General features: G+C 73.6%; 91 protein-coding genes, 1 pseudogene and 2 riboswitches (1 of these 94 running past the window's edge). Of the genes and pseudogenes, 40 read left to right on the forward strand and 52 right to left on the reverse strand.

Features of this window, described 5'->3' with window-relative positions; translation table 11 throughout:
* From BUE43_RS34825 to BUE43_RS27345, 4 genes are all read right to left on the reverse strand, one after another.
* A partial coding sequence (locus BUE43_RS34825; protein WP_143174419.1) for a ferrochelatase occupies nucleotides 1-100 on the reverse strand: 100 nt, incomplete at its 3' end.
* An 89-nt stretch (nucleotides 101-189) separates the two neighbouring features.
* Entirely contained in the window at nucleotides 190-960 is a 771-nt protein-coding gene (gene fabI / locus BUE43_RS27335; protein ID WP_073488786.1) for an enoyl-ACP reductase FabI, read from the reverse strand.
* A 34-nt stretch (nucleotides 961-994) separates the two neighbouring features.
* On the reverse strand, nucleotides 995-1,699 hold the full coding sequence (fabG, locus tag BUE43_RS27340; RefSeq protein WP_073488788.1) for a 3-oxoacyl-ACP reductase FabG: 705 nt from the start codon (nucleotides 1,697-1,699) through the stop codon (nucleotides 995-997).
* A 220-nt stretch (nucleotides 1,700-1,919) separates the two neighbouring features.
* Entirely contained in the window at nucleotides 1,920-2,189 is a 270-nt protein-coding gene (locus tag BUE43_RS27345) for an acyl carrier protein (protein ID WP_143174420.1), read from the reverse strand.
* Between the two features lie 272 nt (nucleotides 2,190-2,461).
* Here BUE43_RS27345 and BUE43_RS27350 point away from each other — a divergent pair, with 272 nt between their 5' ends.
* Genes BUE43_RS27350 through BUE43_RS27365 form a run of 4 tightly spaced genes read left to right on the forward strand, consistent with a single transcriptional unit; the run spans nucleotide 2,462 to nucleotide 6,993 of the window.
* Nucleotides 2,462-3,820, forward strand: coding sequence for an MFS transporter (locus tag BUE43_RS27350; RefSeq protein WP_073488792.1), 1,359 nt, complete (start codon nucleotides 2,462-2,464; stop codon nucleotides 3,818-3,820).
* An 11-nt stretch (nucleotides 3,821-3,831) separates the two neighbouring features.
* The gene (locus BUE43_RS27355) at nucleotides 3,832-4,512 is read left to right on the forward strand and encodes a response regulator transcription factor (RefSeq protein ID WP_073488794.1); all 681 of its coding nucleotides are present in this window, start codon (nucleotides 3,832-3,834) and stop codon (nucleotides 4,510-4,512) included.
* On the forward strand, nucleotides 4,505-5,995 hold the full coding sequence (locus BUE43_RS27360) for a sensor histidine kinase (protein WP_083960225.1): 1,491 nt from the start codon (nucleotides 4,505-4,507) through the stop codon (nucleotides 5,993-5,995). Before BUE43_RS27355 ends, BUE43_RS27360 begins: the two co-directional genes overlap by 8 nt.
* Nucleotides 5,992-6,993, forward strand: a complete 1,002-nt coding sequence (locus tag BUE43_RS27365) for a TAXI family TRAP transporter solute-binding subunit (protein ID WP_073488798.1) — start codon at nucleotides 5,992-5,994, stop codon at nucleotides 6,991-6,993. Before BUE43_RS27360 ends, BUE43_RS27365 begins: the two co-directional genes overlap by 4 nt.
* A gap of 1,501 nt (nucleotides 6,994-8,494) precedes the next feature.
* Here BUE43_RS27365 and BUE43_RS27370 read toward each other — a convergent pair.
* The 7 genes from BUE43_RS27370 to BUE43_RS27400 form a co-directional block, all read right to left on the reverse strand.
* Nucleotides 8,495-9,190 (reverse strand): hypothetical protein, encoded by a 696-nt coding sequence (locus BUE43_RS27370; RefSeq protein ID WP_073488800.1) that lies wholly within the window; start codon nucleotides 9,188-9,190, stop codon nucleotides 8,495-8,497.
* A 154-nt stretch (nucleotides 9,191-9,344) separates the two neighbouring features.
* On the reverse strand, nucleotides 9,345-13,538 hold the full coding sequence (locus BUE43_RS27375; RefSeq protein WP_073488802.1) for a glycoside hydrolase family 2: 4,194 nt from the start codon (nucleotides 13,536-13,538) through the stop codon (nucleotides 9,345-9,347).
* Nucleotides 13,539-13,842: 304 nt separating this feature from the next.
* A complete protein-coding gene (locus BUE43_RS27380) occupies nucleotides 13,843-14,808 on the reverse strand; it encodes a VWA domain-containing protein (RefSeq protein WP_073488948.1) in 966 nt (321 codons plus the stop codon).
* Nucleotides 14,809-14,816: 8 nt separating this feature from the next.
* The gene (locus BUE43_RS27385; protein ID WP_234995963.1) at nucleotides 14,817-15,698 is read right to left on the reverse strand and encodes a DUF58 domain-containing protein; all 882 of its coding nucleotides are present in this window, start codon (nucleotides 15,696-15,698) and stop codon (nucleotides 14,817-14,819) included.
* Nucleotides 15,699-15,847: 149 nt separating this feature from the next.
* Nucleotides 15,848-17,020 (reverse strand): AAA family ATPase, encoded by a 1,173-nt coding sequence (locus BUE43_RS27390; RefSeq protein ID WP_073488805.1) that lies wholly within the window; start codon nucleotides 17,018-17,020, stop codon nucleotides 15,848-15,850.
* A 114-nt stretch (nucleotides 17,021-17,134) separates the two neighbouring features.
* Nucleotides 17,135-17,812 carry a molybdenum cofactor guanylyltransferase gene (mobA, locus tag BUE43_RS27395; RefSeq protein ID WP_083960226.1) on the reverse strand — a complete coding sequence of 226 codons (678 nt, stop codon included), beginning with the start codon at nucleotides 17,810-17,812 and terminating at the stop codon, nucleotides 17,135-17,137.
* A gap of 434 nt (nucleotides 17,813-18,246) precedes the next feature.
* Complete coding sequence (locus BUE43_RS27400; protein WP_073488807.1) at nucleotides 18,247-19,629, reverse strand: NlpC/P60 family protein; 1,383 nt, start codon at nucleotides 19,627-19,629, stop codon at nucleotides 18,247-18,249.
* Between the two features lie 743 nt (nucleotides 19,630-20,372).
* Here BUE43_RS27400 and BUE43_RS27405 point away from each other — a divergent pair.
* Nucleotides 20,373-21,167 carry a phytanoyl-CoA dioxygenase family protein gene (locus tag BUE43_RS27405; protein ID WP_234995959.1) on the forward strand — a complete coding sequence of 265 codons (795 nt, stop codon included), beginning with the start codon at nucleotides 20,373-20,375 and terminating at the stop codon, nucleotides 21,165-21,167.
* Nucleotides 21,168-21,381: 214 nt separating this feature from the next.
* Here BUE43_RS27405 and BUE43_RS27410 read toward each other — a convergent pair whose 3' ends face one another.
* The 11 genes from BUE43_RS27410 to BUE43_RS27460 all read right to left on the reverse strand — a co-directional run bounded on the left by BUE43_RS27410 (nucleotide 21,382) and on the right by BUE43_RS27460 (nucleotide 34,795).
* Entirely contained in the window at nucleotides 21,382-22,920 is a 1,539-nt protein-coding gene (locus BUE43_RS27410; protein WP_073488811.1) for an AMP-binding protein, read from the reverse strand.
* A gap of 120 nt (nucleotides 22,921-23,040) precedes the next feature.
* A complete protein-coding gene (locus BUE43_RS27415) occupies nucleotides 23,041-23,979 on the reverse strand; it encodes an endo alpha-1,4 polygalactosaminidase (protein ID WP_073488813.1) in 939 nt (312 codons plus the stop codon).
* Nucleotides 23,980-24,131: 152 nt separating this feature from the next.
* Nucleotides 24,132-24,800, reverse strand: coding sequence for a spherulation-specific family 4 protein (locus tag BUE43_RS27420; RefSeq protein WP_159447796.1), 669 nt, complete (start codon nucleotides 24,798-24,800; stop codon nucleotides 24,132-24,134).
* On the reverse strand, nucleotides 24,788-25,684 hold the full coding sequence (locus BUE43_RS27425; RefSeq protein WP_200797682.1) for an NAD-dependent epimerase/dehydratase family protein: 897 nt from the start codon (nucleotides 25,682-25,684) through the stop codon (nucleotides 24,788-24,790). Before BUE43_RS27425 ends, BUE43_RS27420 begins: the two co-directional genes overlap by 13 nt.
* Nucleotides 25,681-26,397, reverse strand: coding sequence for a sugar phosphate nucleotidyltransferase (locus BUE43_RS27430; protein ID WP_073488815.1), 717 nt, complete (start codon nucleotides 26,395-26,397; stop codon nucleotides 25,681-25,683). Before BUE43_RS27430 ends, BUE43_RS27425 begins: the two co-directional genes overlap by 4 nt.
* A 17-nt stretch (nucleotides 26,398-26,414) precedes the next feature.
* A complete protein-coding gene (locus BUE43_RS27435; RefSeq protein WP_083960228.1) occupies nucleotides 26,415-27,497 on the reverse strand; it encodes a GDP-mannose 4,6-dehydratase in 1,083 nt (360 codons plus the stop codon).
* Between the two features lie 25 nt (nucleotides 27,498-27,522).
* Nucleotides 27,523-28,977 (reverse strand): hypothetical protein, encoded by a 1,455-nt coding sequence (locus tag BUE43_RS27440; RefSeq protein ID WP_073488817.1) that lies wholly within the window; start codon nucleotides 28,975-28,977, stop codon nucleotides 27,523-27,525.
* Complete coding sequence (gene pelF / locus BUE43_RS27445; protein WP_073488820.1) at nucleotides 28,974-30,407, reverse strand: GT4 family glycosyltransferase PelF; 1,434 nt, start codon at nucleotides 30,405-30,407, stop codon at nucleotides 28,974-28,976. Before pelF ends, BUE43_RS27440 begins: the two co-directional genes overlap by 4 nt.
* Nucleotides 30,408-30,420: 13 nt before the next feature.
* Nucleotides 30,421-32,409 carry a hypothetical protein gene (locus BUE43_RS27450; RefSeq protein WP_073488822.1) on the reverse strand — a complete coding sequence of 663 codons (1,989 nt, stop codon included), beginning with the start codon at nucleotides 32,407-32,409 and terminating at the stop codon, nucleotides 30,421-30,423.
* 611 nt (nucleotides 32,410-33,020) lie between these two features.
* Entirely contained in the window at nucleotides 33,021-33,869 is an 849-nt protein-coding gene (locus BUE43_RS27455) for an SIR2 family NAD-dependent protein deacylase (RefSeq protein ID WP_083960230.1), read from the reverse strand.
* Between the two features lie 107 nt (nucleotides 33,870-33,976).
* Nucleotides 33,977-34,795 (reverse strand): methyltransferase domain-containing protein, encoded by an 819-nt coding sequence (locus BUE43_RS27460; protein ID WP_073488824.1) that lies wholly within the window; start codon nucleotides 34,793-34,795, stop codon nucleotides 33,977-33,979.
* A gap of 356 nt (nucleotides 34,796-35,151) precedes the next feature.
* Between BUE43_RS27460 and acnA the strand changes: the two genes are divergently transcribed.
* Both acnA and BUE43_RS27470 read left to right on the forward strand, forming a co-directional pair.
* Nucleotides 35,152-37,905, forward strand: a complete 2,754-nt coding sequence (gene acnA / locus BUE43_RS27465) for an aconitate hydratase AcnA (protein ID WP_073488963.1) — start codon at nucleotides 35,152-35,154, stop codon at nucleotides 37,903-37,905.
* A gap of 102 nt (nucleotides 37,906-38,007) precedes the next feature.
* Nucleotides 38,008-38,730 (forward strand): sulfite exporter TauE/SafE family protein, encoded by a 723-nt coding sequence (locus BUE43_RS27470; protein ID WP_073488826.1) that lies wholly within the window; start codon nucleotides 38,008-38,010, stop codon nucleotides 38,728-38,730.
* Between the two features lie 415 nt (nucleotides 38,731-39,145).
* Here the strand turns inward: BUE43_RS27470 and BUE43_RS27475 are convergent, their stop codons facing one another.
* The 5 genes from BUE43_RS27475 to BUE43_RS27495 form a co-directional block, all read right to left on the reverse strand.
* Nucleotides 39,146-39,613 carry a nitroreductase family deazaflavin-dependent oxidoreductase gene (locus BUE43_RS27475; protein ID WP_073488965.1) on the reverse strand — a complete coding sequence of 156 codons (468 nt, stop codon included), beginning with the start codon at nucleotides 39,611-39,613 and terminating at the stop codon, nucleotides 39,146-39,148.
* 150 nt (nucleotides 39,614-39,763) lie between these two features.
* On the reverse strand, nucleotides 39,764-40,735 hold the full coding sequence (egtD, locus tag BUE43_RS27480; RefSeq protein WP_073488829.1) for an L-histidine N(alpha)-methyltransferase: 972 nt from the start codon (nucleotides 40,733-40,735) through the stop codon (nucleotides 39,764-39,766).
* A complete protein-coding gene (gene egtC / locus BUE43_RS27485) occupies nucleotides 40,732-41,511 on the reverse strand; it encodes an ergothioneine biosynthesis protein EgtC (protein ID WP_073488831.1) in 780 nt (259 codons plus the stop codon). The genes egtD and egtC overlap by 4 nt, the downstream gene beginning before the upstream one ends.
* A gap of 5 nt (nucleotides 41,512-41,516) precedes the next feature.
* Entirely contained in the window at nucleotides 41,517-42,854 is a 1,338-nt protein-coding gene (egtB, locus tag BUE43_RS27490) for an ergothioneine biosynthesis protein EgtB (protein WP_073488833.1), read from the reverse strand.
* Nucleotides 42,851-44,110, reverse strand: coding sequence for a glutamate-cysteine ligase family protein (locus BUE43_RS27495; RefSeq protein WP_083960231.1), 1,260 nt, complete (start codon nucleotides 44,108-44,110; stop codon nucleotides 42,851-42,853). Before BUE43_RS27495 ends, egtB begins: the two co-directional genes overlap by 4 nt.
* Before the next feature lie 255 nt (nucleotides 44,111-44,365).
* Between BUE43_RS27495 and BUE43_RS27500 the strand changes: the two genes are divergently transcribed.
* Nucleotides 44,366-44,971: a TetR/AcrR family transcriptional regulator gene (locus tag BUE43_RS27500; protein WP_073488835.1), complete on the forward strand. Its 606-nt coding sequence runs from the start codon at nucleotides 44,366-44,368 to the stop codon at nucleotides 44,969-44,971.
* Nucleotides 44,972-45,063: 92 nt separating this feature from the next.
* Here the strand turns inward: BUE43_RS27500 and BUE43_RS27505 are convergent, their stop codons facing one another.
* A complete protein-coding gene (locus BUE43_RS27505) occupies nucleotides 45,064-45,699 on the reverse strand; it encodes a TetR family transcriptional regulator (protein WP_073488837.1) in 636 nt (211 codons plus the stop codon).
* Between the two features lie 232 nt (nucleotides 45,700-45,931).
* Here BUE43_RS27505 and BUE43_RS27510 point away from each other — a divergent pair, with 232 nt between their 5' ends.
* Nucleotides 45,932-47,191 (forward strand): MFS transporter, encoded by a 1,260-nt coding sequence (locus tag BUE43_RS27510; RefSeq protein WP_143174421.1) that lies wholly within the window; start codon nucleotides 45,932-45,934, stop codon nucleotides 47,189-47,191.
* A 69-nt stretch (nucleotides 47,192-47,260) separates the two neighbouring features.
* Nucleotides 47,261-48,190, forward strand: a complete 930-nt coding sequence (locus BUE43_RS27515; protein WP_073488839.1) for a 1-phosphofructokinase family hexose kinase — start codon at nucleotides 47,261-47,263, stop codon at nucleotides 48,188-48,190.
* Nucleotides 48,191-48,246: 56 nt separating this feature from the next.
* Here BUE43_RS27515 and BUE43_RS27520 read toward each other — a convergent pair whose 3' ends face one another.
* The gene (locus tag BUE43_RS27520; RefSeq protein ID WP_083960232.1) at nucleotides 48,247-49,083 is read right to left on the reverse strand and encodes an SDR family oxidoreductase; all 837 of its coding nucleotides are present in this window, start codon (nucleotides 49,081-49,083) and stop codon (nucleotides 48,247-48,249) included.
* Between the two features lie 83 nt (nucleotides 49,084-49,166).
* On the reverse strand, nucleotides 49,167-49,376 hold the full coding sequence (locus BUE43_RS27525) for a PspC domain-containing protein (protein WP_073488841.1): 210 nt from the start codon (nucleotides 49,374-49,376) through the stop codon (nucleotides 49,167-49,169).
* Between the two features lie 147 nt (nucleotides 49,377-49,523).
* Between BUE43_RS27525 and BUE43_RS27530 the strand changes: the two genes are divergently transcribed.
* A complete protein-coding gene (locus BUE43_RS27530; RefSeq protein WP_073488843.1) occupies nucleotides 49,524-50,843 on the forward strand; it encodes a cytochrome P450 in 1,320 nt (439 codons plus the stop codon).
* An 84-nt stretch (nucleotides 50,844-50,927) separates the two neighbouring features.
* On the opposite strand, the gene BUE43_RS34410 is transcribed toward BUE43_RS27530, so the two are convergent.
* Complete coding sequence (locus BUE43_RS34410; protein ID WP_159447797.1) at nucleotides 50,928-51,095, reverse strand: DUF6191 domain-containing protein; 168 nt, start codon at nucleotides 51,093-51,095, stop codon at nucleotides 50,928-50,930.
* Between the two features lie 69 nt (nucleotides 51,096-51,164).
* Nucleotides 51,165-52,649: a peptide MFS transporter gene (locus tag BUE43_RS27535; protein WP_073488845.1), complete on the reverse strand. Its 1,485-nt coding sequence runs from the start codon at nucleotides 52,647-52,649 to the stop codon at nucleotides 51,165-51,167.
* A gap of 195 nt (nucleotides 52,650-52,844) precedes the next feature.
* Here BUE43_RS27535 and BUE43_RS27540 point away from each other — a divergent pair, with 195 nt between their 5' ends.
* The 7 genes from BUE43_RS27540 (at nucleotide 52,845) to BUE43_RS27570 (ending at nucleotide 61,047) form a co-directional block, all read left to right on the forward strand.
* On the forward strand, nucleotides 52,845-53,408 hold the full coding sequence (locus BUE43_RS27540; RefSeq protein ID WP_073488847.1) for a TIGR03086 family metal-binding protein: 564 nt from the start codon (nucleotides 52,845-52,847) through the stop codon (nucleotides 53,406-53,408).
* 95 nt (nucleotides 53,409-53,503) lie between these two features.
* On the forward strand, nucleotides 53,504-54,544 hold the full coding sequence (locus BUE43_RS27545; RefSeq protein WP_073488973.1) for a LacI family DNA-binding transcriptional regulator: 1,041 nt from the start codon (nucleotides 53,504-53,506) through the stop codon (nucleotides 54,542-54,544).
* 238 nt (nucleotides 54,545-54,782) lie between these two features.
* Complete coding sequence (locus BUE43_RS27550) at nucleotides 54,783-55,298, forward strand: DoxX family protein (RefSeq protein WP_073488850.1); 516 nt, start codon at nucleotides 54,783-54,785, stop codon at nucleotides 55,296-55,298.
* Nucleotides 55,299-55,637: 339 nt separating this feature from the next.
* Nucleotides 55,638-56,996 carry a hemolysin family protein gene (locus BUE43_RS27555; protein WP_073488852.1) on the forward strand — a complete coding sequence of 453 codons (1,359 nt, stop codon included), beginning with the start codon at nucleotides 55,638-55,640 and terminating at the stop codon, nucleotides 56,994-56,996.
* Entirely contained in the window at nucleotides 56,993-58,045 is a 1,053-nt protein-coding gene (locus BUE43_RS27560; protein ID WP_073488854.1) for a hemolysin family protein, read from the forward strand. Before BUE43_RS27555 ends, BUE43_RS27560 begins: the two co-directional genes overlap by 4 nt.
* 111 nt (nucleotides 58,046-58,156) lie before the next feature.
* A complete protein-coding gene (locus tag BUE43_RS27565; protein WP_073488975.1) occupies nucleotides 58,157-59,107 on the forward strand; it encodes a 3-methyladenine DNA glycosylase in 951 nt (316 codons plus the stop codon).
* Between the two features lie 137 nt (nucleotides 59,108-59,244).
* Nucleotides 59,245-61,047, forward strand: coding sequence for a VWA domain-containing protein (locus tag BUE43_RS27570; protein ID WP_073488855.1), 1,803 nt, complete (start codon nucleotides 59,245-59,247; stop codon nucleotides 61,045-61,047).
* Between the two features lie 539 nt (nucleotides 61,048-61,586).
* Here BUE43_RS27570 and BUE43_RS27575 read toward each other — a convergent pair.
* On the reverse strand, nucleotides 61,587-62,168 hold the full coding sequence (locus tag BUE43_RS27575; protein WP_200797684.1) for a TetR/AcrR family transcriptional regulator: 582 nt from the start codon (nucleotides 62,166-62,168) through the stop codon (nucleotides 61,587-61,589).
* Nucleotides 62,169-62,307: 139 nt separating this feature from the next.
* Here BUE43_RS27575 and BUE43_RS27580 point away from each other — a divergent pair, with 139 nt between their 5' ends.
* Complete coding sequence (locus tag BUE43_RS27580) at nucleotides 62,308-63,765, forward strand: MFS transporter (protein ID WP_083960234.1); 1,458 nt, start codon at nucleotides 62,308-62,310, stop codon at nucleotides 63,763-63,765.
* A gap of 94 nt (nucleotides 63,766-63,859) precedes the next feature.
* On the opposite strand, the gene gcvP is transcribed toward BUE43_RS27580, so the two are convergent.
* The 13 genes from gcvP to BUE43_RS27645 all read right to left on the reverse strand — a co-directional run bounded on the left by gcvP (nucleotide 63,860) and on the right by BUE43_RS27645 (nucleotide 75,897).
* On the reverse strand, nucleotides 63,860-66,793 hold the full coding sequence (gene gcvP, locus BUE43_RS27585) for an aminomethyl-transferring glycine dehydrogenase (protein WP_073488860.1): 2,934 nt from the start codon (nucleotides 66,791-66,793) through the stop codon (nucleotides 63,860-63,862).
* 177 nt (nucleotides 66,794-66,970) lie between these two features.
* Nucleotides 66,971-67,073: riboswitch (glycine riboswitch) on the reverse strand.
* A 246-nt stretch (nucleotides 67,074-67,319) separates the two neighbouring features.
* Nucleotides 67,320-67,883, reverse strand: coding sequence for a MerR family transcriptional regulator (locus BUE43_RS27590; RefSeq protein WP_073488862.1), 564 nt, complete (start codon nucleotides 67,881-67,883; stop codon nucleotides 67,320-67,322).
* Between the two features lie 473 nt (nucleotides 67,884-68,356).
* Nucleotides 68,357-68,833 carry a bifunctional nuclease family protein gene (locus BUE43_RS27595; protein ID WP_073488864.1) on the reverse strand — a complete coding sequence of 159 codons (477 nt, stop codon included), beginning with the start codon at nucleotides 68,831-68,833 and terminating at the stop codon, nucleotides 68,357-68,359.
* A 214-nt stretch (nucleotides 68,834-69,047) separates the two neighbouring features.
* Nucleotides 69,048-69,743 carry a transcriptional regulator FtsR gene (gene ftsR / locus BUE43_RS27600; RefSeq protein ID WP_073488866.1) on the reverse strand — a complete coding sequence of 232 codons (696 nt, stop codon included), beginning with the start codon at nucleotides 69,741-69,743 and terminating at the stop codon, nucleotides 69,048-69,050.
* 179 nt (nucleotides 69,744-69,922) lie between these two features.
* On the reverse strand, nucleotides 69,923-70,390 hold the full coding sequence (garA, locus tag BUE43_RS27605; protein WP_073488868.1) for a glycogen accumulation regulator GarA: 468 nt from the start codon (nucleotides 70,388-70,390) through the stop codon (nucleotides 69,923-69,925).
* A gap of 112 nt (nucleotides 70,391-70,502) precedes the next feature.
* Nucleotides 70,503-70,889, reverse strand: coding sequence for a glycine cleavage system protein GcvH (gcvH, locus tag BUE43_RS27610; RefSeq protein ID WP_143174430.1), 387 nt, complete (start codon nucleotides 70,887-70,889; stop codon nucleotides 70,503-70,505).
* A gap of 17 nt (nucleotides 70,890-70,906) precedes the next feature.
* Nucleotides 70,907-71,686: a DUF881 domain-containing protein gene (locus BUE43_RS27615; protein WP_073488872.1), complete on the reverse strand. Its 780-nt coding sequence runs from the start codon at nucleotides 71,684-71,686 to the stop codon at nucleotides 70,907-70,909.
* A 5-nt stretch (nucleotides 71,687-71,691) separates the two neighbouring features.
* Nucleotides 71,692-72,048 (reverse strand): small basic family protein, encoded by a 357-nt coding sequence (locus BUE43_RS27620; RefSeq protein ID WP_253668794.1) that lies wholly within the window; start codon nucleotides 72,046-72,048, stop codon nucleotides 71,692-71,694.
* Entirely contained in the window at nucleotides 72,045-73,298 is a 1,254-nt protein-coding gene (locus tag BUE43_RS27625; RefSeq protein ID WP_143174422.1) for a DUF881 domain-containing protein, read from the reverse strand. The genes BUE43_RS27620 and BUE43_RS27625 overlap by 4 nt, the downstream gene beginning before the upstream one ends.
* Nucleotides 73,291-73,881: a cardiolipin synthase ClsA gene (locus BUE43_RS27630; RefSeq protein WP_073488983.1), complete on the reverse strand. Its 591-nt coding sequence runs from the start codon at nucleotides 73,879-73,881 to the stop codon at nucleotides 73,291-73,293. The genes BUE43_RS27625 and BUE43_RS27630 overlap by 8 nt, the downstream gene beginning before the upstream one ends.
* 334 nt (nucleotides 73,882-74,215) lie before the next feature.
* Complete coding sequence (locus tag BUE43_RS27635; protein WP_327083560.1) at nucleotides 74,216-74,395, reverse strand: hypothetical protein; 180 nt, start codon at nucleotides 74,393-74,395, stop codon at nucleotides 74,216-74,218.
* A 333-nt stretch (nucleotides 74,396-74,728) separates the two neighbouring features.
* The gene (locus BUE43_RS27640) at nucleotides 74,729-75,481 is read right to left on the reverse strand and encodes a DUF6319 family protein (RefSeq protein WP_073488876.1); all 753 of its coding nucleotides are present in this window, start codon (nucleotides 75,479-75,481) and stop codon (nucleotides 74,729-74,731) included.
* A gap of 155 nt (nucleotides 75,482-75,636) precedes the next feature.
* Nucleotides 75,637-75,897 carry a hypothetical protein gene (locus tag BUE43_RS27645; RefSeq protein WP_073488985.1) on the reverse strand — a complete coding sequence of 87 codons (261 nt, stop codon included), beginning with the start codon at nucleotides 75,895-75,897 and terminating at the stop codon, nucleotides 75,637-75,639.
* A 735-nt stretch (nucleotides 75,898-76,632) separates the two neighbouring features.
* Between BUE43_RS27645 and BUE43_RS27650 the strand changes: the two genes are divergently transcribed.
* The 10 genes from BUE43_RS27650 (at nucleotide 76,633) to BUE43_RS27695 (ending at nucleotide 87,680) form a co-directional block, all read left to right on the forward strand.
* On the forward strand, nucleotides 76,633-77,361 hold the full coding sequence (locus BUE43_RS27650) for a hypothetical protein (protein ID WP_073488878.1): 729 nt from the start codon (nucleotides 76,633-76,635) through the stop codon (nucleotides 77,359-77,361).
* Nucleotides 77,362-77,469: 108 nt separating this feature from the next.
* Complete coding sequence (locus BUE43_RS27655; protein WP_234995960.1) at nucleotides 77,470-78,249, forward strand: class I SAM-dependent methyltransferase; 780 nt, start codon at nucleotides 77,470-77,472, stop codon at nucleotides 78,247-78,249.
* Between the two features lie 108 nt (nucleotides 78,250-78,357).
* A riboswitch (cobalamin riboswitch) is annotated at nucleotides 78,358-78,479 on the forward strand.
* Nucleotides 78,480-78,567: 88 nt separating this feature from the next.
* Nucleotides 78,568-79,752: a FecCD family ABC transporter permease gene (locus BUE43_RS27660; protein WP_234995961.1), complete on the forward strand. Its 1,185-nt coding sequence runs from the start codon at nucleotides 78,568-78,570 to the stop codon at nucleotides 79,750-79,752.
* Nucleotides 79,752-80,525, forward strand: coding sequence for an ABC transporter ATP-binding protein (locus tag BUE43_RS27665; RefSeq protein WP_073488880.1), 774 nt, complete (start codon nucleotides 79,752-79,754; stop codon nucleotides 80,523-80,525). The genes BUE43_RS27660 and BUE43_RS27665 overlap by 1 nt, the downstream gene beginning before the upstream one ends.
* A 32-nt stretch (nucleotides 80,526-80,557) precedes the next feature.
* Nucleotides 80,558-81,637, forward strand: a complete 1,080-nt coding sequence (locus BUE43_RS27670) for an ABC transporter substrate-binding protein (RefSeq protein WP_083960236.1) — start codon at nucleotides 80,558-80,560, stop codon at nucleotides 81,635-81,637.
* A 290-nt stretch (nucleotides 81,638-81,927) separates the two neighbouring features.
* Nucleotides 81,928-82,863 (forward strand): GHMP family kinase ATP-binding protein, encoded by a 936-nt coding sequence (locus BUE43_RS27675; RefSeq protein ID WP_073488882.1) that lies wholly within the window; start codon nucleotides 81,928-81,930, stop codon nucleotides 82,861-82,863.
* Nucleotides 82,856-83,995, forward strand: coding sequence for a pyridoxal-phosphate dependent enzyme (locus BUE43_RS27680; RefSeq protein WP_073488884.1), 1,140 nt, complete (start codon nucleotides 82,856-82,858; stop codon nucleotides 83,993-83,995). Before BUE43_RS27675 ends, BUE43_RS27680 begins: the two co-directional genes overlap by 8 nt.
* Nucleotides 83,992-85,251, forward strand: a complete 1,260-nt coding sequence (locus BUE43_RS27685) for an ATP-grasp domain-containing protein (RefSeq protein ID WP_073488886.1) — start codon at nucleotides 83,992-83,994, stop codon at nucleotides 85,249-85,251. Before BUE43_RS27680 ends, BUE43_RS27685 begins: the two co-directional genes overlap by 4 nt.
* Nucleotides 85,244-86,482 (forward strand): ATP-grasp domain-containing protein, encoded by a 1,239-nt coding sequence (locus BUE43_RS27690; protein WP_073488889.1) that lies wholly within the window; start codon nucleotides 85,244-85,246, stop codon nucleotides 86,480-86,482. Before BUE43_RS27685 ends, BUE43_RS27690 begins: the two co-directional genes overlap by 8 nt.
* Nucleotides 86,451-87,680 carry an MFS transporter gene (locus tag BUE43_RS27695; protein ID WP_073488891.1) on the forward strand — a complete coding sequence of 410 codons (1,230 nt, stop codon included), beginning with the start codon at nucleotides 86,451-86,453 and terminating at the stop codon, nucleotides 87,678-87,680. Before BUE43_RS27690 ends, BUE43_RS27695 begins: the two co-directional genes overlap by 32 nt.
* Nucleotides 87,681-87,865: 185 nt before the next feature.
* On the opposite strand, the gene BUE43_RS27700 is transcribed toward BUE43_RS27695, so the two are convergent.
* Nucleotides 87,866-88,078: a DUF397 domain-containing protein gene (locus BUE43_RS27700; protein ID WP_073488893.1), complete on the reverse strand. Its 213-nt coding sequence runs from the start codon at nucleotides 88,076-88,078 to the stop codon at nucleotides 87,866-87,868.
* Nucleotides 88,079-88,083: 5 nt separating this feature from the next.
* Nucleotides 88,084-88,932 carry a helix-turn-helix domain-containing protein gene (locus BUE43_RS27705; protein ID WP_073488895.1) on the reverse strand — a complete coding sequence of 283 codons (849 nt, stop codon included), beginning with the start codon at nucleotides 88,930-88,932 and terminating at the stop codon, nucleotides 88,084-88,086.
* A gap of 149 nt (nucleotides 88,933-89,081) precedes the next feature.
* On the opposite strand from BUE43_RS27705, the gene BUE43_RS27710 reads away from it, so the two are divergent.
* The 3 genes from BUE43_RS27710 (at nucleotide 89,082) to BUE43_RS27720 (ending at nucleotide 91,410) form a co-directional block, all read left to right on the forward strand.
* Nucleotides 89,082-89,429 (forward strand): hypothetical protein, encoded by a 348-nt coding sequence (locus tag BUE43_RS27710; protein WP_073488897.1) that lies wholly within the window; start codon nucleotides 89,082-89,084, stop codon nucleotides 89,427-89,429.
* Nucleotides 89,430-89,690: 261 nt separating this feature from the next.
* Nucleotides 89,691-90,611 carry an ABC transporter ATP-binding protein gene (locus BUE43_RS27715; RefSeq protein ID WP_200797686.1) on the forward strand — a complete coding sequence of 307 codons (921 nt, stop codon included), beginning with the start codon at nucleotides 89,691-89,693 and terminating at the stop codon, nucleotides 90,609-90,611.
* Nucleotides 90,612-90,759: 148 nt separating this feature from the next.
* Nucleotides 90,760-91,410: a hypothetical protein gene (locus BUE43_RS27720; RefSeq protein ID WP_073488899.1), complete on the forward strand. Its 651-nt coding sequence runs from the start codon at nucleotides 90,760-90,762 to the stop codon at nucleotides 91,408-91,410.
* Between the two features lie 386 nt (nucleotides 91,411-91,796).
* Here BUE43_RS27720 and BUE43_RS27725 read toward each other — a convergent pair whose 3' ends face one another.
* From BUE43_RS27725 to BUE43_RS27735, 3 genes are all read right to left on the reverse strand, one after another.
* Entirely contained in the window at nucleotides 91,797-94,307 is a 2,511-nt protein-coding gene (locus BUE43_RS27725; RefSeq protein ID WP_073488901.1) for a hypothetical protein, read from the reverse strand.
* Nucleotides 94,308-94,417: 110 nt separating this feature from the next.
* Entirely contained in the window at nucleotides 94,418-94,993 is a 576-nt protein-coding gene (locus BUE43_RS27730) for a pyridoxamine 5'-phosphate oxidase family protein (protein ID WP_234995962.1), read from the reverse strand.
* Between the two features lie 107 nt (nucleotides 94,994-95,100).
* Complete coding sequence (locus BUE43_RS27735) at nucleotides 95,101-96,585, reverse strand: FAD-dependent monooxygenase (protein WP_073488905.1); 1,485 nt, start codon at nucleotides 96,583-96,585, stop codon at nucleotides 95,101-95,103.
* 712 nt (nucleotides 96,586-97,297) lie between these two features.
* On the opposite strand from BUE43_RS27735, the gene BUE43_RS27740 reads away from it, so the two are divergent.
* The 3 genes from BUE43_RS27740 (at nucleotide 97,298) to BUE43_RS27750 (ending at nucleotide 100,709) form a co-directional block, all read left to right on the forward strand.
* The gene (locus tag BUE43_RS27740) at nucleotides 97,298-97,894 is read left to right on the forward strand and encodes a class I SAM-dependent methyltransferase (RefSeq protein ID WP_073488907.1); all 597 of its coding nucleotides are present in this window, start codon (nucleotides 97,298-97,300) and stop codon (nucleotides 97,892-97,894) included.
* An 86-nt stretch (nucleotides 97,895-97,980) separates the two neighbouring features.
* Nucleotides 97,981-99,420 carry an FAD-binding oxidoreductase gene (locus BUE43_RS27745; protein ID WP_083960238.1) on the forward strand — a complete coding sequence of 480 codons (1,440 nt, stop codon included), beginning with the start codon at nucleotides 97,981-97,983 and terminating at the stop codon, nucleotides 99,418-99,420.
* Nucleotides 99,421-100,019: 599 nt separating this feature from the next.
* Nucleotides 100,020-100,709: a helix-turn-helix domain-containing protein gene (locus BUE43_RS27750; protein ID WP_083960246.1), complete on the forward strand. Its 690-nt coding sequence runs from the start codon at nucleotides 100,020-100,022 to the stop codon at nucleotides 100,707-100,709.
* A gap of 314 nt (nucleotides 100,710-101,023) precedes the next feature.
* Here BUE43_RS27750 and BUE43_RS27755 read toward each other — a convergent pair whose 3' ends face one another.
* Entirely contained in the window at nucleotides 101,024-101,206 is a 183-nt protein-coding gene (locus tag BUE43_RS27755; RefSeq protein WP_073488911.1) for a hypothetical protein, read from the reverse strand.
* A 574-nt stretch (nucleotides 101,207-101,780) separates the two neighbouring features.
* On the opposite strand from BUE43_RS27755, the gene BUE43_RS27760 reads away from it, so the two are divergent.
* The 5 genes and pseudogenes from BUE43_RS27760 to BUE43_RS36115 all read left to right on the forward strand — a co-directional run.
* Nucleotides 101,781-107,264 (forward strand): non-ribosomal peptide synthetase, encoded by a 5,484-nt coding sequence (locus tag BUE43_RS27760; protein WP_073488913.1) that lies wholly within the window; start codon nucleotides 101,781-101,783, stop codon nucleotides 107,262-107,264.
* Complete coding sequence (locus BUE43_RS27765; RefSeq protein ID WP_073488915.1) at nucleotides 107,261-111,814, forward strand: non-ribosomal peptide synthetase; 4,554 nt, start codon at nucleotides 107,261-107,263, stop codon at nucleotides 111,812-111,814. The genes BUE43_RS27760 and BUE43_RS27765 overlap by 4 nt, the downstream gene beginning before the upstream one ends.
* A 61-nt stretch (nucleotides 111,815-111,875) precedes the next feature.
* Entirely contained in the window at nucleotides 111,876-112,934 is a 1,059-nt protein-coding gene (locus BUE43_RS27770) for a hypothetical protein (RefSeq protein WP_073488917.1), read from the forward strand.
* A gap of 305 nt (nucleotides 112,935-113,239) precedes the next feature.
* A pseudogene (locus BUE43_RS36110) lies at nucleotides 113,240-113,842 on the forward strand (M20/M25/M40 family metallo-hydrolase); the annotation flags it as partial.
* A 1,440-nt stretch (nucleotides 113,843-115,282) separates the two neighbouring features.
* On the forward strand, nucleotides 115,283-115,343 hold the 5' portion of the coding sequence (locus tag BUE43_RS36115; RefSeq protein ID WP_234995966.1) for an MbtH family protein. The gene runs 140 nt beyond the window's last position; 61 of the gene's 201 nt are visible here — the first part of the coding sequence; it begins with the start codon at nucleotides 115,283-115,285; the stop codon falls past the right edge of the window.

The following is a 115,343-nucleotide window of genomic DNA, read 5'->3' on the forward strand; positions in this document are numbered from 1 at the left end:
GCACCCCCCGACCCCGGGTCACGTTCTCCAGGAACGGCCGCACGTCCTCCGGGCCCTCCGGCCCACCGAAGGACAGAAACAACAACGCGTCGTAGATCATTGGCCGATCGTGCTCCCCCGACACGACGGCGGGCCCGTCGCCCCCTGGTCGCAGTGACCGGGGCAACGGGCCCGCCGGGTGTGGCAGCCTCACATGCCGAGGGCGTGCACGCCTCCGTCGACCCAGACCATCGAGCCGGTGGTCGCGGGGAACCAGTCGGACAGCAGGGCGCAGCAGGCCTTGGCCACCGGCTCGGCCGCGGTGGTGACGTCCCAGCCCAGCGGGGCGCGCTCGCCCCAGGCCGACTCCAGGTCGCCGAAGCCCGGGATGGACTTGGCGGCCATGGTGCGCACCGGGCCGGCCGCGACCAGGTTGACCCGCACGCCCTGCGGGCCGAGCTCGCGGGCCAGGTAGCGGGTCGTGGCCTCCAACGTGGCCTTGGCCACGCCCATCCAGTTGTAGGACGGCCAGGCGACGCGGGCGTCGAAGTCCATGCCGACCAGCGAGCCGCCCTCCTTCATCAGCGGGAGGCAGGCCACGGCCAGCGACTTGAGCGAGTACGCCGAGACGTGCAGCGCGGTGGAGACGTCCTCCCACGGCGCGTCGAGGAAGGGGTTGCCCAGGCAGGACGCCGGCGCGAAGCCGATCGAGTGCAGCACGCCGTCCAGGCCGTCCACGTGCTCGCCGACGCGCTCGGGCAGCGTCCGCAGGTGCTCGTCGTCGGTGACGTCCAGCTCGACCAGCGGCGCCTCCTCCGGCAGCCGCTTGGCGATGCGCTCCACCAGGCTCAGCCGGCCGTACCCGGTGAGCACCACCTTGGCCCCCTGCTCCTGGGCGAGGCGGGCGACGTGGAAGCCGATCGAGGCGTCGGTGATCACACCCGTGATCAGCAGCCGCTTGCCTTCCAGAAGTCCGGTCACGTGCGAATCCTCCGTTGGGGACGGTTCGAGGGTGTCAGTGGCCCATGCCCAGACCGCCGTCGACCGGGATCACGGCCCCGGTGACGTAGGCGGCGGCGTCGGAGGCCAGCCAGGTCACCACGCCGGCGATCTCGGCCGGCTCGGCGTAGCGGCCCAGCGGCACCTGGCCGAGGATCTCCTTCTTGCGCTCCTCGGGCAGCGACGCCGTCATGTCGGTGGACACGAAGCCTGGGGCGACGACGTTGGCCGTGATGTGCCGCGAGCCCAGCTCGCGGGCGATCGAGCGGGCCATGCCGACCAGCCCGGCCTTGCTGGCCGCGTAGTTGACCTGGCCGGCGGAGCCGGACAGCCCGACCACCGACGACACGAACACCATCCGGCCCCAGCGCTTGCGCAGCATGCCCTTGGCGGCCCGCTGCGCCACGCGGTAGGCGCCGGTGAGGTTGGCGTCGACGACGCGGGTGAACTGCTCCTCGCTCATCCGCAGCAGCAGGGTGTCGTCGGTGATGCCCGCGTTGGACACCAGCACCTCGACCGGGCCGTGCGCGGCCTCCACCTCCTGGAACGCCGCGGCGACCTGGGCGGCGTCGGTGACGTCGCACTTGACCCCGAGCAGCCCGTCGGGCGCGCCGGACCCGCGGTGCGTCACGGCGACCCTGTCGCCCTGCGCGGCGAACGCCTGGGCGATCGCCAACCCGATGCCCCGGTTCCCGCCGGTGACCAGAACGGACCGTGCCACGACTGCTCCTCCTGCTGCTGTTGTGCGTCGGATCTGGGCTGATCGTCGGCGACACTATCCGCTACCGACCGGTACCCACGAAACGGGCGGACCCCACAACGACCGGTACCGCGACACTGGCAGGCGCGCACAACGCACCGGCCCTGACCTCGGTGGACGCCTGACGCGCCCCGCCCCGTCGTCCCGGTCACCCCGGACGGGTGACCGGCGGGCCGACGGCTCAGGGCATCTGGCCGCCGCCCCTGGCCGGGGTGTTGGCCTTGACGTAGTCGCGGAGCAGGCCGAACGTGGTCAGCCGGGGCCGGTCCTCCTCGGGGACCCGGACCATGAGCTGCACGTCGACCTGCCGGAACAGCCTCCGCAGCTGGTCGTGGTTCGCGCCGAGGTCGTCCTCGAAGTGCGTCGCCTCGCTGATGTCCTCCGGCCGGACCTCGTCCAACCGCAACGCGTCGATGATCACCTGCCGCAGCCGCAGGTCCAGCGCGCTCATCCCGGTCTCCTCCTCGGGGGTGGCCTCCACGTGTCGACGTCGGGGCCGGGGCGCCGGTCGGCGGACACGGCCCGGCGACACGACCCGCCACGACAGGTTTGCCCCTCCGCCCTGTCCCGAACCCCGATCCCGCCATCCCTCCCCCGACATCGGGCGATCACGGAGGGTGTCGATCAACCACACTCCGTCTTAAGCGGATGTAAAGAGTCCCGCCGACCCCTTGTCGACTCGGGTTCGCCTCCCGACCGTGATCCAGGTCTCTAGGAGGGAACATGGCAGTTGGGCAGGGTCACCGGACAGCGAGGTCCGGTGAGCGCCGAGTCGTCGGCAACGTCATCCGCGGCAGCATCGGCAATCTGATCGAGTGGTACGACTGGTACGCCTACACGGCGTTCTCGGTCTACTTCGCCACCGCGTTCTTCCCGAAGGGTGACGAGACCGCCCAGCTGCTGAACACCGCCGCGGTGTTCGCGGTCGGCTTCCTGATGCGGCCGATCGGCGGCTGGCTGCTCGGCCGGTACGCGGACCGGTTCGGCCGGCGGGCGGCGCTGACCCTCTCGGTCACGCTGATGGCGGTCGGCTCCCTCGTGATCGCGCTGACCCCGTCGTACGCCTCGATCGGCGTGGCCGCGCCGGTCCTGCTGGTCACGGCGCGCCTGCTGCAGGGGCTGTCGGTCGGCGGCGAGTACTCCACCTCCGCGACCTACCTGTCCGAGGTGGCCTCGCCGGGCCGGCGCGGCTTCTACTCCAGCTTCCAGTACGTGACGCTCACCGCCGGCCAGCTGCTGGCCCTGGCGGTGCAGATCGTGCTGCAGCAGGTGCTGACCAGCCAGCAGATGCACCAGTGGGGCTGGCGGATCGCCTTCGTCATCGGCGCGTTCGGCGCCGTGGTGGTCATGGCGCTGCGGCGCAAGATGGACGAGTCGGAGAGCTACAAGCAGGCCACCAGGGGCGAGAAGGCCGCCGGCGACCGCGGCACGCTCGCGGCCCTGCTGCGCCACCCCAAGGAGGTCGCGCTGGTCGCCGGCCTGACCCTGGGCGGCACGGTGGCGTTCTACACGTACACCACCTACCTGCAGAAGTTCATGATCAACACGAGCGGCATCCCCAAGGAGACCGTCTCCTGGATCAACTTCTTCGCGCTGCTGGTGTTCGTCGTGCTCCAGCCGCTGGCCGGCGCGCTGTCCGACCGGGTGGGCCGCCGCCCGCTGCTGATGTTCTTCGGCTTCGCCGGCACCGTGCTCACCGTGCCGCTGCTGACCATGCTCAGCGGCACCCGCGACCCGATCGTCGCGTTCCTGCTGATGCTGGGCGGCCTGGTGGTCGTGACCGGCTACACCTCGATCAACGCGGTGGTGAAGGCCGAGCTGTTCCCGACCAGGATCCGCGCCCTCGGCGTCGGCCTGCCCTACGCGCTGACCGTGGCCATCTTCGGCGGCACCGCCGAGTACGTGGCGCTGTGGCTCAAGGACGCCGGCCACGAGCCGTGGTTCTACCTGTACGTGTCCGGCTGCGTCCTCGTCTCGCTCATCGTGTACTTCTGCATGCGGGAGACGTCGAAGGAGTCGGCGCTGGAGTCGGACACCGCCGCCGGCGCCGCCGACGACGAGGAGGCCGGGGTCCGCGGCTGAGCGAGGAGGGTGTGGCCGTGCGCGTGCTGTTGGTCGAGGACGACGACGGCGTCGCGGACGCGCTGGTCGAGGTGCTCGGCGCGCACGGCCACACCCCCACCCGGGTCCGGCGGGGCGCCGACGCGCTCACCCGGCACCGGGAGGCCGACCTGGTGCTGCTCGACCTCGGGCTGCCCGACGAGGACGGCCTGGAGGTCCTGCGCAAGCTCCGCCGGGTCGCGACCGTGCCGGTGCTCGTGCTCACCGCGCGCGGCGACGAGCGGTCGGTGGTCCGCGGCCTGCGGCTCGGCGCGGACGACTACCTGGTCAAACCGGTGCGGCTGGCCGAGCTGCTGGCCAGGATGGACGCGGTGGCGCGGCGCGCCGGCCGCGCGCCGGGGGCCGGCGCGTCCGTGGTGCGGGTGGACGACGTCGAGGTCGACCTGGTCGCCCGGCGGGTGCGGGTCGCCGGCCGCGAGGTCGTGCTGACCCCCAAGGAGTTCGACGTGCTGGCGGTGCTGGCCGGGCGGCCGGGCACGGCGGTGAGCCGCCAGCAGCTCATGGACCAGGTGTGGGGCGACGCCTACCTGGCCGTCTCCCGGTCGTTGGACGTGCACGTCGCCCAGTTGCGCGGCAAGCTCGACCGGCCCCGGCTGCTGACCACCATCCGCGGGTTCGGCTACCGCTTCGGGGAGCCGGAACCCGATGCGTAGGCGGGTGCTGCTGGCGCTGCTGGCGTTCTCGGTGCTCGCCGTGGCCGCCTTCGCGGTGCCGCTGCTGGGCTCCACCGCCGCCGAGCGCACCCAGCAGCTCGTGATCGCCCGCACCGCCGACCTGGACCGGTTCGCCGTCCTGGCCGACCAGGCCGCCGCGACCGGCGACGCCACCACCCTGCGGGCCGAGGTCGAGCGCTACACCGAGCTGTACGGCGAGCCCGTGGTCGTGGTGGACGCGCGCCGCGCCCCCGTGGTGGAGACCGGGGGGATGCGCGCGGCGGAGCCGACGGTCGCCGGCCTGGTCGACGGCGCGTTGCGCAACCAGCCCGCCGAGCCGCTCGCCCCGCTGCGCCCGTGGTCGCGCGAGGACGTGCTGCTGGCCCGGCCGGCAGGGACCGGCACGAAGGTGTCGGGCGCGGTGGTGTTGCGGGCCTCGGTGCGGGCCACAGCCTCGGACGTGGCCAGCCGCTGGGCGCTGGTGCTGCTCGGCACGGCCGCGGCCGCCGTGGCCTGCGTGTTCCTGGCCCTGGTCATGACCAGGTGGGTGCTGCGGCCGCTGCGGGAGCTGGAGCGCGGGGTGCGGGCGGTCGCGGCCGGGCGCGGCGACGCCAGGGTCGCCGCCGGCGGACCGCCCGAGCTGCGCCAGCTCGCCACCCAGTTCAACCAGATGTCCGACGCGGTGGCGGAGGCGTCGGAGCAGCAGCGGCAGCTCGTCGCCGACGCCTCGCACCAGCTCCGCAACCCGATGGCGGCGCTGCGCCTGCGGATCGACGCCCTGGGCGCGCAGGTGCCGGAGTCGGGCCGGCGCACGTACCGCTCGGTGGAGTCCGACCTGGAGCGGATGGAGGCGCTGCTCGACGACATGCTCGCGCTGGCGAACGTGGAGAACCGCGCCGCCCGGCTCTCGGCGGGCCGGGACGTGGCCGCCGCCGAGGCGCACGCGGTGTGCGACGCGGCCGCGGTGGCCACCGCGCAGGTCGACGCGTGGCGGTCGGCCGCCGAGCAGGCCGGCGTGACCCTGCGGCTGGCGGTTCGCCCCGCGCTCGCCCGCTGCGCCGAGGACGAGCTGGCGCAGGTGTTGGGTGTGCTGGTGGACAACGCCGTCAAGTACGCGGGTCGGGGGGCCACGGTCGAGGTCCGCTGCGCCCGGGAGGACGACGTGGTCCGGTTGACGGTCGTCGACGACGGTCCCGGGATGAGCGCCGACGAGCTCCGCTTGGCCACGCGCCGGTTCTGGCGGGCCGACCGGCACCGGGGCACGCGGGGCACCGGCCTGGGCCTGCCGATCGCGGAGCGGATGGTGTCCGGCCGGGGAGGGCGGCTGGAGCTGCGCTCGGCGGGGCGCCGGCACACCACCGGTGGTCAGGAGCACGAGGAGCCGACGCCCGAGCAGCGCACCGCCGAGGAGCACGGGCCGACGGAGCACCCGGGCGGTCTCACGGTCGTGGTCGAGCTGCCGGCCGCGGAGGTGACGCGATGAACCGGCTCCGGCGACGCGCGGTCCTGCGCGCGGGTGTGGCGGCCGTCGCCGCGGCGTGCCTGCCCGGGTGCTCCGGCGACGGGTACGGCGGCCCCGAGCGCTCGCTGACGGTGGCCGGCGGCGAGTCGGGCGGGTTCTACCTGGCCTTCGCCGAGCTGCTCGCGGCCGAGATCAACGCGGCGGAGCCCCGGCTGCGGGCGACCGCACGGACCACCGAAGGCAGCCTGGCCAACATCGACCTCCTGCGGTCCGGCCAGGCCCAGCTCGCCCTGGTGCTCGCCGACACGGCGCAGGCGGCCGGCTCCGGCGAACTGCCGGGCGGGCGGCCGACCCCGCTGCGGGCGCTGGGGCGGGTGTACGAGAACTACATGCAGGTCGTGGTGCCGGCGAACAGCGCGCTCCACGCGCTGTCCGACCTCGCGGGCCGGACGATGTCGACCGGGGCGCCAGGCTCCGGCGCGTCGTTGTTCGGGCAACGGCTGTTGACGGCCACCGGCCTGACCACCGCGGGGGCCCCGCCAACGCCGGGGCGTCCGACATCGCCGGTGACCACCGTGCAGCTGCGGCTGGCGGACGCCGTCGCCGCGCTGACATCCGGCCGGGTCGACGCGCTGCTGTGGTCCAGCGGAGTGCCCACACCGACGTTGTCCCAACTCGACGAGCGCCTGGGCATCCGGCTGCTGCCCCTGGACTCGGCGCTGCCGCCGTTGCGGGCCACGCACGGCGCCGTCTACGAGCGGGTGACCGTGCCGGCCGGCGCCTACCGCCTGGTGCGCGAGGTGCCGACGGTCGGGGTGGCGAACCTGCTGCTCTGCTCCCCCGACCTGCCGGACGCCGTGGCGGCCGCCGTCGCGGCGGTCCTGGTCCGCCGGGCGGCACGCCTGGTGCCGAGGGAGGCGTCAGGCACGCAGTTCCTCGACGTGCGTACCTTGATCGGCACCGGCGGAGTGCCCCTGCACCCGGGCGCGGCAGCGGTGTACCGAGCGGTACACGGCTAGGTCTCCTGCCCTCGACAGCCACATGAGCAGCGCCGCCAGCTCCCCCACGCCCCGGTGGGACCGGACGGTCTTGTCCTTCCGACTCGCCACCACCCGACACCGAATGCTGCCGTCGTTGACGTCGCCCCCGGTCGACGCAGCCAGGCAAATTCCTGTTGATCGACCCGCCTGGGAGACGGCCGAGAGCATGAACAGCTGTTCGCTGCGCCCCGCTGCGCGAGCCGCTGGCCCCCTGCATAGGCACCGGCGATCCGGCGAGGTCCAACCGCGTGCTGCTGGGCACGCACGATGGTGGCGCACACCATCACTCCCGCTCCATCTCCTCGCATGCCGCGCCAGACGAACGACCGGGTCAAAGGCGGGTAGGACCTCACCCGCCCTGCCCCGACGCAGCCGGTGAGTTTTCTGGTCCGCCCGTTTCGGGCTCATCGCTCCGCTGGAGCGATTTCTGTCCGCGATCACTCTCTGGCCGGCGGCTGCCTGGGGCATCCTCGGGCCGTTCCATGGGATGTCGATCCCCTCCACGACCCACGCGAACACCAGAGAGTCGTAGGTGTCGCCCCAGGCAGCACCACCGACCACGGCCCATCCCAAGGGCACGCAGGCCAGGTGGGTCTTCGTGCTCACCCGCCCGAGAGACGGCCGCGAAGATGATCATCTGGCTCACCGCGCCCCGCCGCCCGAGCCACCGGCCCACCCGCATAGGCACCGGTGATCCGGCGAGGTCCAACCGCGTGCTGCTGGGCACGCACGATGGTGGAGTCCGCCACCGCCTCCCGCTCCACCTCCCACATCGTCCGGCTGGAGCGCCCCTTGCCCGCGTTCACGCCGCCCGGCCAGCCGCGTGGGCGTCCTGCGCCGTTCTGGGGGATGTCGTTCCCTCCATGAGCACGCGAACGCCACACAGTTGTCGGACGCTGTCCGCCACATCATCCGGACAACCTCTGCATGACGACAGACCCCAGGGCGCGTCCCGCCGATCCTGCTCCATCGTGCTGACGAGTCGTGATGATCAACAGCACCGTTGCCCCGACCAGGATGGGGGCTGGGTGCACCTCGGTGGCTGGGGTGCGAGGGTGTCCGCGTTCGCTGGTACGGCGATCGGCCGGTCCCAGGACCGAATCCCCGCTTCTTCTGGGGGCTACACCGCGCCGGGCGCTCACGGCCGCACCCGATCACGAACCCCACCTGCTCCAGCGACGACCGGGTCGGCCCATGGTCGCCGACGAGGGCCAGCCCTCCACCGAGTGGCGCGGTGCGGACCCATCCTGACCGCCACGATCCGGCGCGGCCGGCCCCAGGCAGCCGGTGACCCCATTCGTTGACCAGGCGGCTCAGAGATGCCGTGGCGCTGGGGCGGCGATCGGCGATCTCAGAGTGGGGCGTCGACCGGCTTCCCTCTGACGATCAAGCGCGATCGGCCGGACACACTGACCGCTGACAGCGGCCAGGCCCACGACCACCGGCCTGAGTCGCGCGTTCCCCAGGGGCGGGAGCGGGGTCAGGACGCCAGCAGCGTCAACGCGAACCCGAGGAGCAGGGACGACACGGCCGCGCAGCGCCATGCGCCGGTCGTGCCTTCGCCGGCTGTCAGCGCCCGGGCGGCGAGGGACGTGACGCCGCGCAGGCCGCGCTCGCACGCGGTGCTGACGAGCTGCCAGAGCACGAGGGCGCCGCCCACCGGTCCCCACACGAGCACGGCCAGGGGCGCGACCACGCGCCAGGAGGGCCAGCTCGCCCCCTCCAGCGACTGGTGGGCCAGGGCCGCCCCGGCGATCCGGACGGCGGCGCCGAGCAGGACCAGGCCCAGTTCGCCGACCGTCGGCGCGTTCCGCTCCACGATCTCCACGTATCGCTCGTGGCACAGGGCTCCGGCCCGGAATCGGCGCGCCGCGCGCCACCGCCGCTCCGCTCGCGCCGCGTACCGCTGGGGCAGGACCCGCCACGACAACGCCGCGCGCACGGCGCGCACCAGCCGGGCGCGCGCCGCGCCGCCGTCGGGTGTCGCGTCCCGCGCCCACTGCTCCAGCCGCACGGCGCCGACCAGGTCGAGGACCACCGCGAGCCCGCCGAGCACCAGGAGGCAGATCCCGACGCGGCCGAGCCAGGGGATCGGCACGCCCCACAGGGCGAAACCGCCCAACGACTGCCCCGCGCCCCATCTGCCCACCGCGTCGAGCAGGCCGAGCGATTCCATGATCCCGACTCTGACACGCGGCTCGTTCGCGCTCCAACCGCGTGGCGCATACCCCTGCCCGTGCTCCGCGTCACGCGGGAGGGCCGGCCCCGCCAGGCCGGCAGGAATGTCTACTGTGGACACATTCGGGGGCGGCGAGCCGGACGACCCGATCTCAGCGCGTTGGCCGCCACACACGCGGGGAGACGACCGGAGTGGTGTCCTCCGTCGGCACGGGCGTCCCGCGCACCTCGGCCCGCGCGGTCGACCGCACCCTGGCCTCGGGCGTGCCGGTCGCGGTGACCTCGGCGTCGAACCAGCGGCGGCCACCGGCGGTGTTCGCGCCCCTGGTCAGCTCCGCCTCCACCGTCGTCGTCGCGCCCGGCGCCAACTCCCCCAGCTCGACGCGGCCGGGCTCGGCGTGCCACCCGTCGGGCGTCCACAGGTCCACCGTCAGGTCCCGCAGCGGGGTCGGGCAGGGGTTGCCGACGACCGCCCTGGCCTTCGTCCGCCCGCCCGCCGGCACGTCCACCGGGTCGACGCCGACGCTCACCGCCGGCCGGCAGATCGCCGGCCCCGCCGGGCGTCCGCCGCCCCGCACCTCGTCGGCGCTGAGCGGGCGCAACAGCACCGAGTAGCCGTACTCCTCCCCCGGCCGCACCTGGTACTCGGGCAGCACCGGGTGGAAGGTCTCGCCCACGCCGCTGACCGCGTGGTCGACGCGCAGGGTGTTCCACCCCGGGTTGCGCCGCAACGCGAACGGGTAGGCCGCGCGGTCGATGGCGTCGAACGGCGTCACCGAGACCTGGAGGTCGCCGGCCACCAGCAGGCCGCCGGTGCGCCCGTCGGTGAGGCTCGCCCAGCGGACGTCGGTGTGGTTGCCGTAGTCCTGCGGCCACGAGTACGGCACGTACTGTTCGTCCACTGTGGACGAATAGACGTCGACGGGCAGGCCGTCCCTGCGATCGGTGTAGTTCTCCACCGGACCCCGCCCGTACCAGTGGAACCGGTGGAACTCCTGCGGGACCTGGAGGGTGAACCCCAGCCTGGGCAGGTACGGCACCCTGCGCGCTGCCCCCTGGGCCTCCACCCGGTGCCGGACCCGGACCTCACCGTTGCCGTTGACCGTGTAGGTCATGAGCTGCCGGAAGGAGGAGTCGCCCGCGCCGGCGACGGTACTCGGCACGTCCACCCGCACCTCGCCGCCGACCTGGGACACCCTGATCTGCCCCGGCGCGGTGGCGAGCCGGTCGAGCCCGACCGCGCGCCAGGACAGCTCCTCGTCCCGGCGCTCGTTGTTGAGCGGCGCCCGCCACGCGTCCAGCACCGGGCCACGGCGCAGCAACTCCACGCCCCGCGACACCATCGACGTCAGCGTCCCCGCCCTGCGGTCGAACGCGTAGCGGAAGTCCGGTCCGGACACGACGACGCTGTCGCCGTCCTCCGTCGCCGTGACCGGGGGCGGCGCGCCAAGAGCGGGCGGGCCCGCCACCAGATCCCCGCCGATTGGGAACTGCTGCGACGACACCACGTGCCCGGCCTTGGCCCACGCGGAGTCCGCCGCCAGCACGGCCTCCACGGTCAACCACCGCTCCGCGCCGGAACCGGAGCCAGAACCGGAACCGGGCCCGGTGAAACCGGACACAGTGGACAGTCGCACCTCGGCCCTGCCGCCCGGCGGCACCTGGAGCGGCTGTTCTCCCTGGCCGACGGTCGCGCCGTTCTCCGTCACGCGCCACCGCAGAGCGAGGTCGTCGGTCCCCGCGAAGGACCGCTCGTTGACGACGGCGAGCCGTCCCTCGCGCGCGGCGACGTCGGAGATCCGGATCGGCGAGTGCGTCCAGGCCATCTGGGTGGCCTCGGGCTGGAGCGACCGGTCCGGGTTGAGCACCCCGTCGTTGCCGCTCGGGCCGGCGCCGTAGGACAGGTAGGTGCCCCGCTCGGTCACCTCGTCGAGGTCCAACGCCAGCACGGCCTGGTCCCTGGGGTCGCGCGCGAGCTCGTCGGGGGTGAGGGCGCGGTGGTAGATCCGGACCTGGTCGATCACGCCGTGCGCCATCCGGGTGGGGATGTTCTCGTCGCCCGTCTCCGGGTTCCGGCCGATGTTCACCGGCCAGGTGGAGCCGGCGACCGTGCCGCTCCAGTTCGTCGAGCCGACCTCGGCGCCGTCGATGTACAGGCGCAGCACCGCTCCGTCGAACGTGCCGGAGACGCGGTGCCAGTTCCCGTACCAGTCCCCGGGAACCGGCGCCTGGATGACGTGCCACCCGTCGTTGTAGACGAAGAACTCCAGCAGCCGGTCGGTCTTCATCTTCAACGCGTACTGGTGGTCGCCCTTGGCGATGACGGTGAAGTCGCCGGACCAGGAGGCCGGCCGGACCCACGCGTCCAGCGTGACGGCGGTGGACACCTCGTCGAATCGGGGGTCCCGGTAGACCTCGACGTAGTCGTCCAGCCCCGACAGCGACAGCGCGCGCCCGCTGCGCCCGTCGACGTGCTCGGGCATCCCGCTCAGCCAGGCCAGCGCCCCGGTCGGCGAGGCGTCCGGGGTGGTCCGCAGCGGCCGGGTGATCTCCTGGTCGGTCAGGTCCCAGACGAAACCGCCCTGCACCTGGGGGTGGCGGCGCACGACGTCCCAGAACTCCCGGAAGTTGCCGAGGCTGTTGCCCTGCGCGTGGGCGTACTCGCCCATGATCACGGGCTTGCCGGTGATCGAGGCGATGTGCTCCAGGACGGCCGGCGACGGGTACCTCGGCCCCCACACGTCGGCGAACGGCGCGTCGCCGTCGGGCACGCCGGGCTGGTGGTACAGCGGCCGGCCCGGCGCGTGCGCCCGGGCCCACTCGGCCATCGCGTGGTGGGCGCGGCCGAGGCCGGCCTCGTTGCCGGTGTCCCACATCAGGACGCTCGGGTGGTTCTTGTCCCGCTGCACCATCGCGACGAACCGGTCCAGGAACGCCTTCTGCCACTCCGGCCGGTCGGCCAGGCAGTCGTCCGGGCACGCCTGGTGGTTGTGGGTCTCGACCTCCATCTCGTCGTCGACCCACAGCCCGAGCCGGTCGGCGAGGTCGTAGAAGGACGGGTCCGCCGGGTAGTGCGCGGTGCGGACGGCGTTGACGTTGAGCCGCTTGAGCAGCCGCGCGTCCTCCGCCGTCCGCTCGGCGCTGACGTGCCGGCCGGTCGTCGGGTCGGTCTCCGCCCGGTTGACCCCGCGCACCACGACGCGCCGGCCGTTGACCAGCACCTGCCGGTCCCGGATCTCGATCTTGCGGAAGCCGACCGGCTGGCTGGTGACGTGGGTGACGGCGCCGCCCTGGTCGACCAGCTCGACCACCAGCGTGTGCCGGTTCGGCGTCTCGTCCGTCCACTTCGGAGGGTCGCTGACCCGGCCGGACAGCCGGACGGCGCCGCCGGTCTCGCCGACCTCCACCGAGCCGGTCAGCAGGCTGACCGGGTCGCCCCCGGGGTCGTGCAGCGTCGCGCGCACCTGGTGGGTTCCGGTCGGGCCGCCCCTGCGCGCGATCTCGACGTCGGCGGTGAGCGTGGCGTCGCGGTAGGCCGCGTCCAGGTCCGTCGTGATGGTGACGTCGCGCAGGTGCGTGCGCGGCGGGGCGTACAACCACACCGACCGGAAGATGCCGGAGTACCGCCACTGGTCGTAGTCCTCCAGGTAGGAGCCCGCCGACCAGCGGTGCACCTGCACTGCGAGGGTGTTGCCCCCCGGGCGCAGGTGGTCGGTGACGTCGAACTCGGCCGGGGTGTAGCCGCCCTGGTCGTAGCCGACGTACGTGCCGTTGACCCACACCAGGTACGCGCTGGTCACCCCCTCGAACCGGAGGAGCGCCCTGCGGCCGGACCAGTTCTCCGGCAGCTCGAAGTCGCGCAGGTACGCCCCGGTCGGGTTGAGGTCGCGCGGGGTCCGGGGCGGGTCGTCCGGCCACATCTCGGTGGGCGAGTTCCGGAAGACCGGGTGGTCCAGCCCGTCGGTCTGCCAGGTGTGCGGGACGGTGACCGTCCGCCACCCCGAGGTGTCCTGCCCGCCGGCCGCGAAGCGGGCCGGGAGGTCCTGGGGCCGGTCGGCCATCCGGAGCCGCCACTCGCCGTCGAGCAGGTGGACCCACGGGGACACGCGGTCGCCGCGCACGGCGGCTGAGGTGTCGGCGTAGGGCCGGAGCTCGGCGTGCGGGGCCTCCTGGCCCTCGGCCACCATCTCGGGATCGTCCAGGTAGCGGTACACGTCGGCCGGCGGCCCCGCCAGCGGCGCGACCGCGACGACGCCCTGCCCGAACCAGGTGGCGAGCAGGACGGTGAGGACCGGGAGGAGCACGGTGGCCCGGTGGACCAGGAAGTCTCGTCGCCCGCGTGCCATGGCCACACCCCCTGGGATGGACACCATCACCGGGACAAGCAAGCCGCAGACTACTGAACGTGACCGTCTCGCCCAAGGACCGTGACGGCGTGTGTCTCGTCGCCGGATCGAAGTCCACCCGAACGCCCGAACGCCGACGGCCCCGTGGGCGGCGGGAGAACCGCCGCCCACGGGGCCGCTTCGAGCGCGCGGACGACGACCGTTCGGCCGTGCCCGTCAGGGAACCGCGTGGCCGGGGAACGCTGACCGGCGAAAGCGCGTCGGGAACGCGCCGTCAGGGAATTCGTCGTCGGGGAACTCGTCGTCAGGGAATGCGCTGGCCGAGGAGCAACGCCCCGGCCACCGCGACCAACGCCGCCAGCGTGCCGAGGGCGAGCCACGGCCGGCTCGCGTCGACCTGCTTGTTCTCGTAGCCGATCTGCTCGCCCAGCGTGTCGTAGACCTTGCGAAGCTGCTCGGCGGTCGCCGCCTTGTGGAACTCGCCGCCGGACAGCTCGGCGATCTCCTTCATGGCCTCGTCGTCCACCGGGACCCGCACGGTCTTGCCCTCGATGTCCACGGTGCCCTGCTCGGTGCCGAAGGAGATGGACGAGATCGGCACCTTCGCCTTGGCGGCGTCCTTGGCCGCCACGGTCGACGAGGTGGTGCCGGTCATCTCCTTGCCGTCGGTCATCAGCACGATCCGGGCCGGCGGCGCGCCGTCGGCGCCGCCGAGGAGCTTGCCGAACGACTCGATGGTGCGCAGGCAGGCCACGATCGCGTCGCCGGTCGCGGTGGACTCGGCCAGCCGCAACGAGTCGATCGCCTGCTTCACGCTCTCCCGGTCCGTGGTCGGCGAGACCAGGACGGTCGCGGTGCCGGCGAAGGCCACCAGACCGAGGTTCACGCCCGGCGTCAGGCCCTCGACGAAGGACTTCGCCGCCGACTGGGCCGCCGCGAGCCGCGTCGGCTGCACGTCGGTGGCCTTCATCGACAACGACACGTCGACGGCCATCATCACCACGGCGCGGTTGCGGGGCACCCGCTCGCGCACGGTCGGCCCGGCCAGGGAGACGGTCAGCAGCAGCAACGCCACGCCGAGCAGCGCGGCCGGCGCGTGCCGGTACCAGCCGGCCCGCTTGGGCGCGACCTTCTCCAGCAGCTCCAGGTTGGTGAACCGCAACGTGTTCCGCCGCCGCCGGCGCTGCACCCACAGGTAGCCGGCGACGAGCAGGCCGATCCCCACGACCAGGGTGAACCACCACGGGGCGGTGAACCCGCTCAGGCTCAACCCCAGCATCAGGCAACCCCTCCAGACCAGTTGCGCTTGCGCGCCACGACGAACCGCACGATGTCGGCCACCCAGTCGGAGTCGGTGCGCAGGACCAGGTGGCCGGCGCCGGCGCGGCGGAACACCGCGGCCACCGACTCCCGGTGCGCGGCGGCCGCGGCGGCGAACTCCCTGCGCAGCAGGGGGGTGGCGTGCACCTCGCGCTGGCGGCCGCTCTCCGGGTCGGCCAGCACGACCGTGCCCACCTCGGGCAGGTCGACGTCCCTGGGGTCGAGGACCTCGACCGCCAGCAGGTCGTGCCGCGCCGACAGCGCCCGCAGGGACCGCTCCCAGTCCAGCGGGCCGAGGAAGTCCGAGACCACCACGGCGAGCCCGCGCCGGCGCGGCGGCCGGCGCAGCTGCTCCAGCAGGGCGGCGAGGTCGCCGCGGGTGCCCTCGGGCGCCCTGGGCGTCTCGGCGATCCTGCGCACCAGCGTCCTGGCGTAGGCCAGGCCGCCCCGCGCCGGCAGGCGGTCGGTGCGCTCGCCGGTGGACACCAGGGCGCCCACCCGGTTGCCGCCGCCCTGGGTCAGGTGCGCCACGGCCGCGACGGCGGCCACCGCCAGCTCGCGCTTCTCGCAGGCGGCGGTGCCGAAGTCGAGGCTGGGCGAGAGGTCGACCAGCACCCACGTCTCCAGCTCGCGGTCGGCGACCGTCTCCCGGATGTGCGGCTCGGTGGTGCGCGCGGTCACCGCCCAGTCCATCCGCCGGACGTCGTCGCCCGGCTGGTAGGGGCGGGCCTCCCCCGGCTCGGTGCCGGGTCCGGGGACCAGCCCCAGGTGGTTGCCCTGCAACAGCCCGTCGAGCCGGCGGCGCACGGACAGCTCCAGGGTGCGCAGCGCGGCCTCCATGCGACCGGTGCGCAACGCCGGCGGCGCCCACGGGGGACGCCGGTCCTCCTCCGGTCCGGTCTCGGACGCCGCGCGCGCCGCCCCGTCGGGGGCGCCGCCGGTCTCGGGTCCGGCGGCGGACATGGGTGGCACCTCGGTTCCCTCCCCGGTCACTGCCGGTTCGGCGCGGCGGCCGGCGCGCCCTGGCCGGGCTGGCCGGTCGGCATCGCCGGGGCGGGCTGGCCCGGCTGGCCCAGCGGCGCCGGCTGGTGCTGCGGCGCGGGCGGCGGCGTCGGGCCGCCCTGCGGGAACGGCGCGGCCTGCGGCCGGGCCGAGACCTGCGGCAGCGGCACGGTCTGCAGCACGCGGCTCACGATGTGGTCCACCGGCACGCCGTCGGCCAGCGCGTCGTAGGACAGCACCAGCCGGTGCCGCAGCACGTCCGGCACCACGTCGACGACGTCCTGCGGCAGGACGTAGTCCCGGCCGCGGACCAGCGCGAGGGCCCTGGCTGCGGCCACGACGCCGAGCGTGGCGCGCGGCGAGGCGCCGTAGGCGATCCAGTTGGCGACGTCGGACAGGCCGTGCTCGTTGGGCGACCGGGTGGCCACCACCAGCCGGACCACGTAGTCGACCAGCGCGTGGTGCACGAAGACCCGGGAGGCCACGCCCTGCAGGCGGGTCAGCTCGGTCGGGTTGAGCACCTGGTGCGGCTCCGGGGGCTGCACGCCCATCCGGTAGACGATCTCCCGCTCCTCCTCGGCCGTGGGGTACTCCACGACGATCTTGAACAGGAAGCGGTCGCGCTGCGCCTCCGGCAGCGGGTAGACGCCCTCGTTCTCGATCGGGTTCTGGGTGGCCAGCACCAGGAACGGGTCGGGCATCGGGAAGGTCTGGCCGCCGATCGACACGTGCCGCTCGGCCATCACCTCCAGCATCGCCGACTGCACCTTCGCCGGCGCGCGGTTGATCTCGTCGGCGAGCACGAAGTTGGCCACGACCGGGCCCAGCTCGACGTCGAAGGTCTCACTGCCCTGGCGGTAGATGCGGGTGCCGAGGATGTCGGCCGGCACCAGGTCGGGGGTGAACTGCACCCGGGAGTAGGTCCCGCCGACCACCCTGGCGAAGGTCTCCACGGCCAGCGTCTTGGCCACGCCGGGCACGCCCTCCAGCAGCAGGTGGCCCCGGGCGAGCAGGCCGACCAGGACCCGCTCGACCAGCCGGTCCTGGCCGACGATCACCCGCTTGACCTCGAACACCGTGCGTTCGAGGAGCTGGGCGTCGCGCGCGGGGGTGTTCGGCGTGCTGCTCCCCGCGCCCTCGGCGTGCCCGGGCTCGGTCACTGGCTTACCTCCTACGACGGACCGGCGGCGTGACAGGTCGCCACTCCACCGCACAGGGAACCGGACTCGCGGTATGACCGCTGTGAAGACCTTACGGGCGCTGGGAGACGGGCCTCACCCGGCGTTGGCGCCGCGGGCCGCCCGCAGGTCGTCCGGCGTGTCGACGTCGAGGGTCTCGCCGGGGAGGGCGGGGATGTCGATCCTGGTCAGCCCGCCGAGCGCGGAGCGGACCGAGATCCCGTCCGGCCGCTCCGGCAGCGCGCAGCGCAGCGCGGCGGTCCGCCACACCCCGACCAGCCACTGGACCCGGCCCTGCTCGTCGACCAGGACCGCGCCGTCGACGTCCGGGTGGGCGGCCACGGCCGCGCGCAGGCGGGTCAGGGTCCCGGGGCCGACGGCGGCGAGGTCGCCGGCCAGCACCGCGACCTCCGTGACGCCGGGCGGCACGGCGGCCAGCCCGGAGGCCAGGCCGGCCAGCGGGCCGCCGCCCGGCGGGTCCTCCCTGGTCCAGGCGACGGCGGTGGCGGTGGGGCGGCGGGGGCCGACGACCACGACCGGGTGGGCGCCGGCGACGCGCGCGGCGGCCACGACGCCGTCGAGCAGGGTCCGGCCGCCCACGGTCATGGCGATCTTGTCGCGGCCGCCGAACCGGCGGGCCCCGCCGCCGGCCAGGACGACGGCCGCCCAGGGGCGCGGGCTCGGCGGAGTCCCGGTCGGCCCTGGGTCCGCGGTCGGCTGCGGGTCCGCGGGTGGCACGGCGTGGGCGGGGGGAACCGCGTTCTCGATCCGCATGGGGGTCCTCGGCTCGGGTCGCGTGCGCTCCGGATGACGACGACCACAAATCTAGTTCGAGCAGGCGGCGGCGCGCTGTTCGCGCGGCACCTCGCGGGTTCCCCCCTCCGCCGCCCCTGTCACCCCCACGGGCGACCCTCCTGCCCCCCGAAACTGTCAGCCCCCGATGAGACAGTGAAAATGGGGGTTCCCCCAAGAACACAGGGGTCGCAGAACTTCTGGAGTGTGGCCCGACAGGGGGTCGGGCCACCCCAACTCCTCCACTCAGCAAGGCGGCACCGGCGCGGTTCACGTTCGCCGTGAACCACACCCTGCCGGGGCCCGCGCACCCGGTTCCCGCCGCACCGGTTCAAGCACCGCGTGCGCGGCCGGCGAGCCCCATCAGTCCCGCCGGAGATCTGGACGGAGCCCGGACATCCCTCCGGCCTGGCAGGTCAGAGCACGCGCACGGCGTAGGGCTGGATGCCGTGGTGCCGGACCGAGGACACCTGGACGTGCCCTCCGGAGTACGGCGCCTCCACCATCATGCCGTCGCCGAGGTAGAGCGCGACGTGCTGGCCGCCGCCCGGACCCCAGAACAACATGTCGCCGCGGGCCGCGTCGGCGAGGGGAACCCGTTCGCCGGCGGAGTACTGGTAGCCGCTGAACCGGGGCAGCTGCACGCCGGCGGCGGCGAAGGCGTAGACCATCAGGCCGGAGCAGTCGAACCCGACCTTGCCGTAGTCGCCGTGCAGGTCGGCCTCGCCGCCGTCCCTGATGCCGAGGGTGGGTCCGTCGGCGTTGCCGCCTCCCCACGAGTAGGGCACGCCGACCTGGGACAACGCCCTGGCGACCACGGCCTCGACGGCGGCCTCGGTGTCGCCGGCCCCCTCGTCCCGGCCCGGGGCCTTCGTCGCCTTCGTCGCGGCTCCGGCGGCGGGGCGTCGCGCGGCGGTCGCCGCGGCGCGTCGGGCGGCCTCCTCGGCGGCACGCCGGGCCGCCTCCTGGGCCGCGCGGCGCGCGGCCTCCTCCTCGCGCCGCTTGGCCTCCCGCCACTCCTCGTACCGCTTCCGCTGGTCCTCCAGCCCGGCGACCCCGGCCTGGGCCTCGGTGAGCTGCCGCTCGACCTCGGCCCGGTCGGCCTCGATCCGCTGGGCCTGCTGGCGCTGGTCGGCCATCGCGCGCACGGCCGCGGCCTTGGCGGCCTCGGCGGCGCGGCGGGCGTCCTCGGCGGCGGACTGCCGGGCCCGCGCCTGGTCCAGCGCGCCCCTGGCCGCCGCGTCCTTGTTGGCCCGGTCGACGCGCGCCCGCTCCATCTGGTCGATGGCGTCGAGCTGCGACCCGCTGACCGCGTTCAGCAGCTGGGCCCTGGCGAGCAGGTCCTCCGGGCTGGCGGAGCCGAGGTAGGCCGAGATCGAGCCGATCGTGCTGCCCTGCTGGTAGCTGCCGGCGACGAAGGCGTCGGCGCGGCGGCGCACGTCCTCGACGGACCGGTCCGCGGCGTCGGCCTCGGCCCTGGCGGCCCGCGCGTCCCGCTGCGCGGCGGCGGCCGACGCCTCGGCCGCCGCCAGGTCGACCAGCGCCTTGTTGGCCTGTTCCAGCTTCCACGCCACGTCGTCGACCAGGCGCTGGAGCCGGCCCTCGGCCTCGACCAGCCGCTGGGTCAGCTCGCCCACCCGACCGGCCTTCGCGCGGGTCTCGGCGTGCCCGGCCTCGATCTCGGAGTCGCTCGGGTTGGGTGGTGGGGGTGGAACGGCTCCGGCCGGTCCCGCGGTGCTGACCGACAGAGCCACCGCGAGCCCCGCCGACAGGGCGACCACGAGGGATCTCGCGCTCATCACGGGGGATACTCCGCGTCGCGTCGACACGATCTCCACCTCCCGACCGGACCGCTCCCCGCCAGGGCGTCCTGCGCCCGCGGGAGCGGCCTCGTCGTCCGGGTTCGGCGTCCGACTCGTCTCGGCTGCTGGAGCGAGTCCCGGTTCCACCGAACAGCGGTACGTCCTCGCCGCCGTAGGACTGTGCCACCCGCTCCCCCTGCTTGCCAGCCGAAACAACTGTCCCTGGCACACCCTCAGCCACCAGGGCCACACGCGCACGCAGCGTCACCGCCGCCCGGTCCCACGGTTCGGGGACCACCCCCCGAAGGGCGCGCGACGTCGGGTGGACCGGACCCGTCGTCGTCACTGGCGGATTCCGGTGGTCCTCCTGATCCAGAAGGGGAACCGGGCCCTCGACAGCCGCCATTGACCGGATCGGGGCACGGACGCGGCGGGCCGAACCCCCCGGTATTCCCCGGAACGAGCCACCGGCGCCGATCGCGACGGGGAGGCGATCGTCTGGTCACAGTGGACAGTGGGAGACGTTCCCCCTCGACCTCGGCCGGTTGCCGAACACCGCTGGGATTCCGTCATCTGACGAAAGAGCACCCACCGGTTTCCCCTTGTCCCGACGGCGATGTCCGCGCTTCCTGCGGCGATGGGGCCGTTCCTGGAACGAAAACTCGGTGGACACGCGCGCGTCGCTGAGCGCAGAGTCTCGACCGCCGGATCCACAACCCCAGCAGCGGAAGGTGATGCACGTGCCAGTTCCCGCCCTGACCGACGACCAGGTCGAGCGGTTCGTCACCGACGGGTTCGTCCACTTGGCGGGAGCCTTCCCCCGGGAACTGGCCGACGCCGGGCGCGCCCTGCTGTGGCGGGCGACCGGTCTGGACCCCGACGACCCCGCGACCTGGACCCAGCCCGTGGTCCGCCTCGGCGGCTTCGCCGACGAGCCCTTCCGGCTCGCGGCGAACACCCCGGTGCTGCACTCCGCCTTCGACCAGCTCGTCGGCGCCGGCCGGTGGGTGCCCAGGCACAGCCTCGGCACCTTCCCCGTCCGCTTCCCCAGCGACGACGACCCGGGCGACGCCGGGTGGCACGTCGAGGCCAGCTTCCTCACCGACGACGGCAGCGCGTACCGGCTGAACCTGCGGTCGCGGGGCCGCGCCCTGCTGATGCTGTTCCTGTTCTCCGACATCAGCGAGGACGACGCGCCGACCAGGATCCGGGTCGGCTCCCACCTGGACGTCCCCGCGTTGCTCGCGCCGGCCGGGGACGAGGGGGTGGACCCGTTCGCCTTCGGCCCGGTGGCCGAGGCCGCCACCGCCCACCGGCCGCTCGCCCTGGCCACCGGCGCGGCGGGTGACGTCTACCTGTGCCACCCGTTCCTGGTGCACGCCGCGCAACCGCACCGGGGCACGGTCCCCCGGTTCATGGCGCAGCCCCCGTTGGACCCGGCCGGGCTGCTCGACCTCGACCGGGCGGACGGCGACTACTCGCCGGTGGAGCGGGCCGTGCGGCGCGGTCTGGGTCTGTCGGAGAACGGCCGCTGATCCAGCCCGGCCACCACAGCGACCAACACGAACAACACTGGCGAACGCCAACCGACGCCGACCGACGCCGACGCCGACGCCGACCAACACCGAACAACGCGGACGAACGCCGACCGAACAGCCCGAGCACGGTCTGGTCCGGTCTGGTGGCCGCCTGACCGACGCGCGCCCGCCGGAGTCGACTCCGGCGGGCGCGCGTCAGGGTGTCGGCGTGTCAGTTCACCTGCCGCTGCCGCCCCGCCCAGTAGGGCTCGCGGAGCTTGAACTTCTGGATCTTCCCGGTGGCCGTGCGCGGGATCGCGTCCCGGAACTCCACCGAGGTCGGCGCCTTGTAGCCGGCCAGCCGCTCCTTGCAGTGCGCGATGATCTCCCGCTCGGTGGCCTCGGCGCCCTCCGCCAGCACCACCAGGGCCTTGACCGTCTCGCCCCACCGCTCGTGCGGCACGCCGATCACCGCGACCTCGGCGACCGCCGGGTGGGTGAAGATGCAGTCCTCCACCTCGATCGACGAGACGTTCTCGCCGCCGCTGATGATCACGTCCTTCTTGCGGTCGCTGATGGTCAGGTGGCCGTCGGCGTCGAGCTCGCCGCCGTCGCCGGTGTGGAACCACCCGCCGTCCAACGCCTCCTCGGTCGCCTCGTCGTTGCGCCAGTACCCGTCCAGGACGACGTTGGCCCTGGCCAACACCTCACCGGTCTCCGAGATCCGCAGCCGCACCCCGAGGGCGGGCGCGCCGGCGCGGGAGAGCCTGCGGGCCCGCTCCTCCGCCGGCAGGGCGCGGTCGGCGGGCCGCGCCCGGTTGAAGGTCAGCAGCGGGCTGGTCTCGGTGAGCCCGTAGATCTGCTGGAACTCCCAGCCGAGCTCCTCCTCCATCCGCGCGATCATGCGAGTGGGCGGCGGCGCGCCGGCGCACACCACGCGCACCCGGTCCCGGCCGGGGATCTCGCCGTCCCAGTGCCGCGCCGCGTCGAGCACCATGTTCCACACGGCGGGCGCGCCGAACATCAACGTCACGCCGTGCTCGTCGACCCGGCGCAGGATCTCCTCGCCGTCGACCTTGCGCAGCACGACCTGCTTGGCGCCCAGGCCGGCGAGCACGTAGGGCATCCCCCAGCCGTTGCAGTGGAACATCGGCAGGGTGTGCAGGTAGACGTCCTGCTCCCAGGTGCGGGTGTGCAGGCCGAAGGTCATCGTGTCGACCCAGATGTTGCGGTGGGTGAGCCGCACGCCCTTGGGTCGGGCGGTGGTCCCGGAGGTGTAGTTGATCGTGGCGGTCGCGTCCTCGTCCGGCAGGGACCACGGGCGCGGCTCGACGTCGAACCGCATCACCCCGGTCTCGGTCGGCTCGCCGAGCACGAACCGCTTCGGGGCGTCGACCCCGCGCAGCGCCTCGTCCAGCTCGGGGTCCACCAGCAGCACGGACGCGCCGCTGTGCTCGACGATGTAGGAGATCTCGTCGGGCCGGAGCCGGAAGTTGACGGGCACGCAGATCCGGCCGCTGCCCGGCACGGCGTAGAGCAGCTCCAGCAGCCGCGCCGAGTTGTGGCTGACCACGGCCACCCGCTCGCCCTCGGCCACGCCCAGCGCGTCCAGCCCGGCCTGCCAGGCCCGGACCCGGCGGGCCAGCTCGCCGTAGGTCGTGGTCGGCACCGGCCCCGCCGGTTGCCGGGGCTCGTCGACGATGGCCGGGCTGTCGGCGAACACGGTCTCGGCGCGGTAGAGGAAATCGGCGACGGTGAGCGGAACCCGCATGCCAGCACCTCCCAGGTGTCATGTTGCCGACACCCTAGGTGACGCGGGCCACAGGGACCAGCGCTGATCAACAGCCGCTCGACCAGCCGGTCAACAGCGGCGTGGCCAGCGGCGGAGTGGTCAGCAGGGCCAGCGCTGCGCGTTCAGGTCCTTCTGCTTGCGCATCGAGCTGAAACCGAGCGCCCTGGTGCGCGGGCAGAACTGCTCGTTCCCCAGCTTGTACTCCGTGTGGAACACCGCCTTGCCCGCGCGGACGAACGGGGTGAGCTTCTCGCACTCGTTGAACTCGGCGCACGACTCGTTCACGGCGAAGTCGAACTCGTCGACGAGCTGGGGCACCTGGTCCAGGTCGTTCTTCAGCCCGATGGCCAGGCCGCGCTCGTGCGCGAGCCGGGCCAGCACCCGGTTGTAGGCGAGCTGGTGGTCGGCGGTGAGCGGGAACCCGGTGTCGTGCTGGTAGCCGTCGACGAGGTCGGCCTCCACGGCGTCGAAGCCCTTGTCCCGGCACTCGTCGAACCGGCGGGCCATCAGCGGGACGAGGACGTCGAGCCGGCGGATGTCCAGCCACCGCTCGCCCTTCCAGTCGTTGCCGCCGCCGAGCACCTGCTCCGGGAAGTGGTGCTTGTCGGGCCGGAAGTCCTCGTGCGCGCCCGCGTTGACGTAGCAGATGACTCTGCGTCCCCGGTCCTTCAGCGCCCGCACGGTGTCCGCGCTCGTCTCGACGCCGTCGACGTCGTAGACGGGCACGTCGACGTTGAGGTCGATCTCGCCGTGCAGTTGCCACTGCCAGGCGGTTCCCGGGGCGGGAACCCACCACTTGCGCTGCGCGGGCGCGGTGCTGCCTGCCGCCGCCTGGGACGTCGGCTGGGGAGTCGTTCGCGACGCCGCCGTCGTCGGTGCCGCTGTCGGAGTCGCCGCCGGGGTGCCCGTCGGGGTCGCGCTGATCGCCGGCGGGGAGGAGGGGACGCGTGTGGCGGGATCCTGCCGCCCACTCGGCCCGCCGGAGCACGACGTCAACACGAGAACCAACAACACCAGACCGGCGGGGGTTTTCCGCACGGCTGCCTCCAGATGGTCAGCGCCCGGTTTCCGGGGAACCCCGCGCGGTCTCCCGACGGAGCACCCACGTCCGAGATCCCATCGAACACCCGTCTCCCGCCGCGCGGCAGGCGTTCCCACGAATTTCTCGGCCGCACAAGGAGATCACCGCTTCACGACCGCCCGCGCCAGGACGCCGGAAGCCGCCGCCACGGGTTCGCCCCGTCGAGCTCGGTCGTGGTCAGCGCGCCGACGTGCCGCCGGCCCGCCGCCCGGCGCACCCACCGCTGCGCGATCCTCGGCGTGGCGTAGACGAGGTGGCAGAAGCGGTGCGCCGGGAGGCAGTGCGCCCACGCCGGGACCACGAGCCGGCGGTAGGAGCGCCACGGCCCCTCGAACGTCACGACGAGGTCGGCGAGCTCGGCGTAGCCCGGGTCGGGGTAGACGCCCGGGTTGAGCGCGACCTCGCCCACGCCGTCGTCGCGGAGCAGGGCGACGGTCCGGTGGTAGTGCGGCAGGGCGGCCCGGTCGGACCGCACCCGGTCCAGGAACACCCGGTCGACGCCGTACCACCGCCGGTACCGCAGGGCGTCCTGGCGGACCTCCTCCGGCGCGCGCTCGCCGTAGGCGGTGTCCAGGTAGCCGGCGACCGGAACACCCGCCGACACCAGGGGGTCCACGACGGCGCGGAACTCGCCGTCCGGACCGGGGCCCGGTCCGGCGGCGAGGTTCAGCACCACCAGGCGCGCCCGCGCTCCCCCGGCGGCCAGCCGCCGCCAGTCGTCGGGCGCCACCGCCGGGTGGAAGTAGGCCGGCACGACCGCGCTGGTCAGCGGACGCACACCGCCGCCCAGACGTCGGCCAACGTGGTGTCGAGGTCCCGACGCGGCCGCCAGCCGAGGGTCCGCGCCGCGAGCGAGATGTCGGCCTGCTGCCACGGCACCTGGGCGGAGCGGTCCGAGCCGGGTTCGGCCTCCAGCACCGGAGCCGTCGACCCGACGATCTCCAGGAACCGGGTGACCAGCTCCCGCGCGGTCCGCGCCCGACCGCTGGCGATGTTGAGCAGCCACGGCGGCCGCGGGGCGGTGGCCGCCGCGACCACGGCGTCGGCGACGTCCCTGGCGTCGACGAAGTCGCGGTAATCGCCGAGCGGCCCCAGCCGGATCTCGGCGGCGCGCGCCTGTTCGACCAGCCGGCCCAGCAGGCTGGAGGCAGGGACGCCGGGACCGATCGGGTTGAACACGCGGAGCACGACCACGTCCAGGCCGGTCTCCCTGGCCAGTCTCAGGACCTCGGTCCCGGCGAGCTTGCTGAGGCCGTAGCCGCCGACCGGGTGGGGCGGGGTCGTCTCGGTCACCGGCCGCCCCCGCTCGACCAGCCCGTACTCGCCGGCCGAGCCGAGGTGCACCAACCGCGCCGGCCGGTCGACGCGCGACAGGGCGGCGGCGAGCGTGCTGACCGCGGTGACGTTGAGCGCCGCCAGCGCGGCCGGCGCCCCGCCCACCGCGCCCGTCGCGTTGACCACGACGTCCGGCGCGACCTCGGCCAGCGCCCCGGCGAGCCGGTCGGCGTCGACCGCCGCCAGGTCGACCCGCAGGTGGGGACGGTCACCGCCGGGCGCGGCGCGCCCGGCGGTGACCACCTCCGCCCCGGCCTCCGCGGCGAGCCGGTCCCCGACGTGCCGGCCCAGGAACCCGGACGCCCCGAGCAGGAGGTAGCGCGTCACGCCCGCGCCCCCAGCAGCGTCGGGCGCAACAGGTCGAACTCGGCGTTGGCCCGGTCGTAGTCGTCGGGCCGGCCGATGTCGAGCCAGTAGCCGTCGAACGCGTACTCCCGGGGCGGCTCGTCCCCGGCGAGCAGGTCGAGCACGAGCTCGTCGAAGCCCAGCGGCAGGCCCGGCGTGTAGCGGCGCAGCGTCTCGCCGCTCACGCCGTACACGCCCATGCTGACCCGGTAGTCCAGGGTCGGCTTCTCGGCGAACTCCACGATCTGTCCGTCCTTTGTGGACAGAACACCGAAGTCGATCTTCACTTGTCTCTGGTAGGTGGCCACGGTCAGCGGCGCGTCCTCGGCGACGTGCCGCCGCAGCAGCACGGCGTAGTCCAGGTTCGTGAGGACGTCGCCGTTCATGACCAGGAAGTGCGGCGGGAGGCGGTCGAGCATCCCCAGCAGCGGGCCGATCGTGCCCAGCGGGGACTCCTCCTCCGCGTAGTCGACGGCGATGCCCCACCGGCTGCCGTCCCCGACGTAGGAGCGGATGAGGTGCCCGAGGTGCCCGATCGCCAACGTCGCGCTGGCGAAGCCGGAGGCCGCGAGCTGGCACAGCACGATGTCCAGGATGGAGTGCTGGTCGCCGATCGGGACCAGGGGCTTGGGCAGGCAGGTGGTGTAGGGCCGGAGCCGAGTTCCCTTGCCGCCGGCCAGGATGACTGCGTGCATGGTGTCCTCTCCTGTCACTACTGGTTGTAGAACTCGGGCTTGTACCGCTGGAGGTTCGCCGGGTCGCGGAACCACTCGATGGTCCGCAGCAGCCCCTCGTCCCTGGTGTGCCTCGGCCGCCACCCCGTGCGCTCGCGCAGCTTCCGCGCGTCGCACAGCAGCCGCATGACCTCGGAGTCCTTGGGCCGCACCCGCGCCGGGTCCTCCACCACCTGGACCTCGCGCCCCATCAGCCGCGCGATGTCCTCGACGAGTTGGCCGATCGAGACCTCCTCGCCGGTGCCGGCGTTGAGGTGCTCGCCCACCACCGCGTCGGCGGGCGCGGTGCCCACCGCCAGGAACGCCTCGGCGGTGTCGGCCACGTACAGGAAGTCCCGCGTGGGCCGCAGCGAGCCCAGCCGCAGCTCGTCGGCGCCGGCCGCGATCTGGCTGATGGTGGTGGGGATGACCGCGCGCGCCGACTGCCGGGGGCCGAAGGTGTTGAAGGGGCGCAGGATCACCGCCGGCAGGCCGAAGCTGAGGTGGTAGGACTCCACCAGCTTGTCCGCGCCCACCTTCGAGGCCGCGTACGGCGACTGCGCCTGGATCGGGTGCTCCTCGCTGATCGGCACCGTGCGGGCCGTGCCGTAGGTCTCGCTGGTCGAGGTGTGCACCAGCCGGGGCGTTCCGAGCTCGCGCACGGCCTCCAGCACGTTCAGCGTGCCCACGACGTTGGTGTCCACGTAGGACCGGGGGGCCCGGTACGAGTACGGGATCGCGATGAGCGCCGCCAGGTGGTACACCACCTCGGCGTCGGCGATCAGCTCCCGCACGCTGGCCGGGTCACGCACGTCGCCGAGCACCACCTCGACCCCGGCCAGCACGTCCGGGGACAGCGTCTCCAGCCACCCCCACGAGCCGAACGAGTTGTACAGCGCCATCGCGCGGACGCGGTACCCGGAGCGCACCAGCAGCTCCACCAGGTGGGAGCCGATGAAGCCCTCGGCCCCGGTCACCGCGACGGTCCCCCGCGCCTGGTGGGACACCACCTGGTCGGACACCGCCTGGTCAGACACCGCCTGGTCGGACACCGCTCGGTTGGTCGGCGTTTGGTTGGTCATCAGCCACTCTCCTCCAGTTCCCCCCTCAGCCATGGAGCGAGGCCCGCCCCAGGACCGTCCCGGCGTAGCCGAGCAGGACGGCGAACCACGCGCCGACCACGCCGACCTGGGCCAGGACGGGATCGGGCCACGCAGGGGACGCCGGCCCGAAGACGAACACCACGTCGACGGCGAGCGCCACGACGCTGGTCGCGAGCGCGACCGTGTTGATTCCGAACGCCTGCAACGACAACGCGAGGAACAACGCCCCGCCCACGACCACCGACGCCGCCCCGGAGAGCACCAGCTCGGCGGCCGGACCCTCCCCTGTGGACAGTGACGACGTGGACAGCGCGGTGCCCGCGGCCGTGAGCGCCGCCGCGACCACGAGGTACCGGACGCACGCGACCAGCAGCGCCAGCCGCGCGCGACGGGCGAACCGCCGCGTGTGGGACGTCCGGCGCAGCAACAGGAAGGTCCGCCGCCGGAACCAGGTCAGGTTCCACTCCGCCGCGCCCATGCTCAGCGACAGCGGGACCGCGCTCCAGACCACGGGGTGCGTGGTGGTCGTCGGCACGCCGACGGCGACCACGAGGAGCACGCCGGCGGCCACCAGCCCGAACAGGGCGTGCGGCAGCGCCGCGCCGAGCTCGGCCCACCGCAGCCGCCCCTGGGTCGGCGCCGGAGCGCCCCGCGTCCGCACGAGCGCCAGGACGACCACCGCGACCAGGCACGCGAGGACGACCAGGCGCACGGGCGAGACCAGCCCGCCGGGTTGGCCCAGCGCCAGGTGGGCGCCGCAGGCCAGCAGGGCGGGCGCGAGCGCGGCCAGCAGCCACCACTCCGCACCCAGCACCAGCAACACCGTGGCCCCGAGCAGGTAGACGCCCTGCCCGCCGGCCAGCGCCGCCTGGGTGGGGCCGGCGCCGAGCGCGAGGGCGAACCCGGCGACGGCGGCCACCGTCAGCGCCGAGGCGAGCAGGAACCCCCTGCGCAGCAGGCGAAGCGCGCCCCCGCGGTCGGACCGCCCGAGCCGCGACCACCCCACGTAGGCCAGCCCCTGCCCGAGCGGCCAGGACACCAGCAGCGCCACGACCAGCACGACGACCTGCGCGACACCGGCGCCGGCCGGGGCGAGCGCCGCCGTGCACACCCCCGGCAGGCCGAACAACGCGCCGCGCAGCACGTGGGTGACCGGGCGCGGGCGCCACGGGCACGGCTCCTCGGCGGGCTCGACCGGCCGCGGCGGCACGAGCCGGTGCAGCAGCTCGGCCAGCGCGAACACGTCGGGCAGGCCGTACCGGTGCCGGGCCGCCCGGTCGTTGACGCCCTGCGCCTCCAGCGCGGCCGCGATCTCCAGCACGTCGACCGCGTTCAGGCACACCGACCGCATCTCGGTCGCGAGCCGGAGCACCGGGTCGTCGAGGTCGGCCGGCGGGTGGGCAGGACTCGGCGCCCCGAGCACCGGCGGCGCCAGCTCGGGGACGGTGCCCGCGCTCACGCGATCACCACCGCCCGCCCCTCGGCCCTGGCGGCCAACCCGTGGTACAGGTCGTCGAACGTGCCGACCGCCTTGTCCACGGTGAACTCCTCCAAGGCCCTGATCCGGGCGGCCGCGCCGAGCCGGCTCCGCAGCTCGGGGTCGCGCAGCAGCCGCAGGCAGGCCGCCGCCATGGCCTCCGGGTCACGCGGGGGCACCACGAGTCCGGTGTCCCCCACGGCCTCGGTCACCCCGCCCACGTCGGTGGCCACGGTCGCGCGACCGCACGTCATCGCCTCGATGAGCGTGTACGGGAAACCCTCGGAGATGCTGGAGAGCACGACCACGTTCCCCGCGGCGTAGGCGTCCCGGATCTCCTCGACCCGGCCCTCGAAGGCCACCGCCTCCGCCACCCCGAGCTCGGCGGCCAGTTCCCGGCACCGCGCGTGGTAGGCCTCCCCGCCCCTGGGCGTGCCGCCGAAGATCCGCAGCCGGGCGTCCGCGATCTCCTCGCGCACCAGGGCGAACGCCCGGATGAGGGTCTCCAGGTCCTTGATCGGGTCGATCCGGCCGGCCCAGCTCAGCGTCGGCGTCGCGGGTTCGGCCCCTGCCGGGGGGAAGGCGGCCGGGTCCACCCCGTTGTAGACGGTGCGGATGCTGGCGGCGTTGGCGCCCAACCGTTCCTCCCAGCGTTGGTTGTACTGGTTCCCCGGCGCGATCAGGTCCGCCGAGGCGCACGCCAGCGCGCACAGCCGGCGGGTGAAGGCGAGCAGGAGCGCCTTGACCGGCCAGCGGTACGGCGCGGTCCGCAGGCCCAGGTAGCGCTCCCTCAGGTAGATGCCGTGCTCGGTGAGCAGCAGCGGCGTGCCGTGCGCCCACCGCGCGGCCAGGCCGACCAGGGCCGCGAGGCCGTTGGCGACGCAGTGCGTCACGTCCACCCTCGGCGGCGGGACCGTCAACGGGCGCAGGGAGTTGGCCAGCAGCCCGAGCGCCGTGACGGCGTCGGCCACCGTCGGTTGGGTCATGGCGTACCGGGGGACCCGGTTCCACCGGCGGGTGAGGGCGCGCACGGCGGGCTCGTCGGTCATGGCGGCGACGAGGTCGTGCTCCCGCGCGAACTCCGCCAACGCCTGTAAGGACCGGGCGAACAACGGCTGGGCGTGCTCCTCCGGGTCGAGCAGGGAATCCACCAACACCTCGAACAGGGGCTGGAACCGGTGCCGGGCCGCGCGGCCCGGCCGCCGCGGCGCGGTCGGCCCCCACAGGGGGACCGTCGACACCGCCGACACGTTGTCCGGCAGCTCCCACACCGTCGGCTCGCCGCCGGAGCCGACGAGCGCGACGACGTGGAAGTCGTGCCGCGGCAGCCCCCGCACGAGCTGGTCGCACCACACGCTGACACCACCGAAGCTGTGCGGGTAGGTGCCCTCGGTGATCAGTCCGATCTCCATGACCGCGGCGGGCTCAGCCGGTGGCCGTCGCGGGTGTGACGACGGTCAGCGGGGCGGCGGTCAGCCGCGCGTAGGTGGACCGCTCGCCGGCGTAGCCCTCGCCGTAGGCCGGGCCGGTCGCCGTGCCGACCCTGGCGCCCTCGGGCACGGTGAGCGGCACCTCGACCCCGGCCGGCCCCTGCACGGTGACGACGCCTCCGCGCTGGTAGGCGACGACGTCGCCCCGCTCGACGGCCTGGCGCCATGCCGCCTGCCGCTGGAGCTGCAGCCCGGCCTCGGAGAGACGGGGGTTCACGATGGGCGCGTTGGCGGCGTAGATGGCGCGGTAGCCCTGGAGCACGCCCTCCACCATCGGGTACAGGATGCGGTCCTCGGCCAGGTTGGACTGGTGCGCGTAGTGCGGCCGGGGGTCGTTGCCGAGCACGTGCCGCATGGTCATGGCGACGCCCTCGGGAACGATCTTCTCCCGGTAGCCGGTGGTCAGGTCCAACGGGCGGATGCAGGTGGTGGTCTGCGGGTTGTCCTCGCAGATGCCGCTGCCGCCGTCGGCCCGCGACGTGTAGATCCAGTTGTACTCGTCGACCTCCTCGACCACCTTGGCCACGTTGTAGAAGGTGTTCAACGGGTACCGGGGCACGGTCAGGGCCGAGCCGATCCGCCGCTGGACGGGGTCGCGGGAGTTGTCCGAGCCGATCCAGCGGATGCCGGTCTGCGTGAGCGCGGGCGCGAGGTTCGGGTTGTCGATCGGCTGCTGGGGCACCAGCCGCATGCCGGAGTGCTCACCGGTCACCAGCTCGTCCTCGCGGATCGCCAGACCGCGGTCCCGCGCCCACTGGAGGTTCCTGCTGATCTCCTCGGCGATCTGCTCCTGGCTGGCGTAGAGCACCTGGCCGGTCGCCGGGTCGGTCGCGCACCGCCACGGGACCACCGTGTAGTCCTGGACGCAGCCGAGGAAGGCGTGCGTGTAGGTGTGGTTGGCCCAGCGGAACGACGACCGCAGGGTGACGAACGAGGTGGTCAGCGGGTCGACGCCGTCGCGGTCGACGGCCTCGTCGCTGCCCTCGCCGTTGTAGTACATGTCCATCGGGAAGTCGTTGCGGCGCTGCCAGTCGAGCAGGTGCGTGACGTCCAGCGGGTTCATCCGGATGTCGGGGGTCTTCGGCACGCCGGGCGGGCAGCCGTCGCCGGGGGTGCAGTTGTGCTCGACGCTCCACCGCGCGTCCGGCAGGAACACGTCGTCGATGTGGACCGAGAAGTAGTTGCGCTGGTAGCCGAGGTGCACTCCCCTGGTCAGCCAGGTAATCAGGCCGTGCGAGAGGACCTGCGACTGCTGCTGGTGCGGGTTGCTGGCGAAGGTGAGCACGAGCCGCTCGCGCCCGTTCTCGTGCAGCACGCCGGCCAGCACGCCCCGCTCACCGGCGCCGCCGGGGACGGGCGCGGTGAGCACGGTCTCGAACCGGCGCCCCACCGCCGGGTCGTCGGGCAGCGGCTCCGCCAGGTACCCGTAGGACTCGGTGACCGTGGGGGAGTTGTCCTCGAACCGGACCGGTCCCCGCAGGTAGCGGAACGGCCCGGCGGTGCTGACGGTGCTGGTGATCCCGTCCAGGCCGCCGGCGTACCGGGGCGTGTTCAGGCCCACGTCGGCGCCCGGCCACGAGAAGGCGTCCAGCTCCCGGATCCGGAACCGGCGCTCGTAGTCGGCGAGCGCGGTGTGCTCGGCGGCGGCCAGTCCCGGCGTCGAGGCGCTGGGCAGCACCACGGCCTGGAACTTCGCCCGGTCCACGCCGTCCACCTGGTCGGCGAGGAAGTCGGGGGTGATCTTCTGGCGGGTGCCGCCCGCCAGGTCCACGACGGTGGTGGGCACGCCTTCGAGCTGCAGGAAGTGGCGGATCGCCTCGACCGAGTGGCTGCCGTCGGTGACGAGCAGGACCCGCAGGTCGATCCGGGGCTCGGCGGCCGCGGCCGGTGGCGCGGCGAGCAGCGTGCCGACGAGCGCCAGCACGGCGCACAGCGCGAGTCGGACGGACCGGGTCGGCCGGACGGCGGGTCGCCGCCGACGGGCCGAGTCACGGGAACCCGTCGTGCGGGAAACAGAACGTATCCAGGCGGCAAACGACATTTGACGCGTTCTCCAATCAGCCGGCAGGGGACGGCGACGACGCGCGGAGCGCGGTTCCGGCAATCGACAGCGCCGACCCGACTATCGGAGGGGAGCCGGCGCGACATTACCAGCTTCGCGACCGTTGACGAACTCAAAGCGATTTTCACTCGAACGGAGCATCAACCGACCCGACGACTGCGCCCGCAAGCAGTGGGACAAATGCGCCGATCAGCGCAACGAGCCCGATCAGGCGTTGTCACGGCAACAATACTTCTCACTTGTCCAGACAAGCGATAGGACGAAAGTCGGTAACTACTGACGAGTAGCCGAGAAAACGCGTTGTCGGATCACCGCGACGTACGCCGTTTGTCACCCTCTTTTCCGGCCGACCGGCGGTTGGCATACCGAAAAGAAAACCAGAGAAAGACTCACGAGCGCGAGCGGCCGCGGCGGCCAATTACCGGAAAACGTTTTCGCGGCGGGCCGCCCTCGGGGAACGCGTCCGGTTCCGGTCACTCCCAGGTGGAGGGGTCGCCCCAGGTGACCACCCCGGCCGCCGACGCGCCGGTGACGGGCACGGCGACCAGTTCGGGCAACGCCTCGGCGACCGGGGCGCGCAGGACCGCGGCCGCGAACCCGTCGTAGGGGGTCGGCTCGGCGTTGCAGATCACCACGGCCGCGCCGGCCTTCGCCGCCAGCCCCACCAGGCCGGCGGCCGGCTGCACGGTCAGCGACGTGCCGGCGGCGAGCAGCAGCTCGCAGTCCAGCGCGGCCTCCTGGGCGCGGCGCAGCACCTCGGGGTCCAGCGGCTGCCCGAAGGAGACGGTGGTCGACTTGAGGATGCCGTAGCACCCCTCGCAGTGCGGGTCGTCCTCGCCGGCGGCCACCCGCCGCAGCGCCTCGGCCATGTCGCCCCGCGCCCCGCACGTCAGGCACACCGTGCCGAACAGCGACCCGTGCAGCTCCACCACCAGCTCCGGGCTGGACCCCGCCCGCTGGTGCAGCTCGTCGATGTTCTGGGTGAGCAGCGCCCGCAGGCGGCCGGCGCGCTCCAGGTCGACCAGCGCCCGGTGCGCGGTGTTGGGCCGGGCGTGCCACGCCGGGTGCTCCGCACGGTGCCGCCACGCGAGCCGCCGGACCTCGCGGTCCCCGACGTAGGACTGCAACGTGAACAGCCGCTGTGCCTCGGGGTTGGTCGTCCACAACCCCTGCGGTCCGCGGAAGTCGGGGATGCCCGAGTCGGTGGAGACGCCGGCGCCGGTGAGGACGGTGATCCGCCGGGCCGAGGCGAAGAGCTCGCACGCCCGCGCCCACGCGGCCGTCCCGCCCTCGCCCCCGTCCTGGTGTCCCTGGGCGACCATGCTCTCCCCCCGCTCGCGGCCCGACCCGCCGCCGCGTGCCCCGCGCCGGCGTCACGCCCCACCCTCACGGTACGTGAGCACACCTCGGCTTCCGGCACGCCGGTGCGCTACTGGTCGGTAGCGCCGTCGACCGGCCGGCGGCCCCACGACTGCACCACGCGGGGGCCGGTCACGACCGTTCCCGGGTCCTCGGCGACGGCGGTCATCTCGGCGAGCAACGCCTCGGCCGCGGCCTCGTCGAGCAGGCCCTCGCCCACCACCAGCGGCATGATCGCCACCAGGGTCGAGCAGTGCACGCGCTTGGGCGCGCCCGCGAGGAACGCCGGGTGCGTGACGTTCAGGCCGATCTCGGCCAGCCCGGCGTCCCGCAGCAACCCCGGCAGGGCGAAGCCGATCGTCGGGTCGGCGCCCCGCCGGCGGACGAGGTCCTGGTAGACCCGACTGTAGGTGGTGTACGCGGCCGAGGGCGGATAGGTGAGGACGCCGTCGTGGTCGATGTCCTCGACCACCACGACGCCGCCGGGCACCGCGGCCCGGACCATCCGGCGCACCACGTCGGCCGGGTCGGGCAGGTGCCCGAGCAGGCACCGCGCGTAGACCAGGTCGAACCCGGTCATGTCCAGCTCCCGCGCGTCGCCGACCTCGAAGCTGGCGCCCCGCACCCCGCCGGCGACGGCGTCGGCGCGCGCCAGCTCCAGCACCTCGGCGTCGGCGTCGAGCCCGAGCGCCGAGCCGGACGGGGCGACCATGCGCGCGAGGTCGGCGGTGACGTGCCCGCCCCCGCAGCCCAGGTCCAGGCACCGGTGGCCGGGGGCGACGCCGACCCGGCGCAGCAGCGCCAGCGTCGCCGGGCGCAGGAAGCCCGCGATGATGTCGAGCCGGCGCTTGGCGACCGCGCCGCCGGGAAGGACGTACCGCTCCGTCATCGGTCACTCCCGGTGCCGGGATGGGAGGGGCGACACCCGCAGCGTAGAACCGCCCGCAGTCGATCGCCGGACGACCGCCGGACGATCACTGGCCGAACGCCGGGCGATCTCCTGGCGAACGTCGGGCGACCTCCAGGCGATCTCCGGGCGATCGGCGCGGGTGGGAGCGGGGCGCGAGCGGCACCACGGCGCGGACCGGGCGGGGAAGGGGGGTGCCCCGGCTTGAACCCCAATACAGGACAAGCGTACTGTTTGGGGCGACAGGGCGACCGGAGCGGACCCGGACGGCGTGCGCGAGACTCGCCCCGACAGCAAGTTCCCGAAACCTTGCAACCCGTCGCGAGATGGAGTTGGACGTGACTGCACCTGCGAGCCAGGACAGCTTCCGCGCCCGCGGCACGCTGCGGGTCGGCGACGCCTCCTACGAGGTGTTCCGGCTCAGCGCCGTCGAGGGCGCCGAGCGCCTGCCGTACAGCCTGAAGATCCTGCTGGAGAACCTGCTCCGCACCGAGGACGGCGCCAACATCACCGCCGACCACGTGCGCGCGCTGGCCGGCTGGGACCCCACCGCGGAGCCGAACACCGAGATCCAGTTCACCCCGGCGCGGGTGATCATGCAGGACTTCACCGGCGTGCCCTGCGTCGTGGACCTGGCCACGATGCGCGAGGCCGTGACCGAGCTGGGCGGCGACCCGTCGAAGGTCAACCCGCTGGCCCCCGCCGAGCTGGTCATCGACCACTCGGTGATCGCCGACATCTTCGGCCGGCCGGACGCCTTCGAGCGCAACGTCGACCTGGAGTACGAGCGCAACCGCGAGCGCTACCAGTTCCTGCGCTGGGGCCAGACCGCCTTCGACGAGTTCAAGGTGGTCCCGCCGGGCACCGGCATCGTGCACCAGGTGAACATCGAGCACCTGGCGCGCGTGGTGATGACCCGCAACGGCCAGGCGTACCCGGACACCCTGGTCGGCACCGACAGCCACACCACCATGGTCAACGGCCTGGGCGTGCTGGGCTGGGGCGTCGGCGGCATCGAGGCCGAGGCCGCCATGCTGGGCCAGCCGGTCAGCATGCTCATCCCGCGCGTGGTGGGCTTCAAGCTGCACGGCGAGCTGCCGGCCGGCGCCACCGCCACCGACCTGGTGCTGACCATCACCGAGATGCTGCGCAGGCACGGCGTGGTGGGCAAGTTCGTCGAGTTCTACGGCTCCGGCGTCTCCGCCGTGCCGCTGGCCAACCGGGCCACCATCGGCAACATGAGCCCGGAGTTCGGCTCCACCTGCGCGATCTTCCCGGTCGACCAGGAGACCATCGAGTACCTGCGGTTCACCGGCCGGAGCGCCGACCAGCTCGCGCTGGTCGAGGCCTACGCCAAGGAGCAGGGCCTGTGGCACGACCCGGCGGCCGAGCCGGTCTACTCCGAGCACCTGGAGCTGGACCTGGCCACGGTCGTCCCGTCGATCGCCGGCCCGAAGCGCCCGCAGGACCGCATCGCGCTGGCCGAGGCGAAGGACAAGTTCCGCTCGGCCGTGCGGGACTACGTCTCCGCCGACAACGTCGACGAGGAGATCGACGAGTCGTTCCCGGCCAGCGACGCCCCGTCGCACAACGCCGGGACCAACGGCGCGCGCCCGCACCGGAGCGTGCCGGTGACGCTGGAGGACGGCACCGAGACCGAGCTGGACCACGGCCACGTGGCCATCGCGGCGATCACCTCCTGCACCAACACCTCGAACCCGTCGGTGATGATCGGCGCCGCGCTGCTGGCCAAGAAGGCCGTGGAGCGCGGGCTGGAGCGCAAGCCGTGGGTGAAGACCACCCTGGCGCCGGGCTCGAAGGTGGTCATGGACTACTACGAGCGCGCCGGCCTGCTGCCGTACCTGGAGAAGCTGGGCTTCCACCTGGTCGGCTACGGCTGCACCACCTGCATCGGCAACTCCGGCCCGCTGCCGGAGTCGATCTCGAAGAAGGTCCAGGAGCAGGACCTGGCCGTGGTGTCGGTGCTGTCCGGCAACCGGAACTTCGAGGGCCGGATCAACCCGGACGTCAAGATGAACTACCTGGCCAGCCCGCCGCTGGTGGTGGCCTACGCGCTGGCCGGCTCGATGGACATGGACCTGACCACCGAGCCGCTGGGCACCGACTCCGACGGCCAGCCGGTCTACCTGTCCGACATCTGGCCGTCGCCGCAGGAGGTGCAGGAGGTCATCACCTCGGCCCTGTCCGCCGAGGCGTTCGCCGCCAGCTACTCCGACGTCTTCGCCGGCGACGAGCGGTGGCAGTCGCTGCCCACCCCGACCGGCAAGACCTTCGAGTGGGCCGCCGACTCCACCTACGTGCGCAAGCCCCCGTACTTCGAGGGCATGGGCATGGAGCCGGAGGCGGTCACCGACATCAGCGGCGCCCGGGTGCTGGCGCTGCTGGGCGACTCGGTCACCACCGACCACATCTCGCCGGCCGGCGCCATCAAGCCGGACTCGCCGGCGGGCCGGTACCTGCAGGAGCACGGCGTCGAGCGCCGCGACTTCAACTCCTACGGGTCCCGCCGCGGCAACCACGAGGTGATGATCCGGGGCACCTTCGCCAACATCCGGCTGCGCAACCTGCTGCTGGACGGCGTGCAGGGCGGCTTCACCCGCAACTTCCTCGCGGGCGGCGAGCAGACCACCATCTACGACGCGTCGGTGGCCTACGCCGAGGCCGGCGTCCCGCTGGTCGTGCTGGCCGGCAAGGAGTACGGCTCGGGCTCGTCCCGCGACTGGGCGGCCAAGGGCACCCGCCTGCTGGGCGTGCGGGCCGTGATCGCCGAGTCCTACGAGCGCATCCACCGCTCGAACCTGATCGGCATGGGCGTGCTGCCGCTGCAGTTCCCCGCCGGCCAGACGGCGGCCTCGCTCGGCCTGGACGGCACGGAGACCTTCGACTTCACCGGGATCACCGCCCTCAACGACGGTGAGACCCCGCGCACGGTCAAGGTCACCGCGCGCAAGGAGGACGGCTCGGCGGTGGAGTTCGACGCGGTGGTCCGCATCGACACCCCCGGCGAGGCGGACTACTACCGCAACGGCGGCATCATGCAGTACGTGCTGCGGAAGATGCTCCGGAGCTGAGTGACCTGGTGGTCAGCGCGGAAGGGCCCCGTCCGGTCGGACGGGGCCCTTCCCGTCTTCCGGATCAGTCCCGACGCCTGGGCGTCGGAGGAGGGAGCGGCAGTGCTCAGCCCGAGCGCGCTGGCCGTCGCCGGCGCGGTCGCCCTCGTCGGAGCCGTGGTGCAGGGCGTCGCCGGCTTCGGCCTGAACCTGTTGTGCGCGCCGCTGCTGGTGTTGGTGGACCCGGCGTTGGTCCCGGTGCCCGTGTTGCTGGTCGCCACCGTGCAGTCGGGGTTGGGCGTGGCGCGGGAGCACGCGATGACGGACTGGCGCGGGGTCGGGTGGGCGGTGCTGGGCCGGGGGGGCGGGAACGTGCTGGGCATGCTCGTCGTGGCGTCGCTGCCGCTGCGGGAGTTCTCGCTCGTGGTGGCGGGATCGGTGTTGGTCTGCGTCGGGTTGTCGGTGGTCTCGTGGCGGCCGACGCCGACCCGCAACGGCCTGCTGCTCGCCGGCGCGGCCAGCGGCGCGTTCGGCACCACGTCGGCGATCGGCGGCCCGCCGATGGCGTTGATCTACCAGGGCGAGCGGGGTCCCCGGGTCCGGGCGACGCTGAGCGCCTACTTCCTGCTGGGCTCGATCACGTCCCTGGTGACGCTCGGGGTCGCCGGCCGGGTCGAGGTGGCGCACCTGTGGGCCGCGCTGTCGCTGCTGCCGTTCGTGGTGCTCGGCTTCGTGCTGTCCGGACCGCTGCGCCGGTTCCTCGACGCCGGCCGCGTGCGGCCCACGGTGCTGGTCACCTCCGCGGTGGCCGCCGTGCTCCTGGCCGGCCGGAGCCTGCTCGGCTGACCCCGGTCGCGGGCGGCCCCGAGCTGGTCATGACGGACGGGACGCTGGAGGCAGCCCCGCGCGGGGGCCGGCCGCAGACGAGACGCCGCCGGCCGGCCCCGCGGGCACACCCATCACCGGCTCGGGAACAGGTTTCACCCAGCCAGGTCCACCCCGGACCCGCCGAAATGTCAGACCCCTCCGCCATGATCTGAAAAGGGGGTTCCCCCCGCTTCAGCCCCGTAGATGGTCCCCCGGGGCGGCCCGGCGAGCACCGCGCCCCATCACCGGCCCGCGGACGGCTTTCACCCGACCAGGACCACCCCGGAACCCCAGAATTGTCAGACCCACCCGCGATGATCTGAAAAGGGGGTTCCCCCCTGCTCAGCCCGGTAGATGGTCCCCCGGGCGGCCGGGGCGGCCCGCGCGGCGGGGGTCAGCGCCGGGTCAACAGGAACACGCGGATCTGCCGTCCGGCACGGGCGGCGTAGGTGTTGTAGACCGGCCAGAGGCGGGTGATCTCCCGCCACGCCTCGGCCCGTTCGTCGCCGGTCAACAACGTCGCCCGCACCGGAACGGTCCGGCCACCGGCGATGACCTCGGCGTCGGGGTGGGCCAACAGGTTCGCCGACCACCCCGGGTGTTCCCGCAGCCCGTAGTGCGAGCCGATGACGAGGTGTCCGCCCCGGTAAGGGATGTGCAGCAACGCGACCTGCCGGGTCTGGCCGCTGCGCCGACCCGTGGTGTTGAGCAGCAACGTGGGCACGCCGAGCAGCGAGAGCGGGCGCACCCGGCCCGCGGTGCGCCGCTGCACCGCCAGGTCCAGCGGACCGAGGAACCGGCCGAACCTGCTGCTCCACGACTGTCGTTGGGCCCACTGGAAAGCCTGTCGTAACACGTTCATGCCCCCATCGTCGTCGCCCTCGCGCCGCGGGGCGAACCCGTTCCCCGAACGGAGCAACACCCGAGGGCAGGACCGCGCGGCACCGTCCACTCCAATCGTCCACAATGGACATCAGACAGATGGCCAGATGCGTCCCGGGCAAACGAGGCGCTACACCGCCTGCGCCAGCGAGAGCCCGAAGCGCATGCCATCGTCCGTCCACAGTCGACGGAGCGCGAACCCGGCCGCGGACAGCTCGTCGGCCACGCGCTCCGGGCGGAACTTCGCCGAGACCTCCGTCCGCAGGTCCTCCCCCGCGGCGAAGGAGACCTCCAGGTCGAGCGCCGCGACCCGCACCCGCATGTCCCGCAGGGCGCGCAGCCGCATCTCGATCCACTCCTGCTCGGCGTTCCACAGCGCCACGTGGTCGAAGGCTGCGACGTCGAAGGCCGCGGTGAGCTCCCGGTTCACCACGCGCAGCACGTTGCGGTTGAACTCCGCGGTCACCCCCTCGGCGTCGTCGTAGGCGCGCACCAGCACACCCGGGTCCTTCACCAGGTCCGTGCCCAGCAACAGGAACTCGCCGTGCCGCAGGACGTGCCGCAGCTCCTTGAGGAACCAGGACCGCTCCTGCGGCAGCAGGTTGCCGATGGTCCCGCCGAGGAAGGCGACCAGGCGCCGCGCGTCCTCGGTCGGGATGCTCAGCCGCTCGGTGAAGTCGGCCACGATGCCGTGCACCGTCAGGCCCGGGTAGTCCGCGGCCACGGCCGCGAGCGCCGCCCGCAGCGCCGGCTCGGACACGTCCAGCGGCACGAAGCGGCGCAACGAGCCGTGCGCGACCAGGGCGTCCAGCAGCAGCCGGGTCTTCTCCGACGAGCCCGAGCCCAGCTCGACGAGCTCCTCCGCGTCGGTCAGCTCCGCGATGGCGGTGGCGCGCGCGGCGAGCACCTCGCGCTCGGCCCTGGTCGGGTAGTACTCGTCGAGCGTGGTGATGCGGTCGAACAACGCGCTGCCCCGCGCGTCGTAGAACCACTTGGGCGACAACCACTTCGGGGCGTCGGTCAGCCCGGCGCGCACGTCGGAGCGCAACGCGACGGCCGCGTCCCGCTCGGTGAAGCGCACCTCCAGCACGGGATCGGTCATCGGGTTCCTGTCGGGATCGGGCCGCCCCACCGAGGGGCCAGCGGATGGAGCTCCACACCGGACCGGTCGGCGACCACGAGGTGCTGGTCGGGCACCGCCCGCCAGGCCGGGTCGTCGTCCCACGGCTCGGAGCTGACCGCGACCGACCCCCGGCCCGCCAGCACCGACAGCGAGTGGGTCCAGGTCGTGGCGACCACGACCTCGCCGTTGGTCAGCAGGAGGTTGAGCCGGGCGCCCGGCGCCTCCGCCGCCACGGTCAGCACCAGGCTGGCCAGCGCGTCGCCGGGCTCAGTGCCCTTGCGCAGCTCACGGCGCAGCAACAGCCACAGCAACGCGGAGTCCATCGGGGCCTCGATGGTCAGCAGCTCGGTCACCGGGAGCTGCTCGGCGAGCCGGGCCACCGAGTCCGGCCAGCCCCTGACCGCCCCGTTGTGCGCGAACAGCCAGCCGTCGTCGGTGAACGGCGCGCACGCGGTCGCCACGACCGGCATCCCGACGGTCGCCGAGCGGACCGAGGCCAGCACCGCGCCGGACCGGGTCACCGCCGCCAGCTCGGCGAACCCGACGTCCGACCACAGTGGACTGGTGGTGCGGTGGCGCACCGGGGGGCCGTCCGGCGTCGGGAACCAGCCCACGCCGAACCCGTCCGCGTTGAGCGCGCCCCCGCCGCGCGAGTCGCGGGGCGCCCAGGACTGCCGCAGCAGCGAGTGCGGCGGGTCCAGGACCAGCTCCGCGAGGGACCGCGGCGGGCCGAGGTAGGCCAGGTGCCGGCACACCGCGGTTACCCCAGCTCGTCCGGCCGCGGGTCGCGGGCGCAGCGGAAGCCGCAGAAGATCTGCCGGCGGACCGGGAGGTCCCAGTTGCGGAAGGTCCCCCGGCAGGCGAGCGGGTCGGTGCCGAACGAGCCGCCGCGCAGGACCTTGTACCGGTCGCCGAAGAACACCTCGGAGTACTCGCGGTACGGGAACGCGGCGAACCCCGGGTAGCCGTGGAAGTCGGTGCTGGTCCACTCCCAGACGTCGCCGACGAGCTGCCGCGCGCCGCACGGCGCCGCCCCCGCCGGGTAGCTGCCGGTGGGCGCGGGCCGCAGGTGCCGCTGCCCGAGGTTCGCGTGCGCCGGCCCCGGGTCCTCGTCGCCCCAGGGATAGCGCAGGGACCGGCCGCTGACCGGGTCGAAGCGGGCGGCCTTCTCCCACTCCGCCTCGGTCGGCAGCCGGCGGCCCGCCCAGCGGGCGTACGCCTCGGCCTCGAAGTAGCAGACGTGCAGCACGGGCTCGTCCGGCGGCAGCGGCTCGACCCGGCCGAACCGGGTGCGCCACCACCGGCCGTCGCTGTCGCGCTCCCAGAACTGGGGCGCGGTCAGCTCCGCCCGGCTCCGGTGCGCCCAGCCCGGCCCGCTCCACCAGCGCGGGTCGTCGTAGCCGCCCGCCTCGACGAACCCGAGGTAGTCGGCGTTGCTCACGGGCACCGTGTCGACGACGAAGGTCGGGACGTCCACGACGTGCGCCGGGCGCTCGTTGTCCAGCGCCCACGGCTCGGTGGAGGTGCCCATGGTGAACGGACCGCCCGGCACCACCACCTCGCGGGGCAGCCGGCCGGCGTCGGCGGGGGCCGGCGGCACGGGCTCGTCGGCCAGCGCCGGCGAGCCGACCCGGAGCTGGTGGGTGGCCAGCATCGTCTCGTCGTGCTGGTGCTCGTGCTGAAGGATCATGCCGAAGCCGAAGGCGGCGTCGACCAGGGGCCGCCCGCTCAGCGGGACGCGGTCCAGCACGTCGAGGACCTTGTCCCTGACCTCGCGCACGTAGGACCGGGCCTCGGCGGGGTCGAGCAGCGGCAGCAGGGGGCGGTCCTTCCTGGGGTGCCGGAACGCGTCGTAGAGCTCGTCGATGTCGCACCGCACGGGCTCGCGGCCGCCGACGTCGCGCACGAGCCACAGCTCCTCCTGGTTGCCGATGTGCGCGAGGTCCCAGACCAGGGGTGACATCAGCGGGGAGTGCTGCCGGACGAGGTCGGCGTCGTCGACGGCGTCGGTGAGCGCGGCGCTGCGCGCACGGGTCCTGGTCAGCTCCGCGGCCACGTGCGCGCGCAGCCGTTCGCTCGGCATGTCCTCCGGGGTCATCGGCGTGCTCCTCCCGTCGGCCCCGCACCCGCCCCGCCGGGCGGTCGCAGCTTGGCGCGCAGTCGCTCCAGCACCGGCTCCGCCGCGCCGTCGGGCAGGTCGACGTCCCCGACCGCGTCGCGCACCAGGTCGAACAACCCGTGGGCGACCCTGGCGAGCGCGGGGTCGCGCAGCCCCTCCCGCGCCGCCTGCACCCAGTGCGACGCGGTCGGCGCCGCCAGCTCCAGCACGGCGTCCACAGTGGACTCCCGGGCGAACAGCGCGGCCAGCGCCACCACCGGCGGCACCCAGTCGTCGCCCGGCTGGGTGTCCAGGTACCGCACCTCCAGGTAACCCCGCGGCCGCACCGGCGGGAACATCGTGCTCATGTGGTAGTCGAGGTCCTCCACCGTCGGCGCGGGCGCGAACGCCCCGGCGATCCAGTCGGCGAAGCTCACCCCCGGCGGGGCGTCCCACACCCCGTTCGCCCTGCGCACGCAGACCAGCGGGGTCTGGAGGACCCGGCGCGCCCAGCCGGCCGCCGGGTCGCCGTTGATCACGGCCGGTCGGGTCCTCGGCGGGTCGGTCCCGAACAGCGAGGCCATCCGCGAGGACACCCAGCCGGTCCGCTCCCCCGCCAGCACCGGCGAGTTCGCGAAGGCGGCGGAGAGCGCGGGACCCACGGCGTGGACCGCCGCCCACCGGGCCGCGACGCGGTCCGGCTCCCCCGCGTCGAGACAGACCTGGAGGCCGGCGGTGCTGCACATCATGGTGTTGCCGTCCGGTCCGATCCGGTCGAAGGCGCGTTGCATCGCCTCGTACCGGGGGATCTGGAGCAGCCGCGTTGGCGGTCGGTGGGCGTCGATCCCGTGCTCGCCGAGCACCAGGCCCGCGCCGGCCAGCAGGGCGACGAGCTGGGCGACGTCGGCGAAGGTCGCCGCGACGAGGCCGGCCAGCGAGGAGTGCGGCGCGCTGGAGATCTCGACCTGGCCACCGGGCTCGACGGTCACCGTGGAACCGTGGTCCAGCGGGCGGTGCGGGCCCTCGGGCGCCAGCGTCGGCGGGGCGTACGGGCCGAGCGCGGCGGCGAGCTGCGGGGCCGCCAGCGGCCGGCCGGGGTCGGCGCGGTGGTGCACCACCCACTCCAGCTCGACCCCGAGCAGGCGGGGCGGGCCGGGGGCGAAGGCGACCGAGGCGATGTGGGACTCGGCCTCGGCCCGGGAACGCAACAGTCGGGGAGCTCGGTCGGCGTCATCAGCGATGCGGAGCGCAGTCACAGCGCCACCCCCTGTAATCGCCTGGCCTTGAAGCTACACAACCCGGGGTTCTTTCGCACCCATCGGTGCGGGCCAACGGGGCTTGCGGGCTCGTTCGTTCGCTACCAGCATCGGCTTCCCGCGCTGGTCCCGCAGATCGAGCGACACACCCACAGGGGGGTGTTCGGGTTCGCCGGGCGCCCCGTTCGGTGAGACACGAGACGCAAGCCGTACGTACGGATTGCGTAGCCAACGCGGGGCTGACACGATCGACCGGTGCCCCGGGTGAGCCAGGACCACCTCGACGCGCGTCGCCGCCAGATCCTCGACGGCGCACGGTCCTGTTTCGCGCGCTTCGGGTACGAGGGTGCCACGGTGCGCCGGCTGGAGGAGGCGACCGGGCTGTCCCGTGGAGCGATCTTCCACCACTTCCGGGACAAGGAGACGTTGTTCCTCGCGCTCGCCGAGGACGACGCGCGGCGGATGGCCGACGTCGTCGCCGAGCAGGGTCTGGTCCAGGTGATGCGGAACCTGCTGGCGGAGCGCGCCGACACCGTCGGCGAGCACCCGGCCGAGTGGCTGGGCACCCGGCTGGAGGTCTCCCGGCGGCTGCGTACCGACCCCGACTTCCGCGCCCGGTGGGCCGAGCGCTCCGAGCAGCTCACCGCCGCCACCCGCGCCCGGTTGGAACGGCAGCGTGACGCCGGCAAGCTGCGCGACGACGTCGACGTCACCGTGCTGACGGCGTTCCTGGAGCTGGTGCTGGAGGGCCTGGTGTCGCACCTGGCCATGGGCCTGCCCGCCGACGACCTGGACGTCGTGCTCGACCTGGTCGAGGAGAGCGTGCGGCGGCACCGCAGGGCCGGCGCCGTCCTGGACTGACCCGACCCCATCCCGCCGGACCCCATGCCGGCAGCCCTCATCCGAACAACCCGGACCCGTGACCCGGCGGGCGATTCGGGCCAGGATTGCGCTCAGGCGGCGGTGTCCGGCAACGACTCGCCCAGCCCCGGCACCGCGGTCACCCCCTCGGCGACCAGGTCGAAGGCCCGGTCCACCTCGGCCAGCAGGTCGCCGCCGCCCCCGGAGCGCAGCCAGCGCACGACCACGGCGACCAGCGCGCCGACCAGCGCGCCGACCGCCGCCGTCACCAGCGCCTCATCCGTCCCCGGCCTCAGCCGGGCGGTGAGCACGGCGACCACCTCGACCTGCGCCTCGGACAGCCGCACCAGCGTCTTGGCCCGCACCTCGGGCACCGAGAAGATCATCCGCAGCCGGTTCCGCTCCCGCTCGCCGGGGGCGACGATGGTCTCGGCGACCACCTGCCGGATCGAGCTCCGGAGCTGGTCGAGCAGCGGCGCGTCCGGCGGGGCCGCCCGCAACCCGGCCAGGAACAGCTCGAACCGCTCGTCGGTGCGGACGAACGCCACGTCCTCCTTGGACCGGAAGTGGCCGAAGAACGTGCGCGGCGAGACGTCGGCGGCCGCCGCGATGTCAGCCACGGTGGTGGCGTGGAAACCGCGCTCGACGAACAACCGCAGGGCGGCGTCGGCGAGCGCGTGACGGGTCCTGTTCTTCTTCCGTTCGCGAAGTCCTCGCTGCTCGGTCATCGGCCGTTATCGTACGGCGTTCAACGCATTTCGGCGTTCCCTGAATTACGGTCCGCACCCGGTCTTCCTCCGCCGACCGGAGGCGGCCGAACCGACGGTCAGCGCAATTCTTCGGACCGGCTCGAAACACTCGTGAGCGATGGTAGGGCGAATTGCCGCCAAGCGCGGCCCGAGCGGGACGCGACCACGAGGAGGACGCGGGTGCCCATGACCGAGCCGGCGGGGCGGGGGCGTGCCCGCGTACCTGGTCGCGGCGACGCTCACCCGGTTGGCCAGCGAGATGCTGCCGTTGACCGTGGTCCTGCTGGTGCTGGACCGGGGCGGCGGCGAGAGCGCCGCCGGGTGGACGGTGGCCGCCTACACCCTGCCGGCGGTCGTCTCCGGACCCCTGCTCGGCGCGTGGCTCGACCGCACCCGGCACACCCGCGCGGCCCTGGCCGCCAACCAGGTGCTGCTCGCGGTCGCCGCGCTGGGACTGCTGGCCTCGGCGGGGCGCGCGCCGGCCGCCGCGGTGTCGCTGGCCGTCCTCGCCGGCGTGGCCTCCCCGATGACCAGCGGCGGGTTCAGCAGCCTGGTGCCGAGGATCGCCCGGGGCCGGGAGTCCGCCGTGGTCACCGCGTGGGACGCCGCGACGTTCAACGCGGCGGCGATCGCCGGTCCGGCGCTGGCCGGCACGCTCTCTGCCACCGTCAACGCGGGGAGCGCGATGGCGGTGACCGCGGTCTGCGCGCTCGCCGGGCTGGCCGGCACGGCGTTGCTCGCCTTCGACCGGCCGCACGACCCGGCCGACCGGACGGCGGAGCGCGCCGCCCGCCCGTCCTCCGACGGCTCCGGGCGGCCGCGCCAGTCACCTCCTCCCCCGCTCCTCGCCTCGGTGGTCGCGGGCACCCGCCACCTGCTGCGGACGCCGCCCCTGCTCGGGGCGACCGCGACGACGGTGCTGGGCTTCGGGTCGACCGGTCTGCTGACCCTGGCGCTGCCCCTGCACCTGCGGAACCTCGGCGCCGAGGCCGGGGCCGCCGGCTGGGTGTGGGCCGCGCTGGAGGTCGGCTGCGCCGCGAGCACGCTCGTCCTCGCGCGGTGGATCGGGGCCCGGCGACCGGAGAACGTCGTGTTCGCGTCGACCGCCGGCTACGGGCTGGCCCTGGTGCTGTGGCCCCTCGCGCCCACCCCCGCGCTGCTGGTGGTCGCCGGTGTGGTCACCGGGCTGGTCGAGGGCCCGACGCTGCCCGCGGTGATCTCGGCGCGCCGCGCCCACACACCCCCGGAGATGCTGGCGCAGGTGCACACCACGGGCGCGAGCCTGAAGGTCGGCGCGTACGCCCTGGGCGCCGCGATCGGCGCCCGGCTGGTCCCCGAACTGGGGTCGTCGGCGACCCTGGGCATCGTGGCGGGCTGCCAGGTGGTGGCCGCGCTCGTCGGGTGGTCGCTGGCGCGCACGAGGTCAGGCAAAACACGCACATCGACGGACAACACCGACAGAAATGCGTGAAATTGAGTGAAAAATCGCCCTAGAATGCACGAGCACGCATAAACGGCCGTGTCCCATCCCGGAGCCCCCGTGATCCTCACCGTCACGCTCAACGCCGCGCTGGACACGACCTATCACGTGGACCGGCTGGTTCCGAACAGTTCGCACCGCGTCAAGGAGATGCACGGCCGCGCCGGCGGCAAGGGCGTCAACGTCGCCCGGGTGCTCCACACGCTCGGGCACCCCGTGGTCGTGACCGGCTTCGCCGGCGGCGCGACGGGCGCGGCGGTGCGGGCGGACCTGGCGCGCGCCGGCCTGGCCGACGCCCTGGTCGACCTGGCCGGCGAGTCCCGCCGCACGGTCACCGTGGTCTGCGCGGCCGAGGGGGACGCCACGGTGTTCAACGAACCGGGGCCCCACGTCGCCGAGGAGGACTGGCGGCGGTTCCTGGCCCGCTTCGCCGCGCTGGTCCCGGACGCGGCCGTGGTCGTGCTGTCGGGCAGCCTGCCCCCGGGCACCCCCGTCGGGGCCTATGCCGACCTGACCCGGATCGCCGCCGAGCACGGCGCACGCACCGTCGTCGACGCCGAGGGCGAGCCGCTGCGCCTGGCCGTCGCCGCCCGACCGGACGTGGTCAAGCCGAACGCGGCCGAGCTCCGGGCGACCACGGGCGAGGCGGACCCGGACGCGGGCGCGGCGCTCCTGCGGGCGGCCGGCGCCCGCGCGGTCGTGGCCTCGCTCGGGGCGGCCGGCGTGCTCGCGGTGACCGACGAGGGGACCTGGCGGGCCACGCCGCCCGAGCGGGTCGCCGGCAACCCGACGGGTGCGGGTGACGCGTGCGTCGCCGCCCTGGCCGCCGGCCTGCGGGACGGGTTGGCCTGGCCGGAGGTCCTGCGCGCGGCCGTCGCGCTCTCCGCCGCCGCCGTCCTCCACCCGGTCGCGGGCGGCTTCGACGACCGGGCGCGACGCCGGTTCCTCCCCGACGTCGACGTCCGTCCTGGCTCCGGATCGCCCACCTGACCAGCGTGACCTGCGCCAGCGGTCAGAACGGAACCGAAGGTCGGACGAAGCGGGGGTCAGGACGAGGGAGGCTCCAGGAACCCGTGGTCGCGCTGGGCGGTGGGCATCACGGCGTACTCGACGACGGTGACCTCGGCCGGCAGCGCGAGCACGTGCAGCACCGCCCTGGCGATCTCCGTCGGCGGCAGGCCCTCCTCCGCCAGCCGCGCCGCGAGCTGCTCCCGGAACGGGCTCTCCGGTTCGCCGTCGGCGATCCCGGTCCGCACGAACCCGGGCGCGACCGTGGTCACCCGCAGCCCCCTGGGCTGGAGCTCCATCCGCAACGCCTCGCCCAGGGCGTGCACCGCGAACTTGGTCGCCGCGTAGGCTCCGCTGGCCGGCCCGGCGACCCGGCGGCCCGACATCGACGACACGTTCACGACGGAGGGCGCGCTGGCCGCGAGCAGGTGCGGCAGGGCGGCCCTGGTGACGGCGAGCAGGCCGACCACGTTGACGTCGAACAACATCCGCCACGCTGCGGGGTCGGTGTCCGCGAGCAGCCCCGGCCGGGTGATCCCGGCCGAGTTGACCAGCGCGTCCAGGCCGTCCAGCCGGTCCGCCGCCGCGGCCACGGCCTCCGCCACGGCCTCGTGGTCGGTCACGTCGGCCGCGACCGCCACCCCGTCGATCTCCTCGGCCAGCGCGGTCAGCCGGTCGACCCGCCGCGCCAGGACAGCCACCCGCGCGCCCGCTAGGGCCGCCGCTCTGGCCACCGCCTCGCCGATGCCCGAGGACGCGCCGGTCACGAGCACTTTCCTGCCCCGCAGGGAGATCTCCGACAGCGGTCCCGCCGCGCCATGGGAAGCGGACGACGCGGCCGACGACGCCGGCGAGGACTCGGGTACGGCCACCACCGCGCCAGGCTAGGCCGGCGCCCGCCGGCGGAAGCGGATCTTGGACGCCGCGTCGGGTCGGACCACCCGCCGGGGCGACGCGATCACCAACGGGACGCGCGCCCCTCGCCCGGCATGATCATCCACAGCAGCAGGTAGACCAGCACCTGCGGGCCGGGCAGCAGGCAGGACGCCACGAACGCCAGCCGCACGAGCGCCGGGTTCCAGCCGTACCTCCTGGCGATGCCCAGGCAGACGCCCGCGATCCACCGCCCCTGCCTCGGCCGCGTCAGACGCGCGAGTTCTCCGGCCATGCCAGGACCGTAGTCACCCGTCGGGCGCACCGCCGGGTGAACGCCGTCCGCCTCACCCGTCCAGCCCTTTACGGCGTTCACGCACCGCCGCCATCGTGGAGGATCACCATTCCCCGTCACGGCGTCGACCCGCCGGAGGGAGTAGCCATGCCGGCCACGAGGCTGCGGAACGCGTTGTCGCTGTGGACGACGAGGACCGTGCTGCGGGCGCACTCGTTGTTCGGCGACCCGTTGGCCCAGGTCATCTCGCCCAGCAGCGCGGTCCCCCTGGTCGACGCCTACCGGCGGGTCCGCCTGGCCGGGCCGATGGCCCGCAGCCGGCTGGGCGCCTGGGCCACGGCCCGCTACTCGGTGGTCAGCCAGCTCCTGCGCGACCCCCGGTTCGGGGTGGTCGCCTTCGCCGGCGACAGCCGGGGGTTCGTCCCCCAGCCGAGGGTCGGCGGCGACGCGCTGGTGCACCCGATCAACGACTCGTTCCTGTCCCTGGACCCGCCGCGGCACACCCGCCTGCGCCGGCTGGTCGCGCCCTGGTTCACCCCGAGGGCGCTGCGGGCCAGGACCGACCGGATCGAGGGGGTGGTCCGGCGTCGGCTGGACGCGCTGGACACCAGCCAGCCGGTCGACCTCATGGCGGACTTCGCGACGTCGGTCCCGGTCGAGGTGATCTGCGACCTGCTCGGCGTCCCGCGGCCGGAGCACGAGCGGTTCGTCGCGTGGGGGCAGGTCCTGGCCACGGCGCTGGACGGCCTGTTCGAGCTGCGGGAGCTGGACCGGCTGCACGCCACGATGGTCGAGATGGAGGCGTTCTTCCGGGAGCTGACCGACTTCCGGCGGCGCAACCCCGGCGACGACGTGGTCAGCGAGCTGGTGCGCAGCAGCGGCGAGGACGACCAGGTCACGGCGCACGACCTGCTGGCGACCAGCGAGCTGCTCCTGGTCGCCGGCTTCGAGACCACGGTCAACCTGATCGGCAACGGGGTGCTGGCGCTGCTGACCCACCGGGAGGCCCGGGAGCGGCTGGTCGCCGACCCCGGCCTGGCGGAGAACGCGGTCGAGGAGGTGCTGCGGCACGACTCCCCGGTGCAGTTCACCGCGCGGGTCGCCAAGGAGGACCTCGTCTTCCACGGCGCGCGGCTGCGCAGGGGCGAGCCGGTCCTGGTGCTGCTCAGCGGCGCCAACCGGGACCCCTCGGTGTTCCCCGACCCGGACCGCTTCGACGTCGATCGGGCGAACGCCCGCGACCACCTGTCGTTCTCCGGCGGCGTCCACTACTGCCTCGGCGCGGGGCTCGCCCGGCTGGAGGGCGCCGTCGCGGTGCGGGAGCTCTTCACGCGCTTCCCGCGCCTGGAGCTGGCCGGCCGGCCCCGGCCCCGGGCCACCAAGCTGATCCACGGGGTGCGCGACCTCCCCGTGCGGTGCCACGAGCCGGCCGGCGCGGTGGCGCCGCCGTCGGCGGCGCCGGCCTGATCTCGGCCCCAGCTCCGCGGCCCTCAGCTCTCGTCGCTCTCGTCGGACCTCCGGGTCCCGGCACGTCGGGGTGCGGTCGTCCGCTCAGCCGGCGTCGTCGGTGGCCGCCGGGAGCCGCAGCCGCACGACGCCCGAGTCCAGGTCCAGCGGACCGTCCGCCGCCTCGTTCTGCTCACGCCGGTAGAACTGCGTCCACTGGCGTTGCTCCCGCTCGAACCGCGAGCTCGGATCGAACAACTCCCCCAACGACATGTGGCCACGGTACGCGGCGAGCGCACCGTGGCCACAGGGTCGAACGGCGGGTGGGGACGTCGGGCGACGTCAGATCACGCCGTGCATCAACTTCTTGATCCGCTTCGCGCCGATCCAGATCAGCACCGACAGCGCGATCGCGCAGAGCGCCAGGATGCCGAAGTAGGCGAGCTCGTTCTCGGCGGAGTAGAACGGCACGACCTGCGCGGCGATGCCGTAGCCGGCCGCCGTGGACAGGAACCACATGCCCATCATCTGCGACAGGAACGCGGCGGGCGCGAGCTTGGTGGTCATCGACAGGCCGACCGGGGAGAGCAGCAGCTCGGCGACGGTCTGGATGCCGTAGACCAGCAGCAGCCACATCGGGCTCACCTTGGTGGTGGCGTCGCCGAACAGGGCGACCAGCGCCAGCACGCCGAAGGACAGGCCGACCGTGGCCACCGCGACCGCGAACTTGCGCGGGGTGGACGGCTGCCGGGTGCCCAGCCGGAGCCAGATCCACGCCACGATCGGCGCCAGCACGATGAGGAACATCGGGTTGACCGACTGGAACCAGGACGCCGGGAACTCCCAGCCGAAGACGGTCTTCTCGACCCGCTCGTCGGCGTAGATGTTCAGCACGTTGGCGGCCTGCTCGAAGATCAGCCAGAACAGCGCCGAGGCGATGAACAGCGGGATGTACGCCTTGACCCGGTCCCGCTCGACCTTGGTGGTCTTCGGGCTGCGCAGCATCACGGTGAAGTAGATGACCGGCAGCACCATGGCGGCGATGGAGATCGCGTTCTTGATGCCGTAGGCGGTCAGGGTGCCGGTGAGGAACATGACCACGCCGACGACCAGGATCGCCCCGACGGACATGCCGATCCGGCCGTACGCCTTGGACCGCTCGTCCGCGGTGAGCGGGTTGGACGGGGTCGCGGCGGCGGCGCCCAGGTGCCGCGCGCCCAGCTTGTACTGGATCAGGCCGATCGCCATGCCGACCGCGGCGGCGCCGAAGCCGACGTGCCAGTTGACCTTCTCACCGAGGTAGCCGGTGACGAGCTGGCCGGAGAACGAGCCGATGTTGATGCCCATGTAGAAGAGCGAGAAGCCGGAGTCCCTGCGGGCGTCGGTCTTCTCGTAGAGGCTGCCGACGACGCTGGAGATGTTCGGCTTGAGCAGGCTGCTGCCCAGGATGATCAGCAGCAGGCCGAGGAACACGCTGGTGGAGCCGAACGGCAGGGCCATGCAGATGTGGCCCGCCATGATCAGCACACCGCCGTAGAAGACCGAGCGCTGCGACCCGAGCAGTCGGTCCGCGAGCCAGCCACCGGCCAGCGCCGACATGTAGATCGCGGCGCCGTAGACGCTCACCAGCGAGCTGGCGAGCGGCTTCTCCATACCGAGGCCGCCGTTGGCGACCGACGCGGAGAGGAAGAACACCAAGATGGCGCGCATCCCGTAGTACGAGAAACGCTCCCACATCTCGGTGAAGAACAGGGTGGCCAGACCGCGTGGGTGGCCGAAGAAGCTCCGGTCGTCGTTGACCGGGGCCGCTGTCGCCGTGGCGCTCACGGTGTGTTGTCCTCTCGTGCCTCGACCGCGCGGCCGGCCGTAACCGTCCGCGCACGACGGGCGGAGGCTACGCCGGTTGGCGAAGCGCTCCGAAATCATGGACACGGAACGTGGTCCAGACCACATTCCGTCAGGTTGGACCGCATTCTTCATTGTCCAGTGGCCACGCCGCACTCCTGATGTTGCACTGCTCACATGGATTTGCTGAATGCGTACGACCGGGCGCTGGCCGGGTTCGGCCGACGGGTGCACCGGGTGCGGGCCGACCAGTGGAACGCGGCTACCCCGTGCGCGGAGTGGACGGTGCGCGATCTGGTCAACCACCTGACGTCCGAACAGCTGTGGGCGCCCTGGCTCCTGCGCGGCGCCACCCTCGACGAGGTGGGCGACCGGTTCGACGGCGACCAGCTCGGCGACGACCCGCCCCGGCGGTGGGACCGGGCGGCCGGCGTCGCCAGGGAGGGCTTCCACCGGCAGGGGGCGCTGGACGGCACCGTGCACACCAGCGGCGGCGTGCTCCCCGCCAGGGACTACGGCTGGCAGATGACCACCGACCTCACGGTGCACGGGTGGGACCTGGCCAGGGGCATCGGTGACGACGACACCCTCGACGAGGAGCTCGTCGAGGCGGTGTACGCGGCGGTCCGCCCGCAGGTCGACTCCTGGCAGGGGATCGGGATCTTCGACCCGCCCGTGCCCGTGCCGGACTCCGCCCCGACCCAGGACCGGCTGGTGGCCCTGCTCGGTCGCCGTCCGTAACCACACGGCCGGTCCCGGCCAGCCCGCTTCTGTCACGTTCCGGTACGAGATCACCCGTTGGTGGTTACCCTCCGGCACGGAAGCAGGAGGTGTCCGTGGCCGCTCGTCAGACCACGCTGGTCCAGGTCGCCGAGCACGCCGGGGTCTCGTTGGCGACCGCGTCCCGGGTGCTCAACGGGAGCGGCCGCAGGGTGAGCGCCCCGCTGCGGGAGCGGGTGCTGGCCAGCGCCAGCGCGCTCGGGTACCGGGCCAACGCCTCCGCGCAGGCCCTGGCCCGCAACAGCAGCAACCTCGTCGGGCTGGTCGTGCACGACATCTCCGACCCCTACTTCTCCACCATCGCCGCCGGCGTGACCGAGGTGGCCGAGCGGGCGGGGCTGGTCGTCGTGCTGGGCACGACCGGCCGCGACCCCGACCGCGAGCGGTCGCTGCTCGCGACGTTGCGGGCGCACCGCGCGCGGGCAGTGGTGCTCGTGGGCAGTCGCGCCGTCGACCCGGCCGCCACCGAGCGCCTGGCCGCCGAGATCCGCTCGTTCGTCGCCGAGGGCGGTCGGGTGGCCTGCGTCTCCCAGGCCCGGCTGCCCACGGACACCGTCGTGCCGGCCAACCGGGCGGGGGCGGCGGCGCTGGCGGGCGAGCTGGTAGCGCTGGGCCACCGCCGGTTCGCGGCGCTCGCCGGGCCGACCACCCTGGTCACGGCGACCGACCGGCTGGCGGCGTTCCGCGCCGGCCTGGCCGAGGCCGGGGTGGAGCTGCCGGCCGAGGCGGTGGTGCACGGGGAGTTCACCCGGGACGGCGGGCACGCCGCCGCGCTGGAGCTGCTGGCCAGGCGGACCGGCGCGACCTGCGTGTTCGCCGTGAACGACGTGATGGCCGTCGGCGCCGTGGCGGCGCTGCGGGAGCGCGGGGTGCGGGTGGCCGGGGACGTCTCGGTCGCCGGCTTCGACGACATCCCGACGCTGCGGGACCTCGTCCCCTCGCTGAGCACGGTGCGCCTGCCGCTGGCCGAGATGGGGCGGTGCGCGGCCAGGATGGCGCTCGACGAGCCGCCGGCCGCCGAGCACCGGCAGGTGTCGATGCCCGCCGAGGTCGTCCTGCGGGAGAGCACCGCGGCCCCTGGTGTCGGCCTGCGCTGAGAGCTCGTCTCGGAGCCTCGGCCGTCGACCGGACCCGCGCCCTGGCTTGGCGAGTCGCCGGCGGCTGGCGGTCGAGTTGACCAACGCCGCAGGTGGGGGCGGTCTCCCTCACCCGCGCGACATGGCCCAGGTCACTGATCGCGGTGGAAATAGTTCAACTTTCAACCTCGTTCCGGTATCCGTGCGCCGCGGCGGACGTCGCGGCCGAACAGGCGAGACACGGAACGGGAGAACGACCATGACCACGCTCGACCTCGGGCTGTTGGTGCTCCGCGTCGTCGTCGGCCTGCTGCTGGTCGGCCACGGCGCGCAGAAGCTGTTCGGCGCGTTCGGCGGCCACGGGCTGGCCGGCACCGGGGGCTGGCTGGAGTCGCAGGGCTTCCGCCCCGGCCGGGTGATGGCGCTGCTGGCCGGGCTCGGCGAGGTCGCCGGCGGGGCCGGGCTCGCGCTGGGCCTGCTCACCCCGCTGGCCGGCGCCGCGGTGATCGGCACCATGGTGGTGGCCGCCACCACGCACGCCGCGAACGGCCTGTGGGTCACCCAGAGCGGGTACGAGTACGCGCTGGTGCTGGCCGTGACCGGCGCGGGCCTGGCCCTGACCGGCCCGGGCTCGGTGTCGGTGGACGCTTTGCTCGGCATCGACCGGCCGGCGCTGGGCTGGGCGCTCGCCGCCGTGGCGCTGGGTCTGGTGAGCGGCCTGGCGGTCGGCGGCCGCGCCGCCGCGGTGCGTCGGGCCGGCGCCAACGCCGCGTGACCACCGCCTGAGCGCTGGCACCCCTGCTGGCACCGCCGGGCGCGCCTGAGGCACGCCCGGCAACGCCCAGTAGCACTGCCTCACCCATGGGATCGGCCGCCGGACGTCGGACACGGAATGTCCTCCGTCCGGCGGCCTTTCCCCACTCGGCCGGCTCATTCCGTTCGCGCGACGGAATCCCGCTTTCCTTACTCCACGTTTACACTGGCGGACAGATATTGCCCGCTCACGACGAGGAGTGACGCTTTCCGTGCGCGACGCGCAGTCACCTGGCTGCAGTAGTGGGCCGGGATCACCCGGCTGCCACAGGACTCCGGACGCCGACCTGAGGGGTGCGCGGTGACCGGAATCGCGATCACCCTTCTCGGTCTGCTCGTTGTCGGCGTGTTGACGCTCGGCACGGCCGTCTTCGTGGCCGCCGAGTTCTCGCTCACCGCCCTGGAACGCAGCCAGGTCGACACCCACGCCCAACAGGTCGGCGACGCCAGGGCGCGCAGCGTCCAGCGCGCCCACCGCACGTTGTCCTTCCAGCTCTCCGGCGCCCAGCTCGGCATCACCGCGACCACCCTGGTCACCGGCTTCGTCGCCAAGCCGGCGATCGCCGCGTTGCTGGAGCCGGGCCTGACCGCGTTGCGCGTGCCGGCCGCCGTGGCCGAGCCGGTCGCGCTGGTGGTGGCCCTGCTGCTGGCCACCGCGCTGTCGATGATCTTCGGCGAGCTGGTGCCGAAGAACCTGGCGATCGCCCGGCCGATCGCCACCGCCCGGGCCGTCGCCGGCGCCCAGGCGGGCTTCTCCGCCGCGTTCCGCTGGCTCATCCACTGGCTCAACGGCTCCGCCAACTGGGTCGTGCGCCGGCTCGGCGTCGAACCGGCCGAGGAGTTGCGCTCCGCGCGCTCCCCGCAGGAGCTGGGCTCGCTGGTGCGCAGCAGCGCCGCGCAGGGCACCCTCGACCAGGGCACCGCGACGTTGCTGGACCGCTCCCTGCGCTTCGGCGAGCGCACCGCCGACGAGCTGATGACGCCGCGCGTCCAGGTGGAGGCGCTGCGGATCGACGCGTCCGTGCTCGACCTCATCGCCGCCGCCCGGCGGACGGGCTTCTCCCGGTTCCCCGTGCACGCCGGCGACCTGGACGACATCAAGGGCGCGGTGCACGTCAAACAGGCGTTCGCCGTACCCGCGGCGCAGCGCGACACCACCCCGGTGTCCGCGCTCACCCGACCGGTGCCGACCGTGCCGGAGACGCTGGACGGCGACGCCCTGCTGGACCGGCTGCGCGGCTCCGGCCTCCAGATGGCCGTGGTCGTCGACGAGTACGGCGGCACGGCCGGCCTGGTCACGTTGGAGGACCTGGTCGAGGAGATCGTCGGCGACGTCCGCGACGAGCACGACCGGCTGGAGGTCGCGCCGGTCCGCCCGCTGGGCCGGGCGAGCTGGATGGTCTCCGGGCTGCTGCGCGGGGACGAGGTGGCCGAGGCCACCGGCTTCCGCATCCCGGACGGCGACTACGAGACGCTCGCCGGGTTCGTCATCGCCCGGCTGGGCCGCATCCCGGCCGTGGGCGACGACGTGTGCCACGACGGCTGGCGGATCACGGTGATGCGGATGGACCGCCACCGCGTCGCCGAGCTGCGCGTGTCCCTGGCGCCGGAGCGGTCCGAGCCGGAGCACGCCCGCCGTACGCAGGGGGCGACCCGGTGAACGACCTCGTCTCCCTCTTCCTCGCGATCCTGCTGCTCGGCGCGAACGCGTTCTTCGTGGGCGCGGAGTTCGCCCTGATCAGCGCCCGCCGCGACCGGCTTGAGGCGCTGGTGGAGTCCGGGCAGCCCCGGGCCCGCACGGTGATGTTGGCCGGCGAGCGCATGTCGCTGATGCTGGCCGCCGCCCAGCTCGGCATCACGGTCTGCTCGCTGGGCCTCGGCGCGCTGGGCGAGCCGGTGATCGCCAGCCAGCTGGAGCGGCTGCTGCACCCGTTCGGCGTGCCCGGCGCGGTGGTGCACCCGCTGGCCTTCGTCGTCGCGTTGGCGATCTTCTCGGTGCTGCACGTCGTGCTGGGCGAGATGGTGCCGAAGAACATCGCCATCGCCGGGCCGGAGCGCACCGCGTTGCTGCTCGTGCCGGTCCTGGTGGGTTTCGTCCGCCTGGTCCGGCCGGTGATCTCGCTGCTCAACGTGTGCGCCAACGGCGTGCTGCGGGTGGTCGGCGTGCGCCCCAAGGACGAGCTGGACACCGCCTACACCCGCGACGAGCTGGCGGAGATGCTCGGCGAGTCGCGGCGGGAGGGCCTGCTGGACGAGCCGGAGCACCGGCGGCTGGCGCAGGCGCTGTCCTCCGCCGACCGGACCGTGGCCGACGTGCTGGTGCCCATCGACCAGGTGCGGACCGTGCCCGAGCGCCCGACCGTGGGCGACGTGGCCACGGCGGTGTCCACCACCGGGTTCTCCCGCTTCCCGCTGCGCAGGGCCGACGGCCGGCTGGTCGGCTACCTGCACGTCAAGGACGTGCTGGAGCTGGCGGGCGCCGACCCGGCGACGCCGGTGCCGCGCTCGCGCGTGCGCGGCCTGCCGGACCTGCCGGCGGACGCCCGGCTGGACGAGGCGCTCTCGGCGCTGCGGCGGGCGCGCAGCCACCTGGCCCGCGCGGTGGGCGAGGACGGCGCGCTGCTCGGGGTCGTGGCGCTGGAGGACCTGGTGGAGGAGTTCGTGGGGACGGTGCGGGACGGCACGCACGTCAACGGCGCCGCCCGCTAGCGCTCTCCTCGACGCGCCCGGGGTGTCCCGGGCGCGTCGAGGCCGTCACCGACCGACGTGGGCGACACCGCGAACCACTCCTTCGGGGCGACGACGTACCGTTGCGGGGTGGTGTCCGGTCCGATCGTGCTCGACGAGGCGACCTGGCACACCCGTCGGGAGGAGCACCTGCGTCGGGTGCGCCGGTGGACCGCGCCGCACCTGCGCCGCCGCGCCGGCCTGGAGAAGCACCCGGTGCTGGACTTCCTGTTCACGTACTACTCGCACCGGCCGGCCCGGCTGGAGCGGTGGCACCCGGGGCCGGACGTGGTGCTGACCGGTGAGTCGGCCCGGGAGTACCTGTCGTGGACGGGCTACGCCGAGCACCCGGACGTGCCGGGAGGCGTGGCGCTCGACCCGGCCGCGTTCACCGACGGCCGGCGGCGCACCGCCGAGTTCGCGCTCGCCCTGCTCACCGCCACCGCGTCGCGGCCGGCGCGGCTGAGCTGCTTCGGGCTGCACGAGTGGGCGATGGTCTACCGGCTGGACCAGGACGAGGTGCGGCACGCGGCGTGGCCGCTGCGGCTGGGCCCGGCCGGCACCGACGAGGTGGTGGAGTCCCAGTCGATCCGGTGCGGGCACTTCGACGCGTTCCGGTTCTTCACCGAGCCCGCCCGGCCGCGCAACGCGCTCCAGCCCACGCGGGAGGACCAGCTCCGGCTCGAACAGCCCGGCTGCCTGCACGCGAACATGGACCTCTACAAGTGGGCGTACAAGCTGGACCCGTTCGTGCCGGCCGACCTGGTGGCCGACTGCTTCGCGCTGGCCGTCGAGATCCGGGAGCTGGACATGCGGGCCAGCCCCTACGACCTGGCCGCGCTGGGCTACCCGCCGGTGCGGATCGAGACGGCCGAGGGCCGGGCGGAGTACGCCCGCCGCCAGTCGGACTTCGCCAGGAGGTCGGCGCCGCTGCGCGCCCGGCTGGCCGACGAGTGCCGCCGGTTGCTGGAGTGGGGTCAGCGGCCGGTTACGCCCCGCGAGGACGCCCGCGACCACGTCGCTACGACGCGTGACCATTCTTGACCGTCCGCGTTCACCTGTTAGCGTGAAATGCGGGAACCAGTGCGGGATGTGCCGCGTTACTGCGAGTGCTGACCGTGCTCGGTCACAGAGCTTGATCACGGAGTGGAACCACGTGTCGCGGCAAGGGGGGCCTGTCGATGGGGCGACACCGGTCACGGAGCGCTGACGCGCGCCGGGGCATCGCGTGGTGGCCGCTGGCCGTGCTCGGCGTCGTCGCCCTCGTCGTGCTGAGCTACCTCGGGTGGACCTGGCTCGGCGGCCTGCTGGAGCGGCGCGCCGCCGCCGAGGCCCGCGACTGCGTCGAGGGCGAGGCCGTGCTCAGCCTCGCGGTCACCCCGAGCGCCGCCGGGCCGATCCGCGAGATCGCCACGGCCTGGTCGGACCAGCACCCCGTCGTCCAGGACCGGTGCGTCACCGTCCGGGTCGCCGAACTGGACTCCGAGACGGTGCTGACCGGCCTGACGCGGGGCTGGGACGAGGCGCGGCTCGGCCCGCGCCCCTCGGCCTGGATCCCCGACTCCTCGCTGTGGGTCCACCGGCTGGCGGCGCGCGACGCCGCGGTGCTGGGCTCCCAGCCCGAGTCCGTGGCCAGCAGCCCGGTCGTGCTCGCCGCCCAGGCCAGCGCCGCGCTCGCCCTCCAGTCCGGCGCTCCGCGCTGGGCCGACCTGCCGGACCTGGTGGCCGCCGGCGACGGCTGGGGCCGGTTCGGCCGGCCCGAGTGGGGCCGGTTCACCGTGGCCCTGCCCGACCCGCTCGCCGACCCGGCCAGCGCCCTCGCGGTGCAGGCCGTCCTGGCCGGCGCCCAGCAGCCGGGCACCGGGCCGGTGACCGCCGAGACGCTCCGGCAGGACGCGGCCAGGGACCGGCTCGCCCGGCTGGCCGCCGCCCGGCCCGCCGGCGTCCCGGCGAAGCCGAGGGACGCGCTGATCGCGATGGCCGCGAAGAAGGACGCGACCACCTCCGACGGCGCCCCCGTCAACACGACCGCCACGGCGGTGACCGAGGTCGACCTCTACCGGCGCAACACCGGCCAGGACGGCGCGGTGTCCCCGGACGAACCGCTCATCGCGGTCCCGGTCAGCGGCCCCACCCCGGTCGCCGACTTCCCGCTCGTCGCGCTGACCGGCCAGGGCCAGCGCACCGACAGCGTGCTGGTCCGGGCCGCGCAGCGGTTCCGGGAGTTCGCGCGGGAGGGCGACCGGCAGCGCGTCCTGGCGCTCGCCGGGCTGCGGGTGCCGTCGACCCAGGACCACCCCAGCTTCTCCCCCGGCCTGCGCTGGGAGCGGCTCGGCGAGCAGGTCACGGCCGCGGAGGCGGCGGTGTCCCCGCAGGTGGCCGCGGCGTGGGCGAACGCGACCGGCGGGCGGACGGCGACCTTCCTGGTCGACGTGTCCCGCTCGGTCGGCCAGGACGGCGGCGACGGGCGCAGCCGGCTGGACTGGCTGAAGTCCGCGCTGCGCGGCCAGGTCGAGCGCTCCTCGGCCGCCGCCGTCGGCCTGTGGATGTTCTCCAGCGGCGTCGACGGCGAGCGGCCCTACCGGCAGCTCGCGCCGACCGACCCGGTGGAGCGGCAGCGCGACGCCCTGCTGTCCGCGGTCGACCAGCTCCGGCCGTTCAGCGACAGCCAGCTCCACACCAGCCTGGTCGCCGCCTACCGGGACGCGGTGGAGCGGTTCCGCCCCGGACAGCCGAACCGGCTCGTGGTGGTCGTCGACGGCCCGAACGACAGCGGCATGTCCCTGGAGCAGCTCCGCACCGAGCTCGGCGCGCTCCGGAAGCCGGACCGACCGGTCGCGATCGACGTGGTCGCGTTCGGACCGGACCTGGACCGCGCCCAGCTCGCCGACCTGGCCCGAGCGGTCGACGGCACGCTGTCGGTCGTCCCGGACGCCCGCGCACTCGACGCCGCGATCAGCCAGGTGCTGTCCTCGGTGACCTGAGCCACCAGCCGGACGAGCAGCTCGGAAGTCGGGGCAGCGCCCCGGACAGGTAGGCCGCCCAGGCTGCCCCACGCGGGGCTGGTCACCCTCACCACGCCCTGCCGCTGGCCGAGCAGGTCGTACACCTGTCGCCCACCGACACCGACCTCTTGGACTCACCCGGTCTGGATCATCGACTCCACGCCGGCGGAGCGCACCCGTTCGACACCCGTCAGTGAACGCCCACCGTTGACCGGCCAGGTGCAATGCGACTGCCGCCACGCACTCGCGCTGGCTCTGGGGCCGCAGCCGCAGGGCTACACGCCTCCCACCGGACTGCCGGGCACCTGGGTACTGACCGACCCCAAGAGCGCCGAGCGGCAGGTGCTCATGGCGATCCGCGATCACCAGCCCCACCTGCTCGGCGACCGTCCCCGCCTGCTGGTCACCACCGATCAGGGCGACGTCTCCCACGCCGTCAACCACAACGAGACGCCCGGGCTGACCCGGCCTTCCTGCCGCAGCCGCGCGCCGCATCCCGGCCAGCCGAACTCGGTGGCTCAGCTCGGGGTGCGGAGGATGCCGTCGACCAGTCGGGTCATGGCCCACTCGAACTCCGCGCCGGGGTCGTCGGCGGTGAACGCGACGTGCGCCTCGACGTGGTGCTCGTCGAGGTGGTGGCCGAGCGGGTGCGCGTTGAGCAGGTGCCCGAGCAGCAGGTGCCACAGCGCGCGGTAGCCGCGCAGCGCCTGCGGCTCCGGGCAGCCGGCGGTGACGAGTGCGGCGAGCGCGGTCCGCGCGAAGCCCACCGCGCTGGGCGCCTCGATGTCGCCGTCGGCGATGATCCGCACCGCCCAGCGGTGCCGGGCGAGGTAGTCGTGCGCCGCGCGCCACAGGGTGAGCAGCCGCTGACGCGCGTCCCCCTCGGTCGGCAGCCGGGGCAGGTCCCTGGCGACGTCGTCGGCGAGCAGCTCCAGCAGCTCGTGCCGGTCGGTGATGTGCCGGTACAGCGAGGCCTGCCCGGTGCTCAGCTCGTGGCCGACGCGGCGCAGTGTGAGCGCGTCGAGCCCGTCGGCCTCGGCGATCCGCCTGGCCGTGGCCACGATCACGTTCCGGTTCAGCCGTTGACGTCCGTCGCGCACCCCCACACCCCGTGACTGTAGTGGGCGCCACCCTGTCGACCGAGTCCACCTTAGGCTAGCCTCACTTTTCGCGAACATCGTTCGCCTTTGGGGTGGTGTCGGCTCCCGACACCCGCCCGACCTGTCCCGAGGAGGTCCCGTGTCCCTGGCCGTCACCCCGCCCGCCCCGACGGGCAGGGCGCGCCCGAGCACGGCCGGCGTGCTGACCGCCCTGGTCACGACGGTCCTGTCCTACGGCCTGATGCAGACGATGCTGGTGCCGGCCGTGGGCGTGCTCCAGGCCGCCCTGTCCGCCGACACCCGGCTCACCGCGTGGGCCGTGCTCACCGCCCCGCTCCTGACCAGCGCGGTGCTCACGCCGCTGGTCGGGACGTTGGGCGACCGCCACGACCGGCGCCGGGTGCTGCTCGCGGTGCTCGTCTGCTTCCTGGTCGCGACTGTCGGCGCGGCCCTCGCGCCCGGCATCGGCGTGCTGCTCGCCTGCCGCGCGGTCCAGGGCGTCAGCCTCGCCGTGGTCCCGCTGTCCCTCGGCCTCGTGCGGGAGGCCCTGCCGCCCGACCGGACCGCCTTCGGCACCGCGCTCGTCTCCGGGATGGTCGGCGGCGGGGCCGGGCTCGCCCTCGTCGTCGGCGGGCTGATCTGCGACCTCGTCTCGTGGCGCTGGCTGTTCGTGGTCGGCGGCCTGGTCGCCGTCGCCGCGATCGTCCTGGTGGCGTGGTTCGTGCCCGCCGGGTCCGGCAGCGCCGACGGCCCGCTCGACCTCGGCGGCGCGGCCCTGCTCGGCGGCGGGCTGGTCGCGTTGCTCGTCGCGCTGACCCAGGGGCCGGCGTGGGGCTGGGCCTCCGCCGCCGTGCTGGGCCTGTTCGCGGCCAGCGCGCTGGCCCTCGCCCTGTTCGTCGTGGTGGAACTCCGCCACCCGCACCCGCTGGTCGACGTGCGCATGCTGCGCGGCGGGCCGCTGCTCGTGGCGCACCTCGGCGCGTTGCTGCTGGGCGCGGCGCAGTTCCTCACCTACGTGCTGGTGCCCCGGATCGCGCAGCTCCCGCACGGACTGCCCCCGGAGGCGGCGGGGCTGGTCGACTACGGCTTCGCGTTGTCGGTGACCGGCGCGGGGCTGCTCATGCTGCCGGGCACGCTCGTCATGCTGCCGGCGAGCGTGGTGACCGACACCGTCGAGCGCCGCCTCGGGCGCCGTGCTCCCCTCGTGTTCGGGCTGGCCACGACCGCGCTGGGCTGCGCGGCGCTCGCCGCGTGGCACGGCTCCGAGGGGGCGGTGGTCGTCGGCTACCTCGTGGCGAGCGTGGGCTTCGGGTTCGCCATGGCCGCCCTGCCCCGCCTGGTCAACAGCGCGGTGCCGGTGGCGCGCGGCGCGAGCGCGAACGGCGTCAACACCGTGGCGCGCACCGTCGGGGGCGCGCTCGGCAGCCAGCTCGCGGCGACAATGCTCAGCTCGCTGACCGTTCCCGGCGGACAGGCGCCCGCCGAGAGTGGTTTCACCGCGGCCTTCTGGGTCGCGGCGGGCGTCTCCCTCGTCGGCGCCGGCCTGCCGTTTCTCGTGCGGACGTCACCGGCCGACCGCCTGGCCACGACCGCGTGACCGCTTCCCCATCTGAGCCGGAACACGGGACGAGCCCGCCGACAGGTCGTCGACGGGCTCGTCCGCGTGCGCGGGGCTCAGCTTCCGGGGCAGCTCAGCTCTCGTAGGCGCTCAGGGGCGGGCAGGAGCAGACCAGGTTGCGGTCGCCCCTGGCCCCGTCGATCCGCCGCACCGCCGGCCACGCCTTCGGCTTGGTCGGCCCGGTCGGGAAGGCCGCCTCCGCCCGGGTGTACGGGTGGTTCCACTCGCCGGCCAGGCTGCCCGCCGTGTGCGGGGCGTTGCGCAGCGGGTTGTCGTCGGCCGGCCACTCGCCGGAGCCCACCCGGTCGATCTCCCGCCGGATCGCGATCATCGCCTCGCAGAACCGGTCCAGCTCGGCCAGGTCCTCGCTCTCGGTCGGCTCGATCATCAGCGTGCCGGCGACCGGGAAGGACATGGTCGGCGCGTGCAGGCCGTAGTCGGCGAGCCGCTTGGCCACGTCGTCCACCGTCACGCCGGTCGCCTTGGTGATCGGCCGCAGGTCGAGGATGCACTCGTGGGCCACGAACCCGCCCTCGCCGGTGTAGAGCACCGGGTAGTGCTCGTCCAGCCGGCGTGCCACGTAGTTGGCCGCGGCGACCGCGGTCAGCGTGGCCCGGCGCAGGCCGTCGGCGCCCATCATCCGGACGTAGGCCCAGGAGATCGGCAGGATCGACGCGCTGCCCCACGGGGCCGCCGCGATCGGGCCGACCCCGGTCTCCGGGCCGGCCGCCGGCTGGAGCGGGTGGTTGGGCAGGAACGGCGCCAGGTGCGCCCGCACGCCGATCGGCCCGACGCCCGGCCCGCCGCCGCCGTGCGGGATGCAGAAGGTCTTGTGCAGGTTCAGGTGGGAGACGTCCGACCCGAACTTGCCGTACTGGGCGAGGCCGATCAACGCGTTGAGGTTCGCGCCGTCGACGTACACCTGGCCGCCGGCGTCGTGCACCAGCCCGCACACCTCGCGCACCGTGTCCTCGTAGACGCCGTGCGTCGACGGATAGGTGATCATGATCGCGGCGAGGTCGGCGGCGTGCGCGGTCACCAGCTCGCGCAGGTGCCCCATGTCGATGTTGCCCTTGTCGTCGCACCGGACCACGACCACGCGCATGCCCGCCATCACCGCGCTGGCCGCGTTCGTGCCGTGCGCGCTGGCCGGGATGAGGCAGACCTCGCGCGCCTGCTCGCCCCGACTGCGGTGGTAGGCGCGGATGGCCAGCAGGCCGGCGAACTCGCCCTGGCTGCCCGCGTTGGGCTGCAGGCTCACCGCGTCGTACCCGGTGATCTCGGCCAGCCACCGCTCCAGGTCGGCCACGATCCGCAGCAGGCCGGCGGCGTCCTCGGCCGGTGCGAACGGGTGCAGCTCGGAGAACTCCGGCCAGGTGATGGGCTCCATCTCGGCCGTGGCGTTGAGCTTCATCGTGCACGAGCCGAGCGGGATCATGCTGCGGTCCAGCGCGATGTCCTTGTCGGCCAGCGACCGCATGTACCGCAGCAGCGCCGTCTCCGAGCGGTGCGCGTGGAACACCGGGTGCGTCAGGTACTCCGAGGTGCGGCGCAGCTCGCCGGGGATGCCGTCGGCCGTGTCCGCGTCCAGCGCGTCCACGTCCCGCACCTCGACGCCGAAGGCCCGCCACACCCGGTGGAGGTGCTCGCGCGTGGTGGTCTCGTCGCAGGCGACGCCGACGTGGTCGGCGTCGGCCCGGCGCAGGTTCACCCCGAGCTCGCGGGCGGCCGCGACGACCTCGTCGGCCCGGCCGGGCACGTGCGCGAGCACGGTGTCGAAGAAGTCGCCGTGCACGACCTCGACCCCGCCCTCGGACAGGCCGGCGGCCAGCACGGTGGCCATCCGGTGCGCCCTGGTCGCGATCGCCCGCAGGCCCTCGGGGCCGTGGTAGACGGCGTACATCGAGGCGACGACGGCGAGCAGCGCCTGCGCGGTGCAGATGTTGCTGGTCGCCTTCTCCCGGCGGATGTGCTGCTCGCGGGTCTGCAGCGCCAGCCGGTAGGCGGGGTTGCCGTCGGCGTCCACGCTCACGCCGACCAGCCGGCCGGGGAGCTGGCGCTCCAGGCCCTGGCGCACCGCCATGTAGCCGGCGTGCGGGCCGCCGAAGCCCATCGGCACGCCGAACCGCTGGGTGGTGCCCACCACGGCGTCGGCGCCCATCTCGCCCGGCGGGCGGAGCAGGGTCAGGGCGAGCAGGTCGGCGGCGACCACGACCAGCGCGCCGCGCTGGTGCGCCTCGGCGATGACCGACTCGTGGTCGCGGACCGCGCCGGAGGCGCCGGGGTAGGCCAGCAGCACGCCGAAGAAGTCCTCGCCGAAGCCGAGGCCCTCCAGGCCCTGGGACAGGTCGGCGACGACGACCTCGATGCCCAGCGGCTCGGCGCGGGTCTCGATGACCGCGATGGTCTGCGGCAGGGTGTCGGCGTCCACCAGGAACCGGTCCGACTTCGAACGGCCGGCGCGGTGCAGCAGCGTCATGGCCTCGGCCGCCGCGGTGCCCTCGTCGAGCATGGAGGCGTTGGCGATCGGCAGGCCGGTCAGGTCGCCCACGACCGTCTGGAAGTTCAGCAGCGCCTCAAGCCGGCCCTGGGAGATCTCCGGCTGGTACGGCGTGTAGGCCGTGTACCAGGCCGGGTTCTCCAGGACGTTGCGCAGGATGACCGGCGGGGTGAGCGTGCCGTGGTAGCCCAGGCCGATCATCTGCACCGCAGTCCGGTTGCGCCCGGCGAGCTCGCGCAGCTCGGCGAGGGCCTCGGCCTCGGTGGCCGGCTCGGGCAGCCGCATCGTGAGGTCGCGCTCGCGGATGCTCGCCGGCACCGCGTGGTCGGCCAGCTCCTCCAGCGAGCCGACGCCCACGACGTCGAGCATCCCGGCCAGCTCCGCGGGCCGCGGGCCGACGTGGCGGTCGGCGAACGGGGTGCCGCGCTCCAGCGCGGCCAGGGGGACGCGGTCCGGGGCCGGGAGTCCGGCGCGCGGGTCGCGCGGGTCGTTGCTGGCCTGCGTCATGTTTCGCCTCCGGCGTTCGGGGACGGGCGTGCGGAGACAGCTCCGCCTGCCCTCCCCCTCTGTCGGTGCCCGCCGGGGCGGACGCCTGAGAGCTTCACCCGGGGCACCGGGCTTGCACCGTCGGCGGGGCCGGACGGGTCGGCGCACCGACCAGCACGGCCCACTTTCCAGAGGCATCTCGCCCACGCGGTCCTGGCTGCCTGAGAGGTTCCGGGGAGGAGTTGCTCCTTCGGCGCCGCCCCCGAGCACGCTCGGCGACGGTCTCTCCCGCGTGGGGTCTGCGATTACACCGCGCAGAGTACCCCGTCCGTGCGGGAGCACCGATCAGTCGGGACGAGGAGCCGACTGGACCGTCCGCGCGGGTGGGCGGCGGTCCCCCGGGTGAGGGACGGGCGCGGGGCACGACGCGGCGACCGGCGCGGGAACGCCGTCGCGCCGGACGCGCGCGTGCGCACCTCGGAGTACCCGTGCGGACAGGGCGAAGACGAACGGAACGGAGACGACAGGAGGGCGGAACGCCAGGAGCTCAGCCGGTGCGGCGGGTGCGCCGGCGCCGGGACAGCTCGTCCTCGGGGCGGGGCTCGATCTCCACGCCGTCGGCCCGCTCGGCGGGGAACTCGTGGATGGTGCCGCTGATCTCCCGCATCGCCCCGCTCACCGCGATGCCGAACACGCCCTGGCCGCCCTGGAGCAGGTCGACGACCTCCTCCGGCGAGGTGCACTCGTAGACCGTGGTGCCGTCGCTGAACAACGTGATCCTGGCCAGGTCGTGCACGCCCCGACGGCGCAGGTGGTCCACCGCGACCCGGATGTTCTGCAGCGATACCCCGGTGTCCAGCAACCGTTTGACGACCTTGAGGACCAGGATGTCCTTGAAGGAGTACAGCCGTTGGCTCCCCGAGCCGGAGGCACTCCTTATCGACGGCAGGACCAGTCCGGTGCGGGCCCAGTAGTCGAGCTGCCGGTAGGTGATGCCGGCGATCTGACAGGCGGCCGGTCCCCGGTAGCCGACCAGCTCGTCCGGCAGCGAGGCGTCCGGGAACAGCTCGCCCTGCTCGGCGCCGTCCCGGTAGGGCGCTTCCTCGACCACGCCTGCCTCCCCTCGCGGCCACGACGGCCGACGACCGCGGCTGCGCGTTCCGGACCGGACGCGTCACCACCGCCAGAACCCCCCGGTGCGGTGGAATCACACCGGCGCGATTCGCTCGACTCGACGGTAAGACCGGGGGTGCGGCCGGTCAACGCGACGCGCGGGCGCCGGTGAACATCAATCTCAACTTGAGGGTTAAGGTCAACTCGCAGCGTGCCCGTCCTGCTCCGGTTCACCCACGCCGTGCTGCGGTGATCGGGTGATCATGGACCACGCTCGGGTCACCACGCCGCGGTTTCACTCCTTCTATCCGGCGAACTCCCCCGTCAGGCAGGCGACGCGGCTTGGCACGACCCGCCAGGGTCACCACGGGCGCGCGGCGCCCCGCGGGCAGCTCCCGGGCCGGTCCCGAGAACGCCGACGGCGCCCTCCCCTGGGGGGAGGACGCCGTCGCGCGAGTCGTGTGGGGTGGATCAGGTGTCGGCGCCGCGGAAGTCCTCGGGCGAGACCGAGTCCAGGAACTCCCGGAACTTCTCCACCTCGTCCTCCTGCTCGTCCGGGATGACCAGGCCGGCCTCGGCGAGCACCGACTCCTCCGCGTGGATCGGCACGCCCACCCGCAGCGCGAGCGCGACCGAGTCGCTGGGCCGCGCGGAGACCCGGATGTCCCCGTCGAAGACCAGCTCGGCGAAGAAGGTGCCCTCCTGCAGGTCCGTGATCCGCACCTGCTGCAGCTGCCGCCCCAGCGCCCCGATGACGTCCTTGAGCAGGTCGTGGGTCAACGGCCGGGACGGCCGGACCCCCTGCTGCTCCAGGGCGATCGCGCTGGCCTCCATGGTGCCGATCCAGATCGGTAGGTAGCGGTCACCCTCGGACTCGCGCAGCAACAGGATCGGCTGGTTGGCGGGCAGCTCAACCCGCACGCCGACGACGCGCATCTCGCTGCTCATCGGTCTCGCCTCCTCCACTGCGCCAGCCATGTCCCCGACAGGTCGCGCCCCGATGTGGATCGAGGATCGCGTACCGTCGCCTTCGACGCTACCCGTCTGGGGCGTCCAGCGCTGCCCTTCGCCTGTTCGGCTGCAATCTGGTTACCCAGTCGTCACCGTATAACCGCGGATGGCCAACCCTCACCCGGATGAACCGTCCACCCGTCGGGGACGGTCAGCCACCAACGGCTCCCCGCAGCCCCGCCTTGACCAACAGGGTGTGCAGGGCCACCGACAACGCCGCCAGCTCCCGCACGACCTCCTCGGCGCGGGCCCGCGCGTCGGGGTCGCGCTGCCGCGCCAGCGGCGTGACGATCTGCGCCAGCAACCCCACCTCGCGGTCCGCCGCCGCCCGGTAGGCCCGCAGGTGCCGGGGCTCGATGCCGAACGCCGTCATCGCCCGGACCGTGCGCGCCACGGCGACGGCGTCGCCGTCGTAGAACCCCGCGGCGCCCGGCCGGACCAGCCCGTACTGCTCCAGCTCCGCGAGCAGCCCCTCGTCGACCCCGGAGTCGGCGAGCAGCTCCTCCCTGGTCATCCGGATCTCGCCGGCGGCCCGGAAGGAGTCCGGGCCGGGCAGCCCCTCCACGGCCACCAGACCACGCGGTGGCCGGGGGGACGGGCCGCCCGGCCGCACTCCGCGGTCCAGGGCGTCGAGCTGCTCCTTGATGACCTTCAGCGGGAGGTAGTGGTCCCGCTGGGCGGCCAGCACGAACCGGAGCCGCTCGACGTCGGCCGGCGAGAACTGCCGGTAGCCGGACGGTGTGCGTGCCGGGTGGACCAGCCCCTCGGACTCCAGGAACCTGATCTTGGAGATGGTCACCTCGGGGAAGTCGGGCCGGAGCTGCGCCAGCACCGCCCCGATGCTCATCCCCGCGCGCTGCGCGTGCGGGGCGCCCGCACCGGTGCCGTGCGGAGCACCCGCACCAACCCCGTGCGGGACGCCCGAACCAGCTCCATGCGGGACGCTCGCAGCCGAACCGTGCGGGACACCCGCACCGGTTCCGTGCGGGTGTCCCGCGCCCGAGGAAGAGGCCCGCCCGGCCGCGGTCACCGCGCCCCCTGACCCCCGTTGCCCGGACCGGTCAGGAACACCAGGCGGAACTTGCCGATCTGCACCTCGTCGCCGTTGCCCAGCACGGCGGTGTCCACCGGCTCGCGGTTGACGTAGGTGCCGTTGAGGCTGCCCACGTCGACCACCACGAAGTCACCGCCCTCGCGGCGGAACTCCGCGTGCCGCCGGGAGACGGTCACGTCGTCGAGGAAGATGTCGCTGTCGGGGTGCCGGCCCGCGCTGGTGGTGTCCCTGTCGAGCAGGAACCGGGAGCCGGCGTTGGGGCCGCGCTTGACCACCAGGAGCGCCGAGCCGGCGGGCAGCGCGTCGACCCCGGAGACCGTCGTGGTCTCGGGCTCGGGCGCGGCGGTGCCCTCGACGTCGGCGAGGAAGTCGGCCCGGAAGACGGAGGTGCTCTCCACCGCCTTCTCCGGCGGGACGCCGGGCCCGTCGTTCGTGCTCACCTGAGCTCTCCTCCTGAAGGTAGCCGCGATGTTTCCCAACGTACCGCGCCGCTCACGGCGCGTTCGCCCCGACTCCCGCTTCTTCCGGGAGCCGAAACCGAAGATCATCGCCTCAGACCTCGCCGATCTTCTCGCGGTAGCCGGCCGCGTCGAGCAGGCCGTCCACCTGGGCCGGGTCGGAGATCCGGAGCTCGACCAACCAGCCGTCGCCGTAGGGCGCCTCGTTGATCGTCTCGGGCGCGGTCACCACGGCGTCGTTGATCGCCACGACCTCACCGGCGAGCGGGGCGTAGATGTCGGAGACGCTCTTGGTCGACTCCACCTCGCCCAGGGAGTTCCCCTCGGTGACCTGCCGGCCGACCTCGGGGAGCTGCACGAAGACGATGTCGCCGAGTTGCCTCTGGGCGTACTCGGTGATGCCCACCCGCACGGTGTCATCACCCACGAGGGCGATCCACTCGTGCTGCTCGGTGTACCTCAGCTCCTCAGGAACCACCAGCGGTTTCTCCTCACTCCTCAACCGGTCGGCCGAGCGTATTTGTGCGTTCGGACGGGTCGCAAGGCGGTGATCTCCACCCGGTCGGCCTGCCGGACCTCCACCTTGCCCCCGGAGCGCTCCACCGTGTCGACCACCCCGCCGGGGATGTTCAACGCGGCGGCCAGCGTCGGTGGGTCACCGATGGCCAGCACCGAGTAGGGGGCGCGGAGCTGGACGCCGTCCAGCCGCACGTCGCCGGCCGCGCCGGTGAAGGCCGAGTCGACTCCCACCCGGACCTCCCCGACCTGCACCGCCTCCGCCCCCGCCGCGCGCAGCTCCTGCAACGCGTCCAGCAGCACTTCAGGGCTGATCTTGCCAGCCGGGTCCGTCAGTCCGATGCGCACCCCCGGCCCGGCCGCCGGCACCGTGCCCGACAACACACCCAGCGCGGCGGCCCGGCGCTGGGCCTCCTCGCGCGCGGCCGCTGCCCGGTCGCCGGTGGCGCGCAGCCGGCTCAGCGTCTCCTCGGAGTCGGCGATCTCCTTGCGCAGCGCGGCCTCCCGCTGCTGGAGGCCGTCCAGCAGCACCACGAGGTCCTGCGGCCGCTGCTCGGCCAGCGTGTCCCCGGCCCTGGTCCTGCGGACCTGGGTCACCAGGGCGACGCCGAGCGCCAGGCACAGCACGCCGATGAGCACGCCGGACAGCACCGGGTGCGCCCGCAGCCCGGTCGGCCGCGCCTCCGCGCGCCGCTGCGGGTCGAGGTGGTGCCGACCCCTGCCGTTCGTCCGACCGCCACGTCGCCCGTTCGTCCCCGCCACGCGTCTCACGCCTTGAACAGGTGCCGCCGGATCGCGGCGGCGTTGCTGAAGATGCGGATGCCGAGGACCACGACCACCGCCGTGGACAGCTGCGCGCCGACGCCGAGCGCGTCGCCGAGCAGCACGATGAGCGCGGCGACCAGGACGTTGGAGACGAACGAGACGACGAAGACCTTGGCGTCGAACCGGCCGTCGAGCATGGCGTGCACCCCGCCGAACACCGCGTCCAGCGCCGCGACGACGGCGATCGGCAGGTAGGGCTGCACCCACGGCGGCACGGTCGGGTCCAGCCACAGGCCGAGCCCGACGCCCACGACGAGCGCGAGCAGGCCGATCACGGGGCCGAGCAACGGCGTCCTCACCGCGGTCCCTCCTGGCTGGGTGCTGGGGACGGGCCGCCGGTCGGGGTGGCGACCCTGGGCTGTCCCGGGTTGGCCGCGGCGAGCTGGAGCGAGTCCACCCGCCGCACCTCGAAGCGCGTGCCGTAGAGCTGGGTGAAGGCGGAGAACCGCCCGTAGCCGTCGGTGCCGACGAGGCGGGTCTGGAGATCCTCGGGCGACCCGATCGCCTCCAGCACGTACGGGTGCCGGATGGGCCGGTTGTCGACCAGGATCGCGCCGCCGGCCTGCCGCACGGTGGCCCTCGGCTGCAGGCGAACGCCGCCGACCGCGACCGCCTCCGCCCCGGCCGCCCACAACGAGTTGACCAGGACCTGGAGGTCGCGGTCCAGCACGTTCTGCCGGCGCGTGCCGCCCTGGCCGGCCGGCTCCTCGACGGTGATCCGCAGGCCGGGGCCGGTCACCGGCACGGCGGCGGCCGCGCGCTCCAGCTCGCCGAGCTGGTCCAGCGCGGCCCGGCCGCCGGCGTCCCCGGCCAGCGCCGACTCCCTGGCCCGGTCGACCTCCCTGGCCAGCGCGCCCGCGCGGCGGGCCAGCTCGTCGGTGTCGCCCCTGGCCGAGCGGACGTCGTCGGCGAGGCTGCGTTGCGCCTCCTCGGACCCGGGCTGCCGGTCGGCGGCGTCCAGCGCGGCCACCGCGAAGAGCACGCCCACCAGCGCGGTGCCCACGACGAGCCACAGCCAGTGGGCGGGGCCGCCCGCCGGACGGCCACCGCGGCGCCGGGCGGCCTCCTCGTACCCGGGGTCGAGCCGCTGCACGAACAGGCCGCGCAGGAGCGACGCCGCGAAGTCCATCGGGCGGGCCGGCGCGGGGGACGCGGACGGCGGTTCCGGCTCCGGCCAGGCCGGGTTGGCCTCACGCCACAGCGGGTGGGCGGCCTCGGCCGCGCCCGGCGCGGCGGGCGGGAGCGCATCGCCGCCGGTCCGCACGGTGGTGGCGTCAGCCCGCGCTCGGTCTGGCTCCTTCGACTCATCCGCCGGACGACGGTCGTCGGGGCGACCGGCCTTCGACGCCTCGCGATCCGACACCGACTCGACAACCTGCCGAGGGGCGTCGGCGCGGTCGGCCGCGGCCTCGCGCTCGGGCACACCCTCGGGCGCTGGCGCGGAAGCGGGCGGGGACACGGCCTCGGCCGACCGCGACTCGTCGGGAGTCCGGTCGTCGGGAGTCCGGCCGTCGGGGTTCCGCTCGTCGGGAGTCCGGTCGTCAGGCACTGGCCGCCCCGGCGGTCCCGATCCGGTCGGCCCGCAGCCCCATCACCACCTGGACCACGTAGAGCAGGCCGGACCAGAGGAACAACGCGCCGCCCCAGGCCACGAAGGCGTACGCGAACGGCCGGGCGATCTCGGCCGCCGTGGAGTCGCCCTGGGCCAGCAGCAGCAACGGGAACCCGTACATCAGGTTGAAGGTGGCCGCCTTGCCGATGTAGTTCACCTCGGGCGGCGCGTAGCCGGCCCTGCGCACCAGCAGCAGGGACACCGACACCGCCACGTCCCGCAGGACCAGCGCCGCGACCACCCACCACGGCAGGATCTCGCGCACCAGGAAGGCGAACAGGGTGGCCAGCGTGTAGAGCCGGTCGACGGCGGGGTCGAGCAGGGCGCCGAGCCGGCTGTACTGGTTGAGCAGCCGGGCCAGCTTGCCATCGAGCCAGTCGGTCAGGCCGCTGACCACCAGCACCACCAGGGCCAGCAGGTCGGCCTTCGGCCCGAGCAGCAGCCACAGGAAGAGCGGAACGCCGGCGAGCCGCAGGAAGCTCAGCAGGTTGGGGACCGTCAACACGCGGTCCTGCGCCACGTCGGCGACGACCCCGCGCGGGGTCTCCCCCCGCCCGGCCTGGTCGGGGCGCTGCGCCGAACCCTGCACCACGGTGAATCCCCTCCCCGCCGCCGCACGCCGCGAACCGACGCGGGGCGGCCTGCCACCCGTCTGGCGTCCCGTGTGGACAAGCCTGCCACACCGGGTCGGACGCGGGGATCTTCGGCTCACGCGGGAGCGCGGTCGGCCGCGTGGCGGCCCAGCAGACCGGCGGACCGGCGGCAACGTCGACGACCGGGAAAGCCGGAGAGGGAGGAGAAGGAAAAGCGCGGAGGTCGGGCGGGCGGTGTTCCCCCGCCCGCCCGACCTCCGGTCAGCTGCGCTGGGTGCGGCTCCAGCCGCGGCGGAGCAGGTCGGCGTCGGTGAGGCTGAGCGGACGACCCCGGTCGTCGAGCCCGACCCACCGGGTCCGGCCCTCGTCGCCCTCGCGGACGTAAGGGTGGCCTCCGCTCCACACGACGCTGTAGGGGGCGGTGGGCAACGGGGACGTCACCGCGGACGCCACTGACGTGCTGGACGCCGTGGACGTCGCTGTGCCCGTGTCTTCCCCGGTTGCCGTGGCTGTCTCAACGCTCATCTCTGACTGGCACCTCCATCAGGGGTGTCGGCCGACACAGTCACTCTGTTAGCCGAACACCCGCCGATTCTGCGGCCGAGGGGGCCGCCGCACCGGGAGAACGGCCGGAACGCGCGCCCACCGGCGTCTTCGCCGCGCCGAGCTGCGTTCCGGCGACCCGTGCGCCGATCCGGGGCGGCGAACTGGTTTCCCGCGCACCGGTCTCACCACCGCCGGACTCGCCGTCGCGCCACCGCCCCGGGCCCGGTGTCACTCGACGAGCTCGTCGAGCATCCGCCGGGCCGCCTCCAGCTCCGCCTGCAACTGCTCCACCCGCGCCCGCTGCCGGTGCCGCGCGGCCTCCAGCACCGTCTCGATCGCGGAGGACACCTCGGGGTGTAGCGCCCGCGCCGCCTGCGCCACCGCGCCGGGGCCGACCGGGAGCGCGCGCACCGAGCGCTTCTTGCCCGTGACCACCTCGACGGTCCACTCCCCCTCCGGGGTCGAGGACAGCGTGACCACCACCGCCGGCGGCTCCGCCGGCCGGCGCCCGCCCCGGCGCGGCCGGGCCGCCTCGCCGGGGGCCGACGCCTCGGGCTGGGCCACCGGCGCCGACGGCGTGGCCGGCGGCGCCGGGGGCTCGGCGGTCGGCGTCGGCGCGGGGGCCGGCGCCGCCGCCGGGCGGACCGGCGCGGCCACGGCCGGCGCGCTGGTGGCCGCGGCGGCCACGCCGGGCGCGGCCCGCCCGGGCTTCGCGGGCTCGGCCGCGGCCCGCTTCCTCCGCTCCGGCTTGGTCATGGTCACCTCCGTCGGCGAGAACGACAGCGTGTCCTTGGAGCCGGTGGGCCGGACCTGGATGAAGTCGCCGTCGGCCGGGTCGCCGAGGTCGACCACCCGACCCGAGCGGCCGGCCTCCACGCCGACCGCGGCCGAGGTGAACCACACCGTCGGGTGCTGACCGGCCCCCAGCTCGGCGCGCAGCTGGTCCAGCTCCTCCTGCGACAACGGACGGGGTCGGGGCATGACGAACTCCTCGGCGCGAGCGTGATCAACGACGGCGTGCAGCCTGCCGCATCGCACCGACAGCCGACGAACCCGATACCGTCCCCCGTCACCCCCGACACCGGGTCGACGCCCCGGCGTCAACCCGTCGACACGGTCCCGACACCCCGCCCGGCTCAGTCGCCGGCCAGCGCCGCCCGGCCCGGCGCGGTGATCTCCGCGGGGACGAGCTGGCCGACCGGGGCCGACCGCACCGGGCGGATCAGCCCGGAGCGCACCAGGTCGGTGGCGGCGGTGTGGTCGCACCAGAACCCGTCGACGCGGAGATCCGGCGCGCAACTGCAGGTCACCTCGGCGCGCCCGTCGGCCACGGCGCGCAGCAGGGCGAGGTGGCGGCGGTTCAGCCCGCTCGGGGCGGCGTAGCTCTGGCGGGACATCGTGACCAGCTCCTTCGGGACCGGCGACACCCGATGAGGAGCGGTCCTGCCAGCCCCAAGTACCCCGTGGGCGGTTCACCACCCGTTCGGCGGCCTGGTTGTCGGGGTCGTTCTCCCTGGTCATCGTTGGTCGACGACCACGGCCCGGCAAGTTGGAACCGGCGGGATGGCCCGACCCGGGCACGACGGGCCGCGATCAGCGGGCGGTCACCGCGCGCTTCGACGATCGTGGCGCCCGGTCGCTCCGGTCCCTTCCTTCCCGCTCCGCGAGTACCCCGCGGGACGGGGGTCAACCGAGCCGCCGCCCGCCGTCCACGAGAGCCGGAGGCCGTCGGCGCGCGCCGCGGCGTCGACATCGCACAGTGCACTGTGGTCGCCCGACCGGGATGTCCGCACCGCACGGGGAATGTGACCGCCGTCGTGTGAACCAGACCACTGTGGTGGCGAGGTTGGGGTGAACGATTCGCGACAGGAACGGGTTTCCACCACAGAGCGACAATGTTCACAGCGCGGTTCGATCACATCCGGGTGTTCGGGCCCCTCGACCAGGGGATAGGGTCGACCGGCCATCAGTGGCGAAGAAGGACGTCCGTCGCCGACGGGCGACGACAGGACTGCCCCCGGACCGGCCCGGGCCGCCCGTCGACGGACCCGCGCCCAGGGCGACACGGACGACTTCGGACGGCAGTGCCCGGACCAGGTTCAGACCACGCGGATCGAAACGGAGATCTCCCCATGACGACGACCACGGGACCCATCGCGGCGGCGACCGGCGCCGAGGCTCGATGGTCTCCGTTGGCGGTCCTCGCCGACGCCGCCGCCCGCGGCGTGGCCGATGGCCAGACCGTCGCCGTGGTCCGCGGCTTCGACCGGGAGAGCCGGCGTCGCGCCCGCACCGTCCGCGACCACCTCGCCGGCGCCGGCGTGCGCGCGGTCGAGGCCACCCCGGCCCCGGACAGCTGGCCGCTGGGCGAGTCGTCGGCGGTGGGCGCGGTGGTGAACGTCGCCGGCTCCGGCTCGTGGGACGCCCACCGGATCGCCGCCCAGCTCGCCGCTCCGCTGTACGCGCTGGACGAGACCGGCGCCGACGGGGCCGAGCCCGGGATCACCGAGCGGCGGATGGACCTGATCGACGTCCGGGGCGAGCGCGGTGATCACGACATCGCGCTGTCGCACGTCACGCTGCTGCCGGAGGACCTCACCGAGGCCGAGCTGGCGGTCGTGGTGGACGGGACGCGGCACGTCGTGCGGGGCGCCCAGCTCCGCACCGGCCTGCACGAGCACCTGCTCCGGGCGCGGGTCGTCGGCGAGGGCGCCGAGCACGTCGCCGCCGAGCTGACCGTGGAGCCGGTGGCCGGCGTCTTCCGGCTGGTCCGCGACGGCCTGCCGGTGGACGAGCTGACCGCGCCGGTGACCCTGGTCGCCCGGCCCGAGGCGCTGACCGTCCACCTGGTCCGCGCCTGACGGTCCGCACCTGACCCGGGGCGGCGCTGCCCCATCCCGGGGACACCGACACCGGAACCTGGCACCGGGAGCGCTTGTCGCCAGGAATATGCAGTAGGTTCTCCCGACGTGACGACCGCGACCTCCCCGGGCTCCTGGCTGGACCCGGACCGGGCCCGCGCGTGGGTGCGCCGGTGGGACCGCCAGCAGGAGCGCTACATCGCGGACCGCGAGGAGCGGTTCCAGACCATCGTCGACGTCGTCGAGCACGTGACGCGGGCCGACGGCGAGCCCGTGGTCCTCGACCTCGGTTGCGGACCCGGCTCGCTGTCGGCCCGCGTGCGTGAGCGGCTCCCGCACGCCCGGCTGCTCGGCGTCGACGCCGACCCGCTGCTGCTCGCCATGGCCAGGGCGGCCTACCCCGAGGTCGGCCGGTTCGTCGACGTCGACCTCACCGACGCCGACTGGTGGCAGGGCCTGGGCGTGGACCGGCCGCTGGACGCGGCGGTCTCCACGACCGCGTTGCACTGGCTGCCCGAGGACGCCCTCGCCCGGCTCTACCGGGACCTCGCCGCGCGGCTGCGGCCCGGCGGCGTGTTCGTCAACGGCGACCACCTGTACGACGAGCAGCCGCTGGTCGGCGAGCTCGCCACGGCGGTCCGACAGCGCCGCGCGGAGCGCGTTGGCGTGCTGGACAACGAGGACTGGGCGGCGTGGTGGTCGGCCGTCGAGGAGGACGAGCGGCTGGCGGACCTGCTGGAGGAGCGTCGACGACGCGGCCTGGTCGGCGGGGACGGCAACCGGTTGAGCTGCGCGCGGCACGTGACGTTGTTGCGGGAGGCCGGTTTCCGCGCGGCCGCGCCCGTGTGGCAGGTCGGCGACGACTTCGTGCTCGCCGCCGTGCGCTGACGACCGTCCACTGAGGACAGTGGGGCCGGGCGCTTCCCGTGCCGTGTCCCCACTTCCCGCCACAGCGTGTTCCCCGACCGTCCGACGGTCGGTAGCGTGCACCGAACCACAACAGAATCCGTGTCCCGTGGGGGAAGTCCGGTCCGAATCCGGCGCTGACCCGCAACGGTGGGTCGCACGAGCGAAGGCGTGCGACGAGCCCGAGTACCCGCGGGACACGTGTCGCTCCACCACCCGTCGAGGTCTGCGGGACGGAGCCCCGGGACGGCCACCGCCCCGTCGCCACGCCGCCGGACCCCCGGCACGGGTGGCCGGGGCGTGGACGGGCGATCCGAGGGCAGCCCGCCGGCCGTTCCCCGGAAGGCCCACCGCATGGCGTCACCGCCCCTGGCCTCCTCGCCGCGGCGCGAGGAGCTGACCCCGCCCGAGCCCGGCGCGTCCGACCCAGGCGCGTCCGCGTCCCTGCCGCGACGGCGGTCCGTGCTGCCCCTGGTCCTCGCGCTGGCCGTGCTGACGCTCGGCTCGGTGGTGTGCGGTGTGGCGTTCGGCGCGGTGCAGGTGCCCTTCTCCGACGTGCTGCGCCTCCTGCGCGCGGCGTTCACCGGCGGGTTCATCGAGCCGGCCGACCTGCCGCGGTACCAGATCGTCTGGCAGATCCGGCTGCCGAGGGTGCTGCTCGCGGTGGTGGTCGGCGCGGGGCTGAGCGCGGTCGGGGTGGCCAGCCAGGCGCTGGTGCGCAACGCGCTGGCCGACCCGTTCGTGCTCGGGGTGTCCTCCGGCGCCGCGGTGGGCGCCACCGCCGTGATCACGATGGGCGTGTTCGCCTCGTTCGGCATCCACGCGGTGTCGGTCGCCGCCTTCCTCGGCGCGTTGCTCGCCACCGCCGTCGTCTACCTGGCGGCGCGGTCGCCCCGGGGGCTCACGCCGCTGCGGCTGGTGCTGACCGGGACGGCGATGGCCTACGGCTTCACGGCGATCAGCACGGTCCTGGTGTTCTTCGCCGCGCACGGGGAGGCCGCCCGGTCGGCGATGTTCTGGTCCTTCGGCAGCCTCGGCGGCGCGACCTGGGAGTCGCTGCCGGTGGCCGCCGCCGTGGTCGCGCTGGGCGTCGGCTACCTGCTCGCCTCGGCCCGTCGGCTGAACGCGCTGGCCATGGGCGACGAGACCGCCGCGACGCTCGGCGTGGACGCCACCCGGATGCGGCGCGAGCTGTTCGTGGTCTCGGCCGCGGTCACCGGGGTGCTGGTGGCGGTCAGCGGCGCGGTCGGGTTCGTCGGCCTGATGATGCCGCACCTGACGCGCATGCTCGTCGGGGCCGACCACCGCCGGGTGCTCGCGGTCGCCCCGCTGCTCGGCGGCTGCCTCCTGATCTGGGTCGACCTGGTCGCGCGGACGCTGGTGCCGCCGGAGGAGCTGCCGCTGGGCGTGCTCACCGCCGCGTTCGGCGTGCCGCTGTTCCTGGTGCTGATGCGGCGGCGCGGCTACGTGTTCGGGGGTCGGTGATGGACGTCGAGCTGACCGACGTGACGGTCACCGCGGCCGGTCGCCGCCTGATCAGCGACCTGCGGCTGCGCGTGCCGTCCGGCGCGGTCGTCGGGCTGGTCGGGCCCAACGGCAGCGGCAAGTCCACGACGTTGCGCTGCGTCTACCGCGCGCTGCGCCCGTCCGCGGGCCGGGTGCTGCTGGGCGGCGACGACGTGTTCGCGCTGAGCCTGCGGGACAGCGCCCGCCGGCTCGCCGCGCTCACCCAGGACAGCCACGTGGAGTTCGACTTCACCGTGGCCGAGGTGGTGACCATGGGCCGGTCGCCGCACAAGGGCCTGGTGGGCCCGGACACCGACCAGGACCGGGAGATCTGCGCGGAGGCGCTGCGCCGGGTCGGCGCGGCGCACCTGGCGGCCCGCAGCTTCCTGACGCTGTCCGGCGGCGAGCGGCAACGCGTGCTCATCGCCAGGGCGCTGGCCCAGCGGCCGGCGGTGCTCGTCCTCGACGAGCCGACGAACCACCTCGACATCCGGCACCAGTTGGAGGTGCTGGCGCTGGTCCGGCAGGCGGGCCTGACCGTGTTGGCCGCGCTGCACGACCTCAACCTCGCGGCGGCCGCCTGCGACCGCCTCTACGTGCTGGCCGAGGGCCGGGTGGTGGCCAGCGGAACCCCCGAGGAGGTCCTCACCCCCGAGGTCGTCGCCGAGGTGTTCGGCGTGCGCGCGCACGTCGTCGCGCACCCCACCTCGGGGGCGCCACAACTGATCTTCGACGCCCCGCTCCCCCGGTGAGCTCCCCCGTCCCGTCCCCGAGAGGTGCCCGCATGTCACGACGTCTTCCCCCCGGTCCCGCCCGCCGTCCAGTCCCCCGGACCTCCCGCTGGACCTCCCGTCGGATCTCCCGTCGGCTGACCCTGATCACCGCCGCCGCCACGGCGCTGGCGCTCACCGCGGGCTGCGGCGCCCAGGTCCGCCAGGGGCCGGAGGGCTCGGCCGCCGCCGGGTACCCGGTGACGGTCGAGAACTGCGGCCAGAAGGTCACCTACGACCGCGCGCCGAGCCGGCCGGTCGCCTACGACGTCGGCATCATCGAGACGATGTTCGCCCTCGGCCTGCGCGAGAAGCTGGCCGGCTACGTGCTCGGGCGCGGGCACAGCGTCGCCGACTCCCCGTGGAAGGACGACTTCGAGAAGGCGCACCGCCTGGCGGCCGACCGACCGAGCAAGGAGCTCATCCTGGAGGCGAAGGCGGACTTCGTCTACGCCGGGTGGAACTACGGGTTCCGCGAGGGCAGCGGCCTGACCCCGCAGGACCTGGAGCAGGTGGGCGTGCGCAGCTACGTGCTGACCGAGTCCTGCCGCAACGGCGTCTCCGACCGCAGCCGGGGCGTGGTGCCCCCGCTGGAGGCGCTCTACACCGACCTGCGCAACCTCGGCCGGATCTTCGGGGTGTCCGAGAGGGCCGAGGAGCTGGTGCGGCGCTACCAGGCCCAGGTGGCGGCGGTGGAGGCGTCGATCCCGAAGGACCGCCCCCGGCCGAAGGTGTTCGTCTACGACTCCGGCACCGACAAGCCGTTCACCACGGGCCGGTTCGCCGCGGCCCACGAGATCATCACCCGCGCCGGCGGGGACCACGTGTTCGCCGACATGCGGGACAGTTGGATCCAGGTCGGCTGGGAATCGGTTGTCCAGGCGAATCCGGACATCATCGTCATCAACGATTACGGCGAGCAGAGCGCGGCGGAGAAGCAGGCTTTCCTGGAGTCCTACGCGCCGTTGGCCAACGTCAACGCGGTGAAGAACAAGCGGTTCTTCACGCTGCCGTACGCCGCGTTGGTGGAGGGGCCGCGCAATCCGGCGGCGATCGAGTCTTTCTCCGGGTACCTGCGCGGGCTGCCCGGCTGAGAGGACGCGCCCGACACATACCCCACAGTGTGCGCCAGGGCAGCAGAACGTGCCCTGGCGCACACTTGTCACTTTCGGTCGCGGAGCGTTCCCACATTCGGCCTATTGACCCGTCAACCACCGGGCAAGACGATGTTGTCACGACATCCGGACGCGCCGACGTGCGCGCACGCCAACCACGACAACGGTTTCGCGCGCACGTCGTGCTCATCACACAAAGAAATCTGGGGGAATTCTGCCGTGGGCGGTGACCTCGTCCGTGAGTTCGTCCTGAGCGGTCCGGGAGAGAGATGACGACCATTCCGACCCTCGCGGCCAGAGCCCGGCCGAAGGTGCACTCCGGGGTCTGCCAGGGCACCCTGGGCGAGCTCTTCCAGGGCCCCTTCCGGCGCGGCGACCGCTCCGAGATCGCGATCGTCTCGCTGCCCGTCGACCGGTTCAGCTGGGTCTACTTCACCGAGGACGACGGCGTCCGCACCGGCGGAGACCGCGCCAACGGGGCGGGGGCCGACCTGGCCGCCGCGGGCCGGAGCAAGTCGCAGCGCGCCGTCGAGTTCTTCCTCGACCACTTCGGGCTGCGGCTGCCCCCCGGCCGGTGGGACTTCCACACCGAGCTGGCCGTCGGCGCCGGGATGGCCAGCTCCACCGCGGACGTGGTCGCGACGCTGCGCTGCCTGTTCCGGCTGTTCGACCTGGCCTACGACCAGCGCCTGGTGCGGGCCGCCCTGGCCGGCATCGAACGCGCGGACAGCGTCTTCCTCGACGAGTTCGCGCTCTACCTCAGCGGCCGGCACGAGGTCGTGCACCACTTCGGCGACCACGTCGGCCTCTACACCTGCTACACCACCGAGGACGGCTCGGTGGACACCGAGGACCTCGGCGACGAGCTGCTCGCCCACTACGGGCGGCACGCCGCGGCCTACGAGGACTGCCTCGGCGAGCTGGTCGCCGCCTTCCGGGTCGGCGACGTCGGCGCGCTCGGCAGGAGCTCGACCCGCAGCGCCGAGCTCGGCCAGCTCGTCGTGCCCAAGCGCCACTTCGACGAGGTGCGGGCCAACCAGCGGACGTTCCTGGCGGACGGAATCTTCGTGGCCCACACCGGCAGCATCATCGGTTACCTGTTCCGGGAACGACCCGACAGATCCCGGATGGACGACCTTTCCGCGTTCTTTCGCGAGCTCGGCCAACAGTGCCACTTCGCCCGAGGAGGCTGGCGGGATGTTTGACCACATCGCCGACGCCATCAAGATTCCGGACATCGTGCGGCTCACCGACAACGTGTTCGTCGCGCGGTTCGAGACGATGAAGGTCTATTCCGCGCTCGCGGCGGTCCGCCACTTATTGGAGACCGGCAGGGTGCGTCGGGGCGACACGCTCATCGACAGTTCCAGCGGTATCTACGCGTACGCGTTGGCGATGGCCTGCCACAAATACGGGATGAAGTGCCGCATCGTCGGTTCGACGACGGTCGACCGGACGCTGCGGACCCAGCTGGAGATCCTGGGCGCGACGGTGGAACAGGTACGCCCGTCGGCCAGCCTGAAACTCGACCAGAAACAACGCGTCGAGCGCATCCAACAGATCCTGCGCGACAGCGAGGCGAACCCCGGCGACGGCGCGGTTTACTGGATGCAGCAGTACCACAACGACATCCACTACCTCGGCTACCGCGAGTTCGCGGACATCGTGCGCCGGGAGATCGGCGGCCGCCGGCTGACCGTGGTCGGCGGCGTGGGCTCCGGCGCCTCGACCGGCGGCCTGGTCACCGCGCTGCGCGAGACCGACCCCGGCGTGCGGCTCGTGGGCATCCAGCCGTTCGGCAGCGTGACCTTCGGCAGCGAGCACATCGAGGACCCCGACGTCATCATCGCGGGCATCGGCAGCTCGATCCCGTTCCGCAACGTGCGGCACGAGCTGTACGACACGATGCACTGGGTGAGCTTCGACCACGCCCGCGCGGCCAGCGTCGAGCTGCTCCGCCGGCACGCGATCTTCGCCGGGCTGTCCACCGGGTGCGGCTACCTGGTGACCCGGTGGGAGGCCGCCCACCACCCGGAGCGGAACCACCTGTTCATCGCCGCCGACACCGGCCACCGCTACCTGGACCAGGTCTTCGCCGGGCACGAGGACGCCCTGTCGCTGGACGGCCTGGCCCCCCGGCGGGTGTCGAGCCTGGCCGAGCTGGCGTTCCCGTGGTCGGTCATGGCGTGGAACCGCCGGCCCTTCGCCGCGGCGCCCGACGGCGACGCCGACACCAACGCCGACGCCGACGGCCCGGCCGCCGCCAACGGGGCCGCCCACGCGGGGGCCGCCGCGCGCAGCGAGATCAACGGAATCATGGAGGAGACAGTCCGGTGACGCTGGTTTCCCTGGAGGCGCTCACGTTCGGCCTCGGCCGGCTGGTCGACGCGGTCCGCGCCCGCGACCACCGGCTGCGGTTGCTCACCTGCGGCCGCGACGTCTACCGGTACGAGCTGGACCGGCTGGCGGCCGACCCCTCGGCGCCGCTGGACGTGGTCGACGTCGACACCTTCGACACCGACGCGGTGCGGCGCGCGCTGGCCGAGGTGCCCGACCTGCGCGGGCTGATCAGCTCGACCGACACCTGGAGCCTGGTGGCGCTGGACCTGCTGGCGGAGCTGGGCCTGCCCGGGCCCGCGCCGGCCGCGGTCCGCCTGGTGCGCGACAAGGCCCGGCTGCGCGACCACCTGCACCGCGCCGGCCTCAGCCGGGGCGCCAGCCACGCCTTCGACCCGGCCACGACCACGGCCGCCGAGCTGGCGCCGCGCGTCAGCTACCCGGCGATCGTGAAGGACACCGCGGGCACCGGCAGCCAGAACGTCTGGCTGCTCGGCGGGCCCGAGGACCTGGACGACGTGCTGGCCGCCGGGCGGGCGGCGCGGCTGCGCGGCGCGCTGCTCGTCGAGCCGTACTTCGCCGGCCCGCTCTTCAGCGCCGAGACGCTGACCTGGGACGGCGAGACGCGCCTGCTGGGTGTCTCCAGCCGGGGCCTGTCGGCCGAGCCGCACTTCCGCGAGGAGTCGCTGTCCTTCCCGGTGGCGTTCCCGCCGGAGCGGGCCGCCGAGCTGGCCGACTGGATCACCCGGGTGCTGGCCGCCGTCGGCTTCGACGACGGCTTCGCGCACACCGAGTTCGTCCTGACCGCCGACGGCCCCGAGGTCGTGGAGATCAACCCCCGGCTGGGCGGCGCGCTGGTGGGCGAGGCGGTGAGCCGCTCGCTGGAGCTCAACATCTACGACGCCTTCGTCGACCTGGCCCTCGGCCGGCGGCCGGCGCTGATGGACGCGCCGCTCAAGCCCGTCCGGGGCGTGGCGCAGGTGCTGCTGTACGCCGACCGGGTCGGGACGTTCCGCGGCGTCGACGGGCTGGACCGGCTGCCGGGGCACCCCGGCTCGCCCGCCCTGCTGCCCACGGCCGCCGAGGGGCGGCGGGTGGAGCACCTGACCGACCAGCGGGGTTCGGTGGGGATCGTGCTGGCCGAGGGCGAGACGGCCGAGCTGGCCCTGCACAACGTCCTGTCCGCGGCCGGCAAGCTGCGGGTGCGCGTGACCGGCGCCGAGGCCGACACCGAAGGGGAGCCCGAGCGTGGCTGAGCCGCACCTGGTGGTGGTGGGCGGTTGGACCGAGGTCATCGCGAAGGCGGTCGACGCCGGCTTCGCGGTGAGCTACCTCGGCCCGACCGCCGCCGGCGGCGGGCTGGACCCGGCCGTGCTGGAGCGCTGCGCCTCGGTGCACGAGGTCGCGGTCGACCAGGTGACCGTGTGCCTCGCGCTGGCCCGCCGGCTGCACGCCGAGCGGCCGGTCACGGCGGTGGCCTCGTTCACCGAGCTGGGGCTGGAGAGCGCCGCGGTGATCGCCGACGCGCTCGGCGTGCCCGGGCCCGAGCTGTGGCCGGTCGCGGTGACCCGGCACAAGGACTGGACGCGGCGGGTGCTGGCCGGGGTGCCGTCCCTGGCCCTGCCGTGGCGGCTGGTCGCCACCCCCGCCGACGTCGAGCGCTTCCACGCCGAGCACGGCCCGGCGATCATCGTGAAGCCGGTGGCCGGCGCGGCGAGCGTGGGCGTCCGGCAGATCCGCTCGGCTGAGGAGCTGGCCGCGGCCATGGCCAGCCCCGGCTGGCTGCGGGACGGCCAGTACGTGGCGGAGAAACTGGTCGACAGCGACGAGCTGTACAGCGTGGAGTCGCTCACCCTGAACGGCGAGCACTCCGTGATCACCTTCTCCTACACCAAACTCGTCGGCTACCCGTACTCGCTCGGCAGCTACACGATGGTGCCGCCGCCGCCCGGGTTCGAGCGGGTGCGGGACGAGGTGGTCCGGACGGCGCGGGAGTTCCTGACCGCGATCGGCATGACCTGGGGCGTCGCGCACACCGAGATCAAGGTCGGGCCGGACGGCCGGCCCGGGGTGATCGAGTCGCAGACCAGGGTGGGCGGGGACCGCATCTGGCTGATGACCGAGCGGACGACCGGCGTCGGCCAGATCGACCTCGCGCTGCGCGGCCTGGTCGACCCCGCGGTCACCGCCCCGCACCTTCCGGACAGCGACCGCGTGGGCGTGTTCCTCCCGTTCCTGCCCCCCGCGGGCACGGTGCGGCGGGTCGCCGACATCGCGGACGTGCGCCGGCTGCCGGGAGTGCTGGACGCCGACACCAACCTGACGCCGGGCCGGGTGCTCAAGGAGATCACCGACAACACGCAGCGGGGCGGGTACGCCCTGCTGGACGCGCCGGACCACGACGCGGCGTACGCGCTGATGCGCGAGGTCGGCCGCGCCTTCTGGGTGGAGTTCGATGACGGTCGCCTCTGGCATCCCGGGTTCTGAGTCGACGCGGCGACCGCGCCTGCCGCCCGGGCTGCGGTTCCTGATCGCCAGCTCGTTCCTGATCCCGTTCGGCAGCTTCATGGTGCTGCCGTTCATGTCGATCTTCCTGCACCAGCGGCTCGGCATGTCGTTGGGCTGGGTCGGGTTCGTGCTCGCCGCCGCCTCGCTCATCCAGTTCTCCGGGGGCGTGGTCGGCGGCGCGGTCGCCGAGCGGCTCGGGCTCAAGCGCACGATGGTGCTCGCGCTGGTCGTGCGCACGGCCGGGTTCGCGTTGTTCGTCGCCGCCATGGCCTGGTCCGCCGCCGCGGTGCCCGCGCTCCTGCTCACGGCGTGCGGCGCGGCGCTGTACCTCCCGGCGAACAAGGCCTACATCGTCCGGAGCACCGACGAGGAGCGGAAACCGCTGTTCCTGTCGGTCAGCAACTCCGCGCTCAACGCCGGCATGGCGTTGGGACCGCTGGTGGCCGGGTTGCTCATCCTGGACGCGCCGTTGCTCGTCTTCGGCGTCACCACCGGCATCTTCGTGGTGATGACCGTCTGCCACGTCGTCGTGCTCGCCGGCGAGCCGGCGGCGGATGAGCCCGAGGCGTCCGGGGACGGCGGGTCGGCGGCCGACGCGCCGCCCGGGGCGAAGGTTCTGCTGGCGGCGGCGGGCCGTTCGGCGCTCACGGCGCCGTTCCTGGTCAACGCGTTGACCATCTACGTCTACATGTTCTTCCAGAACTACATGGGAGTCTTCACGGCGGCGCACCACTCGCCGGAGGTCTACAGCCTGCTCCTGCTGGTCAACGCCGGCGGCGTGATCCTGCTGCAACCGTTGGCGGCCAAGGCGATCGGGAAGCTGTCCTACCGGTGGGCGATCGCGGTCTCCTTCGCGGCGTTCGGCTGCGGGATGGCGGTGCTGGCGCAGGCCGGGCTGGTGGCCGTGTTCCTGGGAACCGCGCTCATCACGCTCGGCGAGGTGGTGCTGTTCCTGAAGAACGAGCTGGCGGCGCTGGAGCGGTCGCCGGACCGGCCGGCGCTGGCCTTCGGCCAACAACGCCTCGCCGCCGGCGTCGGCGCCTTCGTCAGCGGCGTCGTCGGGGGGCAGCTCTACGAGCTGGCCGTGGCCGGCGGCGGCGACCGGTGGTTCTGGGTGGTCTGCGCCGCGCAGTGCGGCCTCGTCGCGCTCGTCGGCGGGCTCCTGGTCCGGCGATGAGGCGGCAGAACACCTTGTGGGCCAAGGCTTTCGGTCCCCCGGTGAGTCAGTCCGACGCCGAGCCCGCCGGCGGCGCCGGATCTGACACTGTGACGACCACTGGGGCCGACCGCTGGGGGCCGACGTGCCGGGGCCCGGCGTGGTGGACGCGGCGCGTCCCACCAGGCCGGGCCCCGACTCGTCCGTCAGCCCAGGTCCAACTGTCCACTTCGGACGGTTCGGACGAAGGACGCCCACTCACACCGCGCGAACAACAGCGCGGGTCCGGTGGGGTTCTTCGAGTCCCGCACGGCGGCGACGGTCGGGAAGTCCGCCACCTCCACGCAGTTGTTGGCGCCGCTCGTGTAGCTGGACGTGCGCCAGGACGCACCGGTCAGGGACGGGGCCGGGACCCACATTTGATCTACTCCTTGTCGAGTTCCGCGAGATGCCGGTCGATCATGGCCAACGACTCGAACTCGCCGAGCGCGGCCACGCGCAACCGGTCGAACGCCAGCCGGAACGCCTTCGTGTGCTGCGGGCGCGTGAGGTAGTCCGCGCCCGTCAGGCTCTCCACGTAGACGATCGTGGCCCCCGCCCTCTCGAACGAGAGCAGGGTGAACGGCGCGCCGAGCGCGACGTGCGCGCCACTGGCCAGCGGCATGATCTGGATGGTGACGTTGGTCAGCGCGGCGAGCTGACGCAGGTGGCAGAGCTGGCCGCGCAGGATCTTGGGGCCGCCGATCCGTCGGAGCAGCGCCTCCTCGCCGAACACCGCCCACACCCTGGGGGCGTCCGATGAGGACAGACGTTGGGAGCGACGGGCTCTGGCCTCGGCCATCCGGTCGATCTCGGCGGGGGCGACCACGACCGACATGGACAGCATCGCCCTGGCGTACTCCGGTGTCTGGAACGGCCCGGGGATGAACTCCCCGTAGAAGATCTCCATCTCGTCGGCGCTGGATTCCAGGCTGACGAACTGCTTCGCCCAGTCGGGCACCCTCGCCGGCGGGTTCTTCCGCCGGGACTCCTTCGCGAGCTTGCGCACCTGTCTGGCCTCGGCTGAGCCGACCCGGTAGAGCTCAAGCAGTCGCTCGACCTCGGCGTCGGTGACCCGCACCGCGCCGGTCTCGACCTTGCTGATCTTCGCCCGGTACCACTCGAGCTTGCGTGCGGCGTCCTCGGCGGCGATGCCCGCCGCCTCCCGGAGCACCCGCAGTCGCTCGCCCAACAGAAGCCGCTGCACCGCGGGACCGGGGCTCGTTGCCGCCATCCGGCAACCTCCCTTCGCTCAGGCGGGGCTAAGTGTGCCCGATGCCCACCAACCTGCGGAGAGCCCCCAGTCAGGGGATTTCCGACCAGGATTCCTGGTCGTACTTTCTGAGACCTGTCGGCGGCCCCACCCGGAGAGAGGGCGAGCACATGGACCTGGACCACTGGCACCGGATCGAGTACTGGCAGATCAAACGAGGCCAACGAGTCCTCGTGCACGCCGAGGAAATCAACGATCACGGCTTCTACATCGGCCGGACGGTCCAGCGCCAAATGCGGACCACCGCAACGGATTACACCCGTGCCCTGTTCGAGGAGTTCGCCCTCAAGCACCCCACGGAGCCGGGACAGCGCTGGTTGGTGCGGGTGTGGCGGCTCACGGGGCGGAGCGGGGCGAAGACCGTTCGGGTGTGCGACGTCCCCCTGTCGATTCCGGCGGAGGAGATCGCGGAACGGAACGCGGAGAGCGCGCCGGCGGCCGCCGCGGCACTGGTTTGACGCGCCGTTCCACCGGCCGCCAAATCCATTGTCACAACAAATACGACGTTTTCTCGGTAATTTCGTGAGCCAACAACGAACCGGCCAGGAGCCGGTCGCCCACGGGCCCGGGCCGAACCACCCGGCGACCGCCCGACGAACGCGACAGAGGAGGACGCGGACCACCCCGAGCGCGTTCCCGAGCGCGTTTTCGCCAGCTCACCGGGGGCTCACGTAATGCGAGAAATACTCGTGTGACGTGGTTGCTGGGGAGGTGGCGTCGTGGTGCGGCTCGACGGGGTCGGCAAACGTTTCGGCAAGGGGCCGTGGGTCCTGTCCGGCGTGACACTGAGCCTGCGCGCCGGCGAGGTCACCGCGGTGCGCGGGGCGAACGGCGCCGGCAAGTCCACGTTGCTGCGGGTGGTCGCCGGGATCTCGCCGCCGACCACCGGCCGCGTCCTGCACCGGCCGAGCGTCGCCGCCTACGTGCCGGAGCAGTTCCCCGTCCAGGGCGGGATGTCCGGCCGCGCCTACCTGCGGCACATGGCCCGCGTGCGCGGGATGGACGCGGCGGGCGCGACCCGACGGGTCCAGCGGCTCTGGGAGCGGTTCGCGGTGCAGGGCGACCCGGACGGGCCGTTGCGCGCCCTGTCCAAGGGAAACCGCCAGAAGGTCGCGCTGGCGCAGGCACTTCTCGTCCCGCCGAGGTTGTTGGTGTTGGACGAGCCCTGGTCCGGGTTGGACGCCGCCGCGCACGACGTCCTGGCCGAGGTCATCGACGAGACCCGCCAGGACGGCGGAATCGTCGTGGTCACCGACCACACCGACTCGCTGGACCCGTCGGTGGTCGGCGCGGTGGCCCGGGTCGCGGGCGGACGCGTGACGGTGGAGGAGGTTTCTCCCACCGCACCGCCGGCTCGCCACCGGGCCGCCGCCCCCGTCGTGCACGTCCGGCTTCGGCGCACCGCGAAGGCCGTTGGCGCCTGGGAGAACTGGCCAGGGGTGGTCATCCCGGACGAGCGCGCCGACACCGCGAGGCCGACCGAACCCGACCTCGTCGATCTCCGTGTGGCCCGCGAGAACACCGACGCCCTGCTCGCCGAGGCGTTGCGGCGCGGGTGGTCGGTGCACGAGGTCAGCGAAGTCGCCGAGGTGAGCGGGGCCACCGAGGTCGCCGCCAACCACTCCCGCACCGAGCGGTGACCCGCGTCCGTCCTCTTCGGACTCCCCACGCCCTGAGGATCACCGGCTCCCCTCGCGGCTCCGGAGAACACGCCAGCCACTTCCGTCCCGTCCGCGCGCGCCCGCACCAGGGCGACGCGCACACCCCGCCCGCCAGCAGGAGACAGCCGTGACCGCCCTCGTCCGTTACGTCCTGGCCCACGTGGGACTGAGCCAGCGGTACCTGCCGCCGACCTTCGTCCTGCTCGTCGCGCTGGCGATCCTGTACAGCGACGACCCCGGGCCGGCGATGCCGGCCTACGTGCTCACCGCCGGCCTCCTCGTGCCGGTCACGGCCTGGTTCGCGATCAACGCCAGGGGGTTGGAGACCCCGGAGCAGCGCGGCGTCACCCTGGTCGCCGCCGGCGGCCCGCTCCGGGTGCTGGTCGCCGAGATCACGGCCTGCCTGCTGTACCTGGTCGCCAACGTCGCGCTCTGCCTCCTGTGGCCCCAGCTCGCCCACGGCGCGGCGAGCGCGGCCGAGCTGGGCGCCGGGGCGGTGGCCCACCTGACGTGCGGCCTCGTCGGCATCGCCATCGGCCTGGTCTGCGGCCGACCGCTGGTCTCCAAGGTCGGCACCGCGTCCCTCGTCGGCTGCGGGCTGGTGCTGGCCGCGTTGCTGGGCTCGGGAGTGTCGCCGGTGGCCATCTCGTTGCGGCTGTTGGGAACGAACTCGGCGACGCACGAGGCCGCGACGCTGGTCGGAGTCGCGGTCGTCGCGGTCGCGATGGTGGCAGCGGCGGCGGGCGCGGTGCTCGTTCTCGGTCGACGCCGCGACTGAACGTGCGACCGGAAACCGCGACGGCGCGGCCGTGGGCTCTGGTCCCAGCGCGCTCGTGCGGGCGGGCGCCTCGCGCGCGACACCTCTTATGTATTGGGGGAACCCCCACTTCCAGTGTTTCAGGGCGGACTGACAGATTTCCCGGAGATCTGCCGAGGTAGCGGGGAAAGCACACCATCGAGTGAGCGTTGCTCGGTGCTCCTGCGAGGTGGAGGAACGTCGCGGGGTCAGTGAACCGAGCGGTTGCTGTCCAAAGAGGACAAACCTTCGGCGGAGAAGGTCCAACACGCGTCAAGCAGGTGCGAGGCCGGGGAAACCACCCACCGCCGTCCTCAGTGGACCGAAGTCTCCGCGCGCAGCTTCTCCGTCGCCACCGTCATCTTCCGCTACGCAGGAGGCAGCCGCACGGGGTGTCCCGGGCGCACCCGGTGGTTCACCCCGTTGACCCGCAACGTGGTCAGACCGGGCCACGGCGGGGCGTGGACGACGACAGCCTCCGGTCGAACCCGCCACGCGCCCCGGTAGCTGACGTCCAGTGTCGTGCCGTGCACGTGGTTCTGGTCGAGACGGAACCGCAGCGTCACCGGGCCGAAGCAGGTGGCCATCCGCTCGAAGGCGGACTCGGTGTCGGCGCTGATCCAGGCCAGCGGGCAGAGCCGGAGCAGGTGCAGCTCGTCCGGCGCGATCTCGTCGTCCACCACGGCGGCGCGCACGCACCAGGTCAGCAGCGGGTGGGTGAACAGGTTGCCGTAGACGCCGTGCCGGTGCTCGTTGGAGATGAAGGTCTGCGGGGAGATGCCGCCGAACAGCAGGCTGTACATCCCCTCCAGGAAGCGCCCGCGCTCGCCGAGCTGCCAGGAGTGGACGATGTTCCAGCTGTAGCAGGGCTCGCAGGACGAGATCTCGTGGACGAGCACCGGCCGCACGATCGGGTTGGCGCGCACGCCGTACAGCCGGGTGTTGGGGCCGACGCGGAAGTACTCGCGACAGGACGACATCAGCTCGTCGTCGGCGGGGAGCAGGCCGGCCCACACCAGGACCAGCGGCCCGCTGTCGAGCATGAACGCCTCGTGGAAGATGTTGTCCGGCTTGGGGGTGAAGCTGACCGGGGGCACCGGGTGGCGGCTGCCGTCCGGGGCGGTCCACTTCGGCGCGGCGGCGCACAGCGCCCGGTAGGCGTCGACGAAGGTCTCCCGGAACCGGTGGGCGAAGGCGGCGAACTCGTCGGCCCTGGAGTGCCCGCACGCGCGCAACATGCGCACTGCCGTCGTGAGTCCCTTGTAGTTCCACGCCTGCGTGGAGATGGCCTGGACGATGGTCAGCTCGTCGTTGGCGACTCCCGGCGGCATCAGGCCCCTGACGCCGTCGTGGTCGGTGATCGCGCAGACGTCCCTGAGGAACTCGCAGCCCGCCACGACGGGGTCGCGCCACCGGCGGACGAAGTCCTCGTCGCCGCTGAGCAACGCGTGCGTCGCGACCGAGAGCAGCACCGCGCCGTGGTCGGACAGCCAGTCGTAGGCGCGCAGGTAGCCGGGCGAGGCGAGGTAGCCGGGGTGGTGCGGGTAGGCGGGGCCGGGCGCGCGCTCGGCGCCCTGCGTGGCCCGGTAGACCTCCAGGTGCCGGTCCACGACCTCGTGCCAGCCCAACGGGTCCAGGAACATGTGGGCGACCATCGAGGTCGGCGTGCTGTACAGCACGTCGTAGGAGAAGGACGCGGTGAGGAAGGTGAACAGCCCGTTCTCCGGGCTGCGCTCGGCGAGCACCTCGGCGAACGCGGGACTGCGCAGGAACAGCTCGTTGACCTGCCGCTCGGGTGTGGTGATCGAGGCGACCCCCGGCGGGCGGGCCCAGAACGCGTCGGCCTCGGCCAGCGCCCGGTCGAAGCCCACGGCCAGTTCGGCGTCGAAGTCGGCGCGGGGCTGGGGAAGCATCGGCAGGAGCAGGTCGACGCGCGCCCCCCTGCGGCCCGGCAGCACGACGGCGAGGTTGAAGACGCCGGTGTTCGCGCCGGGGCCGAACGTGACCGAGCCGGGCTCGGCGGGTCCGGCCGCCAGCCGCACCTCGCCGGCCTGGTTCAGGACGTAGACGATCTCGCCGTCGCCGGCCGGAACCGTCTCGGCGTGCGGCAGCTCCCCCCTGTTCTCCTCCAGCGGGGCCAGTTCGGGGCGGGCCTCCAGCACCACCCCGTCCTGGAACAGGTAGGGCGCGTGGTGGACCAGGTAGCGGCGGGACAGCCGCACGGCCACGGGGAAGCTCGCGGGGGCGCGGCGCTCGTCGACGTGCTCCACGGAGAGCCGCACCCACGCGTACAGCGGCTCGACGGCGGTCCGCACGGCCCCGCCGCCGGGGATGTGCGCGAAGATCCACTGGCGGAGCACCAGCCCCTCCTGGAGGCGGTGCTCGGTCCACAGGACGGGCGCGGCGTGCGCCGGGTCCCAGCCCTGGACGCCGAAGCCCATGTCCTCGCGGTAGGGGTAGAAGCGCCGGTCCGGCAGGGCCGGCGCGATCCCGTCGGGCCAGGGCACGAAGCCGAGTTGGAAGTTCCGGTCCCGGTAGGGCTCGACGTTGGGCTTGCTCGACCACGCGGGTCCCGGCTCGCACAGGACGGTGCCGTCGTAGAGGACGTTGAACCGGAACAGGTGGTCCTTCCACCCCACCGGTGTCCACACCTGGCGCTGGTCGCCCCACCACAGCGCGGCCAGGGCGGCGTTGGGCTCCCCCGGCCCGCCGACCGCGTCCCCGTGGCCGGTCCCCGGCAGCGGCGGGTCGGACCGGGCGGGCGAGGCCAGGTGGGTCAGCGACCCGCCGACGAGGGCGCCGCCGGCGACGCCCAGAACCGCTCTCCGGGAGAGGGCGGGTCCCGACGCCCTCCGGCCCGCACCAGCCGCGCCCACCATGACGCCAGCGTGGCCGAGCTCCCTCGGCGGTCGGCGGCAACCGGGGCCGGCGTGCCGGGGACTTCACCCGCCAGGGGCGGCATTCACCCCTCATCGTCCACAGTGGACGGTCAGCCTCGGGGCGCGGGGTCCTGGTCGTCGAGCCGGCGCGGCGGGTAGCTCGGGAACCGGGCGAACCGGACCACCGGGGAGCCCGGCCACCAGCTCTCGACCAGGATGTGCTGGCCGTCGGCGGCCGGCGTGGTCAGCACGGCCTGGGTGAGCAGCAGCCGGAAGAGCTGGAAGGGCTCCAGCGGCCGGGCCGCCGCCACGAAGGCCCGCAGCTCCGCCGGGTCCCGCACCTCGACCGCCCGGCCGGCGACCTTCGCGTCGCCGCCGCGCATCGAGCCGTCGCCCGGGTTGGCGTGCACCGCGAACCGGCCGTCCCGCCGCAGGTCCTGGGCCTTCACCGCGCCCCACAGCGAGCCGAGCACGAGGTCGGGGCCGTGGAAGTCCACCTCGGTGCCGCTGACCCTCGGCGAGCCGTCGCGGCGCAGGGTCGCCAGCACGTGGTGCCGGGCGGCGAGCAGCCGGTCCCGCACCGCCCCGGCCAGGTCGGGCGCCTCGTCCGCGAACCGCCGCCACGGCACCGCCCCGCCACCGGCGTCGGCCGCCGACCCTGGAGAGCCGGACGAGGGGGCACGCATCGCCATCACAGGACCGCTATCGGCGGCGCCTCCCGGCATCGAGATCACTCGGTTCAGTGGCGCCCGACCCGTCCGTTCGTGTGATCACCCCGGGACCGGGCGAACCCTCAGGCCACGCCCGAACCCCGTTCGCCGCACCAGTTCCGCAGAGCGTCCGGCAACCGGCCCAGCCGGGACCGCGAGCCCGCCCACGCGACGAAGGCGTCCGGCCGGAACAACACGACCTCCGGCCACCGGCGCCCGTCGAGGACCTCGGCCCGCACGACGTCCACCCGGTCGGCCCAACCGGACGCGCACGCGCCGGCGGCTCCGCCGGTCTGGTCGAGCAGCACGAACCGGTGCCGCCGGAACAGCTCCAGCAGCCGGACGACGTCGTGGTCGGTCCGCAGCCGCGCGTCGGGGAGCCGCCGGCCGACGAGCCGGTGGCTCCCGGTGCCCGGCGGCGGCGGGTAGCGCAGGGTGAACCCGGCGAACTGCCGGACGACCGGGAGCTGGAACGGACCGACCCGCATCAGCCAGTACCCCACCTGGCGCGCGGCCCTGGCCAGCGCCGAGTTCGCGGTCTCGTACCGGTACGCCAGCTCGGCCTTGCGCAGCATCCGCTCGGCGATCGGCCAGCGCTCCCGCTCGTAGCTGTCCAGCAGACCGGCCGGCGCCCAGCCGGCCACCTCGGCCGCGAGCTTCCAGCCGAGGTTGACCGCGTCCTGGATGCCCAGTTGCAGGCCCTGGCCGCCCGAGGGCTTGTGCGTGTGCGCGGCGTCGCCGGCGAGCAGCACGCGCCCCCTGCGGTACCGGTCGGCCTGCCGCTCGGCGCACCGGAACCGGGACATCCACTCCGGGTCGCGCACGCCCAGGTCGCGGCCGAAGATCGCCACCACGCTGTCCCGCAGCTCCGGCACGGTCACCGGCTGGTCGACCGGGACGGCCATCCGGTCGTGGTCGAGGACGATGAGCCGGTGCAGCCCGTCGCCGAACGGGAAGACGGCCACCATGCCGCGCCCGGTGATGCGCGCGTCGACCGCCGGCTCGGGCGGGTGGGCCAGCCGGACGTCGGCGACGACCAGGGACTGCGCGTGGGCCCGGCCGTGGAAGCGGATGCCGGCCAGCTCGCGCACCGCGCTGCGGACGCCGTCGCAGCCGACGACGAAGTCCGCCCGCTCGGTCCACGTCCCCCGCCGCCCGGTCACGGTCAGCGTGACCGAGGTGTCGTCCTGCTCCAGGCCCACCACGCGGACGTCGCGGACCACCTCCGCGCCGGCCCGCTCCGCCCGTGCCTCCAGCACCTCCTCGGTGCGCTGCTGCGGGATGATCAGAATGTAGGGGTACGGGGTGTCCAGCCGGCCGTAGTCGAGGAAGGCCCGGCCGTCGCCGACGGGCTGACGCGCCCACGGCAGGCCCCGGTCGAGGAGGTCCGCGACGTCGGCGCGCAGGTCGAGCAGCTCCATCGTGCGCGGCTCCACCCCGCACGCGCGGGACCACGGCGAGCGGCGGGGCCTTTTCTCCAGCACCCGGCAGGGCACGCCGGCGCCGGCGAGCTCGGCGGCCAGCGCCAGCCCGGTCGGCCCGGCGCCCACCACGAGCACGGAACCCATCAGCGCTCCCTCCGCCCGCCGGCGATGCCCCGCCATCCCGTTGTCAGCCGCTGTCAGGGGCTGCCAGCCGTCGTCAGCCGTTGTCCGCGGTTCTCGTGCCGTTCTTCCGCGCGTTGTCGTCGGGTTCGGAGACAGCCATGGCCGAACCGCGCCCGAGTTGATCACCGGAACGGGCCCGGGAAACACTATTGCCACCGAAGAATCGTCGGCGACGGCCAGGACAGAACAATGACAGGATTCTTTCCGCGCTGACCGGAGATCCCGTCCGCACCCGCCCGCCGTCCGGCCACGGTCACCGCTAGTAGGGCCTACCGACCCCGCTGAAACCCTCCCCACCTGTGCTGACGGCGACGAGGAGAGATCAACAGCGCCGGTGGGACGACCGGAAGAGGCTCCCCGAGTGCGGTCGAGTTCCTGTCAGCCGACCCTTTTACTTGACGCAGTCAGTCGACGCGGTCCCGCCGGTGCTCCTTCACCCGGTCGGCGCTGCCGCTCGACGCACCGCCACTCCATAATTCGATACGGCACGCCGACGGCCGGGCACCGGCCGCCCGGAGAATGGGAAATACCGATCTCCGGCCGCGAGGCATTCTCGAACAACACCCGGAACAACGGGGGCGGGTCGCCGACCGCGCCGTGGCGGGGTGACCGGAACACCCGGTTCGGGAGAACGCGCGCCGACCGGCGACGACATCCACACGACGGGAACGCGATGGGCAATCCGGGGCACGTCAGGACCTTCGACCGGATCGCGCCGGTGTACGACGCGCGTTACGGCCGGGGATGCGCTCCCGCCCACGAGCTGGCGCTGGACGCCGTCACCGCCGCCGGGGTGTCCCCCGGCGTGCTCCTGGACGTGGGCTGCGGAACCGGCCGGCTGCTGGCGCTCGCCCGCGTGCGGTGGCCGAACGCCCGCCTGCTGGGCGTGGACCCCGCGCCCCGGATGGTCGCGGTCGCGGCGCGGCAGGCGCCCCTGGCCGGGACCGCGGTGGCGGCCGCCGAGGCGCTGCCCCTCGGGGACGCCAGCGTCGACGTCGTCGTGAGCACCACCTCGTTCGGGCACTGGGCCGACCAGCGGGCCGGGCTCGCCGAGGTCGCCAGGGTGCTCCGCCCCGGCGGCGCCGGCGTCGTCGTCGAGCACCCGCCGCCCGGGCCGGTCACCCGGCTGTCGCTGTGGCTGACCCGACGCCTGCCCCGGTTGCGGCACGCGGACGTGATGGTCGCCCTGGCTTCGGGCGCCGGGCTGCGCGCGACGCGCTGCGGCCCGGCGGCGGGCTTCCTGGTCACCGTGGTCACCCGGCCGGGTTGATCGCGCGCCCCGCGGGACGCCGCGCCCAGCGCCGCCGGACACGCCTGCTCGACGCCGCCCCCACCGCGACGAAGCGAGGACGATCCATGGCCACACCGAACCCGGACTGGGGCGCCCTGCGGCGGAGCCTCGACGGGGAGCTCGTCCTGCCAGGGGACGACGGCTACGACGCGGCGCGGCAGGTCGCACTGCGCCAGTTCGACGAGATCCGCCCACGGGCGGTCGTCCTGTGCGAGACGACGGCGGACGTGCGGGCGGCGGTCGCGTTCCTCCGCGCGACCGGGCTCCGGTGCGTGCCCCGCAGCGGCGGGCACAGCAACGCCGGCTACACGGCGGGACCCGGCGTCGTCGTGGACCTGTCCCGGATGGACCGGGTGGAGCTGGCCGACGGGGTGTTGCGCGCCGAGGCGGGCGCGCAGTTGGTCGACGTGTACGACCGGACGCTCCGGGAAAACCTGGCGGTGCCCGCCGGGTGGTGCGCCACGGTGGCCCTGGGCGGGCTGGCACAGGGCGGCGGGATCGGCCTGGAGTGCCGCGCGCACGGCCTGACGGTCGACCACGTGCTGTCCGCGACGGTGGTCCTCGCCGACGGGCGGGTGGTGGAGTGCGACGCCGAGCGGCACCCCGACCTGTTCTGGGCGCTGCGGGGTGGGGGCGGCGGCAACTTCGGCATCGTCACCGAGTTCACCTTCCGCCCCGTCCCGGTGCCCCGCGACGTCGTGAGCTACACGCTGGTCTGGCCGTGGGCGGTGGCCGAGGACGTGGTCGACGCGTGGCAGCGGTGGGCGCCGGACGCCCCGGACGAGCTGGCCGCGGTGCTGAACGTCGGGATGCCGGACGCCGCCGAGGGCCGGCAGCCCCGCCTGCGCGCCGCCGGGGTCTGGTTCGGCGACCCGGCCGACCTCCCGCCCCTGTTCGACCGTCTGGTGGAGCGGGTGGGGACCGAACCGGCGGACAGCACGATCCTGCCCCGGTCGTACCGGAGCGCGCTGATGACCTGGTTCGACTGCGACGGCTTCAGCGTGGCCGAGTGCCACACCGTGGGGCACAACCCGCTCGCGAAGCTGAGCCGCTACGCGTTCGCCCTGGCCAGGGGGAACTTCGTGGAGTCGGTGCTGCCGCGCGAGGGCGTCCGCGCGTTGCTCGACGCCTTCGACCGCGGGCGGTGCGCCGGCCAGGCGCGGGACCTGGACCTGATCGCGTTCGGCGGCGCGGCGAACCGGGTGCCACCGGACGCCACCGCCTTCGCCCACCGGACGCACCGGTTCTACGCCGGTTACTCGACGGGGATGGACCCCCGGGTGACCGACGAGGGCAGACGGGCCGGCGAGCAGTGGATCGACGGCTGCTTCCAGGCCCTGCGGCGCTGGGGTTCCGGGCACGCCTACCAGAACTTCGTCGACCCGAAGCTGCCGAACTGGCAGCACGCCTATTACGGAGCGAACTACCCCCGGCTGCGCCGGGTGAAGGCCGCGTACGACCCGGAGGGGTTCTTCCGGCTGCCCCAGTCGATCGAGCTGCCCTGAGCGGCGTCCGGTCCGAACGGCCTTTTCGACGTCTCGACATCTCGACCGCGACGCCGGCGAGCGCCGCGGGGAGACGCCCACCGAAAGGATCCGGCCGAGTGAACGGGTGAACACCGGCCAATACGGTTCGAAATATTTTCACCGCCACCCGAATCGCGCTGTCCTCCGCCGCCGACCGGACCTCTCCCGTAACGAGAAACACATGAGCACCAAGCATGACCCGCACGTCACACCCATCGGCACCAGTTCCCGGGTCCTCCTTTCCGCCGTCGCTACTCCGCGCGGGCGCTCACGGATTCCGCTGTTCGTCCCCGGGTCCTGACACCGCTGTCGCCGCCCCGTACTCCGTCCTTGTGAGAACAACAAGCGCACTTGACGAGGAACACCCTCGTCCATAGCATCGGTCCCTGTCGGGTATTGTCAGAAAATACGGCCGGATTTCGCGGGACGAAAAGACGGCCAGAAAACACGGGTGAGGAGTCATCGGGTTCGCGGCCCGCCGCCGCTCCAGCGCCGTCCCGCGCGACCACCCACGTTGTTCGTCCTCGTCCCGTGGGGTGGGACGTGACCGGCCACAGAAAGGGGACGGGGTGTCCGAGATGGTGGGCTCCGCACGGCACGAGACCGCCCGGGTCGATCCCGGGGCGACGGGCGCGGCGGGCTGGGACCGGGAGGAGGTCCAGCTCCTGCGCTGGCCCTTCGACTCCGCGCGGCGGGAGCACTGCCGGGCGCTGGGCGTGCTGCGCCTGCTCGTGGTGGAGGCGGGGTCGGCGGCCCCGATCTGCTCCGACGTCCGGGAGGACTGGGTCCGCGCGCCGGTGCCCAGGGAGGACCTGCTGGCCCGGATGGCGGCGTTGCGCGCCAAGGCGCGGGCGCACCGGACGCCGCGGCTGGACCCCAGCGGCGTGCTGTGCCTGGGCGAGCGGTCGATCTCCGTCTCGCCGGCCGAGGCGCAGCTCCTGGAGCTGCTCGTGCTCCGGTTCGCCGCGCTGGTGCCCAGGGAGGCGTTGCGCGCGCGGCTGTCCGACGGGGACCGCACGGCCAGCCGCAACGCGCTCGACCTGCACATCAAGCGGCTCCGGCGACGGATCGCCCCGCTGGGGCTGGCGATCCGCACCGCGTGGGGCCGCGGCTACCTGCTGGAGTTCGACGCCGGGGTCGGCGCGCCCGAGGCGTCGGACGACGCGGTGCCCCGACCCCGGCGGGGACCCACCCGGCGCGGCGACGAGCACGGCGGGCGCCGGCACCCCGGCGTGGAGGCCGGCCGCCCCGGCCGGGGACGCCGGTAGGCCGCGCCCCTCGGCTCTCCCCCGGTCCCGCTCGGGGTCCGATCCAGATCGCTCAGTTCACGTCGTCGGGGTGCGGGCCGGAGCGCGTGCCGTCGGCCACGCTCCCGAGCTCTGTTCTGTCCACTGAGGACAGCTTGAACGCCCCGCCCTGGTGATAGATCCACACCTTCGTGAGCCGAGTTGTCCACATGCCACCGAGTTGTCCACAGCGGACGAATCTCGCCTCGTGGCGGCCGGGCGTTCGGCGATAGGCTGGTCGCGGGGCTCGCCCCCCGGGACGGGTGGGGGCTGTACTCCGGCAGGTGAGTGGCGGGTCAGGCGCCGCGGGGTGGGGTGGCGCGGAAGGCGGCGATCGTCGCGGTGCCGAACGCCCGGTAACCGGCTTCGAGCGCGGCGCGCACCGGGGTGTCGTCGGCCTCCGGGAGCCGGAAGACGTCGAGACCGAGCCGGGGCATTCGCACACCGTTGTTCGGCGTGACCGCGGGAATGATCGGCATGTCTTCCTCTTGTCGCGGCGGAACCCGATCCTGGCGCGGACGGGACGGTCGGAAATGCGCGCGCAGACCGCCCGAGCCGGCCCGCCACGACGCCGACGCGCGAAATGCGGCGACCACGGCGGCCGAGAAACCCGCCGTTCGGCGCGGAAGCCGCTCCCGGGCGCGCGTCGCCGTCGTCGCAGGTGAGAACGGGCGATCTTCGTGCCGGCTCTGGGTCATGCGATGCGGGGAATACGTCGGTCCGACAAATCGTGCCGCGCGGTCGACGTCGCCGGGAACAGCCGGACAGAGACGTGACCGAAAGTCGGCCGCATCCGTCCGCGCTGTTCACTCCGTTCTCGACCCGCGTTCACACAGGACCGTTCACGTGGGGCCGTTCCGTGCCCCGTCCGGACCATTGACAGCGTTCGCCGCGCCGACGTAGCTTCGCTGACGGCCCGACTTTCCCGTCGACGGTGAAACGATCACGGGAAAAGCCGAGCCCACTTCTCGGAAAGCCACGAAATCATCGCCGGGTCCCACCGGTCGTCGGTGGGCACCGACCGTCGCGCGGCCACCGACCGGGAGATTGCGCATGCGAGAGCGGCACCCCGTGGGCACGCTGCCCGACCTGCTCCGCGCGCGTGCCTCGCGCACCCCGCACGCCGAGGCGTTCACCTTCCTGGAGAGCCGCGACGGCCCCGAACTGGCGCGGCCCGCGCCCCTCGCGGAACGAACGGTCGACTACGCGACTCTCGACCGCCTGGCGCGCGGGATCGCGGTACGACTGCGCGCGGCGGGATCTCCAGGGGATCGCGCGCTGCTGCTGTACCCGCCCGGCCCCGAGTACGTCGCGGCGTTCTTCGGCTGCCTGTACGCCGGCGTGCTCGCGGTGCCCGTGTATCCCCCGGACCCGCGGCGGGAGCGGTCGTTCGGCCGCCTGCGCGCGATCGCCGGGAACGCGCGGGCCCGTCTGGTCCTCACCACCACCGCGGTGCGCGAGGGCGCGGCCGCGGTGGGCGAGCAGGCCGGGCTCGGCGAGTCGACGTGGTTGGCGACCGACGACCTCGACAGCACCACGACCGACCTGGAAGACGCGGACGACGGGGCGTGGACTCCGCCGATCGCCCCGGACTCCCCCGCCTTCCTGCAGTACACGTCGGGTTCGACGGCATCGCCCCGCGGTGTCGTGCTCACGCACGCGAACCTGATGCGCAACCTCGCCGCCATCCACGACAGGTTCGGGCTGAGCGAGCACAGCCACGGCGTGATCTGGCTTCCGCCGTACCACGACATGGGGCTCATCGGCGGTCTGCTCGGGCCGATCCACGGCGGTTTCCCGGTCACCCTGCTCTCCCCGCTCACCTTCCTGCGGAACCCGGTCACCTGGCTGCGCGCCCTCTCGGAGCGGGGCGGGACCTGCGGTGGCGGCCCGAACTTCGCCTACGACCTCTGCGTGCGCAAAGTGTCCGAAGAGGACAGAGCCGGCCTGGACCTGAGCGGGTGGGACCTGGCGTTCTGCGGCGCGGAGCCGGTGCGGGCCGAGACGCTGGACGCCTTCGCCGCCGCCTTCGCACCCTGCGGCTTCCGCCGGGAGGCGTTCTTCCCGTGCTACGGACTGGCCGAGGCCACCCTGATCGTCACCGGGGGCCCGGCGGGAGGCGGAGCCCGGGTTGCGCGGTTCGACCGCGACGCGCTGACGCGGGGACAAGCACTCCCCGTCGACGAGGAGGCCCCCGCCGACAGCACGACGCAGCGGCTGGTGGGGTGCGGTGGCGCGGTTCCCGGCTCGCGGGTGCTCGTCGTCGACCCGCACACCCGGATGCCGTTGTCACCAGGGCGAATCGGAGAGATCTGGGTGGCGGGGCCGAGTGTGGCCGGCGGCTACTGGGACGACCGGGAGGCGACCGAGGAGACGTTCGGGGCCCGGCTGGCCGACCCCGCCGCCCCGGAACGCTGGTTGCGCACGGGTGATCTGGGCTTCCTCGACGACGGCGAGCTGTTCGTCACCGGACGCCACAAGGACGTGCTGGTCGTCCGGGGCCGCAACCACCACCCGCACGACATCGAGTCCACAGTGGAGCGGAGCCACCCCGCGCTGCGGCCCGGCTGCTGCGCGGTGTTCCAGGCCCCGGACGACGGCGGCGTCGAGCGGGTCGTCGTCGTGCAGGAGGTCGCGCGGCGGGCCGACGACGTGCGGCCGGCGGAGGTCGCGGCGGCTGTGCGCCGTGCGGTGTCGGCGCGGCACGGGGTCGCGGTCGACGACGTCGTGCTGGTCGCGACGCGGACGATCCCCAAGACGTCGAGCGGGAAGATCCAGCGGCGGGCCTGCCGCGCGGCCTACCTGGCGGGGGATCTGCTTCGGGTGGATCGGGACGCGCCCGGTCCGCAGGGGCCGGAGCAGGTGTCACCCAGCGGCCACGCGGCGCGGAACGACCTCCGCCGAGCTCCGCTCGGGAGCCGTCGAGCGCTCGCACTGTCCACTGTGGCCGCGTTGGTCGCGGAGCTCGGCGGTGTGCCGGTGGGGGAACAGAATCCGGAGGGCGGCCTGGTCGACAACGGCCTGGACTCCCTGGCGGTGACCGAGTTCCAGCACCGGGCGGAGCGGCAGCACGCCGTCACGTTGAGCCCGTCCGCCCTCATCGCGGCGACCAGTCTCGGCGCGGTCGCCGACCACATCCTGGAGCGGATCGATCAGGCGCCAGCCGCACCGACACCGAAGACCGAGACTGAGATCGGGCCGCCGGACACCAAACCTCTGGACACCGGACCGTCGAACACCGCGGCCACCCGTGGTCCGCTCCCCCTCAGCCAGGGCCAACGCGCGCTCTGGCTCCTCGAACAACTCAACCCTCGCGACCCGGCCTACGTCATCGCGCGCGCGGTGCGACTGCACGGCCCGCTCGACGTCGCGGCGCTCCGCTCCGTCCTGCGGACGCTGGTCGCCCGGCACGAGGCGCTGCGGACGACGTTCACCGTGGTCGACGGGGAACCCGCGCAGGTGGTCCACGACGTCGTGGAACTGCCCCTCGACGTCGAGATGGTCGGCGGCGACGTCGACGCGGTCGACCAGTGGGCGCGCGACCGCGCGACCGCGCCGTTCGACCTGGCCGAGGGGCCGCTCGTGCGCGCCGCGCTGCTCGCCGAGACCCCGCGCCAGCACGTGCTGGTGTTCGCCGTCCACCACATCGTCGCCGACTTCTGGTCGCTGGGGTTGTTGCTCGACGAGTTCCGCGTGCTGCTGTCCGCGGCCTCAGCCGGGGCCGAACCGGCCGGCCTCCTGCCCGATCCCGTTCCCCACCGCGACTACGTGCGCCGGCAGGAGCGGTACCTCACCAGCCCCGAGGCCGAAGAGGACTGGGCGTACTGGCGTGAGCGGCTGGCCGGCCCGGTTCCCCGGCTCCGCCTTCCCACCGAGCGGATCGACGCGCCGCCCCCGGCACCGCCCACGCACGGGGTGGCGCTGCCGCGTGACCTGACCGCGCGGGTCCACGACTTCGGCCGGCGACACGGGATCACGCCCTTCACCGTTCTGCTCACCGCGTACCAGGTGTTGCTGCACCGGTGGACCGGGGACCACGACATCGTCGTGGGCACTCACGTGGCCGACCGGGACTGGCACGGATCAGCCCGGCTCGTGGGGTACTGCGTCAACACGCTGCCCCTGCGGGTCGACGTCGCCGACGATCCGCCCTTCGGCGCGTTGGCCCGTCGGACCGGCCGCGAGGTGCGGGAAGCGTTGCGGCACCGGCGGTTGCCGTTCCCGATCCTGGTCGAGCGCCTCAATCCGGAGCGCCACGCGGACAGCACGCCGTTCTTCCGGACCTCGTTCGCCTTCCACGGAACCCGGCCCGGCGCCCCGGACGCGCTCGCCGCCCTGGACATGGGCGTGCCGGAGACGTCGGTGTCCGTCGGACCGGTGCGGCTGACGCCGTTCCCGGTGGAGCCGGCGGGAGTGCGGTTCGACCTCACCCTGACTCTGTCCGAAGTGGACGGTCAGCTGATCGGCCGGTGGGAGTACGACCCGCACCTGTTCGCCGCGTCCACGATCCGCCGGATAGCGGAGTGCTACGCGGAACTGCTCACCGCCGCGCTGGCGAACGCCGACCGGGCGGTGTCCCGGTTGTCGCTCCTGCCCCCGGAGCAGGTCGACGAGGCGTTGGTCCGGTGGAACCGAACCGAGCGCGCCTACGACCTGGACGTCACGTTGCCGATGCTCGTCCAACGGCAGGCGCACCGGACGCCCGACCGCACCGCGCTGGTGTGGCGCGGGCATCGACTGACGTACCGAGAGCTCAATCGACGCGCGAACCAGGTGGCGCGGTTGCTGTGCGGCCGGGGTGTCGGCCCGGAGGACCTGGTCGCGATCCGGCTGCCCCGCACCCCGCACCTGATCATCACGATCCTCGGTGTCCTCAAGAGCGGCGCGGCCTACGTCCCCCTCGACCCGGACCACCCCGCGCACCGAGTTGGCGTCATCCTCCGGGAGGCCCGTCCGTCGCTGGTCATCACCGACGACCTCGACAGCGTTCCCGGTGACGTCACAGCGGTTCGCCTTCCTGGGCTCGGAGAGCTGGACGCGCTCGGCGACAGTGACCTCCACTCGACCACTCGGCTCCATCCACGGAACCTGGCGTACGTCCTCTACACCTCCGGATCGACCGGAACACCCAAAGGCGTCGCCATCGAACACCGCAGCGCCGTCAACCTCATCCACTGGGCCCAGGAAACCTACACACCCGACGAACTCGCCGGCACCCTCGCCGCCACCTCCATCTGCTTCGACCTCTCCATCTTCGAAATCTTCACCCCACTCACCACCGGGGCCATGCTCATCCTGGCTGACAACGCCCTGGATCTGGCGGACCTCGGCGGCGTCGGCGTGACCCTGGTCAACACGGTCCCCTCCGCCATCGCGGAACTGCATGCCGTCCAAGGCATTCCGCGCAGTGTGCGGGCCATCAACCTGGCTGGGGAGCCACTTCCGGCCGCTCTGGTCCGCGCGTTGTACGACCGCACGTCAACCCGACGCGTCACGAATCTCTACGGGCCGACGGAAGCCACCACCTACGTGACCTACCAGGATCTCCCGGCGGACTGCCGTGATCCGGTCAGCATCGGTGTCGCGCTACCGAACACCCGCACCTACCTCCTCGACCACCACCACCAACCCACACCCACCAACACCACCACCCCACTCCACCTCGCCGGCACCCCACTCGCCCGCAACTACCACCACAACCCCACCCACACCGCCACCCACTTCACCCCCAACCCCCACACCACCACCCCCGGCGACCGCCTCTACCACACCGGAGACCTCACCCACCGCACCACCAACGGACACCTCCACTACCACGGCCGAACCGACCACCAAACCAAACTCCACGGCCACCGCATCGAACCCACAGAAATCGAAACCACACTCCACCAACACCCCCACACCCACGAAACAACCGTCGTTCCCCACGGTGAAGGACGGGAACGTCGCCTGCTCGCCTACGTGACACCCGCTCCGCCCGACGGCGATCAGGAGGAGCTGGCCCGCGCGCTGCGCAACCACCTCGTGGAGCGTCTCCCGCACTACATGATCCCGGCCGGGTTCGTCTTCCTGGACCGACTTCCCCGCACCCCCAACGGAAAAGTCGACCGTGCGGCCCTGCCACCACCGGAGGGGGCCGTCCTCGCCGCGCACCAGCGCCACGTCGCACCCCGGGACCGCACGGAGAAACGCATCGCCGCGGTGTGGGCGTCACTGCTCGACCAGGACCGGATCGGCGTGCACGACGACTTCTTCGAGCTGGGCGGCAACTCCCTGCTCGCCGGGCGACTCGTGCACGAGCTGCGCCGGGAGTTCGGCGTGCGGGTCCCCTTGCGGGAGCTCTTCCTCGACGCGACCGTGGCGCACCTGGCGGCGGCCGTCGAGGCCCGCCGCGACCCGACGGGCGCGCCAGGGGACCGGCGGCACCCGGTTCCGGCTCTGGACGACCTGACCGACGACGAGTGGGACGCCCTGCTGTCCGGCGGCGCGCCCGATCTCCCCGAACGAGCCAGCACGGCGAAGGAGTGGGACCGATGACGGGGCCTGTGGACCAGCCCGCGCAGGAGCCGGGGAGGACGGAGCCGGCGGGAGAGGACGCCCGACGCGCCCTGGTGACCCGCCTGCTCACCGAGCACGGCGTCACCAACGCCACGGCCCTCTCGCCCGAACAGCGGCGGTTGCTGATGCTGACGCGGATGGAGCCGGGGATGCCGGCGCACCTCGTCGCCGGGTACCGGCTGCGCGGCGCGCTGGACCTCCCGGTGCTGCAACAGGGTCTGGCCGAGGTGGCCCGCCGGCACGAGGTGCTGCGCAGCACCTTCGTCGAGGTGGCGGGACGGGTGTTGCGGGTGGTCAACCCGGCGACCGAGCTGAACATCGTGGCGGCGGAGCCGGAGGCGCGGGAGTCGCCGGAGGAGTTCGTGCGCCGCAACGCCGAACGCGAGCTGGCGCAGGCCTTTGACCCGGCCACCGGCCCGCTCACCAGGGCGCGGCTGCTCCGGCTCGACGAGCGGGACCACGTGTTGATGCTGGCCGTGCACGAACTCGTCGCCGACGAGTGGTCCCCCGATCTGCTCGTCCGCGAGCTGGTCACCGCCTGCCGCCGGCTGCTCGACGACTCGGACGTGGTGCCCCAACCCGAAGCGCCGGCCTACGCGGACTACGCCCGGTGGCGACAGGTGCTGGCCGGTGGCGACGAGCACGCGCGGCAACTCGCGTTCTGGCGCGAGCGCCTGGCGGAGGTGCCCCCGCTGCCGCTGCCGACCGACCACGGTCGACCGGCGACCAAGACCTACGCCTGCTCGTCTGTCCACTTAGGACTGTCGACGAGCACCACCGAGGCGTTGGAGGACCTGGCAGGCCGGCTCGCCGTGCCACTGGAAACCGTCGTGCTGACCGGTTTCCAGATCCTGCTCTCGCGCTACGCCCGGCACTCCGACATCGCGGTGGGCACCCGCACCTCGGTCCGAGGCGAGCGGTGGAGCGGCTTGCTCGGCCCCGCCGGCAACACTGTCGTCCTGCGCGTCGACCTGACCGGCGACCCCACCGTCGGTGAGGCCGTCCACCGGGTCGCCGCCGCGACGGACGACGCCGCGCGGAACCGGGAGGTCCTCTTCGGCACGCTGGTCGACGACCTGCAAACCCACCGCGACGTCAGCCGAACCCCGTTCTTCCAGGTGATGTTCGCCTTCCGGGACGGGCGGTGGAGCCTGCGGGACGCGCCCGGCCTGACGGTGACCCCGTACCCGCTGCCGGTCGGGCGGACCGCCGTCGACCTCACCCTCACGGCCGTCCGCGCCGACACCGGGCTGCTGCTCCGGCTCGACCACAACACGGACCTGTACGGAACGGACACGGCCCGCCGTCTGCTGGGCCACCTCAGGACACTGCTCTCCTCGACCACCGACCCCGCCCGGCGGGCCTCCGAGCTCCCCCTGCTCACCCCCGAGGAGCAGCACACCGTCCTGCGGACCTGGAACGAGTCCACTGAGGACGGACCAGCCCACGCAGACCACGCAGACCACGCGGGCTTTCCCGCCGACGCCCTGCTGCACCAGCTCGTGGAGGCGCAGGCGGCCAGGACGCCCCGCGCGGTGGCGGTGACCTGCGGCGGCGCGAGGGCGACCTACCAGGAGCTCAACGAACGGGCCAACCAACTCGCCCACCACCTCCGGGAGCGGGGGCTCGGTCTGGAGGGACGGGTCGCGATCTGCCTGGAACGCTCGGTGGAGATGGTGATCGCGATACTCGGGGTGCTCAAGGCCGGGGGCGCGTACGTGCCACTGGACCCGGAGTACCCGGCGGAGCGGTTGCGGTACCTGATCTCCGACAGCGCCGCCCAGATCCTCGTCACCCAACGCGAACTGGTGGCGGGCCTGCCCGAGGGGACCTCGGACCGCCTGCTGGTGGACGAGGACTGGCCGGCGGTGGCCCGTGCGCCCCGGCACGACCCGGAACCGGTGGCGCAGCCGGACAACCTCGCGTACCTCATCTACACGTCTGGCTCCACCGGCCAGCCGAAGGGCGTCATGCTCACCCACCGCGGCGCGGTGAACAACCTGACCTGGCGGCAACGGCGTTGGCCGCTCTCCCCCGACGACCGGGTCCTCCAGAACCACTCGTTCAGCTTCGACCCCTCGCTGTGGGCCACCTTCTGGCCGTTGATGGCCGGCGCGCGAACCGTCGTCACGCCGCCCGGCCAGAAGTACGACAGCAGCGCGTTGGTCCGTCTCCTCCGAGAAGAGGAGATCACCCTGTACGCGGCGGTGCCCTCGCTCAACGCTGTACTGATGGAGGAGCCGGGCATCGAGGAGTGCACGAGCATCCGATACGTGCAGAGCGGGGCGGAGATGCTCACCGGCGGGCTCCAGCGCGCGGTGTTCTCCCGCCTCGACGCCGAACTGGTCAACTTCTACGGACCCACCGAGACCACTGTGGACTCCACGGCCTGGGTCTGCCCGCGCACGTCAGAGCCGGAGGCCGCGCCCATCGGCCGTCCGGTGGCGAACCTGCGGGTTCACGTCCTCGACGACAACGCGCGCCCCGTTCCGCCGGGCGTGCCGGGGCACATCTGCGTCGGCGGTGTCGGTCTGGCCCGCGGCTACCACAACCGCCCCGGGCTCACCGCGGGCCGGTTCGTCCCGGACCCCTTCGGCGTGGAGCCGGGCGGACGGCTCTACCGCACCGGCGACATCGGCCGCTACCGCGCCGACGGCGTGCTCGAGTTCGTGGGGCGGGCGGACAACCAGGTGAAGGTGCGCGGCTACCGGATCGAGCTGGGTGAGGTGGAGGCGGCGCTGACCCAGCACCCCGATGTGCGGGAGGCGGTCGCGCTGGCCAGGGAGGACACGCCCGGCGACCGCCGGCTGGTCGGCTACGTCACCCGCACCGAGGGCAGTTCCCCGACGCCGTCGGCGTTGTCGGCGTTCCTGGCCGAGTTCCTGCCGTCCCACATGGTGCCCTCGGCGATCGTGGCGCTCGACGAGTTCCCGGTGACGCCCAACGGGAAGGTCGACCGCCGGGCACTGCCCGCCCCTGGCGCTCCCCGCGCTGCGCACGGGGCGGACGACGCGCCCCGCACCGCCCTGGAGAACGAGGTCGCCGGCCTGTTCGCCAGGGCGTTGGGCATCGACCGGGTCGGCATCGCCCAGGACTTCTTCGAGCTCGGCGGCTCCTCGCTGGTGCTCGCCCGGCTGGCCTCCCAGCTCCTCCACCACTTCCACGTCTCGCTGCCGGTGCACCAGCTCTTCAAGGTTCCCACGGTGGCGGGCGTGGCCGAGACGATCCAGGAGTCCCAACAGGACGGTGTCCGGGGCGCGTTGACCACGCGGCACACGACGCAGTTGGAGAACGACGCCACCCTCGCCGAGGACATCACGCCGGACGGCCTGCCCAGGGCCGACTTCCTCGACCCGGACACGGTGCTGCTGACCGGAGCGACGGGCTACCTCGGCGCTTTCCTTTTGGAGCAGCTACTTCGCCGCACCCGAGCGGACGTCTGCTGCCTGGTGCGGGCGAAGAGCCGGGAGCACGCGTCCGAGCGGCTGCGCGAGACCATGCGCCGCTACCTCATCTGGGACGACAGCTACGCGCACCGCATCCGCCCCCTGGTCGGCGACCTGGGCCGACCACGGCTGGGACTGACCGAGGGGCAGTGGCACGAGCTGTCGGGACTGGTCGACGCGATCTACCACTGCGGCGCGACCGTGAACTTCGTCTACCCGTACTCGGCGTTGCGGAAGCCGAACGTCCATGGCACCCAGCAACTCCTGCGCCTGGCCTGCGCCGAACGCCTGAAGGCGTTCCACCACGTCTCCACCGCGGATGTCGTGCTGGCCAGCCACATGCCGCGCCCGCTGCTGGAGGACGAGACGGCGTTGCGGACGCCCAGCGACGACCCCGGCGGTTACACCGGCAGCAAGTGGGTCGCCGAGAAGATCGCGAACATCGCGCGCCGACGGGGGATTCCGGTCTCCATCTACCGGCCCGGCCTGATCCTCGGCCACACCAGGACCGGCGCCACGCAGCCCGAGGACTACCTCGTGGTCTCCTTCCGGGGGTTCGTCGCGATGGGCGTGGTCCCGGACTACCCCCGCATCCTGGACGCGGTTCCGGTGGACTACGTCGCCGCCGCCATCGTGCACATCTCGTTGCGGGAGCGGGCGATCGGCGACTTCTACCACCTGTTCAACCCGGCTCCGGTGAGCATCCGGCGGTTCTGCGACTGGATCCGCTCCTACGGCTACGACTTCCGGATCGTCCCGTTCGAGCGGGCCAGGGAGCTGGCGCTGGGGGTCCGGCCCGGCCACCCGCTGTACTCCATGGTTCCGCTCATCCGGGACGCCGAGGTGGAGCCGCAGGAGTCCCTGGACCCCCGGCTGATCGACCGGGTCCAGCCGGAGCTGGAGTGCCGCAACACGGCGCGGGCGCTGGCCGGCAGCGGCATCGTCTGCCCGCCGGCCGACGAGCGGCAGGCCCACCTGGTCCTGCGGTACCTGGTCGAGCACGGCCACCTCGAACCCCCCGAGACGGCCCGCGCGAACGTCCCCCACCCTCCTGACACCGCCCTCCTGACACCACCTTCCTGACCTGCCCTCCTGACACCGCCCCCGCCACGCGGCGTCCCTGCCACCGTCGAGGGAGAACCCGATGCGCAGCGACGACTTCCCCCTGTTACGCCCGCAGGACCTGCCGGCGTCGACGCACGTGCTCGCGCCCGCGCCGGGCAGCGCGACAGCGGCCGCACTGGCCACCGCGCTCGCCGGTCCCGCCGACCGGACCGACGACCAGGAGCTCGTCGTACTCCGCGCCGCACTGGGGGTTCTCGGGTTCTCCACCGGGGAGATCGCCGTCGTGACCGACGATCCGGAGGAGTCCGCGGGGAACCGGGCCAACGACGCCGCCTTCCGGTTCGTGCGGGTGCGCGGGGACGTCTCGCGGGTGCTCGCCCACTCCGTGCTCCAGGGATACGTGACGTTGTTGGAGGAGGCGTTGGGCACGGGCACTGACCTGACGCCCGAGCAGTGGCGGCCACTGCGCACGGCGATGCGGCAACTGGTGCTCCTGATCTCCGGGGACTTCACGCCGCTCGACGAGCGGGCGGGGCCGGATGTCGTGCGCCTGCCGCCGAGGCCGTCGAGCTACCGGGACAACCAGGCGCTCCAGCGCTGGATCCGGGGCCACCACGTGTTCATGGTCCTCGTGCAGGGCCTGGTGATCAGCCTCAACGGGTTCGCGCACCACGCGTCGGCCGGCGAGATCCCCGAGGCGCAGCGGATGCTGGAGGTGGCCGCGGTCGTCATGCGGGGCGCGGCGGCGGCGCTGCGGTTCACCGGTGACTTCCCGTTCTCCGAGTACCAGAGGAACATTCGGCCCACCCTCATGCCGCCGACCGCGCCGCCGGACATGAGTGGGCTGCGGTGGCGGGACCACGAGCACCTGATCCGGGTGCTCGGGGGCACGCGGACGCTGTTCGCCCAGCTCGATCCCCGGTTGGAGCCGCAACGGGAACGGTTCCTGGCGGCGTTCGCCGCCACCTACGACGCGCACCGGGCGGTGTGCGGGCACTTCGTGGGCACCGAGCAGTCGAGCGTGCTCATGGCGGCCCGGTCGCCGCGCTCTGCGGTGTCTACATTGGACCATTTCAAGAAGGTCCGCAGTGGACTGGTGCGCTCCAGGGAGCACGACACTGACGGGGCCACCCCGTGAGCGCCGTGGAGTTCGGGAGCGCCAGTGGTCTGGCCGGGGCCCTGACGGCGGTCGCGCTGGTCGTCGTGTCCGCCGTCGTCGCGTTCCGGGCGCTGCGCACGCCCGCGGTCGTCCCGGCCCACGCCGACGAGCAGCGGTTCTCGGCGCTCAGGGCGATGCGGCACGTCGAGGACATCGCGCGGGCGCCGCGTCCCGTCGGCTCGGCCGAGCACATTCGGGTGCGCGACCACCTCGTGCGGAAACTCTCCGAACTCGGTCTCTCCCCCGAGGTCCAGACCGCCGTGGGCGTCAACGAGGTCGACGGCATGGAGCGCGGAACCCGGTTCCGCTCGGCCGGAGAGGCGCGCAACGTCGTCGCGGTCGTGCCCGGCGCGGAGGGCGCCGCCGACCGACCGGCGGTGCTGCTCGTTGCCCACTACGACTCGGTTTCGTCGGGGCCGGGGGCGAACGACAACGCCGCCGCCGTGGCAACCCTGTTGGAGACCGCCCGGGCGCTGTTGGCCGCGCCGAACCCGTTGCGCAACGACGTGATCCTCCTGTTCACCGACGCGGAGGAGGTGGGGCAGCTCGGGGCGCGGGCCTTCGCCGACCGGCATCCGCTGCGGAAGCGCGTGGGCGTGGTGCTGAACTTCGAGGCGCGCGGCAGCCGGGGTCCGGTCCTGATGTTCGAGACCGGACCCCGCAACGGTCGGCTCGTCACGGCGCTCGCCGGCGCGGTGCGCCCGTCCTACGCCTCGTCGTTGTTCCACGAGGTGTACCGGCGGATGCCGAACCTGACCGACTTCGGTGTCTTCCGCGAGAAGGGGTTGCCGGGCCTCAACTTCGCCTACATCGACGGGTACCAGCACTACCACAGCGCGTCGGACACCCCGGACAACGTGAGCCGGAGCAGCCTGCAACACCAGGGGGAACACGCGCTCGGGCTCGCCCGACGACTGGGCGACGCCGACCTGACCGGCCTCGCCTCGCGGGGCGATTCCGTGTTCTTCCGGCTGCCGCACGGGCTGGCGCGGTACCCCGCGACGTGGTCGCTTCCCCTCTCCCTCGCCACGGTCACCCTGTGGGCCACCGTCGTCGCACTGTCCATAGTGGACTCTCAGGTTCACGCGCCGTCCGCACTGCTGGGGGCGCTCGTCGGGGCGGCCTGGCTCGTCGCGGCCGTGTTGACACTCGGCACGCTGCCCCGCCGGATCGTCGCCCGCGGACCGGAGACGACCTTCCACGGCCACCCGCGCCGCGGTGGTCCCGCCTACCTGGTGGCCCTGGTGGCCGCCACCGTGGGCTCGTACGCGCTGCTGATCCAGCTTCTCCGCCCCTACTTGGAGATCTCCGCACTGGCCGTGGGCGGGACGGTCTGGTGGGTCCTCCTGACGCTGGCCACCGCCCGACGCCTGGCAAGCGCCAACTACCTGGCCCAGTGGCCGCTGCTGTTCGCCGCCCTCGGCCTCGCGGTGCTCACGCTGCCCCCGGCGGCCGCGGAATCCCCGACACTGGTGGTGGCGGGTCTCGCGCTCGGGGCCGTAGTTCCGGTTCACCTCCTCGCCCCGCTCGTGCACCTCACTTTCGTCGGGTTGCTGCTCAAGGGATCGGTAGCGCCCACAGCCGTGGTCGGTTCGCTGACACTGTTGTTGACCCCAGTGCTCAACGTGATCACCCTGGCGACGGGCTGGGCGCTGCCGATCGTCGCCGCGGCGACCGCCCTGGTCGGCTTCACGATCGCCGGAGTGTCAGCGCGGCCCACCACGTCGACGGGTCGGTTCCAGGGCGTCCTCTACGCGCTGGACACGGACACCGGCAAAGCCCTGTGGGCCACAGTGGACGATGACCACCACGCACTCGACCGGAGCGCGGGCGAGGTGGGCCGCGACCGCCTGCGGGAGTTCCTTCCCCACTCCCTCCACCACTTCCGCCACGTCCCGGCGCCGGCGCTGCCCCTGCCCGGTCCCACCGTGACGGTCGTCGACGACCACCGGCGAGGGGACCACCGCCACCTCCAGCTCACCCTCTCCTCGCCCCGGGGAGCCACCGACGCGGTGCTCGTCCTGTCCGGCGCACGGGTCCTGGCGTACGCGGTGGAGAAGGTTCCCGGCCCGCCCCAGATCCCGTCCGACGACGACTTCTCCCTGTGGCTGCACGGGATTCCCACGTCCGGCCTCCGAATCGACCTCGTCCTGCGGCCCGACCGGCCCGCCGTGCTGCGGGTCGTGGACCGGACACCCGGCCTGCCCGAGTCCGCGCCGACGGCGGCCCCCGACCCCGCTCCGGCCCTCGGACCGGGCACGGCGTGCGGCGCCACCCACGTCCGCGCCACGACCCGCCTTCAGCCCACCCCACCCCAGGAGGACGCCATGCCCGGGTTCCTGGACGACGACGACACCACCCTGGTGTGCCGGGTCGTCGTCAACGACG

This window comes from Streptoalloteichus hindustanus, assembly GCF_900129375.1.
Lineage (GTDB): Bacteria > Actinomycetota > Actinomycetes > Mycobacteriales > Pseudonocardiaceae > Streptoalloteichus > Streptoalloteichus hindustanus.

What these genes read in the sequence shown, in the direction of transcription:
- BUE43_RS27695 (WP_073488891.1), top strand. Translation starts at nt 86,451, where the DNA reads ATGACGGTCGCCTCTGGCATCCCGGGTTCTGAGTCGACGCGGCGACCG.
- BUE43_RS27530 (WP_073488843.1), top strand. Translation starts at nt 49,524, where the DNA reads ATGCCGGCCACGAGGCTGCGGAACGCGTTGTCGCTGTGGACGACGAGG.
- BUE43_RS27670 (WP_083960236.1), top strand. Translation starts at nt 80,558, where the DNA reads ATGTCACGACGTCTTCCCCCCGGTCCCGCCCGCCGTCCAGTCCCCCGG.
- BUE43_RS27760 (WP_073488913.1), top strand. Translation starts at nt 101,781, where the DNA reads ATGCGAGAGCGGCACCCCGTGGGCACGCTGCCCGACCTGCTCCGCGCG.
- BUE43_RS27350 (WP_073488792.1), top strand. Translation starts at nt 2,462, where the DNA reads ATGGCAGTTGGGCAGGGTCACCGGACAGCGAGGTCCGGTGAGCGCCGA.
- BUE43_RS27400 (WP_073488807.1), bottom strand. Translation starts at nt 19,629, where the DNA reads ATGAGCGCGAGATCCCTCGTGGTCGCCCTGTCGGCGGGGCTCGCGGTG.
- BUE43_RS27525 (WP_073488841.1), bottom strand. Translation starts at nt 49,376, where the DNA reads ATGGCCGGAGAACTCGCGCGTCTGACGCGGCCGAGGCAGGGGCGGTGG.
- BUE43_RS34410 (WP_159447797.1), bottom strand. Translation starts at nt 51,095, where the DNA reads ATGTCGTTGGGGGAGTTGTTCGATCCGAGCTCGCGGTTCGAGCGGGAG.
- BUE43_RS27345 (WP_143174420.1), bottom strand. Translation starts at nt 2,189, where the DNA reads ATGAGCGCGCTGGACCTGCGGCTGCGGCAGGTGATCATCGACGCGTTG.
- BUE43_RS27735 (WP_073488905.1), bottom strand. Translation starts at nt 96,585, where the DNA reads ATGGGTTCCGTGCTCGTGGTGGGCGCCGGGCCGACCGGGCTGGCGCTG.
- BUE43_RS27675 (WP_073488882.1), top strand. Translation starts at nt 81,928, where the DNA reads ATGACGACCATTCCGACCCTCGCGGCCAGAGCCCGGCCGAAGGTGCAC.
- BUE43_RS27650 (WP_073488878.1), top strand. Translation starts at nt 76,633, where the DNA reads ATGACGACGACCACGGGACCCATCGCGGCGGCGACCGGCGCCGAGGCT.
- BUE43_RS27370 (WP_073488800.1), bottom strand. Translation starts at nt 9,190, where the DNA reads ATGGAATCGCTCGGCCTGCTCGACGCGGTGGGCAGATGGGGCGCGGGG.
- BUE43_RS27665 (WP_073488880.1), top strand. Translation starts at nt 79,752, where the DNA reads ATGGACGTCGAGCTGACCGACGTGACGGTCACCGCGGCCGGTCGCCGC.
- egtD (WP_073488829.1), bottom strand. Translation starts at nt 40,735, where the DNA reads ATGACCGATCCCGTGCTGGAGGTGCGCTTCACCGAGCGGGACGCGGCC.
- BUE43_RS27375 (WP_073488802.1), bottom strand. Translation starts at nt 13,538, where the DNA reads ATGGCACGCGGGCGACGAGACTTCCTGGTCCACCGGGCCACCGTGCTC.
- BUE43_RS27435 (WP_083960228.1), bottom strand. Translation starts at nt 27,497, where the DNA reads ATGACCAACCAAACGCCGACCAACCGAGCGGTGTCCGACCAGGCGGTG.
- BUE43_RS27595 (WP_073488864.1), bottom strand. Translation starts at nt 68,833, where the DNA reads ATGAGCAGCGAGATGCGCGTCGTCGGCGTGCGGGTTGAGCTGCCCGCC.
- BUE43_RS27410 (WP_073488811.1), bottom strand. Translation starts at nt 22,920, where the DNA reads ATGCGGGTTCCGCTCACCGTCGCCGATTTCCTCTACCGCGCCGAGACC.
- BUE43_RS27505 (WP_073488837.1), bottom strand. Translation starts at nt 45,699, where the DNA reads ATGACCGAGCAGCGAGGACTTCGCGAACGGAAGAAGAACAGGACCCGT.
- BUE43_RS27475 (WP_073488965.1), bottom strand. Translation starts at nt 39,613, where the DNA reads ATGAACGTGTTACGACAGGCTTTCCAGTGGGCCCAACGACAGTCGTGG.
- BUE43_RS27770 (WP_073488917.1), top strand. Translation starts at nt 111,876, where the DNA reads ATGCGCAGCGACGACTTCCCCCTGTTACGCCCGCAGGACCTGCCGGCG.
- BUE43_RS27725 (WP_073488901.1), bottom strand. Translation starts at nt 94,307, where the DNA reads ATGGTGGGCGCGGCTGGTGCGGGCCGGAGGGCGTCGGGACCCGCCCTC.
- BUE43_RS27460 (WP_073488824.1), bottom strand. Translation starts at nt 34,795, where the DNA reads ATGACGGAGCGGTACGTCCTTCCCGGCGGCGCGGTCGCCAAGCGCCGG.
- mobA (WP_083960226.1), bottom strand. Translation starts at nt 17,812, where the DNA reads ATGCGGATCGAGAACGCGGTTCCCCCCGCCCACGCCGTGCCACCCGCG.
- BUE43_RS27755 (WP_073488911.1), bottom strand. Translation starts at nt 101,206, where the DNA reads ATGCCGATCATTCCCGCGGTCACGCCGAACAACGGTGTGCGAATGCCC.
- BUE43_RS27680 (WP_073488884.1), top strand. Translation starts at nt 82,856, where the DNA reads ATGTTTGACCACATCGCCGACGCCATCAAGATTCCGGACATCGTGCGG.
- BUE43_RS27360 (WP_083960225.1), top strand. Translation starts at nt 4,505, where the DNA reads ATGCGTAGGCGGGTGCTGCTGGCGCTGCTGGCGTTCTCGGTGCTCGCC.
- ftsR (WP_073488866.1), bottom strand. Translation starts at nt 69,743, where the DNA reads ATGAGCATCGGGGCGGTGCTGGCGCAGCTCCGGCCCGACTTCCCCGAG.
- pelF (WP_073488820.1), bottom strand. Translation starts at nt 30,407, where the DNA reads ATGGAGATCGGACTGATCACCGAGGGCACCTACCCGCACAGCTTCGGT.
- BUE43_RS27640 (WP_073488876.1), bottom strand. Translation starts at nt 75,481, where the DNA reads ATGCCCCGACCCCGTCCGTTGTCGCAGGAGGAGCTGGACCAGCTGCGC.
- BUE43_RS27745 (WP_083960238.1), top strand. Translation starts at nt 97,981, where the DNA reads ATGGCCACACCGAACCCGGACTGGGGCGCCCTGCGGCGGAGCCTCGAC.
- BUE43_RS27765 (WP_073488915.1), top strand. Translation starts at nt 107,261, where the DNA reads ATGACGGGGCCTGTGGACCAGCCCGCGCAGGAGCCGGGGAGGACGGAG.
- gcvP (WP_073488860.1), bottom strand. Translation starts at nt 66,793, where the DNA reads ATGACGCAGGCCAGCAACGACCCGCGCGACCCGCGCGCCGGACTCCCG.
- BUE43_RS27730 (WP_234995962.1), bottom strand. Translation starts at nt 94,993, where the DNA reads ATGCGTGCCCCCTCGTCCGGCTCTCCAGGGTCGGCGGCCGACGCCGGT.
- BUE43_RS27455 (WP_083960230.1), bottom strand. Translation starts at nt 33,869, where the DNA reads ATGGTCGCCCAGGGACACCAGGACGGGGGCGAGGGCGGGACGGCCGCG.
- BUE43_RS27550 (WP_073488850.1), top strand. Translation starts at nt 54,783, where the DNA reads ATGACCACGCTCGACCTCGGGCTGTTGGTGCTCCGCGTCGTCGTCGGC.
- BUE43_RS27710 (WP_073488897.1), top strand. Translation starts at nt 89,082, where the DNA reads ATGGACCTGGACCACTGGCACCGGATCGAGTACTGGCAGATCAAACGA.
- BUE43_RS27430 (WP_073488815.1), bottom strand. Translation starts at nt 26,397, where the DNA reads ATGCACGCAGTCATCCTGGCCGGCGGCAAGGGAACTCGGCTCCGGCCC.
- BUE43_RS27750 (WP_083960246.1), top strand. Translation starts at nt 100,020, where the DNA reads ATGGTGGGCTCCGCACGGCACGAGACCGCCCGGGTCGATCCCGGGGCG.
- BUE43_RS27540 (WP_073488847.1), top strand. Translation starts at nt 52,845, where the DNA reads ATGGATTTGCTGAATGCGTACGACCGGGCGCTGGCCGGGTTCGGCCGA.
- BUE43_RS27385 (WP_234995963.1), bottom strand. Translation starts at nt 15,698, where the DNA reads ATGGAGGCCGCGCTGCGCACCCTGGAGCTGTCCGTGCGCCGCCGGCTC.
- egtB (WP_073488833.1), bottom strand. Translation starts at nt 42,854, where the DNA reads ATGACCCCGGAGGACATGCCGAGCGAACGGCTGCGCGCGCACGTGGCC.
- BUE43_RS27645 (WP_073488985.1), bottom strand. Translation starts at nt 75,897, where the DNA reads ATGTCCCGCCAGAGCTACGCCGCCCCGAGCGGGCTGAACCGCCGCCAC.
- BUE43_RS27570 (WP_073488855.1), top strand. Translation starts at nt 59,245, where the DNA reads ATGGGGCGACACCGGTCACGGAGCGCTGACGCGCGCCGGGGCATCGCG.
- BUE43_RS27365 (WP_073488798.1), top strand. Translation starts at nt 5,992, where the DNA reads ATGAACCGGCTCCGGCGACGCGCGGTCCTGCGCGCGGGTGTGGCGGCC.
- BUE43_RS27705 (WP_073488895.1), bottom strand. Translation starts at nt 88,932, where the DNA reads ATGGCGGCAACGAGCCCCGGTCCCGCGGTGCAGCGGCTTCTGTTGGGC.
- BUE43_RS27700 (WP_073488893.1), bottom strand. Translation starts at nt 88,078, where the DNA reads ATGTGGGTCCCGGCCCCGTCCCTGACCGGTGCGTCCTGGCGCACGTCC.
- BUE43_RS27740 (WP_073488907.1), top strand. Translation starts at nt 97,298, where the DNA reads ATGGGCAATCCGGGGCACGTCAGGACCTTCGACCGGATCGCGCCGGTG.